Annotated in this window: 102 protein-coding genes and 2 tRNA genes (1 of these 104 running past the window's edge); 63 read left to right on the forward strand and 41 right to left on the reverse strand. The window is 67.7% G+C overall.

What is annotated here, in order from left to right:
* Positions 1-486: 486 nt before the first annotated feature.
* Positions 487-1,059: a TetR/AcrR family transcriptional regulator gene (locus tag ACFWUR_RS01560; RefSeq protein WP_378900167.1), complete on the reverse strand. Its 573-nt coding sequence runs from the start codon at positions 1,057-1,059 to the stop codon at positions 487-489.
* Between the two features lie 448 nt (positions 1,060-1,507).
* Between ACFWUR_RS01560 and ACFWUR_RS01565 the strand changes: the two genes are divergently transcribed.
* The 3 genes from ACFWUR_RS01565 to ACFWUR_RS01575 all read left to right on the forward strand — a co-directional run bounded on the left by ACFWUR_RS01565 (position 1,508) and on the right by ACFWUR_RS01575 (position 5,432).
* Positions 1,508-3,127 carry an MFS transporter gene (locus tag ACFWUR_RS01565; RefSeq protein ID WP_378900170.1) on the forward strand — a complete coding sequence of 540 codons (1,620 nt, stop codon included), beginning with the start codon at positions 1,508-1,510 and terminating at the stop codon, positions 3,125-3,127.
* A gap of 91 nt (positions 3,128-3,218) precedes the next feature.
* Entirely contained in the window at positions 3,219-3,662 is a 444-nt protein-coding gene (locus tag ACFWUR_RS01570) for a PaaI family thioesterase (RefSeq protein ID WP_378900173.1), read from the forward strand.
* A gap of 24 nt (positions 3,663-3,686) precedes the next feature.
* Entirely contained in the window at positions 3,687-5,432 is a 1,746-nt protein-coding gene (locus tag ACFWUR_RS01575) for a phytoene desaturase family protein (RefSeq protein WP_378900176.1), read from the forward strand.
* 237 nt (positions 5,433-5,669) lie between these two features.
* On the opposite strand, the gene ACFWUR_RS01580 is transcribed toward ACFWUR_RS01575, so the two are convergent.
* Entirely contained in the window at positions 5,670-6,110 is a 441-nt protein-coding gene (locus ACFWUR_RS01580; RefSeq protein WP_378900179.1) for a hypothetical protein, read from the reverse strand.
* A gap of 113 nt (positions 6,111-6,223) precedes the next feature.
* Positions 6,224-6,466 carry a CsbD family protein gene (locus ACFWUR_RS01585; protein ID WP_378900182.1) on the reverse strand — a complete coding sequence of 81 codons (243 nt, stop codon included), beginning with the start codon at positions 6,464-6,466 and terminating at the stop codon, positions 6,224-6,226.
* Positions 6,467-6,722: 256 nt separating this feature from the next.
* On the opposite strand from ACFWUR_RS01585, the gene ACFWUR_RS01590 reads away from it, so the two are divergent.
* The 3 genes from ACFWUR_RS01590 (at position 6,723) to ACFWUR_RS01600 (ending at position 9,424) form a co-directional block, all read left to right on the forward strand.
* Entirely contained in the window at positions 6,723-7,457 is a 735-nt protein-coding gene (locus ACFWUR_RS01590) for a TetR/AcrR family transcriptional regulator (protein ID WP_378900549.1), read from the forward strand.
* Positions 7,458-7,702: 245 nt separating this feature from the next.
* A complete protein-coding gene (rsgA, locus tag ACFWUR_RS01595; RefSeq protein ID WP_378900185.1) occupies positions 7,703-8,785 on the forward strand; it encodes a ribosome small subunit-dependent GTPase A in 1,083 nt (360 codons plus the stop codon).
* Between the two features lie 126 nt (positions 8,786-8,911).
* Positions 8,912-9,424 (forward strand): GNAT family N-acetyltransferase, encoded by a 513-nt coding sequence (locus ACFWUR_RS01600; protein WP_378900188.1) that lies wholly within the window; start codon positions 8,912-8,914, stop codon positions 9,422-9,424.
* A 481-nt stretch (positions 9,425-9,905) separates the two neighbouring features.
* Here ACFWUR_RS01600 and ACFWUR_RS01605 read toward each other — a convergent pair whose 3' ends face one another.
* Positions 9,906-10,235, reverse strand: coding sequence for a carbohydrate-binding module family 14 protein (locus ACFWUR_RS01605; protein WP_378900191.1), 330 nt, complete (start codon positions 10,233-10,235; stop codon positions 9,906-9,908).
* A gap of 153 nt (positions 10,236-10,388) precedes the next feature.
* Between ACFWUR_RS01605 and ACFWUR_RS01610 the strand changes: the two genes are divergently transcribed.
* The 5 genes from ACFWUR_RS01610 to ligA all read left to right on the forward strand — a co-directional run bounded on the left by ACFWUR_RS01610 (position 10,389) and on the right by ligA (position 17,424).
* A complete protein-coding gene (locus ACFWUR_RS01610) occupies positions 10,389-11,138 on the forward strand; it encodes an ATP-dependent DNA ligase (RefSeq protein ID WP_378900194.1) in 750 nt (249 codons plus the stop codon).
* Between the two features lie 461 nt (positions 11,139-11,599).
* Positions 11,600-12,820 (forward strand): cysteine desulfurase family protein, encoded by a 1,221-nt coding sequence (locus tag ACFWUR_RS01615; protein WP_378900197.1) that lies wholly within the window; start codon positions 11,600-11,602, stop codon positions 12,818-12,820.
* Positions 12,820-13,938 (forward strand): tRNA 2-thiouridine(34) synthase MnmA, encoded by a 1,119-nt coding sequence (mnmA, locus tag ACFWUR_RS01620; protein ID WP_378900200.1) that lies wholly within the window; start codon positions 12,820-12,822, stop codon positions 13,936-13,938. Before ACFWUR_RS01615 ends, mnmA begins: the two co-directional genes overlap by 1 nt.
* A gap of 193 nt (positions 13,939-14,131) precedes the next feature.
* A complete protein-coding gene (locus ACFWUR_RS01625; protein WP_378900552.1) occupies positions 14,132-15,184 on the forward strand; it encodes a methionine synthase in 1,053 nt (350 codons plus the stop codon).
* Between the two features lie 125 nt (positions 15,185-15,309).
* Entirely contained in the window at positions 15,310-17,424 is a 2,115-nt protein-coding gene (ligA, locus tag ACFWUR_RS01630) for an NAD-dependent DNA ligase LigA (RefSeq protein WP_378900554.1), read from the forward strand.
* A 10-nt stretch (positions 17,425-17,434) separates the two neighbouring features.
* Here ligA and ACFWUR_RS01635 read toward each other — a convergent pair whose 3' ends face one another.
* Positions 17,435-17,788 (reverse strand): hypothetical protein, encoded by a 354-nt coding sequence (locus tag ACFWUR_RS01635; RefSeq protein ID WP_378900203.1) that lies wholly within the window; start codon positions 17,786-17,788, stop codon positions 17,435-17,437.
* A gap of 344 nt (positions 17,789-18,132) precedes the next feature.
* Between ACFWUR_RS01635 and ACFWUR_RS01640 the strand changes: the two genes are divergently transcribed.
* From ACFWUR_RS01640 to ACFWUR_RS01650, 3 genes are all read left to right on the forward strand, one after another.
* Positions 18,133-19,308 carry an ATP/GTP-binding protein gene (locus ACFWUR_RS01640; protein ID WP_378900206.1) on the forward strand — a complete coding sequence of 392 codons (1,176 nt, stop codon included), beginning with the start codon at positions 18,133-18,135 and terminating at the stop codon, positions 19,306-19,308.
* Between the two features lie 78 nt (positions 19,309-19,386).
* On the forward strand, positions 19,387-19,731 hold the full coding sequence (locus tag ACFWUR_RS01645; protein ID WP_378900209.1) for a hypothetical protein: 345 nt from the start codon (positions 19,387-19,389) through the stop codon (positions 19,729-19,731).
* Between the two features lie 71 nt (positions 19,732-19,802).
* Complete coding sequence (locus ACFWUR_RS01650; protein WP_378900212.1) at positions 19,803-20,318, forward strand: GNAT family N-acetyltransferase; 516 nt, start codon at positions 19,803-19,805, stop codon at positions 20,316-20,318.
* A 5-nt stretch (positions 20,319-20,323) separates the two neighbouring features.
* Here the strand turns inward: ACFWUR_RS01650 and ACFWUR_RS01655 are convergent, their stop codons facing one another.
* Entirely contained in the window at positions 20,324-20,974 is a 651-nt protein-coding gene (locus ACFWUR_RS01655) for an amino acid-binding protein (RefSeq protein ID WP_378900215.1), read from the reverse strand.
* Between the two features lie 300 nt (positions 20,975-21,274).
* On the opposite strand from ACFWUR_RS01655, the gene gatC reads away from it, so the two are divergent.
* Both gatC and gatA read left to right on the forward strand, forming a co-directional pair.
* The gene (gene gatC, locus ACFWUR_RS01660) at positions 21,275-21,571 is read left to right on the forward strand and encodes an Asp-tRNA(Asn)/Glu-tRNA(Gln) amidotransferase subunit GatC (RefSeq protein WP_378900218.1); all 297 of its coding nucleotides are present in this window, start codon (positions 21,275-21,277) and stop codon (positions 21,569-21,571) included.
* Positions 21,568-23,055 (forward strand): Asp-tRNA(Asn)/Glu-tRNA(Gln) amidotransferase subunit GatA, encoded by a 1,488-nt coding sequence (gatA, locus tag ACFWUR_RS01665; RefSeq protein WP_378900221.1) that lies wholly within the window; start codon positions 21,568-21,570, stop codon positions 23,053-23,055. The genes gatC and gatA overlap by 4 nt, the downstream gene beginning before the upstream one ends.
* A gap of 172 nt (positions 23,056-23,227) precedes the next feature.
* On the opposite strand, the gene ACFWUR_RS01670 is transcribed toward gatA, so the two are convergent.
* On the reverse strand, positions 23,228-23,659 hold the full coding sequence (locus tag ACFWUR_RS01670) for an SRPBCC family protein (protein ID WP_378900223.1): 432 nt from the start codon (positions 23,657-23,659) through the stop codon (positions 23,228-23,230).
* Between the two features lie 65 nt (positions 23,660-23,724).
* Positions 23,725-24,471: a hypothetical protein gene (locus ACFWUR_RS01675; protein ID WP_378900226.1), complete on the reverse strand. Its 747-nt coding sequence runs from the start codon at positions 24,469-24,471 to the stop codon at positions 23,725-23,727.
* Between the two features lie 166 nt (positions 24,472-24,637).
* Between ACFWUR_RS01675 and ACFWUR_RS01680 the strand changes: the two genes are divergently transcribed.
* Together ACFWUR_RS01680 and ACFWUR_RS01685 are read left to right on the forward strand one after the other, a co-directional pair.
* A complete protein-coding gene (locus tag ACFWUR_RS01680; protein ID WP_378900229.1) occupies positions 24,638-25,801 on the forward strand; it encodes a sensor histidine kinase in 1,164 nt (387 codons plus the stop codon).
* Positions 25,802-25,858: 57 nt separating this feature from the next.
* A complete protein-coding gene (locus tag ACFWUR_RS01685; RefSeq protein ID WP_378900232.1) occupies positions 25,859-26,524 on the forward strand; it encodes a response regulator in 666 nt (221 codons plus the stop codon).
* Between the two features lie 10 nt (positions 26,525-26,534).
* On the opposite strand, the gene ACFWUR_RS01690 is transcribed toward ACFWUR_RS01685, so the two are convergent.
* Positions 26,535-27,431, reverse strand: a complete 897-nt coding sequence (locus ACFWUR_RS01690; RefSeq protein ID WP_378900235.1) for a hypothetical protein — start codon at positions 27,429-27,431, stop codon at positions 26,535-26,537.
* 156 nt (positions 27,432-27,587) lie between these two features.
* On the opposite strand from ACFWUR_RS01690, the gene ACFWUR_RS01695 reads away from it, so the two are divergent.
* Positions 27,588-30,260 (forward strand): protein kinase, encoded by a 2,673-nt coding sequence (locus tag ACFWUR_RS01695; protein WP_378900237.1) that lies wholly within the window; start codon positions 27,588-27,590, stop codon positions 30,258-30,260.
* A 675-nt stretch (positions 30,261-30,935) separates the two neighbouring features.
* Here the strand turns inward: ACFWUR_RS01695 and ACFWUR_RS01700 are convergent.
* The 3 genes from ACFWUR_RS01700 to ACFWUR_RS01710 are packed head-to-tail and all read right to left on the reverse strand — an operon-like array spanning position 30,936 to position 34,498.
* Entirely contained in the window at positions 30,936-33,428 is a 2,493-nt protein-coding gene (locus ACFWUR_RS01700) for an ABC transporter permease (protein WP_378900239.1), read from the reverse strand.
* Positions 33,425-34,147 carry an ABC transporter ATP-binding protein gene (locus ACFWUR_RS01705; protein ID WP_378900241.1) on the reverse strand — a complete coding sequence of 241 codons (723 nt, stop codon included), beginning with the start codon at positions 34,145-34,147 and terminating at the stop codon, positions 33,425-33,427. The genes ACFWUR_RS01700 and ACFWUR_RS01705 overlap by 4 nt, the downstream gene beginning before the upstream one ends.
* A gap of 27 nt (positions 34,148-34,174) precedes the next feature.
* A complete protein-coding gene (locus tag ACFWUR_RS01710) occupies positions 34,175-34,498 on the reverse strand; it encodes a hypothetical protein (RefSeq protein ID WP_378900243.1) in 324 nt (107 codons plus the stop codon).
* Between the two features lie 156 nt (positions 34,499-34,654).
* On the opposite strand from ACFWUR_RS01710, the gene ACFWUR_RS01715 reads away from it, so the two are divergent.
* The 3 genes from ACFWUR_RS01715 to ACFWUR_RS01725 are packed head-to-tail and all read left to right on the forward strand — an operon-like array spanning position 34,655 to position 39,616.
* Positions 34,655-35,968, forward strand: a complete 1,314-nt coding sequence (locus ACFWUR_RS01715) for a sensor histidine kinase (protein WP_378900245.1) — start codon at positions 34,655-34,657, stop codon at positions 35,966-35,968.
* Positions 35,965-36,654: a response regulator gene (locus ACFWUR_RS01720; protein WP_378900247.1), complete on the forward strand. Its 690-nt coding sequence runs from the start codon at positions 35,965-35,967 to the stop codon at positions 36,652-36,654. Before ACFWUR_RS01715 ends, ACFWUR_RS01720 begins: the two co-directional genes overlap by 4 nt.
* Before the next feature lie 43 nt (positions 36,655-36,697).
* On the forward strand, positions 36,698-39,616 hold the full coding sequence (locus ACFWUR_RS01725) for a protein kinase (RefSeq protein ID WP_378900249.1): 2,919 nt from the start codon (positions 36,698-36,700) through the stop codon (positions 39,614-39,616).
* Between the two features lie 47 nt (positions 39,617-39,663).
* Here the strand turns inward: ACFWUR_RS01725 and ACFWUR_RS01730 are convergent, their stop codons facing one another.
* The gene (locus ACFWUR_RS01730) at positions 39,664-41,985 is read right to left on the reverse strand and encodes an FdhF/YdeP family oxidoreductase (RefSeq protein WP_378900252.1); all 2,322 of its coding nucleotides are present in this window, start codon (positions 41,983-41,985) and stop codon (positions 39,664-39,666) included.
* 208 nt (positions 41,986-42,193) lie between these two features.
* On the opposite strand from ACFWUR_RS01730, the gene ACFWUR_RS01735 reads away from it, so the two are divergent.
* The 6 genes from ACFWUR_RS01735 (at position 42,194) to gatB (ending at position 48,227) form a co-directional block, all read left to right on the forward strand.
* Positions 42,194-42,364, forward strand: coding sequence for a hypothetical protein (locus ACFWUR_RS01735; protein WP_378900255.1), 171 nt, complete (start codon positions 42,194-42,196; stop codon positions 42,362-42,364).
* A 32-nt stretch (positions 42,365-42,396) separates the two neighbouring features.
* Complete coding sequence (fdhD, locus tag ACFWUR_RS01740; RefSeq protein WP_378900258.1) at positions 42,397-43,206, forward strand: formate dehydrogenase accessory sulfurtransferase FdhD; 810 nt, start codon at positions 42,397-42,399, stop codon at positions 43,204-43,206.
* A gap of 107 nt (positions 43,207-43,313) precedes the next feature.
* On the forward strand, positions 43,314-44,201 hold the full coding sequence (locus ACFWUR_RS01745; RefSeq protein ID WP_378900261.1) for a hypothetical protein: 888 nt from the start codon (positions 43,314-43,316) through the stop codon (positions 44,199-44,201).
* Positions 44,202-44,229: 28 nt separating this feature from the next.
* Positions 44,230-45,264 carry an ATP-dependent 6-phosphofructokinase gene (locus ACFWUR_RS01750; protein WP_378900264.1) on the forward strand — a complete coding sequence of 345 codons (1,035 nt, stop codon included), beginning with the start codon at positions 44,230-44,232 and terminating at the stop codon, positions 45,262-45,264.
* 59 nt (positions 45,265-45,323) lie between these two features.
* Positions 45,324-46,700 carry an alpha/beta hydrolase family protein gene (locus ACFWUR_RS01755; RefSeq protein ID WP_378900267.1) on the forward strand — a complete coding sequence of 459 codons (1,377 nt, stop codon included), beginning with the start codon at positions 45,324-45,326 and terminating at the stop codon, positions 46,698-46,700.
* A gap of 12 nt (positions 46,701-46,712) precedes the next feature.
* Entirely contained in the window at positions 46,713-48,227 is a 1,515-nt protein-coding gene (gene gatB / locus ACFWUR_RS01760) for an Asp-tRNA(Asn)/Glu-tRNA(Gln) amidotransferase subunit GatB (protein ID WP_378900270.1), read from the forward strand.
* A 56-nt stretch (positions 48,228-48,283) separates the two neighbouring features.
* Here gatB and ACFWUR_RS01765 read toward each other — a convergent pair whose 3' ends face one another.
* Positions 48,284-49,405 (reverse strand): PQQ-dependent sugar dehydrogenase, encoded by a 1,122-nt coding sequence (locus ACFWUR_RS01765; RefSeq protein ID WP_378900273.1) that lies wholly within the window; start codon positions 49,403-49,405, stop codon positions 48,284-48,286.
* 195 nt (positions 49,406-49,600) lie between these two features.
* Here ACFWUR_RS01765 and ACFWUR_RS01770 point away from each other — a divergent pair, with 195 nt between their 5' ends.
* Positions 49,601-50,446: a DoxX family protein gene (locus ACFWUR_RS01770; protein WP_378900276.1), complete on the forward strand. Its 846-nt coding sequence runs from the start codon at positions 49,601-49,603 to the stop codon at positions 50,444-50,446.
* 86 nt (positions 50,447-50,532) lie between these two features.
* Here ACFWUR_RS01770 and ACFWUR_RS01775 read toward each other — a convergent pair whose 3' ends face one another.
* On the reverse strand, positions 50,533-51,039 hold the full coding sequence (locus tag ACFWUR_RS01775; RefSeq protein WP_378900279.1) for a MarR family winged helix-turn-helix transcriptional regulator: 507 nt from the start codon (positions 51,037-51,039) through the stop codon (positions 50,533-50,535).
* A 71-nt stretch (positions 51,040-51,110) separates the two neighbouring features.
* Here ACFWUR_RS01775 and ACFWUR_RS01780 point away from each other — a divergent pair, with 71 nt between their 5' ends.
* Both ACFWUR_RS01780 and ACFWUR_RS01785 read left to right on the forward strand, forming a co-directional pair.
* Entirely contained in the window at positions 51,111-52,727 is a 1,617-nt protein-coding gene (locus tag ACFWUR_RS01780; protein WP_378900282.1) for a DHA2 family efflux MFS transporter permease subunit, read from the forward strand.
* Positions 52,728-52,860: 133 nt separating this feature from the next.
* Positions 52,861-53,415 carry a CAP domain-containing protein gene (locus ACFWUR_RS01785; RefSeq protein WP_378900285.1) on the forward strand — a complete coding sequence of 185 codons (555 nt, stop codon included), beginning with the start codon at positions 52,861-52,863 and terminating at the stop codon, positions 53,413-53,415.
* A 79-nt stretch (positions 53,416-53,494) separates the two neighbouring features.
* Here ACFWUR_RS01785 and ilvD read toward each other — a convergent pair whose 3' ends face one another.
* Together ilvD and ACFWUR_RS01795 are read right to left on the reverse strand one after the other, a co-directional pair.
* Positions 53,495-55,336, reverse strand: a complete 1,842-nt coding sequence (gene ilvD, locus ACFWUR_RS01790) for a dihydroxy-acid dehydratase (protein ID WP_378900288.1) — start codon at positions 55,334-55,336, stop codon at positions 53,495-53,497.
* Positions 55,337-55,661: 325 nt separating this feature from the next.
* Positions 55,662-56,426: a PH domain-containing protein gene (locus tag ACFWUR_RS01795; RefSeq protein WP_378900291.1), complete on the reverse strand. Its 765-nt coding sequence runs from the start codon at positions 56,424-56,426 to the stop codon at positions 55,662-55,664.
* A gap of 317 nt (positions 56,427-56,743) precedes the next feature.
* On the opposite strand from ACFWUR_RS01795, the gene ACFWUR_RS01800 reads away from it, so the two are divergent.
* From ACFWUR_RS01800 to ACFWUR_RS01830, 7 genes are all read left to right on the forward strand, one after another.
* Positions 56,744-58,672 carry an acetolactate synthase large subunit gene (locus ACFWUR_RS01800; protein WP_378900294.1) on the forward strand — a complete coding sequence of 643 codons (1,929 nt, stop codon included), beginning with the start codon at positions 56,744-56,746 and terminating at the stop codon, positions 58,670-58,672.
* A complete protein-coding gene (ilvN, locus tag ACFWUR_RS01805; RefSeq protein ID WP_019048314.1) occupies positions 58,669-59,172 on the forward strand; it encodes an acetolactate synthase small subunit in 504 nt (167 codons plus the stop codon). The genes ACFWUR_RS01800 and ilvN overlap by 4 nt, the downstream gene beginning before the upstream one ends.
* A gap of 75 nt (positions 59,173-59,247) precedes the next feature.
* Positions 59,248-60,249, forward strand: coding sequence for a ketol-acid reductoisomerase (ilvC, locus tag ACFWUR_RS01810; protein ID WP_378900557.1), 1,002 nt, complete (start codon positions 59,248-59,250; stop codon positions 60,247-60,249).
* Between the two features lie 158 nt (positions 60,250-60,407).
* Positions 60,408-61,487 carry a DUF4185 domain-containing protein gene (locus ACFWUR_RS01815; RefSeq protein ID WP_378900297.1) on the forward strand — a complete coding sequence of 360 codons (1,080 nt, stop codon included), beginning with the start codon at positions 60,408-60,410 and terminating at the stop codon, positions 61,485-61,487.
* A gap of 255 nt (positions 61,488-61,742) precedes the next feature.
* Entirely contained in the window at positions 61,743-62,984 is a 1,242-nt protein-coding gene (locus ACFWUR_RS01820; protein ID WP_378900300.1) for a DUF2252 domain-containing protein, read from the forward strand.
* Positions 62,985-63,054: 70 nt separating this feature from the next.
* Positions 63,055-63,942: an AAA family ATPase gene (locus ACFWUR_RS01825; RefSeq protein ID WP_378900303.1), complete on the forward strand. Its 888-nt coding sequence runs from the start codon at positions 63,055-63,057 to the stop codon at positions 63,940-63,942.
* A complete protein-coding gene (locus ACFWUR_RS01830; protein WP_378900306.1) occupies positions 63,939-65,318 on the forward strand; it encodes a VWA domain-containing protein in 1,380 nt (459 codons plus the stop codon). Before ACFWUR_RS01825 ends, ACFWUR_RS01830 begins: the two co-directional genes overlap by 4 nt.
* 15 nt (positions 65,319-65,333) lie before the next feature.
* Here the strand turns inward: ACFWUR_RS01830 and ACFWUR_RS01835 are convergent, their stop codons facing one another.
* The 3 genes from ACFWUR_RS01835 to ACFWUR_RS01845 all read right to left on the reverse strand — a co-directional run bounded on the left by ACFWUR_RS01835 (position 65,334) and on the right by ACFWUR_RS01845 (position 67,048).
* On the reverse strand, positions 65,334-65,981 hold the full coding sequence (locus ACFWUR_RS01835) for a hypothetical protein (protein ID WP_378900309.1): 648 nt from the start codon (positions 65,979-65,981) through the stop codon (positions 65,334-65,336).
* 125 nt (positions 65,982-66,106) lie between these two features.
* Positions 66,107-66,562 (reverse strand): nitroreductase family deazaflavin-dependent oxidoreductase, encoded by a 456-nt coding sequence (locus tag ACFWUR_RS01840; protein ID WP_378900312.1) that lies wholly within the window; start codon positions 66,560-66,562, stop codon positions 66,107-66,109.
* Between the two features lie 30 nt (positions 66,563-66,592).
* Complete coding sequence (locus ACFWUR_RS01845; RefSeq protein ID WP_378900315.1) at positions 66,593-67,048, reverse strand: carboxymuconolactone decarboxylase family protein; 456 nt, start codon at positions 67,046-67,048, stop codon at positions 66,593-66,595.
* Positions 67,049-67,224: 176 nt separating this feature from the next.
* On the opposite strand from ACFWUR_RS01845, the gene ACFWUR_RS01850 reads away from it, so the two are divergent.
* The gene (locus tag ACFWUR_RS01850; RefSeq protein ID WP_378900318.1) at positions 67,225-69,708 is read left to right on the forward strand and encodes a tetratricopeptide repeat protein; all 2,484 of its coding nucleotides are present in this window, start codon (positions 67,225-67,227) and stop codon (positions 69,706-69,708) included.
* On the opposite strand, the gene ACFWUR_RS01855 is transcribed toward ACFWUR_RS01850, so the two are convergent.
* On the reverse strand, positions 69,668-70,195 hold the full coding sequence (locus ACFWUR_RS01855; protein WP_378900321.1) for a DinB family protein: 528 nt from the start codon (positions 70,193-70,195) through the stop codon (positions 69,668-69,670). The genes ACFWUR_RS01850 and ACFWUR_RS01855 overlap by 41 nt on opposite strands.
* Before the next feature lie 89 nt (positions 70,196-70,284).
* On the opposite strand from ACFWUR_RS01855, the gene ACFWUR_RS01860 reads away from it, so the two are divergent.
* On the forward strand, positions 70,285-71,241 hold the full coding sequence (locus ACFWUR_RS01860; RefSeq protein WP_378900324.1) for a helix-turn-helix transcriptional regulator: 957 nt from the start codon (positions 70,285-70,287) through the stop codon (positions 71,239-71,241).
* Between the two features lie 55 nt (positions 71,242-71,296).
* On the opposite strand, the gene ACFWUR_RS01865 is transcribed toward ACFWUR_RS01860, so the two are convergent.
* From ACFWUR_RS01865 to ACFWUR_RS01880, 4 genes are all read right to left on the reverse strand, one after another.
* Positions 71,297-72,571, reverse strand: a complete 1,275-nt coding sequence (locus tag ACFWUR_RS01865; protein ID WP_378900327.1) for a hypothetical protein — start codon at positions 72,569-72,571, stop codon at positions 71,297-71,299.
* The gene (locus ACFWUR_RS01870; protein ID WP_378900329.1) at positions 72,568-72,783 is read right to left on the reverse strand and encodes a hypothetical protein; all 216 of its coding nucleotides are present in this window, start codon (positions 72,781-72,783) and stop codon (positions 72,568-72,570) included. Before ACFWUR_RS01870 ends, ACFWUR_RS01865 begins: the two co-directional genes overlap by 4 nt.
* A 223-nt stretch (positions 72,784-73,006) precedes the next feature.
* The gene (locus ACFWUR_RS01875) at positions 73,007-73,984 is read right to left on the reverse strand and encodes an HNH endonuclease (protein ID WP_378900331.1); all 978 of its coding nucleotides are present in this window, start codon (positions 73,982-73,984) and stop codon (positions 73,007-73,009) included.
* A gap of 456 nt (positions 73,985-74,440) precedes the next feature.
* On the reverse strand, positions 74,441-75,187 hold the full coding sequence (locus ACFWUR_RS01880; protein WP_378900334.1) for an AraC family transcriptional regulator: 747 nt from the start codon (positions 75,185-75,187) through the stop codon (positions 74,441-74,443).
* 54 nt (positions 75,188-75,241) lie between these two features.
* On the opposite strand from ACFWUR_RS01880, the gene ACFWUR_RS01885 reads away from it, so the two are divergent.
* Complete coding sequence (locus ACFWUR_RS01885; protein ID WP_378900337.1) at positions 75,242-76,432, forward strand: MFS transporter; 1,191 nt, start codon at positions 75,242-75,244, stop codon at positions 76,430-76,432.
* A gap of 43 nt (positions 76,433-76,475) precedes the next feature.
* Here the strand turns inward: ACFWUR_RS01885 and ACFWUR_RS01890 are convergent, their stop codons facing one another.
* The gene (locus tag ACFWUR_RS01890) at positions 76,476-76,994 is read right to left on the reverse strand and encodes a hemerythrin domain-containing protein (RefSeq protein ID WP_378900340.1); all 519 of its coding nucleotides are present in this window, start codon (positions 76,992-76,994) and stop codon (positions 76,476-76,478) included.
* Between the two features lie 225 nt (positions 76,995-77,219).
* On the opposite strand from ACFWUR_RS01890, the gene ACFWUR_RS01895 reads away from it, so the two are divergent.
* A complete protein-coding gene (locus ACFWUR_RS01895) occupies positions 77,220-78,110 on the forward strand; it encodes a hypothetical protein (RefSeq protein ID WP_378900343.1) in 891 nt (296 codons plus the stop codon).
* Between the two features lie 206 nt (positions 78,111-78,316).
* Positions 78,317-78,892 (forward strand): hypothetical protein, encoded by a 576-nt coding sequence (locus ACFWUR_RS01900; RefSeq protein WP_378900346.1) that lies wholly within the window; start codon positions 78,317-78,319, stop codon positions 78,890-78,892.
* A 114-nt stretch (positions 78,893-79,006) separates the two neighbouring features.
* Here the strand turns inward: ACFWUR_RS01900 and ACFWUR_RS01905 are convergent, their stop codons facing one another.
* Entirely contained in the window at positions 79,007-79,654 is a 648-nt protein-coding gene (locus ACFWUR_RS01905) for a hypothetical protein (protein ID WP_378900349.1), read from the reverse strand.
* 81 nt (positions 79,655-79,735) lie between these two features.
* Here ACFWUR_RS01905 and ACFWUR_RS01910 point away from each other — a divergent pair, with 81 nt between their 5' ends.
* Positions 79,736-80,173 (forward strand): NUDIX domain-containing protein, encoded by a 438-nt coding sequence (locus tag ACFWUR_RS01910; RefSeq protein ID WP_378900352.1) that lies wholly within the window; start codon positions 79,736-79,738, stop codon positions 80,171-80,173.
* Here the strand turns inward: ACFWUR_RS01910 and ACFWUR_RS01915 are convergent.
* Positions 80,163-81,458 carry a hypothetical protein gene (locus tag ACFWUR_RS01915; RefSeq protein ID WP_378900355.1) on the reverse strand — a complete coding sequence of 432 codons (1,296 nt, stop codon included), beginning with the start codon at positions 81,456-81,458 and terminating at the stop codon, positions 80,163-80,165. The genes ACFWUR_RS01910 and ACFWUR_RS01915 overlap by 11 nt on opposite strands.
* A 171-nt stretch (positions 81,459-81,629) precedes the next feature.
* On the opposite strand from ACFWUR_RS01915, the gene ACFWUR_RS01920 reads away from it, so the two are divergent.
* A complete protein-coding gene (locus ACFWUR_RS01920) occupies positions 81,630-81,833 on the forward strand; it encodes a cold-shock protein (protein WP_378900358.1) in 204 nt (67 codons plus the stop codon).
* Between the two features lie 13 nt (positions 81,834-81,846).
* Here the strand turns inward: ACFWUR_RS01920 and ACFWUR_RS01925 are convergent, their stop codons facing one another.
* Positions 81,847-82,629 carry an MHYT domain-containing protein gene (locus ACFWUR_RS01925; RefSeq protein WP_378900361.1) on the reverse strand — a complete coding sequence of 261 codons (783 nt, stop codon included), beginning with the start codon at positions 82,627-82,629 and terminating at the stop codon, positions 81,847-81,849.
* A gap of 422 nt (positions 82,630-83,051) precedes the next feature.
* Here ACFWUR_RS01925 and ACFWUR_RS01930 point away from each other — a divergent pair, with 422 nt between their 5' ends.
* Positions 83,052-83,255: a cold-shock protein gene (locus ACFWUR_RS01930; protein ID WP_056812000.1), complete on the forward strand. Its 204-nt coding sequence runs from the start codon at positions 83,052-83,054 to the stop codon at positions 83,253-83,255.
* Positions 83,256-83,355: 100 nt separating this feature from the next.
* On the opposite strand, the gene ACFWUR_RS01935 is transcribed toward ACFWUR_RS01930, so the two are convergent.
* Positions 83,356-84,171 (reverse strand): DNA polymerase beta superfamily protein, encoded by an 816-nt coding sequence (locus ACFWUR_RS01935; protein ID WP_378900364.1) that lies wholly within the window; start codon positions 84,169-84,171, stop codon positions 83,356-83,358.
* A 132-nt stretch (positions 84,172-84,303) separates the two neighbouring features.
* On the opposite strand from ACFWUR_RS01935, the gene serA reads away from it, so the two are divergent.
* The 3 genes from serA (at position 84,304) to ACFWUR_RS01950 (ending at position 87,502) form a co-directional block, all read left to right on the forward strand.
* Positions 84,304-85,902: a phosphoglycerate dehydrogenase gene (gene serA, locus ACFWUR_RS01940; RefSeq protein ID WP_378900367.1), complete on the forward strand. Its 1,599-nt coding sequence runs from the start codon at positions 84,304-84,306 to the stop codon at positions 85,900-85,902.
* 118 nt (positions 85,903-86,020) lie between these two features.
* Entirely contained in the window at positions 86,021-87,028 is a 1,008-nt protein-coding gene (locus ACFWUR_RS01945; protein WP_378900370.1) for a 3-isopropylmalate dehydrogenase, read from the forward strand.
* A gap of 225 nt (positions 87,029-87,253) precedes the next feature.
* Positions 87,254-87,502 (forward strand): hypothetical protein, encoded by a 249-nt coding sequence (locus tag ACFWUR_RS01950; RefSeq protein WP_378900373.1) that lies wholly within the window; start codon positions 87,254-87,256, stop codon positions 87,500-87,502.
* A 173-nt stretch (positions 87,503-87,675) separates the two neighbouring features.
* Here ACFWUR_RS01950 and ACFWUR_RS01955 read toward each other — a convergent pair whose 3' ends face one another.
* Complete coding sequence (locus tag ACFWUR_RS01955; RefSeq protein WP_378900560.1) at positions 87,676-88,851, reverse strand: MFS transporter; 1,176 nt, start codon at positions 88,849-88,851, stop codon at positions 87,676-87,678.
* A 303-nt stretch (positions 88,852-89,154) separates the two neighbouring features.
* Here ACFWUR_RS01955 and ACFWUR_RS01960 point away from each other — a divergent pair, with 303 nt between their 5' ends.
* The 4 genes from ACFWUR_RS01960 to ACFWUR_RS01975 all read left to right on the forward strand — a co-directional run bounded on the left by ACFWUR_RS01960 (position 89,155) and on the right by ACFWUR_RS01975 (position 91,790).
* Positions 89,155-89,928, forward strand: coding sequence for a fumarylacetoacetate hydrolase family protein (locus tag ACFWUR_RS01960; RefSeq protein ID WP_378900376.1), 774 nt, complete (start codon positions 89,155-89,157; stop codon positions 89,926-89,928).
* Between the two features lie 20 nt (positions 89,929-89,948).
* Entirely contained in the window at positions 89,949-91,424 is a 1,476-nt protein-coding gene (gene gltX / locus ACFWUR_RS01965; RefSeq protein ID WP_378900379.1) for a glutamate--tRNA ligase, read from the forward strand.
* Between the two features lie 193 nt (positions 91,425-91,617).
* Positions 91,618-91,689, forward strand: a tRNA-Gln gene (locus ACFWUR_RS01970).
* 28 nt (positions 91,690-91,717) lie between these two features.
* Positions 91,718-91,790, forward strand: a tRNA-Glu gene (locus ACFWUR_RS01975).
* A gap of 51 nt (positions 91,791-91,841) precedes the next feature.
* Here ACFWUR_RS01975 and ACFWUR_RS01980 read toward each other — a convergent pair.
* Positions 91,842-92,543, reverse strand: coding sequence for an IclR family transcriptional regulator (locus ACFWUR_RS01980; RefSeq protein ID WP_378900382.1), 702 nt, complete (start codon positions 92,541-92,543; stop codon positions 91,842-91,844).
* Between the two features lie 63 nt (positions 92,544-92,606).
* Here ACFWUR_RS01980 and leuC point away from each other — a divergent pair, with 63 nt between their 5' ends.
* From leuC to ACFWUR_RS01995, 3 genes are all read left to right on the forward strand, one after another.
* The gene (leuC, locus tag ACFWUR_RS01985; protein ID WP_378900385.1) at positions 92,607-94,031 is read left to right on the forward strand and encodes a 3-isopropylmalate dehydratase large subunit; all 1,425 of its coding nucleotides are present in this window, start codon (positions 92,607-92,609) and stop codon (positions 94,029-94,031) included.
* Between the two features lie 35 nt (positions 94,032-94,066).
* Positions 94,067-94,675, forward strand: a complete 609-nt coding sequence (gene leuD / locus ACFWUR_RS01990; RefSeq protein ID WP_378900388.1) for a 3-isopropylmalate dehydratase small subunit — start codon at positions 94,067-94,069, stop codon at positions 94,673-94,675.
* Positions 94,676-94,831: 156 nt separating this feature from the next.
* Positions 94,832-95,482 carry an HU family DNA-binding protein gene (locus ACFWUR_RS01995; RefSeq protein ID WP_378900391.1) on the forward strand — a complete coding sequence of 217 codons (651 nt, stop codon included), beginning with the start codon at positions 94,832-94,834 and terminating at the stop codon, positions 95,480-95,482.
* 121 nt (positions 95,483-95,603) lie between these two features.
* Here the strand turns inward: ACFWUR_RS01995 and ACFWUR_RS02000 are convergent, their stop codons facing one another.
* The 3 genes from ACFWUR_RS02000 to cofC form a co-directional block, all read right to left on the reverse strand.
* Positions 95,604-96,551 (reverse strand): NUDIX domain-containing protein, encoded by a 948-nt coding sequence (locus tag ACFWUR_RS02000; protein ID WP_378900394.1) that lies wholly within the window; start codon positions 96,549-96,551, stop codon positions 95,604-95,606.
* Positions 96,548-98,719, reverse strand: coding sequence for an RNA degradosome polyphosphate kinase (locus ACFWUR_RS02005; protein ID WP_378900398.1), 2,172 nt, complete (start codon positions 98,717-98,719; stop codon positions 96,548-96,550). The genes ACFWUR_RS02000 and ACFWUR_RS02005 overlap by 4 nt, the downstream gene beginning before the upstream one ends.
* A gap of 72 nt (positions 98,720-98,791) precedes the next feature.
* The gene (cofC, locus tag ACFWUR_RS02010) at positions 98,792-99,463 is read right to left on the reverse strand and encodes a 2-phospho-L-lactate guanylyltransferase (RefSeq protein WP_378900401.1); all 672 of its coding nucleotides are present in this window, start codon (positions 99,461-99,463) and stop codon (positions 98,792-98,794) included.
* Between the two features lie 31 nt (positions 99,464-99,494).
* Here cofC and ACFWUR_RS02015 point away from each other — a divergent pair, with 31 nt between their 5' ends.
* Positions 99,495-100,490 (forward strand): NAD(P)H-dependent glycerol-3-phosphate dehydrogenase, encoded by a 996-nt coding sequence (locus ACFWUR_RS02015; protein WP_378900404.1) that lies wholly within the window; start codon positions 99,495-99,497, stop codon positions 100,488-100,490.
* Between the two features lie 44 nt (positions 100,491-100,534).
* Entirely contained in the window at positions 100,535-101,626 is a 1,092-nt protein-coding gene (locus tag ACFWUR_RS02020; RefSeq protein ID WP_378900407.1) for a D-alanine--D-alanine ligase family protein, read from the forward strand.
* Positions 101,627-101,691: 65 nt separating this feature from the next.
* Here ACFWUR_RS02020 and ACFWUR_RS02025 read toward each other — a convergent pair whose 3' ends face one another.
* Positions 101,692-102,441, reverse strand: a complete 750-nt coding sequence (locus ACFWUR_RS02025; RefSeq protein WP_378900410.1) for a DUF3515 domain-containing protein — start codon at positions 102,439-102,441, stop codon at positions 101,692-101,694.
* A gap of 118 nt (positions 102,442-102,559) precedes the next feature.
* On the opposite strand from ACFWUR_RS02025, the gene ACFWUR_RS02030 reads away from it, so the two are divergent.
* The 3 genes from ACFWUR_RS02030 to ACFWUR_RS02040 are packed head-to-tail and all read left to right on the forward strand — an operon-like array spanning position 102,560 to position 104,560.
* On the forward strand, positions 102,560-103,564 hold the full coding sequence (locus tag ACFWUR_RS02030; protein WP_378900563.1) for a thiamine-phosphate kinase: 1,005 nt from the start codon (positions 102,560-102,562) through the stop codon (positions 103,562-103,564).
* Positions 103,565-103,575: 11 nt separating this feature from the next.
* Positions 103,576-104,259, forward strand: a complete 684-nt coding sequence (locus ACFWUR_RS02035; protein ID WP_378900413.1) for a uracil-DNA glycosylase — start codon at positions 103,576-103,578, stop codon at positions 104,257-104,259.
* Between the two features lie 49 nt (positions 104,260-104,308).
* Positions 104,309-104,560 carry a hypothetical protein gene (locus ACFWUR_RS02040; RefSeq protein ID WP_378900416.1) on the forward strand — a complete coding sequence of 84 codons (252 nt, stop codon included), beginning with the start codon at positions 104,309-104,311 and terminating at the stop codon, positions 104,558-104,560.
* A gap of 188 nt (positions 104,561-104,748) precedes the next feature.
* Here the strand turns inward: ACFWUR_RS02040 and ACFWUR_RS02045 are convergent, their stop codons facing one another.
* The 3 genes from ACFWUR_RS02045 to rpmB all read right to left on the reverse strand — a co-directional run bounded on the left by ACFWUR_RS02045 (position 104,749) and on the right by rpmB (position 106,443).
* Positions 104,749-105,537: an enoyl-CoA hydratase/isomerase family protein gene (locus tag ACFWUR_RS02045; RefSeq protein ID WP_378900419.1), complete on the reverse strand. Its 789-nt coding sequence runs from the start codon at positions 105,535-105,537 to the stop codon at positions 104,749-104,751.
* A gap of 108 nt (positions 105,538-105,645) precedes the next feature.
* Positions 105,646-106,152 (reverse strand): GNAT family N-acetyltransferase, encoded by a 507-nt coding sequence (locus tag ACFWUR_RS02050; protein ID WP_378900422.1) that lies wholly within the window; start codon positions 106,150-106,152, stop codon positions 105,646-105,648.
* 99 nt (positions 106,153-106,251) lie between these two features.
* Positions 106,252-106,443 carry a 50S ribosomal protein L28 gene (gene rpmB / locus ACFWUR_RS02055; RefSeq protein WP_011210730.1) on the reverse strand — a complete coding sequence of 64 codons (192 nt, stop codon included), beginning with the start codon at positions 106,441-106,443 and terminating at the stop codon, positions 106,252-106,254.
* Between the two features lie 392 nt (positions 106,444-106,835).
* Here rpmB and ACFWUR_RS02060 point away from each other — a divergent pair, with 392 nt between their 5' ends.
* Together ACFWUR_RS02060 and recG are read left to right on the forward strand one after the other, a co-directional pair.
* Complete coding sequence (locus ACFWUR_RS02060; protein ID WP_378900425.1) at positions 106,836-108,923, forward strand: DAK2 domain-containing protein; 2,088 nt, start codon at positions 106,836-106,838, stop codon at positions 108,921-108,923.
* Positions 108,924-111,182 carry an ATP-dependent DNA helicase RecG gene (gene recG / locus ACFWUR_RS02065; RefSeq protein ID WP_378900428.1) on the forward strand — a complete coding sequence of 753 codons (2,259 nt, stop codon included), beginning with the start codon at positions 108,924-108,926 and terminating at the stop codon, positions 111,180-111,182.
* An 85-nt stretch (positions 111,183-111,267) separates the two neighbouring features.
* Here the strand turns inward: recG and ACFWUR_RS02070 are convergent, their stop codons facing one another.
* Both ACFWUR_RS02070 and metE read right to left on the reverse strand, forming a co-directional pair.
* On the reverse strand, positions 111,268-112,692 hold the full coding sequence (locus ACFWUR_RS02070; protein WP_378900431.1) for a short-chain fatty acyl-CoA regulator family protein: 1,425 nt from the start codon (positions 112,690-112,692) through the stop codon (positions 111,268-111,270).
* 356 nt (positions 112,693-113,048) lie between these two features.
* Positions 113,049-113,509, reverse strand: the final stretch of a protein-coding gene (gene metE, locus ACFWUR_RS02075) for a 5-methyltetrahydropteroyltriglutamate--homocysteine S-methyltransferase (RefSeq protein ID WP_378900434.1). Its footprint extends 1,804 nt past the window's final position; the window shows 461 of its 2,265 coding nt (coding positions 1,805-2,265); the start codon falls outside the window, past its right edge; its stop codon occupies positions 113,049-113,051.

Here is a 113,509-nt window from a genome sequence, read left to right on the forward strand (position 1 = left end):
CGGGCGTTCATTCCATGGGTTATTTGTTTTTGCGCCGGGGGGGTGCCTCCCCCCGGCCTCGGCGGCCCGCCCCGGCCCCCCCCCCCCGGCCCGGGGCACAGCGGGCTATCTCAACTGATCCACACTGGCGTCATTGGGGCGGTGGAGGCGGAGGCGGGGGCGGAGGTGGGGGAGGCGCAGGTGCATGCCTCAGCTCCAGCAAGACCGACGTCGCCATCTGATCTGCTACCGAGGAATGGATTTCGACAGCCTGGGCGGGCGCAGCCAGGGCCGCCCCTGTCACCCCCGCCGCGACGATCGCGCCGGCGAGTACACGCTGAATCATGGTGGTCCTCTCGTTAGGAGTGGCACTACCGATCAACCGGTCCATCATAGATGCAGGTCAGGGTCGTAGGGCAATGCCTGTTCGGCATCGAATTCCGGGTTTGTGCCGTCGCGATTCCCTGGTGCCCACGCTTGTCGCAGGCCCCTTGGGCCGGTGCGTGATCATGGCGCTTCGAGATGGAACCGGAGCAGTTCGCAGAGTTGGTCGTAAGTGCGGGTGAGAGGCGCGATGCTGCGGTCTGCGATCGACATCATGACCGCGCCTTCGATTGCCGCGATCGTCATGGTCGCCAGGCTCTGCGCTGTCCTGGCCGGTATGCCCTGCGAGATGGCCTTCTCCGCAAGGTGTCGTTCCCAGCTTCGGAATGCCTTGCCGGCCAGTTCGCGCGCGCCGGGTGCTTCGCTGCCACAGTATGCGGCGGCAGCTATCGGGCATCCGGACTGGTAGTCGCTGCTCACCAGTACCCATTTCCAGTACTCGACGAAGGCGTGCAGCATCTCCGGCGCGGAAAGCGTCTCGGCCGTCTGCTCGATCATCTGCTCGATCCAGGCCCCCGCGGTCCGAACGGACTCCTCGATCAACTCGGTCTTTCCGCCGGGAAAGTTCTTGTAGATCGACTGTCGGGCGGTGCCGCTGTGCTCCAGCAGATCGGCCACTCCGGTGCCGGCCACTCCTCGACGTCGGACCAGCTCGATCGCGCTGTCGATCAAGCGCCGTCGTGCGTCCGCAGCCATGACTCTCTCCCGCCTCGGTTCAGGCCACCAGCCTAGCGGCAGGCCAAAAAGTAGACCGATCGGTGCGCGCTAAGGAGTCGATGCTTGCCGAATCCGTGAATCTCATGGCGGTATCCACTTGCGATAGACCATTCGTTCTACTAATCTATCGATGGTGTTACCGACAGTTACATGAACACTTGTGAGGAGAGATCAAACCCATCTCCCGTCGGCTGTGGAAGGTACTCGGTATCGACGGGCCCACCACCCGCTACCGATCCGAACCCCTCCGGCGCATGGCGGCCTGACTCTGGCTTCCCCCAAGCCGGTGCTGTCGCGGAATTGAGCCGCCGCCGCCAGCACCTTCGTGGCTGTCGGCTCGCGGTGAGCCCATGGTCGTGCCCAGCCGGGCCGGCAGCCACCCTTCCCGAAGCTCGACCCACCGCATCGACGAGGAGTCGAACCCACCATGCCCCACACACCTGTCGCGGAACCAGCCGCGCGAGCGCCACAGAACCCAGTCCTGACCGGGCGGGCGAAATGGCTGGCCCTGGCCGTCATCTGCGCTGCGGAATTGCTCGTGGTGCTCGACAACACCGTCGTCAACGTCGCGTTGCCATCTCTAGGTGTGCAGTTGCACGCCAGCTTCGGCGGGTTGCAGTGGGTGGTCGATGCCTACACGCTCACCTTCGCGGGCCTGCTGCTGGCGTTCGGTCACCTCGGAGACCGCTTCGGTCGACGCAAGGTGATGATGATCGGACTGGCGGGCGTCGCCGTCATGTCCGTGGGTGGCGCACTGGCCACCGACCTCGGCCAGGTGATCGCTGCCCGCGCCGCGATGGGAGTATTCGCCGCCGCTGTCTTCCCCGCGACCTTGGCGATGATCATCAACATCTTCACCGACGTCAAAGAACGAGCGATCGCCATCGCCGCCTGGACGGCGATGGCCGGTTTCGCCATCGCGATCGGACCCACCGCCGGTGGCTGGCTGCTCGAGCACTTCTCCTGGCATTCTGTTTTCTGGGTGAACATCCCCGTCGCCGCGGTCATCTTGGCGTTTACCCGCTTCCTGGTTCCGGAGTCGAAAGCGGCCCACGTCGGCAGGCTCGATGTCGTCGGCATCGCCTTGTCGCTGCTGAGCGTCACCGCCTTGGTGTGGACGATCATCGAGGCGCCGAATCAGGGCTGGCTCTCGGTGACCAGCCTGGTCGGGTTCGCCTTCGCGGTGGCCTGCTTCGCGGTGTTCATCCGGTGGGAGATGCGCACCAGTTCCCCCGTGCTGAACATGAACCTGTTCCGGATCCGGCGGTTTTCCTTGCCTGCGGTGGCGATCATGGTGGCCTACTTCTCCATGTTCGGCTTCCTGTTCATGATCACCCAGTACTTCCAGGGCGTGATGGAGCTGTCGCCACTCGAATTCGGTTTGCATTCATTGCCATTCGCCGTGGCTATCGCGGTCGGTGCACCCTTGGCAACCTTGATCGCGCAGAGGATCGGTACCACCGCGGTCATCGTCTTCGGTCTGGTGGTGATGAGCATCGGAATGTATATCGCCGGTCAGGTGAAAGTGGAAACCCCGTATGTGGGTCCCGTGCTGGTCTCGATGGTGCTGATGGGGCTGGGGCTGGCGATTGTGCAGGGCCCGGCGACAGAATCGATCATGTCGTCGGTGGCTCTCGACGAGGCGGGAGCAGGTTCGGCGGTCAACGACACGACCCGCGAGGCGGGCGGAACTCTCGGCGTCGCGGTGCTGGGATCGATTGTGGCGTCGGTGTACACGACCAAGGTCGGCCCGCGCATCGATGCCGTCCCGGACTTCATGATGACAGCGAACGAGAAGAGCTTCGCTCGCGAAAGCGTCATTGCCGTACTCGAAATGGTCAAGCGGCCAACCAATCCCGCTTTCGCGCAACAGAAGGCCGATCTGATCTACGCGATGAAGTCGGCGTCCTTGGAAGGGTTCGAGCTCGCGTCCTACGTAACGGTTTCGGCGTCGTTGTTCGTTGCGGTTGCCATCGCCGTCTTCCTGCCGTGGAAACCCGCCGATGAATCCGTACTCCTCGGCTGGAAGGAGGGGGACAAGTCATGAATCGGATGCCGCCCGATTGATCCCAGGGGAGCACGCCCACGACTCGCCGCAGCACGGTTGCGGAGACCGACACCAACGACAGGAATCGACTATGGCCACACCAGAACTGCCCGCCGGCGCAGAGTTGCTGCGAGCTCTCGCAACACCCGGCAACGACCTGCCGGGGATCTGGTCACTGCTCGGAATGGACGGCGCCGAGATCGAGAACGGAAAGGTGTCGTTCACCCTCACCTCGCGGCCGGAGTTCGCGAACCCGTTGGGGACGGTGCACGGAGGGATCTGCGCGACCCTGCTCGATTCGGTGATGGGCTGTGCGGTGCACTCCACCCTTGGCCCGGGGTTCGGATACAGCACACTCGAACTCAAGGTGAACTACATCCGCTCGGTCCGCACCGATGGTGTCCGACTGACCGGCACCGGAACGGTGATCCACGCCGGACGCAGCACCGCCACCGCGGAGGGTCGCGTGCTCGACGAACAGGGACGCCTCATCGCGCACGGCACCACCACCTGCCTGATCCACGCACCGAACTGACCAGCAGGCACAGAAGGAAATTCGATGACATCGACCTCTGAATCGCATCCTGCACGGTACGACTCGATCGTGATCGGTTCAGGACTCGGCGGGCTATCGGCGGCTGCCTACTTGGCAGCTGCCGGCAAACGCGTGCTGGTCCTGGAGCAGTACAGTGCGCTGGGCGGATCCTCCCACGTGTTTCGCCGACAAGGGCGGTGGGAATTCGATTGCGGCGTCCATTATCTCGGTGAATGCGGACCCGACGGGATCGTCACGACGCTCATGCGCGGCTTGGCGCTCGACGACCGGTTGCACTGGCTCCCGATGGACCAGGACGGATTCGACCGCATCATCGCACCGGGGTTCGAATTCGCGGTACCGGTGGGATGGGACGCTTACCTGGCGAGTCTGCTCGACACGTTCCCCACGGAGCGGGCCGCGGTGTATCGCTATCACTCGGTGGTGCGTCGACTGGGTGAGACCGCCAATCGTTCCGCGGTTTCGTCACATGCGGCGATGGGTCGTGCCCTGGCCCGATCGGGCCGAGCGGCTCTCTTCGCGGCCATGCCCTTCGCCGCGTTCCTCGCTGTTTGCGGTTTCTCACCACGGTCGATTCTCGCGCTGTCGGTACAGTGCGGAGCCTTGGCCTCGACACCGCTGGCGCTTCCGACCGCGGCGATGGCCGGCTTCCTCCAGGACTATGTCGGCAGCGGCTCGTTCTACCCGGAGGGCGGAGGCCAGATGCTGGCGGCGGGATTCGCCGAAGTGATCACCTCTCACGGTGGTGCGATCCGCACCAACGCTCGAGTCTCCGCGATCACAGTCGTCGGCCGAACCGTGACGGGCGTGCGCTTGGCGGACGGGGAAACGATCGACTCGCCGACCGTAGTTTCCGACGCCGACATCATCAAGACGTTCACCGAACTGGTCGGCTTGGAGCACCTGCCGATTGCCCAACGCGCTCGGGTCAAGAGCTGGACCATGTCGCGTCCGCTGATCAACGGGTTCTTCGGTATCGAGTTCGACACCGGCGTTGCGCCCAACAGCAACTACTTCGCGATACCTACCTGGGATGACGCCACGTCGCTATGGTCGCTGATGCGCATGTCGCGCGAGTTGATCGATGGCAGCGGCTTCAGCACCGGTACCGAGTGGGCGCGGCAGATGGCAGCCAGGCAGCCGATGTTCGTCCAATCGTCGTCGCGGCGCGATCCTGGCAATCGACGGGCCGCGCCCGCGGGCCGCTCGACAGTCGAGGTCCAGACGATCACCCCCTACAAGCCCGAACTCTGGGGTTTCGACGGTTATGACCTCGCGACCGGCGAATACCGCACGAGCAGCACGTATCAAGAGGTCAAGAAGATCGTGCTCGACGGCATGGCGGAGCGTATGGAACAGGCGTTTCCCGGTTCGTCGTCCACTATCGAGATCGCGGAGTTGGGCTCGCCCGCGACGCAGACACGGTTCGTCGGCAACACCGGCGGAGCGCCCTTCGGGCTACAAGTACGCGTCGATCAGTTCGGGAGCACTCGTCCGGGCTCGTCCACCGCGATCGGTGGACTGTTCCTCGTCGGTACGAGCACTCGTTGGGGGCCGGGGACGGTCGGCGCCATGCTCAGCGGAGTGCACGCGGCAGCGGCCGTCACCGAGCGAGATCTGCTCACCGAGATCGGTTCCGGCGCCGTCATCGCCGATCCCTCCGCCCTGTCCCCGTGGTCGGCGGCTTTCGATCCGCTCACGACGACCCGGGGGATCGATCCACGGCCTGACCGAGGACGCGAGCGTTGAGAAAGTGCTGATGACGGCTACTACTCGGTCTCGCGGTCAGCGCGAGGTCGTCGTCGACTCGGGGTGGGCCGAGCATCACCGCGCTGCGCGGCGCGCTCCCCGGGTGTGCGACGTAGCGCCGGAGAGATGTCATCGGGACTTCGCCGGACCGAGCTCCAGGGTCGACGGCGTGCAGTCACCAGTCGAAAGCCCGGTTCGACGACAGGTGGGCCCCTGAAGGTGTTCTGCGCTGCCGGGTTACCCGGTCTGCTGCGGCGGAAGAGTGTGATCGCACGAGGGGGGACCTGGCCGACGGGGTGAGCGAGTCGTCGTGCCCGGCCAGGAAACGCCGCGAACTCCGCCGGGTCCGCGCGCGACGCGGATCCCTTCGTCCGTGATCCGGGGGCGGTAGATGGTTGCGCGGTGTCCGAAGGCGGGGTCGAGGTCGAGGGAGTTGAACAGGCCCATCCGTGTCAACCACAGCGACGCGCGAACCACTTCGTCCTCGGTGAGCGATTCACCCGGCCAACCGACCGACGCCCCGACAACGAAGGCGCCGAGTACCGGCACGGGATTGCCGAGTTGGTCTTCGTTGTGCGCCCATTTCAGCACCGCTTCGCGCACCGACCACTGCCGGTCGGAGCAGCCGGGCGTCGTCCGCGCAGCACTGTCCATCCCCAGCATTGCAGGCTTTTCCATGGTCATCCCTCTTTTTTCCGAACCGGGTGGCTCGTGACACCATGACTCGCCCGTCAGCGAGTCGAAGGGGCCCGGCCGGTTGATACCGGCCGGGCCCTGACAGATGCGAGCTGTCAGTCCCGCTCGGCGGCGCGCTGACGTGCCTCGTTGGCCGACGCCTCGAGGCGGGCCTTCTCGGCTTCGGCTTCCTTCTCCGCGACCTCGCGCTGGGAGCTCGCCTTGTCCTGCTGTGCCTGGCCTTCACGACGCAACGAGTCGTCGCCGACCACGGCTGCCGCGACCTCCTTGGCTTTACCCTTGACGCCCTCGACGATGCCCCCGAGCCCGGTCGATACTCCGTTGTCTTTATCCGACACAGCGTTTCCCTTTCGTAGTCCAGCCCAGTCGTGACCCCCGCCGTCAGCGCGGCGCCCGGAGCCGAGGCAGTTCCTCCACTGGCGTTTACAAGATAAACACAGACTAGTTTATCTTGTAAACGTCTGTGGCCATCTGCTGATCCATGGGGCTTGCCGGAACCACGCGAACGACACCGGTATCCTGTGGTTATGGTGGCGTGCTGGAAGTCCAGCGCCCGAAGATTTTGACAGGAGCTCCGTCCTGACCGAGGACACGATCGACTCGGGAGCCGAGCTGCGCGACAACAATTCACGGGACGGTGCCGCCCGGCGCTCCCCGCGGCTGGACCGCATCCTGATCCTGGAGTCGGCGATCGCGCTGATCGACGAAGAAGGCTTGGGGCATCTCACGATGCGCCGTCTGGGTTCCTGGCTGGGCGTGGAAGCCATGGCACTGTACCGGTACGTTTCCGGGCGCGACGACCTGCTGGCCGGGGTGGTCGACCACCTCGTCGACCAGCTCTACGAGCAGAACCTGATGGAGCCCGACGATGAGGGTGGCAGCTGGCAGGGGTACCTGCAGCGCCTCGCGCACGGTGTGCGCCGCGTCGCGATCGAGCACCCCGAGGTGTTTCCGCTGATGGCCGCGAGCCCACCCCAAGCGCCCTGGTTGTGCCCGCCCCTGCGCAGCATGAAGTGGATGGAATCCTTCCTCGAAACCATGCTTCACTATGGCTTCGACGACCGTCAGGCAGTTCAGGTCTACCGGTCCTTCGCTACGTTTCTCCTCGGTCACCTCCTCCTCGAGGTGGCAACCAGAGGGGTCGACCTGAGTCCGATCACCACCACCGAGCCGGGCTTGCACGAATCATCGGATCTGGCTGACTACCCGCACGTGTATCGCCTGCAGAACCACCTGTCGGTCAACCGTGCGGCCGATGAATTCGAAGAATCTCTCGAAGTGTTACTGGACCGACTCGAAGGGATGCGCCGCGCTCGACAAAGCCCCTGAGTTGTGTGGCGGGTACTGCCGTCTGGTGTTAGGGTCGTGCGTCCGAGTTCGATGTGGTGCGAGAGATTGGGAGGTGAGTTGATGATCGCGGTGAAGACCGCTGCCCTGTGCAGCGCCCGGACCATCCTCACGTCCCGGGCTCCGGTCTGACTGATTCCCATCGCCGATACGGCGCGAGCCGGATCGGCTCGTAGCCGCGGTGGATTCGGCGTTCGAGCCGGGGCCCCTTTCCCAAGGGTCTCACTATGTATTCATCTTCTCCGTCCTCTTCCGACCTATCCGGTCTCGGTTGGGACGACTCGTTCGCAGCACTGTTCGTAGAGCATGCGGCCGCTGGTCTGGTTCCCGCTCGCGTCGTGCGGGTCGACCGCGGCCGTTGTGACACGATCACCGCATCGGGTCCCGTCCGCGCGGACAGCGCGGCGGTAGCCTCCCTCGACCCCTCGCATACTGTGTGCACAGGCGACTGGGCTGCGCTGCGCCCGGGCCCGGAGCCGGAACTGGTGGCGCTGCTGCCACGGCGCAGCGCGATTACCCGGGCCTCGTCGGATCGAACCTCCCACCAGCAGGTCTTGGCGGCCAACGTCGACACCGTCGCCATCGCTGTCTCGCTCGCGGCACCGCTGAACGCGGGCCGGGTCGAGCGGCTACTCGCGCTGGCCTGGGACAGCGGTGCGAAACCGGTCGTCGTACTCACTAAAGCCGACCTCACCGACGATCTCGACGCGGCCTTGGCCGCCCTCACCTCGCTGGCACCCGGCGTGGACATCCTCACCACCAGCGCCACGACAGGTGCGGGTCTAGACCTTCTGTCAGAGGCGGTGATCGGGACCACGGTCCTGCTCGGCCCCTCTGGTGCGGGAAAGTCCACCCTTGCCAACGCGCTGCTCGGTCGAGAACATATGGATACCAGCGAAGTTCGGGTCGGTGACGGCAAAGGTCGGCACACCACCGTGCACCGCGAGCTGCTGCCGCTGCCCGGCGGCGGGGTGCTCATCGACACTCCGGGCTTGCGAGGTATCGGCTTGCAAGATGCCGCGGACGGGGTCGAGCGGGTCTTCGCCGAGATCGAGGCCTACGCCCGAGACTGTGCCTTCCGTGATTGCGAACATCGCAGTGAACCCGACTGCGCTGTACAGGAAGCCGTGGTGACCGGCATGTTGGATGTGGGCAGGCTCGACCGGTACCGCAAGCTGCTGCGCGAAAGCGCACGGGCCGCGGCCCGGGGAAACGCTCGCGAGTCGAGCAAGGGAAGTAAAACCAAGAAATTGATCACGCGGGATTTGCGCGCGACCTATCGATTCCGCGACCGCCAGCGCGAACGCTGACACCGATTGTGGCAGCACGCATCCGGGGAACTCTCGGCTGCGCCATCTGCGGCAGGCACTTCAGTCACGCAGACCGGCCACCCTCCCACACCGAACGACTCACTGAACTGAAACGGAGAAACTGTTTTGAGCACTCAAAACAACTGGACCGCTCGCGCCGAGACCGACGGCGACATCCCCGTGATCCGCGAGATCAACCTCGCCGCGTTCGACACCGCCGAGGAGGCCGACCTCGTCGACGCTCTGCGCGCCGATCCGGCGTGGATAGACAGCTTGTCGATTCTCAGCGCAGGACCCGAGGGCGCGCCCGTCGGTTACGCATTGCTGACTCGCTGTCATGTCGACGACACCCCGGCGCTATGCCTGGGACCGTGCGCGGTGCTGCCCGAATACCAGAAGACCGGGGCTGGCTCCGCCGCGATCCGCGCCGCGCTCGAAGCCGCTGAGCAGGCGGGCGAGCACTTCGTCATCGTTCTCGGGCATCCCACCTACTACCCGAGGTTCGGGTTCACCCGCGCGTCGGAGTACGGCATCCGGCTCAGTATCGATGTCCCGGACGAGGCATTGATGGCACTGAGCCTCGACTCCGAACAGCTGCCCAGCGGCACCGTCCGCTACGCAGCGCCCTTCGGTATCTAACCGAGCCGAAACACTCCGCTCCGCCCTATCTCGTTGTCCTGGGCCGGCCCACAGACATGCAGGCCGACCCAGGACGCGGGCCGATATCTCGCCTGCTTTCGAAAGATTCCTGCGTCCCGTAGCGCTTCCCACCCGGTTGTGTCCGAGTCTCAAGCCCGTGATGACCTGGTGCCGAGCCGTATCAGCTAGGAAATGGTCCGTCCCTGGCCGGAGCAGGTCATAGCGTCACGGATCCGTGTAGCAGTCCGGGTAGGCAATGGCCGTTTCCCGCTCGCGGCGATGCCGATTTTCCGCGAGCCAGTGACTTCTGAGCTGAGACTCGAACCCAGGACCGCCGCGCTCTCATCCTCGATCGTTTCGCGACATCAATCGCCAAGCGACGTACGTAGCATCAAGGGAGGAACAGGAATACGCGGCGGCGCCACCGATAGATCACCCCTACCAGGGGATACGCCGAACTCCGTTGATACCGCAGCGATTACTACCGGAACCCGGTGGGGTCAACGAAATTTCCGGACTGGTATCGGTCGGCCACCGCGCCGGCGCTGCTCGGCCAATCGCAGTACTGTGCATTCCGGTTCCAGTTCAGGCCACTCGGACACGTGTGCACGGTCGGAACGTTGTTCGAGCACTCAACGTACTTCGTCACGTCTCCGGGATACGGGAAGAGCCCGTCGGGTTCGGGACAGTTGAAGGCGGCGATGCCGACTCCGGTGCCCTCCGCGAGAGCAGACGACGCGGCAACGAGCGTGAGGGCGGAACTGAGCAGCAGTCCGGCTGCGGGCAAAGCGAGAACACGGGTGAATCGCACGGCCGTCTCCTTAATGTTCTCTGTCGAGTCGATCAGGGTGTGTCGGTTACCTCTGTCTGGCTCCTGGTATCCCGCTGCCGACAGGAGTGATGTACCTGCGAGACACTAGGGCAGGGCGAACCTAGCACTTCTCGCAGGTCAGCACGATCACGGTTGCACATCGCAGTCCGATTAACCGTCGACCGCGAGCTGCAGCGGCGGATGCACGTCCAACGCCCCACGCCGGCGCTGATCGACATGGTGCGCGTCGGCATCATGCTGTTCGACCTGGTCGGCGTCGACGACCAGGTCCTGCTCGAGGACCCCTGCCGCACGCGCCGCGCCGAGCTGGCCGACCTGACCCTCGATGATGGTGAGCGCGTACGGGTTTTACCGATGTGGTCGTTGGCCGAGACCGGCGCCGAGGAACTGCTGCGGGCGGCCGCGGACTCCGGGATGGACGGGATCGTCTGCAAGCGTGGCGACTCGGTGTACGAGCCGGGTCGGCGTTCGTCAGCGTGGCCGAAGGTAGTTCTGAGGCTCACGACCGAGGCCGTGATCGTCGGCGCGGTCCCTGGCAACGGCGCCAACGCCACCACCTTCGGCGGCCTGGTCCTCGCCGCCCACACCTCTGACGGGCGCCTGCGGTGTATCGGCGGGGTCGGGACCGGTTTCACCGCGGCCTCGCGGAGCAGCATCCGCGCCGCGCCGGACACGGTGCGCCGCGAGGCCAGCCCGCTCGACGACTCACCGCCGGCGCCGGTCGCGCGGACCGTGTGGTGGGTCGAGCCGGTGTTCGTCGCCGATATCGAGTACTGCGAAATCAGCGGCGACGGTCTGCTGAGGCATCCCAGTTTCCGGGGGATCCGGACCGATAAGACACCCGACGAGGTGGGTCTGCCCTACGCGAGCGAAATTCGGTAGACAGTCGATTCCCGAACACCGATCTACGGTGCCGTTGGGGTGGACTGACGTGGAGAGTCAGGGCCTGGCAGCCGCTGTAGCGGGATTTGGCTGGTCCAGTGGGCACCCAGGTCGGATCCAGCCTGACCATCGCGCGGCGCGGCGAGGGGAGTCAGCCGTCCGGATAGGGGCGGAGATCATGAATCGACGGTAGGAGCCCAACCGTTGTTGCCTGAGCGTGAAGGCAGCAGATCGTCCCGGATGTGATGGTTCGGATGAGGCAGACCGAGGTGCGACGGCGGTTCCGGTGAGGTGACTCCGTGTCTGCTCTGTCCTGGTCGTAGACCATCGGACGGTCGGAATCGGGGAATATTTCACCGCCACTCGTGTTGTGGATCGTGGGTAAATCGTAGAAAAATCGTAGAAAGCAGGGGTGGACCCCGAAGATGACCAGGTCAGCGGTGGTATAGGCTTTGTCGGTCATGAAGTCGGCTTATTCGGGTCCGGTCAACGGTGCGCCCAGGACGGTCTACCTCGATCACGCGGCGACCACTCCGATGTTGCCCGCCGCGGTCGAGGCGATGACGGCTGCCCTCGGGGCGGTCGGGAACGCGTCGTCGCTGCACGGGTCGGGGCGGGCCGCGCGTCGGTCTCTCGAAGAGGCGCGCGAGTCGATCGCGGCTGATCTGGGTGCTCGACCGTCCGAGGTGATCTTCACCTCCGGGGGGACCGAGAGCGACAATCTGGCCGTCAAGGGCATCTTCTGGGGGCGGCGGGCGGCTGATTCGCGGCGCACCAGGATCGTCACCAGCGCGGTGGAGCATCACGCGGTGCTCGATGCTGTCGAGTGGCTGGAGAAGCACGAGGGCGCGCAGGTCACGTGGCTGCCGGTCGACGCCGAGGGTGTCGTCTCGCCGCAGGTGTTGCGTGAGGTGCTCGCCACGCATGCCGACGAGGTGGCGTTGGTCAGTGTGATGTGGGCCAACAACGAGGTCGGGACCATCGAGCCGATCGCCGAATTGGCCGCTGTCGCAAAAGAATTCGATATCCCGATGCACAGCGACGCCATTCAGGCGGTGACGCAGATTCCGATCGACTTCGCCGCGAGTGGGTTGGCCGCGCTCAGCGTGGCCGGGCACAAGGTGGGTGGTCCGCACGGGATCGGGGTGCTGCTGCTCGGCCGCAATGTGCCGTGCGTTCCGCTGGTGCACGGCGGCGGGCACGAACGCGACCTGCGCTCCGGTACCTCCGACGTGGCCGCGGCGATCGGGATGGCCGCCGCCTTGCGCGATGCCGTCGGGGCGCTGCCCGCGCGCACGCAGCGGTTGCGGGCGCTGCGCGACACGCTGATCACCGGTGTCCGGACTGCCGTGCCCGACGCGGTGCTCAACGGCCCGGCGCAACGACTGCCCGGAAACGCCCACTTCACGTTCCCCGGTTGCGAGGGCGACTCGCTGCTGATGCTGCTCGACGCCGCCGGTGTCGAATGCTCGACCGGGTCGGCTTGCAACGCGGGCGTCGCCTCGCCCAGTCATGTGCTGATCGCGATGGGTGTGCAACCGTGGCAGGCGCGCAGTTCGCTGCGCTTCACCCTCGGTCACACGTCGACCGAAGCCGATGTCGAAACACTGTTGACCGTGCTCCCGCAGGTCATCGATCGGGCCAGGGCCGCAGGCCTGGCCGGCGCTAGAGGAGGTGCCTGATGAGAGTTCTCGCCGCGATGAGTGGTGGTGTCGATTCCGCGGTGGCCGCGGCGCGGGCCGTGGACGCGGGTCACGAGGTGGTCGGGGTGCATCTGGCGCTGTCGGCGAACCCGGGCACGCTGCGGACCGGGTCGCGTGGTTGCTGCTCCAAGGAGGACGCGGGCGACGCGCGACGCGCCGCCGATGTGCTCGGAATACCGTTCTACGTCTGGGATTTCGCCGATCGCTTCAAAGAGGACGTGATCGACGATTTCGTCGCCTCCTACGCCGCGGGGGAGACCCCGAACCCGTGCTTGCGCTGCAACGAGAAGATCAAGTTCTCCGCGCTGGCCGATCGCGCGCAGGCGCTCGGCTTCGACGCCGTGGTCACCGGGCACTACGCCCGGCTCGACGAGGGTGTCCTTCGTCGCGCCGTCGACGTCGACAAGGATCAGTCCTACGTGTTGGCGGTGCTCACCGCGGAGCAGCTCGCGCGGGCCATGTTCCCGGTCGGTGACACCCCGAAGCCGCGGATCCGCGAGGAAGCCGCCGAGCGCGGGCTGGCAGTGGCTGACAAGCCCGACAGCCACGACATCTGCTTCATCCCCTCCGGTGATACCCGCGCGTTCCTCGGTGCCAAGATCGGCATCCGGCCCGGCGCGCTTGTCGATTCCGACGGCACGGTGCTCGGAAATCACGAGGGTGTGCACGGATTCACCGTCGGCCAGCGCAAGGGCCTCGGCCTGAGCCACACCGCCGCGGACGGCAAGCCCCGCTATGTCACCGGAATCGACCCCGATTCGGGCACGGTCAAGGTCGGTTCGGTCGAGGACCTGCAGGTCGACGTGATCACCGCCGACCGCGCGATCTGGACCTCCGGCGTTCGCCCGACCTCGTCGGTCGAGTGCGTCGTGCAGGTTCGCGCGCACGGTGGGACCGCGCCCGCCGTGGTCGAGCCCGAGGGTGACGGTTTCGTCGCGAGGCTGGGTGAGCCGCTCACCGGTGTCGCGAAGGGCCAGGCCATCGTGCTGTACCTGCCCGATGCCGAGGGTGGCGACACCGTGATCGGCAGTGGCACCATCAACGGCACCGACCGCACCGCGGCTGTCGAGTCCGATTCGTCGGCGGCGTCAGCCTGATCGTGTCGTGGCGGGTGCGCTGACATTCGGGGCTCACGGCAGGATGACGGGTGATGGACCCCGCCGCGGCGCACGGTCCGTGGTGGTAGACGCCGTCCCGGTGTCGACCAACCCAAACGACACGAAAGGTGTTGAGCTCGTGACGTTGTGGAGTGAGCAGTCCGACGACCGGGCCGCGGCGGAGCCGGTCGACTTGCTCGCCGGGGTGTTCGCCACCGGCATCGGTTCCTGGCCGGGCACCGATCCACTCGAAGCGGCGACCACCATCATCGGTGAACTGCCGCAACTGCCCCACCTCGTCGAACTTCCCGAACGCGGGATCGGCGCCGACATGATCGGGCGCGCCTCCGCGCTCCTGGTCGACCTGCGTTTCGACGCGACCACCCGCGGTTACCGGCTCACCGATCGACCGGGTTCGGTCTCTCGCAAGTCCCGTGACTTCGTGCGCGTAGACCTCGATGCGATCGAGGAAGCCTGGGAGACAGCGGGTCTCGTCGGGTCGGGTCGAGCGATCAAGATCCAGTCGGTCGGGCCGCTCACCCTCGCCGCCGAAGTCGAACTGCCCGGCGGTCATCGCATCCTCACCGATCGTGGTGCGCTGCGCGACCTCGCGGACTCGCTGGCCGAGGGCCTTGCCCTGCACGCCGCCGAGATCGGCAAACGCCTCGGGGCGAAAGTGGTTGTGCAGCTGGATGAACCGCAGCTGACTACGGTGCTCGACGGATCGCTGACCGGTCCGAGTGTCCTCAACACCGTCCGCGCGCTCCCCGGTCCCGAGGCGATCCACTTCCTCGACGTCGTCATCAACGCCCAACCGGGACCGGTCATCCTGCACACCTGCGGGTCTCGCCCAGCCCTACCCACCCTGCGTCGCACCGCGGCCACCGTCCTGTCCTTCGACGCGGCCACCATCACCACGGCCGACTTCGACGACATCGGCGAAGCCGTCGACGCAGGCAAGAAGCTGGCTCTGGGCCTGATCCCCACCGAACCGCCCCTGAGCCCGCTCACCTGGCGCACTGCCGCCGAACCCGCGGTGCGACTCGTGGACGACCTGGGCTTGCGTCGTTCCGTCCTCACCCAAGTCCTCGTCACCCCCACCTGCGGCCTGGCGGGCGCCCCGCTCGCCTGGTCTCGCAAGGCTTTGGCCCTGGCCGCCGATGTCGCCCGCGCGTTCGCCGAAGACCCGGAGTCGCTCACTGTCGAGCGCCCGGACGAGTCGCGGCGGGGTCGCAATCACCGGTGACCGGGGGAACGTGGCGTCCGGTCGGCCGCACCGTGGAAAAATCGTTCTCGCACCGCTGCGACGTGCGGGAACGATCGGCCGATGTGTCGGTGGGCTCGACTAACCTGTGGTGGGTGAGTGACAGCGTGGTTTCGGTGAGTGCGCAAGCGGCTACGCCCGAGCAGCGGGTGCGGTGGCAACAGCTGGCCGACGAGGTCCGCGAGCACCAGTTCCGCTACTACGTGCGGGACGCGCCGATCGTCACCGACGGCGAGTTCGACACGTTGCTGCGCGAGCTGCAAGCCCTCGAAGAGGCACAGCCGGATCTGCGGACACCCGATTCGCCCACCCAGTTGGTCGGCGGGGGATTCGCGACCGAATTCACCGCGGTCGATCATCTCGAGCGGATGCTGTCGCTGGACAATGTGTTCGACTTCGACGAGCTGCGGACCTGGGCCGGTCGGGTGGAAGCGGAGACCGGGTCGGACCTGCACTACCTGTGCGAAGTCAAGATCGACGGCGTCGCGCTGAACCTGGTGTACGAGAACGGCAAGCTGGTGCGCGGGGCGACTCGTGGCGACGGGCGAACGGGCGAGGACGTCACCCTCAACGCGCGCACCATCGAAGACATCCCCACCGAACTCACCCCTACCGAGGGCTTCCCGATTCCGGAGCTGCTCGAAGTACGTGGCGAGGTGTACCTGCGGCTCGAGGATTTCGAGACCTTGAACGCCCAGATTGTCGCCGACGGCAAACCGCCGTACGCGAATCCGCGCAATACCGCCGCCGGTTCGCTGCGCCAGAAGAATCCCGCGATCACCGCGCAGCGTCGGCTGCGGATGATCTGCCACGGTGTCGGCCGCATCGAGGGGTACCGGCCGAGCTCCCAGCACGAGGCCTACCGGGCGCTCGCGGCCTGGGGCCTGCCGGTCTCGGAACACACCCGCCTGGTCACCGGGATCGACGCGGTCATCGAACGGGTCGCCTACTGGGGCGAGCACCGCCACGACATCGAGCACGAGATCGACGGCCAGGTGATCAAGGTCGACGAGACCGCCCTGCAACGCCGCCTCGGCTCCACCTCCCGCGCCCCGCGCTGGGCCATCGCCTACAAGTACCCGCCCGAGGAGGCCACCACCACGCTGCTCAACATCGAAGTCAACGTCGGCCGCACCGGTCGGGTCACCCCGTTCGCGGTGATGGCGCCGGTCTCGATCGCCGGTTCCACTGTCTCGATGGCCACCCTGCACAACGCCTCCGAAGTGAAACGCAAGGGCGTGCTGATCGGCGACACCGTCACCATCCGCAAGGCCGGTGACGTGATCCCCGAGGTTCTCGGGCCGGTCGTCGACGCCCGCACCGGCGACGAACGCGAATTCGTCATGCCCACGCACTGCCCCGAATGCGCCACCGAGCTCGCGCCCGCCAAGGAGGGCGACGCCGACATCCGCTGCCCCAATCAGCAGCACTGTCCCGCCCAGTTACGTGAACGCGTGTTCCACCTGGCGGGCCGCGGCGCGTTCGACATCGAAGCCCTCGGCTACGAAGCCGCCAACGCCCTGCTCACCTCGGGTGCGATCACCGACGAAGGCGACCTGTTCGGCCTCGACGAGCAATCGCTACTCGGCGTGCCGTTGTTCACCAAACAGGACGGCGCGCTCTCGGCCAACGGCGCCCGCCTGCTCGAAAACCTCGACGCGGCCAAGGACACTGCGCTGTGGCGGGTGCTCGTCGCACTGTCCATCCGCCACGTCGGCCCGACCGCGGCCCGTGCGTTGGCCGCCGAATTCGCCAGTCTCGAACGCATCGAATCCGCGAGCGGAGAAGAACTCTCGGCCACCGGTGGCGTCGGCCCCACCATTGCCGCCGCGGTCGTCGAATGGTTCACCGTCGAGTGGCACCGCGCCATCGTCGACAAGTGGCGTGCGGCGGGCGTGCGGATGGCCGACGAGCGCGACGCCTCGATCGAACGCAACCTCGAGGGCCTGTCGATCGTCGTCACCGGTTCACTGCAGAGCTTCACCCGCGACGGCGCGAAGGAGGCGATCCTGGTGCGCGGCGGCAAGGCCGCAGGTTCGGTCTCGAAGAAGACGGCGTTCGTCGTCATCGGCGAAGCCCCCGGTTCCAAAGCTGCCAAAGCGGAAGAACTGGGCGTCCCGATCCTGGACGAAGACGGTTTCCGATCGTTGCTCGAGGGTGGGCCCGACGCCGTCCGAGTCGAACCGGTCGAGGAGCCGACCGGGCCGGACGTCGAAGACTGAGGCGTTCGACTCAGCTCGGGGTGACGGTGACCGTGTTGCCGATCTGGGTCTTCATGTCGAACGCCGCGCACTGCCCGTTGCTGATCTCCTGGGTGCGCAGCGGCCGCTTCTTGATGTTGGTCTGGATCTCGACCGTCACATCGGTGCCGGCCATCGAGCACACCTTCGACACCGGGGCCTCGGTATAGGACACCGACCCCGCACCCTGACACGAGTTGGTCGAGTTGCCGAGGAACACCCGCGCGGTGCCGTTCGGGCACGGATCGGCCATCGCGCTCGGAGCGCCGACCAGCGCCGCGGGAATGAGCGATCCCGCTGTCACCGCGGCAACGACCGCTCCGCGAACCACTATCCGAACCGCCATCACGCGCACCCATCCTCGTCGCCGAACGCTGACCCCGCGACCAACCGACCGCAGTGCCCAGCACCTTAGTGCGTTCGCACCGAACACGCCCGGGTAGTCGCTACCTTCCGAGCGGGGCTCGGGTACCTCGGCGCCCGGCGGTCGAGTGCGCCCACTCGTACCGGGCGACCGAGGACGAGGCCGCCGAAACCCTGCACGGCGGGTCCTGCTGCGCCGTCGACCGCCCCACTGATCCGACCGACGATTCCGGACCGGCGCATCGGCCTGCCGCGTCGGCGGGGTTCGCCGTCCCCTAGTCTTGCGAAGAATCTCGGAGAGGCGGACCCTTGCTGCGCAGTTTTCAGGTGACCAACCACGGATCGCTGGCGCAGGCTCAGCAACTGCGCCTGACCAAGGGGGCCGGGCCGTTGGCGGTGCCGGTCACCGCCGTGCACGGGGTGGCGGCCGCCGGGAAGACGAGCTTGATCGACGCGCTCGGGCAGATGCGCGATGCCGTGCTGAATTCGGTGAGCGGGTGGGATCCCTATGCGGGTCCGGTACGGCGACCACATCTCGGGTTCGCCGACCGCCCAACGGAATTCGTCGCCGGCTTCGTCGCCGAGGGTGTGCCCTACACCTACGGCTTCCGGCTCGACAACGCCGACGTGGTCGCGGAGTGGCTGTACACGCATCCGCGCTCGCGCAAGCGGATCGTCTTCGAACGCACTGGTGACGAGGTCAAGATCGGGCCGATGTTCGAGGCGGCTCGCTACGGGGTGGCGGCGTTGGTGCCGTTGGTGCGGCCGAACGCCCTGCTGTTGAGTCTGGCCGGACAGATGTACGCCGAGGCGCTGGTACCCGCCTATCGATGGTTCGCGGCGAATCTGACTGTGCAGCAGGGCGATGTCGACGCCGACGCGCTCGCCCACGATCTCGGCAGCCACATCTCCCGGTCGCCCGACAATGCCGCGCGCCTGCTGATGTTGCTGCGCACCGCGGATCTGGGGATCGAGGACCTTCTCGTCGCCGAACACGATCCGATGTACGCGGACTACCTGCGCGACCTCGATGCCGAAATCGCTGCGTTGGCAGGTCATCTCGACCACCCCGAGCAGATCCTGGTGGACCGTGAACTGAGCACCCTGCGTGCGGCCCGTGACGCGCTGTACCGGCGAATGGTGGACCGTCGCGGAGCCGGGCTGAGCGTGGTCCACGAGGGCATCGACGTGCCGTTCGAACTGGCCGACGAGTCCACCGCCACCCGCTCGCTGCTGCGGGTACTGCCCGCCATGCTGGAAGCCCTCGACACCGGACAGGTGCTGGCGGTCGACGACCTCGGCGCCGGTCTGCCGGTCGAGGAGACCGACCGACTCGTCCAGCTGTTCCAGAACCCGGAGACCAATGCCCGTGGCGCACAACTGATCTACACCACTGCCGACCGCGCCCTGATCGACCGCGGCAACGGCCGCTCCCAGCGCACACGTACCGCCGTGTGGCAACTGCGCCGGTCGCGGGGCGTCAGCGAGCTCACGCCGCTGTGATCGGGGTGTGACGGGCGGGGGTGCGCCGCCGCTCGCGCACGGCCGCGGTGGGGTCGAGGGTGCGCATAGCATGGGCGCATGCTCGAAGTGGTGATGGCGGTAGCGCTGGTGACGATGCTCGCGGTGACGATCGGTGCCGTCGTCGCCGCGCGGACCGGGCGAGGCAAAGCCCACCTCGAGCACGGGTCGCTCTCCGTGACCGGGGTCAGCCCGCTGCCCGCGATGAGCGGTGAGCACTACGTGACGATCACCGGCACCGTCACCGGCCCTTCGGTCACCGGCAAGGTCGTCTACCGTCGCTTCGCCTGGGACGCCGCCCACTGGCCCGCCCCCGGCGACCAGCTCGCCATCGTCTACCCGCCCCACAACCCCGACAACTGGCACGCCGACCACCCGGGCCTGCGCCCCTACCTCGGCTCCTGAGCACACCTCACCGACCTACCCGGGCCCGGGTGAGTCGAAGCTCACAAGTGTCCTGATGGGACTATTTCAGAATGCACGGCACTGACAATCGGACCACCGGACTCCTGATCCGTCCCGCCCACCCCGACGACTACGACGCCGTCGCCGCCCTGACCGTCGATGTGTACGTGGGCGACGGCTACGTCACCTCGGGGGACGGCTACGTGCGCGAACTCGCCGACGTCGCGCATCGGGCGGCCGAGTCCGAGGTTCTCGTAGCGGAGCACGAGGGTCGGGTGGTCGGCTCGTTGACCGTCGCCAGGCCCGGGACGCCGTACGCGGAGATCGCGCGGCCCGGCGAACTCGAGTTCCGCATGCTCGCGGTGTCGAAGCAGGCACGCGGGCTCGGGGTCGGCACCGCACTGGTCCGCGCCGTCGTCGACGAGGCGAGATCAGGCGAGTGCGAAGCGGTCGTGCTGACCACCATGTTCTCGATGGTCGATGCCCACCGCATCTATGAGCGGCTCGGTTTCGTCCCGGTCCCCGAACGCGATTGGGCCACCCACGACGGGCTGCAACTGTTCGTCATGCGACTCGCGCTGCGCTGACCCGATCAGTTCAGCACGGTGGCGACGATGCCGGCGAGGTAGCCGAGCCGCGCCACCTCCGACGGGCGGAAGTCGGGCCCACCGGGGCGGCCGAGGAGCAGTGCTCTGCCGGTGTTGCCCAGGGGCGCGGCGGCGAGTTTGGTGTCCATGTCGCGCCAGATCTCCGGCACCCAGTCGGCCTCGCCGTCGAGCCACATCGGCTTCTCGATGGGCATCCACGGAGCTGAACCCGCTTGTGTCTCAGGGGCGCTCGGGCTGCCGACGATGCGGTAGGCGCCCGCCGGGCCCATCCCGATGATCGTGGACCAACCGACCCGCAGCACGCGGGGGCAACCGTCGACGAGAACCTGGAGGCGGTCGTCGCGCGCGCTGGCGACCTGGTCGATCAGCTCGAGCTCGCGGTGGGTGTCGAGCACGCCGGAGTACGGGCGGATGGAATCGACGCTCACGTCGCGCACCGACTCCGCGGCGGTGATGAGGGTGTCGGGCAGTGCGCCCGTGGGGACTTCGACGACGAGATCGTCGATCGCGAAACCGGCGCCGCGTTCCACGACATCGAGTGAGAGTATGTCCGCGCCGACCCCGCCGAGGGCGAGTGCGAGGGAGCCGAGGCTTCCCGGTCGATCCGGAAGTTGCACGCGGAGCAGGTATGACACGTGCGTTCCTTTCCCTTGCCGCCGGGGTTGTTCGAGACGAATACCCGGTGAAGCAATACTTACACCCCTCAACGCGGGTTCTCGACCCGAAGTATGACCCCGCCGGCGTGACATGGGCGAACTTTCGTGCGAGGCGGGTGCGTCCGTCGTGTGGGGCGGGCGCGTCGCAACCGAGCGAACCGGTCGATTCGGCGCACCTGCGCCCGCGCCGCGGCCATGCCCGGGGCTGTGGATTGCCACGCGGCTGTGCCAATTAGGCTGTACCGACTACTGCCCACCGAAGCCGAAAGGGGTCCCGCGGTGCCCGCAATCTCCCGCGACGAGGTCGCTCACCTCGCCCGGCTGTCCCGGCTGGCGTTGACCGACGCCGAACTCGACCAGTTCGCCGGTCAGCTGGACTCGATCCTCAGCCACGTGCAGACCATCACCGAGGTCGCCGCCGATGTCCCCGCCACCGCGTCGCCGAACCCGACGACCAATGTGACCAGGCCCGATGTGGTCGTCCCCGGCCTCACCCCCGAGCAGGCGCTGGACCAGGCGCCCGCCGTGGAAGAACAGCGTTTCCTGGTCCCGCAGATCCTTGGAGAGGGCGCATGAGCGAGTTGACCCAGCTGTCGGCTGCCGAGCTGGCGAGCAAGATCCACGGCGGGGAGGTGTCCTCCACCGAGGTCACCCAGGCGCATCTGGATCGCATCGGCAAGGTCGACGGCGAGCTCAACGCCTTCCTCCACGTCGCGGGTGAACAAGCCCTCGCCACCGCCGCCGTCGTCGACGCCGCGCTGGCCGCGGGTGATTCCCCCGCCTCGCCGCTGGCGGGAGTCCCGTTGGCGCTCAAGGATGTTTTCACCACCACCGACATGCCCACCACCTGTGCCTCGAAGATTCTCGAGGGCTGGATGTCGCCGTACGACGCGACGGTCACCGCGCGGCTGCGCGCCGCGGGCATCCCGATTCTCGGCAAGACCAACATGGACGAGTTCGCGATGGGCTCCTCCACCGAGAACTCCGCCTACGGCCCCACGCGCAACCCGTGGGACACCACCCGGATCCCCGGCGGTTCCGGTGGCGGATCGGCCGCGGCGCTGGCCTCGTTCCAGGCGCCGCTGGCCATCGGCACCGATACCGGCGGTTCGATTCGTCAGCCCGCCGCGGTCACCGCGACGGTCGGCGTGAAGCCCACCTACGGCACCGTCTCCCGCTACGGCCTGATCGCGTGCGCGTCGTCGCTGGATCAGGGCGGTCCGTGTGGTCGCACGGTGCTCGACACCGCACTTCTGCACGAGGTGATCGCCGGGCACGACCCGCGCGACTCCACCTCACGTGACGTGCCGGTGGCGCCCGTCGTCGAGGCCGCGCGTCAGGGCGCCAACGGTGATCTGACCGGCGTGCGCGTGGGTGTGGTGCGCGAATTGCATTCCGACAGCTACCAATCCGGCGTGCTCGCCTCCTTCGACGCCGCGGTCGCGGTGCTGAAGGAACTGGGCGCCGAGGTGATCGAGGTGTCGTGCCCGAGCTTCGAGTACGCGCTGTCCTCGTACTACCTGGTGATGCCGTCGGAGGTGTCGTCGAACCTCGCGCGCTTCGATGCCATGCGCTACGGCCTGCGCGTCGGTGACGACGGCAGCCACAGTGCCGACCAGGTGATGTCGTCGACCCGCGAAGCCGGCTTCGGCCCGGAGGTCAAGCGCCGCATCATGATCGGCACCTACGCGCTGTCGGCGGGCTACTACGACGCCTACTACGGCCAAGCGCTCAAGGTCCGCACGATGATCGCGCGCGACTTCGACGCCGCCTACGAACAGGTCGACGTGCTCGTCTCGCCGACCAGCCCGTTCACCCCGTGGAAGCTGGGCGAGAAGGTCGACGACCCGCTGGCCATGTACCTGTCGGATCTGTGCACCCTGCCGACCAACCTGGCGGGCCACCCCGGCATGTCGGTCCCGTCGGGTCTGTCGGCCGACGACAACCTGCCGGTGGGCCTGCAGATCATGGCGCCCGCCCTGGCCGACGACCGCCTGTACCGGGTCGGCGCGGCCTACGAGGTGGCGCGCGGTGCGCTGCCGACGCCGAGCGCCGTCTGAGAACTGCGGGGCGCGCCGGGCCGAAAGGCCTGGTGTGCCCCGCCCTTCGTGTTCGGTCCAGTGGTGTTCACCGCGCTCAGCGCTCACTCTTCGACGAAACGGTCGGAATCGGGACCGTTCGTGTCGATAGTGTGCGGTCAGCGCGGTTGCTCCGAACCTGTGCCGTCCGACCTCAGACCGCAGCCCGGTCGGCAACCCCTCGCGTCATCGCGCCGAAGCCCGCGCGCAGGTGCTTGCCGAGTGCCAGGTTCACCACGGGGCTCAGCCAACCGGCGAGGGTGAAGCGGGACTCGTAGCGGGTGCGATCGGGGCCGAGCGCAACGACGGTGTGCGAGCGCAGGCTGTGCAGTGCGCCCAGCGGCACCGGCTTCATCGTGTAACTGAACTCGACCCCGGGGGTGTGGGTGCGGATCCATTCGCGCTGGGGCCGGCGTTTGCCGCCCAGTTGCACCCGCATGTCGATGGGCGAGCCCGGTTCCAGCGTGCTCGACGCCTCGTAGCAGAAGGTGTTCCACTCGCCGTAGCGGTCGAAATCTGTGAGCACCTCCCACACCTTCGCGGCGGGAGCGTCGATCTCGATCGTTTCGTCGATGACTAGAGACATGCGTGAAAACTAAAACATGTTCTAGTTTTCGGCAACCCGGGCGCGCCCGGGAAGCCCGCGCGTGCCTACGCGAAGCGGCGGCGGAACTTGCGCAGCGCGTCGATGATCACGGCCGAGGCCGCCGTCACCGCGAACAAGCCGAGAACCGTGCGGGCGAGCGGCCAGAGGTTGGGGCGGTCGGCCGGGTCGGTCTGCGCGAAAACGTTCTCGACCACCGGTGCGCCGTACTCCTGGCGACGCGAATTCACGTCCACGGCGGTGAACGCGATATCGGCCATCACGGCGCAGCGCGCGCGGGAGAACTCGTCGTCGCGCAGCTCGCAGGACGCGTGGATGCGCCGGTTCAGTGCCGCGTCCACCGAGCGCCGTGCCCACGCGCCGAGCGGTTCGTCGATCCGCTCGGCATAGCGCAGTACGTCGTAGCCGAGGTCGTGGGCCTTGCAGGCCGACTCGAACTCGGCGGGCAACGTCACCGGCGAGGAGCAGCCGCCGTTCGGGTTCACCAGCAGGCCGTCGTGCTGCACCGGGTCGTAGCCGAACTTGTAGCCGAAGTCGCGAGGGATGAGCGCGGTGGCGTCGGGGCTGTCGTCGGTGAGCGCGCGCACCGCGGCGGCGGCCGCGAGGTTCTCGGTGCCGTCCGGGGTGGTGCCCATGGCGCCCGGTGCCGACATGACCACAGCGGCGGCCATGGCCAACCCGGCCGTGCACACGGCCACACCGCTGCGACGACGGTGCTGGGCGGGCGCGGAGGCGGCGGAATCTGCGGTACGGGCCGGGGCGGCGGCGGGTACCGGGCGAAGCGGGGTGTTCATGGCCTCCGACAGTAGGAGCGGGTCTCGCGGCGGACATCCCGCTGCGGACGGGTTTATCGGGGCGCTCGGGTGGCAGACCCGGCGCCGGGGTCACACCAGGGTAGGGGGTCGTATTCGGTCCGGGGGTATGAGGTCCGCTGACCGGACGGTTCGTAGGCTCACTGTCATGACCGCACCACTGCGCCCCGCTGCGCGACGAGTACCCGCGCGCACCTGGTTCGATCTCGCAACGGTGCTGGTCGCGCTGATTTTGTACAGCATCGCCTGGCCCACGCTGTTCGTGACCCACGGGGTCTCGCCTGTCGTCGCGCCGCTGCTGTCGGCGCTGGCCGCTTTCCCGATTCTGTTCGTGCGGGTCAACCCGGCGCTGGGTTGGGCGATCTCCGCGGGGGCCGCGCTGCTGTTCTCGATCGGCATGCAGCCGAGCGCGGACAACGACCTGCCCTTCCAGGTCGTGCACGTCATCGTGCTGTTCGTGCTGTTGTTCGCGGTGGCGTTGCGGGCCTCGGTGCCGATCGTGGTCGTCGCCTGGGCGGCCACCTCGATGCTGTTCGCCACGACCATGCCCGGCTCGGAGACCGGTCCGCTGTGGGGCTGGGCGATGGGGTTCGGTGCGCTGGCGCTGTTCGGTTACCTCGTGCGGATTCTGCTGACCTCGCGGCGCAAGCTCGAGCGGCAGGAAGAGGTGACCGAACTCGAGCGCGCGCGCAGGGCGATCCTCGAGGAGAAGGCGCGGATCGCCCGTGACCTGCACGATGTGGTGGCCCACCACATGTCCATGGTGGTGGTGCAGGCTCAAACCGCGCCGTACCGGATCGACGACCTCGACTCGGCCTCGCGCGCCGAGTTCGAATCCATCGGCGCCACCGCTCGCACCGCGCTCAACGAGATCCGGGGCCTGCTCGGGGTCTTGCGCAGCGACGGCCAGTTGCCCGAACACGCGCCGCAGCCGCGCGCCGCGGACGTGCCTGCCCTGTGCGCGTCGGCCCTGCGGGCGGGTCTGCCGGTCGACTGGACGGTGACCGGGGACCTGGATGCGGTGCCGGAGACGACCGGGCTGGTCGTCTATCGCGTGGTGCAGGAGTCGATGGCCAACTGCGCGCGGCACGCGCCGGGTGCGGCGGTGCAGGTCGCGGTGGCAGTCGACCCCGGCGTGGTGAGCGTGAGCGTGCACAACGCCGCGACGGCCACGGTGGCGCACCCCGGTGCGGGCGGTGGCCACGGCATCGACGGGATGCGTACTCGCGTCGTCGCGGTCGGCGGCGAACTCCACGCGGGGCCCACCCACACCGGCGGATTCGAGGTCGCGGTGAAGCTGCCCACCCACTAGGCGCGGTGTGTGAAAGACCGGGGACCGCTTCGCGTCTGTGCCTACTAAGGTGGTCGGGTGGCTATTACCGTGTTGATCGCCGACGACCAGGCGATGGTGCGCCAGGGTTTCGGTGCCCTGTTGGGCGCGCAGACCGACATCAGCGTCGTCGGCGACGCACCTGACGGCAAAGTGGCGGTGGCCGAGGCCAAGCGGCTGCGTCCCGATGTGGTGCTGATGGATGTGCGGATGCCGCAGATGAACGGCCTCGACGCCGCTCGCGCGATCCTGACCGCGAACTTCGACCCGCCCGTGCGGGTGCTCATGCTCACCACCTTCGACATCGACGACTACGTCTACGAGGCGCTGAGTATCGGTGCGAGCGGGTTCCTGCTCAAGGACGCGCCCGCCGAGGAGCTGGTGCGCGCGGTGCGGGTGGTCGCCGATGGTGAGGCGCTGCTCGCACCGACCATCACCCGCAGGCTCATCGCCGACGTCACCCGCAGGCGCAATACGGTGCGCGTGGCCCCGGCTCCCGCGCTCGGGACGCTGACCCCGCGCGAACGCGAAGTTCTCGAGTTGGTGGCCAAGGGGTTGTCCAACACCGAGATCGCCGCCGCGCTGTTCGTGGCCGAACAGACCGTGAAAACCCATGTCTCCAAGGTGTTCTCGAAGCTCGGGCTGCGCGACCGCGCCCAAGCGGTGGTGCTGGCGTATGAATCCGGCCTGGTCGTTCCCGGCTGAGCCGGGGCGCTCAGCGCGGGCAGACCCCGCCGCGCAGTTCCGGCAGGTGTCGGGCCAGCAGCAGCGCCATCCGGTCGAGCAGCGCGGTGGTGTCGTCGAAGGATCCCGAATCGGCCTGCGCCGCAAGCGCTATCGCGAGACGACCGCTGCCGACGGGTACCAGACCGAACTGGCGCACGGTGTAGATCCCGGTGACGTCGTCGGGGCCCCAGCCGCCCTTGAACTCGGTGTTGTCGAGCAGGCCGAGACCCCAGCCCTGATCCTCGGTGATCTCGCCCATCAACGCGGTGACGACCTCGGACTGCGGCAGGCACGGCAACCGCGACGCGAAGCGCACCTGGTTGGCCAGCGACCATTCGGTGCCACCGAAGGAGGTGCCGTCGAGTTCGGTCCGGGTGCCCGACTTGCCGGTGGCCGCGTCGCCCGCCTCGTCGAGGACCTGCTGCACGGCGTCGGCGGCTTCCGGTGCGTCACCCAGAGATTCCCACAGGCCTTCGGCGGCGTCGTTGTCCGACACCGTGATCGCGGCCTGCGCCATCTCGAAGATCGACTGGTCCTGATCGTGGCGCAACGCGGCGACCGCCAGCGGGATCTTCATCGTGGACCAGGCGATGCCGGTGGTCCAGTCTCCGTAGATCGTCATCCGGTCGCCACCGACCGGCATCAAGGCCATGCCGACCTGTCCGGGAAGCTTCGACTGCAGCTGGGTGAATTCCGCGGCCAGCGAATCGGGCAGCACGATGGACAGTCCCGGATTCCAGGCGTCGTCGCTGTTGACGGTGACCGTGGGCGCGCTCACCGCCGTCGGGGTGCCGGGCATGGCACACGAGGTGGACAGCGCGGCCGTTGCCAGCACCCCACAGAGCAGCAGCCTGCGACAGGCAGCCGCCGTTCCGGTCGACTTCACCACCGAATCCTCCCCACCACCCAGTGCGTGCGTGCTTCGGCGGTGCAAACTTCTAGTCGAGCGCGTCCGGCACTACCGGACGCGGTGTCAGCAAGTTTCACCGATTTTCGGCGAGAATTCGAATGAGCGTGGTCACACGGTCGGAAGGGGGTAGCAGTGCACGACATCGGTGAGGTGTTCGCCGGGTTCACCATCGAGGCGATGTTGGGCCAGGGCGGCATGGGCACGGTGTATCTGGCCCGGCATCCGCGCTTGGACCGGCTGACCGCGCTCAAGCTGCTCAATCGGGACCTGTTCGCCGACGAGCGAATTCGCGCGCGATTCGAACGCGAGGCCGATCTCGCCGCCGGACTCGATCACCCCGGCATCGTCACCGTCTTCGACCGGGGGACCGAGGGTGAACAACTCTGGATCAGCATGCAGTACGTCGACGGGATCGACGCCGCGACCGTCGACCCGATGGCACTGCCGCCCGAGCGGGCCGTACAGATCATCGAGGGGGTCGCCGACGCGTTGGACTACGCGCACGGCAGGGGAGTGCTGCACCGAGATGTGAAGCCCGCCAACATCTTGCTGGCCCGCTCCACCGGCGGCGCGGGCGAGCGGGTCTTCCTCACCGACTTCGGCATCGCCCGCCTGCGCGCCGACTCCACCCATCTCACCCAGCAGGGAATGTTCACCGCGACACTGGCTTACGCGTCGCCGGAGCAGATGACCGGTGCCGAACTCGACCACCGCTCCGATCAGTACTCGCTCGCGTGTTCGCTGTACTGGATGTTCACCGGGTCTGCCCCCTTCGACTCCGCCGACCCGAACGAGATCATCCGCGGAACCCTCTACGCCGCGCCCCCACCCCTGGCGCTGCGCCGCGCGGGTCTACCGCCGATGATGGACGCCGTCCTCGCCGCCGCGATGGCGAAACATCCGGCGGCCCGGTTCGATTCCTGCGTGGCCTTCGCCACGGCTGCCCGCCAGGCGTTGACCTCCAAAACCCCACCGGTACTGCCGCGCCCACCCGCCAACTCGCCGCCCGTCTACTACCCGCCTGCTCCGCAGCAAGGTCCGGCCGCGCCCTTCGCACAGCCGGGCATGATGGCGCCCGGCTACCAGGCGTCACCCGCGCCGCCTGCTCCACAACCCCAATGGCAGGCGCCGCCTCCGCCGCTCGGGGCTGTCCCGCCGGCGGGACAGCGACCGGCTGCGCCCAGCGTTGCGGTGCCGCCCGGGGAAGTGGTTCAGCGTCCGGCAGCGGGTCCCGTTGCCGCACAGCCGAATATGCGGCAATCTCCGCCCGGTGCGCCCCAGCCCGCCGCGGCCCCGCCTGCTGCTTCGTCAGCGGCGGTGGCACCAACCGACCTGCCGTCCTCGGCCGGCGGTCGAAGGGCCCATGGGGAACACGGCGAAGCGGCGATTCCGGCACCCGGCGGCGATTCCGCAATCCCCTCCAGTGCGATATCTCTCGACAAGCCGTTGTCCACAGGTGCTCGGCCGGACGATTCGCGGGCGCCCGTCGGCACGGATTCCGGCGAGGTCTCAGCTACCGCGTCGACCGATGTGGTGCCTATGGGCGACGCGGGCGAGCTGGATGCGGCGAACGCCGCGGCCTTGACCACGGTGACGTCGATCGCGGGGGCGTCGAAGGCGGCCCCAGCGGGGCCTGTGGCGTCGGACGAGGTCGCAGGGCAGTCCAGCCAGGCGGGACAGCAGGACGGCGCGGCGCAGAGCGCTGCTGGTCACGCGGGTGTTGTGGGTCAGTCGGGTGCCGTAGGTCAGTCGAGCGCTGCGGGTCAGGCTGGTGTTGTGGGGCAGTCGGGTGCTGGGGGTGAGCCGAGCGCTGCGGGTCGAGCAGGTGATGTGGGTCAGCCGAGCGCTGCGAACCAGGCCAGCGCTGCGGGTCAGTCGAGCGCTGCGGGTCAGGCTGGTGCTATGGGTCAGCCGGGTGCTGTGGGTCATTTAGGCGCCGCAGGTCAGCTCGGCATCGCGGGTCAGCTAGGCGCCGCGGGTCAGCAAGCTGAGGTGGGGCGGTCGGTCGCGGCGGGGCAGCCTGGTGGTGCTGTTGTGCCGGGTGGCGCGGGGGCGCAGCACGGTGGGGTGCGGCCCGGACCGCGGGGGCCTTGGGCGGTGCCGCATCGTGGGTACTGGCCGGTGCCCCGGCGGGTGTCGGGGATGCAGCGGTTCGGGTGGGTTCTGTTGGTGGCTTTGGTCGTGGTGCTGGTGGCGTTGGTGGTCGCGTTGGTTGTGGTGGTGTTGCCGGGGGACGACGACGAGCCCGAGGTGGCGAGTGGCGCGAGCGGGCCGTCGAATTCGGTGGCGGAGGTCGCGGATTCGTTCGGGGAGAGTCGGCGAGTCTTTCCGACCCTGGTGCCGCAGGGGGAGATGAGTGATGGGGTGGGGTATCGGGGCGCACGGTGCAGGGGGGTGCGCGATGTCAGCGAGCTGGCGTGGAAAGAGCCTGCGCTGCAGTGGACTCCGATCACCAGCGGGTGGCAGTGCGAGCGGGCCGACAATCAGCCGGGAGCGGTGAGCTACCTGGTCCTGGAGTACGCGAGCGCGAGTCAGGCGCGGTCGGTGTCGGAGGCGCTACCCGCCACGGTGCGGTACGCGGGGGACAAGGACGGAGTGCCGTACTGGCTGCAGCGGTGGACGGTTCAGGATCCGGCGAGCACTCGCGTGCAGACCGCACATCAGACGATGAGCTTCCCCGACGACTCCGAGCGCGCGAATTACCTCGTCGTGGTGAGTCGCCGCGGTAGTAGCGGTACCGGCGGCGCCCCGCGTCCCTCCGCGCAGGACGAGGTCATCGCGTGGTGGGTAGACGTGCCTCTCTGACCGAGAGCGTCTGAGCGTCTCCCCGCGCCAGGCGGTACGAGGGTGACCCGCTCATGACTGCTCCGGTCGTGCCCATGCCAGTCGCTCGTTGCCACAGCGCCGGACGAGCGGTCACCATGGGACGACCGTCGGACGAGCCCGGTCACCGTCGGACGAGCGCGCGCCGCCGATGCGGTTTACGGCTGACGCCGCGGCGGTCGACCTGTCGCCGCCGCTGCGCCGGGCAGAATTGCCCGACGCAGCCGCGACCGACGTCAGTTGCCTGCCGGCCCGGCCGTGACCGACGTCAGCTGACGGCCATCCCCGGCCGCGACCACCGTCAGCTGACGGCCAGCCCTGCCGTGACCGACGTCAGTTGCTGGCCGGCCCGGCCGTGACCGACGTCAGCTGACGGCCATCCCCGGCCGCGACTACCGTCAGCTGACGGCCAGCTCGACCGTGACCGACATCAGTTGACGGCCTCCCCGGTCGCGACCCGACATCAGCCGACGGTCGGCCACCGCAGCGACCGACGTCAGTTGTCTGCCGGCCCGGCCGCGACCGACATCAGCTCACGGCCAGCCCCGGCCGCGACCACCGTCAGCTGACGGCCAGCTCGACCGTGACCGACATCAGTCGACGGCCGCCCGGTCGCGACCCGACATCAGCCGACGGTCGCTACCGCAGCGACCGATATCAGTCGACGGCCAGCGCAGCGACGATCGGCATCCTGGCCGCGCGCAGGGCAGGCGGGATCGATCCCAGCAACGCGAGACCCAGCGCGACCATCCCGTAGATGGCGATCAGGGGGCTCGGGCGGTAGAGGATGTCGATGGTCATCGCGTGGCCGATCGCCACGGTGGCCAGATACTGCACCGTGACGCCGACGACGAGTCCGATGGCGGCGCCGATGAATCCGATGCCCGCGGCTTCGGCAAGCACCGAGCGCAGGAGGAACTTGCGGTTGGTGCCCATGGCCCGCAGCACCCCCAGTTCCCTGCGTCGCTCCAGCACCGACAGCATCAGGGTGTTCAGCAGTGCCACCGTCGCCACCAGGACCACGATCCACAGGATCATGTTGCTCATCGCCGCACCCTGCTGGACGCTCGAGGAGATCGCGGCGACCATGTCGGCGCCGGTGTCGACATGGATCTCCTGCGGGACCACCGCGCGGACCGCGGCTTGTACCGCGTCGGGGTCGGCGCCGGAGGCGTACTGGATCGACAGGATCGTTTCGCCGGGTCGCTGATACCACTCCCGCATCTGATCGAGATTCATCATCACCACGCCGGAGACCGCGGTGAAGTACGGGATCACTTGCAGCACCGCGGTTCTACGCTCACCCGACGGAGTGGGCATGGTGATCTCGTCACCGGCGGACAGCGACATCGAACGTGCCACGTCGCGGGTGATGACCACCCCTTCGCGCCGCTCCATCCGGTCGATCACCGCCGGGTCCACCGCGCCGAGGCGGGTGTCGGAGGTGCTCGGCGGATAACCCTGCAGCATCACCCGGCCACTGCCGATCGTCGCGAAAGCCATCTGTCCGGGATTCACCCGTTCGACACCGGGCACGGCCGCGACGCGGTCGGCCAGACCGTCGGGCAGCACGGGGCCGGTCGGGAACTGTTCGACGGGGCTCGCGCTCACGTAGAGGTCGGTCTCGCCGAGACTTTGGAACGAATCGGTCGCCGACTTCACCATGTTGCCCGCCGCGCCACCGAGGGCGACCACCGCCGCGACCCCGATCATCACCGTCATCGCGGTAGCCCACACGCGCCGCGGCGCGCGTTCCAGCGAGGTGGCCCCGAGCGCACCCGGCGCGCCGAACCAGCGGGCGATCACCGCCGATCCGCGCACGATCGGCCCGGTGGCGGCGAAACACAGAAACACCGTCGCGGTGAACGACATCGTGATCGCGGCCAGCGAGAGCCGTCCGAGGTCGAGGAAGGCGACGACGACCGCCCCCGCGCCGAGAAGCAGCCCGCCGCCCAGCCCCGCCCAGCGCAGCACCGAACCGGTGGCGGCGGCATCGCCGGCCTCGACGGGGGCCAGCGCCTCGACCGGGGCCACCTTGTACACCTGCCGGGCGGCGATCGACGCCGCCAGCACCGTCGCCACCACACAGGCGGTGATCGCCACGGGCACCGCGTAATTCGGGACCTCGAATTCGGTCCGCGCCTCGACCGATTGCACGATCGCGGCGGGCAGCCTGCCGATCGCGAACCGCCCCATCAGCGCGCCGATCGCGGCGCCGATCGCCCCACCGATCAGCCCGAGCAGCGCGGCCTCGACGAGCAGATCGCGCACCATCGGCGCGCGCTTTCCGCCGATCGCGCGCAACAGCGACAGGGTCGGCCTGCGTTGGGCCACGGCCATACTCATCGCGTTGTAGATCAGGAAGGCCGACACGATCAGTGCCGCCGCCGACGACATCAGTGTCGAATACCGCATGATCTGGATCGCGCCACCGGCCTGCGCGGTACGCAGACTCGGCTCGGCCACCACGGCACGCCCGTCCACCGCCTCGGTGAGCGCGGTGCGCAGCGCGGCCACGTCGGTGCCGGGTTTCACCACGATCTGCACCGAATCGAGCTTGCCGACCCGGTCGGTGAGGAATTGGATCAGCGGCAGCGGCCCGGCCACCACGTGGCCGCTGTTGAGCCGGTCGGTCGCCTCGGAGTCGAGAACGGCGGCCACCTTCGCGGTGCCCGCTCCGATCGGTATCGGGTCGCCTTCGCGCAGGCCCATGGCCGCACCGACCAGCACGCCGCGCTCCGTGGCGATCAGCTTGGTGGTGTACTGCGACATCGGCCCCGCCAGGTCGCTACCGAGCGCGCCGATCGTCTGATCGGCCCCGATCAGCAGTGCCCGATCGGGGCCTGCGCCCAAGGTCGCGCGCAGCATCGGCACCGCTGTGGCCACCCCGGGCGTCGCGGCGATCCGGGGCAGTAGTGACTGTTCGAAACCCGCGTCGGTGATTCCGGTGATCTCGAGCTCGGCAGTGCCCGCCAGGCCCTTGGTGAGCTTGTCGACCGATCCGGTGACCGAGCCGGAGATGCTCAGCACCGCCACGATCAACGCCGCCGACACTCCCATCACCGCCCCGGACATCAGGGTGCGGCCGGGGTGGCGCAGCAGCTCGCCGAAGTTGAACAGCCGCAATCGATCCCATGCCGCGGCGATCATGCTTCCACCCGCGCGCCGGCCAGCTCGTCGGCGCCGATCCGGCCGTCACGCAGGGTGATCACCCGGTCGCAGTAGTCGATCGAATTCATGTCGTGAGTGACCATGACAACCGAATTACCCTGTGCCGTAATGTCTCCCAGCAGAGCGAGGATGGCGGCGCCGGTCTTGGAGTCGAGATTTCCGGTCGGCTCGTCGGCCAGGATCAGCGGCGGATCCATGATCAGCGCCCGCGCCACCGCCACGCGCTGCATCTGCCCACCGGACAGTTCCGCCGGTCGATGCTGTGCCCGATCGCCGAGGCCGACCAGGTCGAGCAGCTCCAGCGCGCGTGGCTTGGCCTTGCGCAGCCCGGTGCCGTCCAGCAGTTTCGGCACGGCCACGTTCTCCCAGGCCGACAACGTGGGCAGCAGATTGAAGAACTGGAAGACGAACCCGACCTGTTCGAGCCGGAACGCGGCCTGCTTGTCCTCGTCGAGATCACCGATCTCGGCCCCGCGGAAGCGGATCGAGCCCTCGTCGGGGCGGTCGAGCGCGCCGAGCAGGTGCAGCAGGGTGCTCTTGCCGGAGCCGGACGGCCCGATGATCGAGGTGAACTGGCCTGTTTCGATACGCAAGCTCACCTCGTCGAGTGCGCGCACCTCCTGATCGCCGACGCGATACTGCTTGACCACCCGGGTCAACTCCAGCATCGGCTGCTGTGGCGATTCGATGTCGGGCATATCTTGTCCCCCAGGGAGTTTCGGGTTTCAGCGTGCGAGTGCGCGGTCGCGGGTAGTCTGCCCGATCACCGGGCGGGCGTCGAGAACCGCACGCAGGGCGGGTTGTTCGGCGGCCAGCTCGAGATAGGCCTGGATCGGAGTGCGACCGTCGATCTCGGCCAGCTCGAGTTTGACGTGGAGATGATTGTCCCAACGGTTGGCCAGCGCCTGCAGCAGTCCGTCGGCGCCGCCGAAGAGTCGGTCGAGCTCGGGGAGGTCGGCGAACAGGGCCGGGTCGGTCGGGTCGAGGGCGGCCCTGGCGAGCACGGTGTGCACGATCTCGGTGCGATGGTGCAGTTCGGTCCAGGTCATGGGCTTCACCTTCCGTGAGCGGGTGAATCACACGCTACGGGCGCCGACAGGCCGAATCGTCGTGCCGCGGACCCGACTTCTCCTCCTACCGCGGTAGGAGATCGGTACCGTTCGCGGCACGATGCTCGCCGGGTAGGCGGCGACTAGCCTTATCTCATGGATGTGAGCCACGCCATCCCCGCGAAGGCGCCGGGCCGGGCGAGCCGTCGGCCGCGGTTCGCGGTTGCGGCGAGGGTGTCGCAGCTGGTCGCCGCCGTGCGCGAGCGCATCGAATTGTTGCCCTTCGACTATCCGCCCGGGGTGATCGTCGCCGCCGACGTGGCCATGCTGGTCACCACCTCGGCCGCCGTCATCCAGCGGCACACCTATTTCCCGACCGCACTGCCGCTGCTGGCGATGTTCGTCGCCTTCCTGCCGGTGCCGCTGTTCGCGATCTTCGGGGTGAAGCCACATCCGGTGCTGTTGAAGGTCTGTGGGCTGGCGTCGTGCGCGCTGTTCCTGCTGCAACCGGTGAGCTCGGATTTCGCGCCGTTCGTGCTGGTGATCGTCGCCGGCGAGGTGGCCGCCATCGCGCCGCGCGGCATCACCATCGGGTTCAGCGCGCTCGCCATCGCCCAACTGGTCGCCTTCGATCTCGCGGGCCACCTGCACTGGGGTGGGCAGCGGCTGGAAGGCCTGCCGATGTACGTCCTCGGCATCCTGCTCGGCATGTTCGTCGGGGTGATGCTGCAGTACCAGCGCCGGTTCCTCTATCAGGAGCGTGAGACCCAAGTGATCCGCTCCGGACAGGCCGCCGACGAGGAACGGCGCAGGATCGCCCGCGAAGTGCACGATGTGATCGCCCATTCGCTCTCGATCACCCTGCTGCACCTGACCGCCGCCCGGCGCGCACTGCAGACCGACGACGACGTCACCGAGGCGGTCGAGGCCCTCGTGGAGGCCGAACGGCTCGGCCGACAAGCCATGGCCGACATTCGACGCACCGTCGGCATGCTCGACGCGGGACCGGCGCAACTCACACCCGAGCCGGGCGCGGCCGACATCGAGGAGCTCGTCGGCGACTTCCGTCGCGCCGGACTCGCGGTCGACTTCCGGCGCACCGGCGACCTGACCACGGTGACCGGCGCGATCGGTCACGCGCTGTACCGGATCGGCCAGGAATCACTGGCCAACGTCACCAAGCACGCTCCCGGCACCGCGGCCACGGTCCGCCTCGATGTCACCGCCGAGGCCGCGACGCTGACGGTGTCGAATCCACTCGCGCTCGACCCGGCGCCGCGGCGTGACACCGGAATGGGATTGCGCGGTATGCGCAAGCGCACCGAACTGCTCGGTGGGAAGATCACCGCGGGCAGCGACGACAACGGCTGGACCGTGCGGGTCGGATTCCCGCTCAAAACGGGCTCGTGCGCCGCCATCTCGACCATGCTGCCGGGCAAGCTCTGGAACAGAACCCAGGAGGACACGTGACGACCGCTTCGCCGATCGAGCAGCTGGTGACAGTGCTCGTGGTCGACGATCAGGAACTCGTGCGCGGTGGATTGCGCCGGATCCTGCGCCGCCGCGACGGCTTCACCATCAACGAGTGCGCCGACGGCGACGAGGTCGCGGCCGCCGTCGCGGCGCAACGACCCGACGTGGTGCTGATGGATCTGCGGATGAAACGGGTCGGTGGCATCGATGCGACCAGGTTGCTGCGCGCCCGCGCCGACGCCCCGCCGGTGCTGGTGCTCACCACCTTCGACGACGATCAACTGCTTTCCGGTGCGTTGCGCGCGGGCGCCGCGGGCTTCCTGCTCAAGGATTCGCCCGCGGAGGATCTGATCCGCGCGGTCCGCACCGTGGCGGGCGGTGGCGCGTGGCTGGACCCCTCGGTGACCGGGCGGGTCCTCACGGCCTACCGAACAGTGAAACCGGTCGGTACCCGCGGCGATCGCCGACTCGGCGAACTCACCGCCCGCGAGTACGAAGTGCTCGAATTGATCGGCTCCGGCCGGGTCAACAGCGAGATCGCCGCCGAACTCGGCATCTCGGAAGTTACGGTGAAAAGCCACGTCGGACACATATTCGGCAAGCTCGACCTGCGTGATCGCGCCGCCGCGATCGTGTTCGCGTTTGACCACGGCGTAGTGACACCGGGAGAATCTTCCTACTGAGAAGCAGGTCCACGGGCCTGCCAGAAGTGGGAGGCGGACGCTGGTGCAGGCACCTGGGTCACGGACGGGGAGCAGATTCGGCCCCTACGAGTTGCGGTCGATGCTGGGCAAGGGCGGGATGGGCGAGGTCTACGAGGCCTACGACACCGGCAAAGATCGAGTAGTCGCCCTGAAGTTGCTGGCCCAGGAGTTCGCGCAGGACCCGGCCTACCAGGTCCGGTTCCGTCGCGAATCCCAAGCCGCGGCCAAGCTGGCCGAACCGCACGTCATCCCGATCCACGACTGGGGCGTGATCGACGGCGTCCTGTTCATCGACATGCGACTGGTCCCCGGCACCGATCTGCGGACGGTGCTGCGCGGGGGCGGGCCGATGAGTCCGGATCGTGCGGTCGCCGTGGTCGAGCAGATCGCCGCCGCATTGGACGCCGCGCACGCGGGCGGTCTGGTGCACCGTGATGTGAAGCCGGCCAACATCCTGGTCACGCCCGCCGATTTCGCCTACCTCGCCGACTTCGGGATCGCGCACACCGAGGGTGACAGCGCGGTGACCCAGGCCGGAATGGCGGTCGGCTCCTATATCTACATGGCACCGGAACGCTTCGATGTCGGCCCGATCTCGCACCGCGCCGACGTCTACTCGCTCGCCTGTGTTCTCCACGAATGCCTTACCGGCGCTTCGCCTTTCCCCGCCGCGAGCATGAGCGTGCTGGTCCGCGCGCACCTGTCCGAGGCCCCGCCCCAGCCGAGCGTGATGCTGCACGGGATCCCCACCGCGCTCGACGACGTCATCGCGACCGGGATGGCCAAGGATCCGGCCGACCGCTATGCGAGCGCCGGTGCGCTGGCTGTCGCCGCTCGTCGAGCGCTGGCCTCGGCCGTGCGGGAGGCGGGCGCGCCCGGGTACCCGCCACCAGGGGCGTTCGCGCCGAACGCCGGTGCTCGCCAGGTTCGGGTCGGCCGTGAGGCGGCCCCCGGTTACCCGGTGGAGGCGCCGCATCGTGGGCCCGTCGGCACTGCGGCCGGTGCCACGCCCACCGGTCCGGGCTCGGCCACCGGTCCGGGGCGGGGATTCGCTGCCGCGGCCGGATTCGCCGCGGGTGCGGGACGTGGTGTCGCGGCCGGCCCGCCGACCGGCGTGGCCGGAGTCGATCGCGCCGTCCCCGCGGGCTCCGGCGGTGGCGCCCGCACGGGGCCGGGCTCGGAAAAGCCCGACGATGCGGAGCAGCCGCCGACACCGACCGGAGAGTTCCGCGTGGTCGGCGCGGTGACCGCGACCGGTGGCGTCGAGACCTCGCGCAGCCAGTCGAGCGCGACCGGCGCCCAGCCGACACTGATCATCCGCCCGCCCGAGGCCCGGGGGACAGCGGAGACCACCGGTTTTCGCCGCATTCCGGTCGAGGGCACGGGCGAGATCTCGATCCCCGCGGTGATCCAGCCGACCGGCCCCGCCGAAATCCGGCCCGCGGACACCCACTTCACTCCGCTGCCCTCCGCCGAGGCGCCACCGGCCCCCGAGCCCCCACCGGCCTACACCCCCGACCAGGGCCTCCCTCGGATGCGACCCTTCCCGGACGCGCATCTCTACGACGGCGCCCAGCCGGGCGAGACATCCGCGCCGCTGCTGCAGCCGTCGCGGCCTGCCTCGGCCACCCCCTACCCGGCGCCCACCGGCCCGCACCTCCTCCCGCCCCAGCCGCCCGGCCGAGACCCCCACCGGGGGGCTCCGACCCAGCGCTATTCCGGCGAACACCCCATTCCGGCCGCGTACACGCCGCCGACCGAGCAATACAACCCCCCGGCGTCGACCCCCGACCCCCGTTTTCCCGCCGCCGCGCCGGAATTCGGCCCGCCCCGCGCGCATCCGCCTGCCCCCCTCGCGGCTCCGACGCAGCGGTTCGGTGGCGAGGGATACGAGCCACGGGACCGGTTCGCCGGTCCCACAGGGGCTTTCGGTGACACGCCGGATGTCGGATTCGACGGCCGTCCGGACCGGTTCGACGACGACCACGCCGACCCGGCCGTGTTCGGGCCGTCGACCGAGCAGTACGAAGCCCCGGCCGACCCCCAACATTTCGCCGCCACACAGCATTACGGTGGTGCGCCCGATGATCAGTACAGTCCGGCGACCGAACAGTACGACCCGGCCGAGGTGCGACGGTCGGCGCCCACCCAGCACTACGGCGGCGGCCCCGCCGACGACCCGGATCCGCAGCGCTCGCAGCCGACGCACCAATATCGTGGCGGTGCCGCGCCTTTCGGCGCGCATCAGGCCCCGGCGGACTTCGACGATCCGGCACGGTCGGCCGCGACCCGGCAGTATGTGGGTCAGGAGAACGCGTACTCCAATTACGACGAACCGCCCAGTGCCTACGGCGATCACGCCTACCGTGACCCGGCCTACGACACCCCCTACAGCAATGACCCGGCCTACGGTCCCGATCCCGCCTACGGACCCGATCCGGCTTGGGCACACCAGGATTCGAGCCGCAAGCGCTCCTATCTGCTGCCGGCTCTTGTCGGTTTCCTCGCCGTGGTCGTCCTCGCGATCGGCGGCGCGATCGGCTGGCGCCTGATGTCGGCCGCGGCCCCCGAGGAAACCACCACGGCCGCACCGACGTCGATCGCGCCCGGCGGTTCCGGTCAACCCGCGGGCACCACCCCGCGCGCGACCACCGCCGCCCCGACCACCTCGGCGGGACCGGTCACCCTGCCGGTCGGCGCACAGCCCTGCGAATCCGGTTCCGGCACAGGCGCTTACAGCAATGTCGCCATCGGTAGCGCGGTCACCAGCTGTGGTTTCGCCGAAGCGGTCCGGCAGGCCTATGCCGAGGGCGGAACCGGTGCGCGACCGGTGGTGGCGACCAGCCCGGTGACCGGTCGCACCTACACGATGAACTGCGCCCCGGAAGGCAAGCTCGTCACCTGCAGCGGTGGCGAGAACGCCGTGGTCTACGTCTACTGACACCGTGCCGCAGTGTGCCCCGCCCGGGGCCGCTGCGGCACACACCCTCAGTTCGACGGTGTGACAGTCACTTTCACACTCTTCATCATCGGCTGGTCGCTCTCGGTGCTGTAGTCGCCGATCGCGCACAGCACGTTCATCTCCGGCATGTACCCGGCCGCGCACCCCACCGGAATGTCGTAGGGAACGACGGAGTATTTGTAGAGCGACCGAGTGGATCCGTCGCGTGCGGTGCTGGTGATGTCGACCTGGTCGAACTCCCGCAGGCCGCGCTCGCGCATGTCGCGTTCGTTCATGAAGATCAACGTGCGCAGGTTCTTCACCCCGCGATAGCGATCGTTGTTGCCGTAGATGGTGGTGTTCCACTGATCGTGTGAACGTTGCGTCGCCAGGGTGAGCACCCCCGGTGCGTCGGTGGTGACGGGCAACGTGGCCGCGGAGAACTCGGCCTTGGCAGACGGGGTGAGGAAGATCAGCTCACGCGCAGGCTGCCGGATCCGGAAGCCGTGCTCGCGCCGCACCCGCCGGTTGTAGTCCTCGAACCCCTCCAGGACCTTGGACATGGTGTCGCGGATGCGGTCGTAATCCTCGACATAGAACTCCCACGGCGTCTTCGTCTCGGGTAGTGCGGCCCGGGCGATCCCGGCCAGGATCGCGGGCTCCGACAGCAGATGCGGCGACGCCGGCTTCTTCATGCCCTTGGACTGGTGCACCACGGCCATGCCGTTCTCCATCGACACCACCTGCGCGCCGCTGCGCTGACGATCGTGTTCGCTGCGCGCGAGGCAGGGCAGGATCAGTGCGCGCTTTCCGTGCACGACGTGGCTGCGGTTGAGCTTGGTGGAGACCATGACGGTGAAGTCGGTCTTCTGGAACGCCTCGAAGGTGTAGGCGCTGTCGGGCGCGGCTTGGACGAAGTTGCCGCCCATGCTCATGAAGAACTTCAGCTTGCCCCGCTGCATCGCCTCGATGGTGGCGACCACGTCGTAGCCGTTGGCCCGCGGCACCTCGATCCCACAGACCTCGGCCAGCCGGTCGAGGAACTCGGCGGAGGGATTGTTGTCGATGCCGCAGGTGCGATTGCCCTGCACGTTGCTGTGCCCGCGCACCGGCGAGGGGCCCGCGCCTTCGCGACCCAGATTGCCGCGCAGGAGCAGCAGATTGACGATCTCGCGGATCGTCTCCACGCCGTGCTCGTGCTGAGTGATGCCCAGGCACCAGCTGACGATGCTGCGGTCGGCGTCGCAGTAGATGCGCGCGGCCCGGCGAACCTCGTCCTCGCGCAGTCCCGACTGGGTCTGGATATCAGCCCAGGTGGTCGCCTCGACCTCGCGGACGTAGTCGTCGAAACCGCTGGTGTAGCGGGCGATGAACTCGCGATCGAGCGCCTTCGGATCGGTCGCCGATTCCTCGAGCACGGCCTTGGCCATACCGCGCAGCAGCGCGAAGTCGCCGCCGATGCGCACCTGCAGATCGAGCGTGCCGGTCTCGGTCGGGTGGAAGGTGGCCATCGCGAGAAAGTCGTGCGGGATGATCGTTTTCCGCGAAGCCGCCTCGATCAGCGGATTGACATGCACCACCTGGGCGCCGCGCTTGTGGGCCGCGGCCAGCGCCGTCAGCATGCGCGGGGCGTTGGACGCGGCATTGATGCCCATCACGAACAGCGCGTCGGCCTTGTCCCAGTCCTCGAGGTCACAGGTGCCCTTGCCGGTACCGAGCGAAGCCATCAGCCCACGCCCACTGGCCTCGTGGCACATGTTGGAACAGTCGGGCAGGTTGTTGGTGCCGTATTCGCGCACCAGCAACTGGTAGAGGAAGGTGGCCTCGTTGGCGAGCCGGCCGGAGGTATAGAACGAGGCCTCGTTCGGATCGGCCAGCTCGCGCAGCGCCTTGCCGGTCATCTCGAACGCATCGGCCCAGCTGATCGGCACGTAGTGGTCGGTCTCGGGGTCGTAGACCATCGGCTCGGTGAGCCTGCCCTGGTCTTCGAGATCGTAGGAACTCCAGGTGGCGAGCTCGGTCACGGTGTGCTCGGCGAAGAATTCTGGGGTGCACCGCTTGTGCGTCATCTCCCAGGTGACGTGCTTGATGCCGTTCTCGCACACATCCAGGGTGGTGCCGTCGGTCGCGTCGGGCCAGGCGCAGCCGGGGCAGTCGAATCCGTGCGCCGGATGGTTCATCTTCAGAACGGCCTTGGTACCGAGCAACGGCTGGTGCTCCTTGCCGACCATGAAGTTGCCGACCGAGATCGCCGCGCCCCACCCGGCGGCCGGGTGCCGGTAGGGCTCGACTTTCGGTACGGCCGCCCGATCGGCCGCTTCGCTCGGGCCCTGATCGGGATCCCAGGTGGTGTGCGGACCATCGGCCATGATCTTCCCTTCGCGAGAATGCGGGTCGAGAAAGATAGCGCTGGTATCCAGAGTCTCGTTCGGATTCTCCCCCGTCGAGATCACGGATGGAGGTAGGTGGCTGCCGTCGTGTCGTCGATTCGATCACCCCGCGACCGGCGACTCGATGGGACTCGCTGAGTTGATCACCGAGGAGACGCCGGTATGCGAAACGTTGCATACTGTCGACATGGCTGACGACAACGAGTGGTACTACTGCATCAAGCACCACAAGGCCGAACAGGGCAAAGCCTGCTGGTACGGCGACCGGATGGGCCCCTACCCGGACCAGGCCACCGCCGAGAAGGCACTCGAGATCGTGAAGGCGCGCAACAAGGCGGCCGACGACGAGGACGACTGACCCGACACCTTCACAGTGAGCAGAGTCCTGGGATGAGCAGAGTTACCGCACGGCGCAAGACGACCCGCCTCTCGCCGGCCGGGCGGATTCAGCGACCCGACACTCTCGCCGTCGAGGAGCCACTCGAAATCCGGGTCGACGGCCGATCGCTCACCGTCACCATGCGTACTCCGGGCAACGACATCGACCTCGTCCACGGCTTCCTGTTCGGTGAGGACATCATCGGCGCGGCCGACGACATCGTCACGGCCCGCTACTGCGCGGGCACCGACAGCGAAGGCCACAACACCTACAACGTTCTCGACCTGCGCCTGCGTAACCCGGTCCCCATCCACACCCGCAATTTCCTCACCACCGGTGCCTGCGGGCTCTGCGGCAAGTCCGCCCTGGACGATGTGCGTACGCACAGTCGCTTCCCGATCCCGCACGACTCGGTGTCGATCAGCACCGACACCCTCGGTGGCCTGCCGAAACAGCTCCGCGCGGGGCAGAAGTTGTTCGACGCCACCGGTGGACTGCACGCGGCGGGCCTGTTCACCGCCGACGGCACCCTGCACGCGCTGCGCGAGGACATCGGCAGGCACAACGCCGTCGACAAGGTGATCGGCTGGGCGGTGCGCGAGAACCGGGTGCCCGCCCACGATCTGGTGCTGGTCGTGAGTAGTCGCGCCTCGTTCGAACTGGCACAGAAGGCGGTGATGGCCGGAATCCCGATCCTGGCCGCGGTGTCGGCGCCGAGCTCGCTGGCCGTCGACCTGGCCGCCGAGTCCGACCTCACCCTGATCGGCTTCCTGCGCGGCGAAACGATGAATATCTATACGGGAGAACACCGTCTGACCTGACGGTTGGGGCCGAAGTGGGCGATCGGCATATGTCGCAGTACGGTAACGGTACGGGTCGCCAGCACCGAACGCCCCGGGGGAGTTTACAAAAGAAGATGCTTCAGATATTGAACAATGAACGACGCCATCGCGTCCGAGTGGCGCTGTCCGCGTTGCTGGGCGCGGTCGTGCTCGTTGCCGCAGGCTGCGGCGCAGAACCGAAGGCCGCCCGACCGAGCCCGACCACGACGGTTCCCGTCGCGGATCCCGGCGCGGACGACAACGGAACTTTCTCCATCGCGCTACCGGGCAGTCTGGCGGCTGATTTCACCGAGCTCCAGCAAGGACTCCGCGGCAGCGCGGGGCTGGCGATCATGCCGGTGGGCGGCGAGAAGATGGTCACCTTCGGAACCTGGACCACCGGTCCGGCTTGGTCGACGATCAAGGTGCCGCTCGCTATCGCGGCGCTGCGTAACAGCCCCTCGTACTCGTCCTACGCCTCCGCCGCCATCACCGCCTCGGACAACGGCGCCGCCGATACCCTGTGGGCCTCGCTCGGCGGCGGCGCCGACGCGGCCCAGGCCGTGCAGAATGTGCTGCGCGAAGGCGGCGACACCAGCACCACCGTGCCGAAGACCCGCACCCGCGCCGACGCGTCGATCTACGGCCAGGCCGAATGGACCCTGGCCGACCAGGTGCGCTTCGCCTCGCAGCTGCCGTGCATACCGCAGAGCGAGCGCGTGGTCGGGCTGATGCAGCAGATCATCGAGAGCCACCACTGGGGGCTCGGCGCGTTCGGCAGCGCCGAGTTCAAGGGCGGTTGGGGCCCCGACCATGGTGGCAAATACCTGGTCCGCCAGTTCGGTCTGATCGATTCGCCCACGGGCCGGATCGCGATCGCCTTCGCCGCGCAACCGGATTCGGGCAGTTTCAGCGACGGCATGACCATGCTCGACAAGATGACGACGTTGATCTCGGGGCACCTGACCGAGCTGGCCGGAGGTCACTGCTCCTGATCCGCGCCGGTGCGGCAAGATGAACAGCATGCGCATCGGAGTCTTGACCGGAGGCGGGGATTGTCCAGGTCTGAACGCGGTGATCCGGGCTGTTGTCCGCACCGCGAACGGACGCTACGGCGATGCCATCGTCGGATTCGAGGACGGTTGGCGCGGTCTACTCGAGGATCGAAAGATCCGTATCCACAACGACGATCGCACCGACCGCCTGCTCACCAAGGGCGGCACCATGCTCGGCACCGCGCGCACCAACCCCGAGGTGTTGCGCGCGGGCCTGGGCCGGATCCAGCAGACCCTCGACGACAACGGCATCGAGGCGCTGATCCCGATCGGCGGCGAAGGCACCCTCACCGCCGCGAGCTGGCTCGCCGACGAGGGCGTGCCGGTGGTCGGCGTGCCGAAGACGATCGACAACGACATCGACTGCACCGACGTCACATTCGGCCACGACACCGCCCTGTCGATCGCCACCGAGGCCATCGACCGCCTGCACACGACCGCCGAATCCCATCAGCGGGTGATGCTGGTCGAGGTGATGGGCCGCCACGCCGGATGGATCGCGCTGAACTCCGGGATCGCCGCGGGTGCCCATCTGACCCTGGTGCCCGAGGAACCGTTCGACGTGGCACAGGTGTGCGCGATGATCAAGAGCCGCTTCCAGCGCGGTGACAAGAGCTTCATCTGCGTGGTCGCCGAAGGTGCGCATCCCGCGCCGGATTCCGGGTTCGCGTTGCGTGAAGGCGGGATCGACGAATTCGGGCACGAGCGATTCACCGGGGTGGCCCAGCAGTTGGGCTCGGAGATCGAACGCCGCATCGGCAAGGAGGTCCGCACCACGGTGCTCGGCCATATCCAGCGTGGTGGCAGTCCGACCCCCTATGACCGGATTCTGGCCACGCGGTTCGGGGTGCACGCGGCCGAGGCGGTGCACGCTGGACATTTCGGTCAGATGGTGGCGCTGCACGGCACCGACATCGGGCTGGTTCCGCTGGCGGAGGCGACCAAGCAGCTCAAACGCGTTCCGCCGGAACGGCTCAGTGAGGCGTCGGCCTTCTTCGGCTGATAGCGGCCCGTCGTCGCGGGTTCTCGAACTTTGTCGGTGCGCGTCGGTACCGTGGGGTCATGCGCACCGGTCGAGTGATCGTTTCGGTTCTGTTCGTCGTCGCCGCCCTGGTGGCGGGGTGTTCATCCGCCGACGAGCCTGCCGGTCCCGCGGTACAGGGGTCGTGGCGCGGCGACATCGAGGTACCGGGGCAGCCGATCGGGATCGGGGTGAGCTTCGCCGAGGACGGGTCGGCCACCATCGACATCCCCGTGCAGGGTGTGCGCGCGGCGGCGTTGAAAGATGTTCGGACCGAACCGGATCGGATCGAGTTCACCATTCCCGACGCGCCCGGCGCCCCGGGATTCCAGGGCAAGCTCGACGGCGAGCGGATCATCGGCGACTGGGTGCAGTCCGGCGAGAAGGTACCGCTCACGTTGGAACGCGGAGTGATCGAAGATGTCACACGCCCGCAAGATCCGACACCGCCCTACCCGTACCGCAGCGAGGACGTCACCTATCGCAACGGCGACATCACCATCGCGGGCACCCTCACCACACCCGAAGGGAGCGGCCCGTTTCCGGCGATGGTGATGATCACCGGCAGCGGCCCGCAGGACCGCGACGAAGATCTCATGGGCCACCGGCCGTTCAAGCTGTTGGCCGACACCTTCACCCGCGCCGGGTACGCCGTGCTGCGCACCGATGATCGTGGCGTCGGCGGCACCGGCGGCGTACTCGACGACGCCACCTACGACGATCTGGCCGCCGACGTGGTCGCGGGAATCGGTTTCCTCCGTGCCCGTCCCGAGATCGACCCGGCGAAGGTCGGGCTGTTCGGGCACAGCGAGGGCGGGTACCTGGCACCGTTGGTCGCGGCGCGGCCGGACAGCGATGTCGCTTTCGCGGTGCTGATGGCGGGCCCGTCGGTGGGCGGCGCCGAAGTGCTGATCGAGCAGAACAAGGTGATCATGGCCGCGGCCGGCTCACCGCAGAACGAGATCGACGAGCAGGTGCGCTATGTCACCGAGTGGACGGAGTTGCTGCGCGCGGGCGACACCGAGGGCGCCAAGGCATACACCCAGCAGCACAACGATTCGCTGCCCGAAGGGGAACGGGCTCCGCAATCGGCCGTCGACTCGTTCAACACCGCGTACATGGCCTCGTTCATCACCTACGATCCCGAACCGGCGCTGCAAGCGTTGCGCGTGCCGGTGCTCGCCTTCTTCGGCGGCACCGACCAGCAGGTGCCCGCCGCCCAGAACGAACAGCCGATGCGGGACCACCTGGCCGCTGGCCCCGACGCGACCGTGCACACCTTCCCCGGCCTCAACCACCTGATGCAGCCGTCGGCCACCGGCAAACCCAGCGAATACTCGTCGATCGAGACCACCATCGACCCGGCCGTGTCGACCTACGTCACCGACTGGCTCACCCAGCACATCCCGCCCCGCTAGTGCCTACATAGAATGCTTGCCATGAGTGCACCCACGGTCGAGTTGATGGATTACGCCGATGTCATCTCCCGGTACGAGCCGGTGCTCGGCATGGAGGTCCACGTCGAGTTGTCCACGGCGACCAAGATGTTCTGCGGTTGCCCCACCGAGTTCGGCGCCGAACCCAATACCCAGGTGTGCCCGGTGTGCCTCGGCCTGCCCGGCTCGCTGCCCGTGGTGAACGAGAAGGCCATCGAGTCGGCCATCCGGATCGGCCTCGCGCTCAACTGTTCGATCACCCCGTGGGGTCGGTTCGCGCGCAAGAACTACTTCTACCCCGATCAGCCGAAGAACTACCAGATCAGCCAGTACGACGAGCCGATCGCCACCGAGGGCTTCCTCGACGTGACCCTCGACGACGGGTCCATCTTCCGGGTCGAGATCGAGCGTGCGCACATGGAAGAAGACACCGGCAAGTCCCTGCACGTCGGCGGCGCGACCGGACGCATCCACGGTGCCAGTCACTCGCTGCTCGACTTCAACCGCGCGGGCGTGCCGCTGATCGAGATCGTCACCAAGACCATCACCGGTGCCGGTGAGCGCGCCCCCGAGGTGGCTCGCGCGTATGTCACCGCGCTGCGCGAGGTGCTGCGTTCGCTGCACGTCTCCGACGTGAAGATGGAGCAGGGTTCGCTGCGCTGCGACGCCAACGTGTCGCTGATGCCCATCGGTGCCAAGGAATTCGGCACCCGCACCGAGACGAAGAACGTGAACTCGCTCAAGAGCGTCGAGGTGGCGGTGCGCTACGAGATGCGTCGCCAGGCCGCTGTGCTCACCGCCGGTGGCGAGATCATCCAGGAGACCCGCCACTTCCAGGAAGCCGACGGGTCGACCGCTTCCGGTCGCCGCAAGGAAACCGCCGAGGACTACCGCTACTTCCCCGAGCCAGACCTCGAGCCCGTCGCCCCCGCGGCCGAATGGGTCGAGGAACTGCGCGCCACCATCCCGGAGTACCCGTGGCTGGTCCGCGCCCGCATCCAGACCGACTGGGGCCTGTCCGACGAGGTCATGCGCGACCTCGTCAACGCCGGCGCCCTCGACCTCATCATCGCCACCGTCGAAGCAGGCGCCCCCGCCAACGAGGCCCGCTCCTGGTGGGTCGCCTACCTGACCGAGAAGGCCAAGGAACGCGACATCGCGCTGGCCGAGTTGCCCATCACCCCCGCCCAGGTCGCCGCGGTGATCGCGCTGGTGGAGGCCAAAACCGTCAACAACAAGGTCGCCAAGCAGGTGGTCGACTTCGTTCTCGCCGGTGAGGGCGAACCCGCCGCCATCGTCGAAGCCAAGGGCCTCGGCATGGTCAGCGACGATTCGGCCCTGCAGGCCGAGGTCGAAAAGGCCCTCGCCGCGAACCCCGACATCGCCGAGAAGATCCGCTCGGGCAAGGTTCAGGCCGCGGGCAAGATCGTCGGCGACGTCATGAAGGCCACCCGCGGCCAGGCCGACGCCGCCCGCGTCCGCGATCTGGTCATCGCCGCGTGTAGCTGAGGACGAAAAACGGCCGCCCGTACCGCACACGCGGTACGGGCGGCCGCTGTCCTGTCCTAGTCCGGACCGCCTGCTCCACCCTGCGGCGGCGGGATGCGAACGACACGGTCGTCGAATTCGCCCGGCTCGCCGCCGGTCTTGTTGGTGGTGGTGACCCAGATGCTGCCGTCGGCGCTGGCGGTGGCGCCGAGGAGTTTGCCGTACTTGTCCTGGGCGATCAGGGTGGGGGCGGTGGTGACGGCGAAGGTGGTGGGATCGGCGGCGACGGCGGCCAGCGCCTTGCCCTCGCTCAGCGCGATGCCCACACCGTCGCCCGTGGCCGTGCAGCCGCCGACGCCGGGGCGGTCGGGCCAGGTCCAGGAGACGGTGAGGGTGCCGTCGGGGCTCAGGTGCTGCAGGCGGTCCTCGGCGGCGGTGCGGTCGGTGACCCACATGCCGTCTTTGCCGTCGCGGCAGATGTCGCCGGCCGAGCCGAGCCCCGAGGCCACCACCTGCGGCGTGTTCTCGCCCGACGACGGCGATTCCAGGCGAAGCAGTTTGCCGCCGAGCGAGCCGGGATCGGCCGCGGCGCCGGGGTTTCCGGCATCACCGGTGAGGACCATCAACTGCGTCGGCGTCGACCATTCGAGCGCGCCACGATTTCCGTCGGCGCCCTTGGGGATTCCGGTGAGGATCGGCTTGGCCACGCCGCCCTTGGACAGTCGCACGACCCGATTGTCACTGCCGGTGGTGATGTAGGCGTACATCAGCCCGTCCTCCCCGAAGGTGGGGGAGAGCACGATGTCGGAGAGCCCGCCGTCGGTCGACCCGTCGACGGGCACGCTGGCGATCTCCACCGGAGTCTCCTGCGGTGTGCTCGCGTCGACCGCCGTCACCTGCAGGATGCGACCGGTCTTTCGCTCCGCGACGAAGGCTCCTTCGCCCACCGCGATCAGCCCGGCGCCCGATTCCATGCAGGTGGCGATGACATTGGGGTCGGGGTCGATACACGGCCCGGTGGGCCGTGGGGGCTTCGACGGATCTTCCTGCGGCTTCTTCGGCTCCGCACCCGACCCACCCAGTTGCGGTTCGGTGGTGAACGGACTCGACGCCGACTCGTCGAAACGGGCGCACCCGGCTAGCAAAACGGTGCTGAGTGCCACCCCGACTGCCACGCGGCCCGCGATTCCCGAACTCATGCGTCAAACGTTACCGCCACCGGTGCGGGCTCGCCGCGTCCGTCGCGTGCGCTCCTATCGGTCGGACGTGACCGGCAGTCGAGCGAGTCTGCCGCGCCGCACGCAACGTCGAGCGTGACCGCTGGTCGAGTGGGGCTGACACGCCCGTCGCGGGGAAGGGCGGCGCGCTGCCACCGCACGTCATAAGGTGAGGCGGTGACCGACAAGTCGAATGACACTCCGAAGTCAGATGGTTCGGCGCAGTCCGAACAGGGCCCGTCGGCCGCGGGTCGTCCGGTGACCAGCCCGTTCGATTCGCCGACGACGCAGATGCGCAAGCCGGATCCGAAGGATATTCCGCGCACCGACGAGGATCTCGGTCTCGACCCCGGCGACGAGGTCCCCGGTGCGAGCACCGCGCGCACCGGTGGCGAGACCGGCGACGACTACGGCTACGCGACGATTCCCCCCGCGTCGGCAGCCTCGGCGGGCACCGTCCGCTTGCAGCGCCGCAATCGCGAGGCCCGTCGCGGCACCCTGGACCTCGGCTTGTTCGTGCTGCGCCTGGTGGTCGGCTACACCTTCATCTACCACGGCCTGCAAAAGCTCACCGGTTGGTTCCACGGCCCCGGCCTCGACGGCACCAAAACCATGATGGAAAGCGGTGGCTGGGACTATCCGTCGTTGTCCACCGCGTTGGTGATCGCCGGCGAACTCGGCGGCGGCATCCTCCTGGTGATCGGCCTGGCCACTCCGCTCGCCGCGGGCGCTGTCCTGGCCACCATCCTGAACGCGTGGATGTGGAAGCAGGGCATGGTCCCCGGTTTCCAGTACAACGCGAGCACTCCCACCGGCGTCGAAATCGATTCGATCCTGGTGGGTTCGGCGCTGGCGATCATCCTGACCGGTCCCGGCCGCTGGTCGTTCGACCGCACCCGTGGCTGGGCGACCCGCCCGTCCTACGGCTCCTTCGTGGTGGTTGTGTTGGCGATCGCCGCCGCCGTTCTCACCTTCTGGTTCCTGCACGGCGGCAACCCGCTGAAGGGCATCGGTCCGTTCTGATCCTCGCTGCGCGTCGGTCGGCCGGGCCGAGGGCGCCGATGACTCGGCCGACGGCGGCTGGATCAGTCCGTACCGACGAGTGACCGTTACGTGGTCAGTGGCTGCGGCGGTGCCGGTTCGGTCAGGTGCGCGGTCATCGTGGCTTCCAGTTCGGTCACGAAGGCCTCGAACCGCCGCAGTTCCTCGGGGGAGTACTTGCCCATGACCGTGTCCACCTTGGTGCCGAGCGGGCTGAAGAATTCGTCGGCGAGGGCGTGGATACGCGGGGTGCTGCGCAGCGTGATGACGCGACGGTCGTCGTGCTCGCGGCTGCGCACGATATGACCGGCCTGCTCCAGTCGGTTCAGGAGCGCGGTGGTCGCACTGTTGGACAACGAGATCCGTGCGCTGAGCCGTGCCGGTGACAGCGTGGTTCCGCGTTCCTCGGCGGTGAGGATCTCGATCAGCGCCTCGGCATCGGTGGAGTGCAATCCGAGCCAGCCGGCGAACCGGTGGGTGTATTCCCGGTAGTTCGCCCCGTAGGCGCGAAGGCCATCGTGCAGCCGTTCGTACTGGGTGCGAGCGTCCGACTGGCTCATAGTTTCCTTTCGCATCGTTTGACATCCTATTGCCCACAATCTACTTTGACCGTGGAAATATTCCACCATGGAAATAGGAGTGTGCGATGAGTCAAGAGTCGTCCATCCGCCGATGGCTCGGCTTGATCGCCATCGCCCTCGGCGTGGCGCTGATCGTGGTCGACACCACGATCGTGAACGTGATCATCCCGTCGATCATCGAAGACCTGGACACGGGTTCGACCGAGGCGCAATGGATTCAGGAGTCCTACGCGATCGTGTTCGCGGCCCTGCTCCTGGTGGTCGGACGGATCGCCGACATCGTCGGGGCCCGCCGGGTGTTCGTCGCCGGCGTCGTGGTGTTCGGCGCGACCAGCATTCTGGCCGGGCTCGCGCCGAGCGGCGGGCTGCTCGTCATCGCTCGATTCCTGCAGGGCGCGGGTGCGGCGATGATCCTGCCGACCTCGCTCGCCCTGCTCAATGCCACCTTCACCGGCAAGGCCCGTGGGCAGGCGTTCGCGGTCTGGGGTTCCACCATCGGGGCGGCCGCCGCGCTCGGCCCGCTGCTCGGTGGCTGGTTGGCCGAACACGTGTCGTGGCGCTGGGCGTTCGGCATCAATGTGCCGCTGGCCGTGCTGATCGTGGTGGGTGTGCTGGCGTGCATTGCGCCGTCGCCGAAGGTCGCCGGTCGACTCGATGTGGTCGGCTCGATCCTGTCGGTCCTCGGTCTCGGATTGCTGGCCTTCGGCCTGGTCGAGGGGCGAAGCTACGGCTGGATCATCACCACCCATCCGATGGGGATCGCCGGATTCACCTGGGGCAGTGGGCCTTCGCCGGTGCTGGTCGCGCTGGTTCTGAGCGTGGCGGCGCTGGCCGGTTTCGTGGTCCGGCAGGTGGTGCTGCGCCGCGGCGGCAATGCCGACAAGGCGTTGATGGATCTGAGTCTGTTCTCGCTGGCCTCGTTCCGCAACGGCAACATCGCGACCCTGATCATCGGTCTCGGCGAATTCGGCATCGTCGCAGTGCTTCCGCTGTGGTTGCAGTTCACCCTCGGGTACAGCGCCCTGCAAGCGGGCCTTGCCCTGGTGCCGATCGCCGTCGGCAGCTTCATCGCCAGCGGGGCCAGCTTCGGGATGGCGGGCAAGGCGTCGCCGCTGAACATGGTCCGCCTCGGGTTGGGTCTCGAGGTCGTCGGTCTGGCCGCGCTCGGCGTGTTCGCCGCGGTCGACAGCTCCTGGTGGTCGATCGCGGCCGTCCTGTGCGTGTATGGCATCGGCGTCGGTTTCGCCACGGCCCAGGTGACCAACGTCGTCTTGGCCGACATCCCCGAAGCCGACAACGGCCAAGCCTCCGGTATCCAGAGCGCGTTTCGTCAGCTCGGCTCCGCACTCGGTATCGCCCTGCTGACCACGGTCTTCTTCACCACACTGAGCTCGACGGTCGACGCCGACCTCACCGCGACGGGTATGCCCCCGGCCCAGGCTCAGCAATACGCCAACGCCGTCACCGGCAGTGCGGGCGCGGCGATCGAAGGCTTTGCCGCCCAACCGGAAACCCGCGAGGTGGCCACGTCCGGGCGCACCGCGATGACCGCGGGCATCAACCTCGGCGCCTATCTGGCCGCGGGCTTCGTGCTCGTGGGCCTCGTCGCCACCGTCCTGATCCCTTCCCGGACCGGCCGCGACGAGGCATCGGCGCCGCCGTCACAGCCCGCTCTGGTCTGACGCCGGGGAAAGGTTGCGTGCCCATCCCGTCGAGCGACGCACGATGTGTGAAACAGTTGCGTTTTAATGTTGGTCCGGTGGGTAGCTCACTACCGAGGCAAACGTCGCCGAAATGATAGGGATGGGATCTTTCTTGAGTATCAAACGTGTGGTCGCCGCCGCCGGAATCTCGTGTGCCCTGGTGGCATTCGGCCCGGCGGCGGTCGCCTTCGCCGGTCCGTTCTCGAGCGGCTCGGCGGGGTCGGACGGGGGTGGTGGTGAGACCGAACAGGCCCCGCAGCCGGGAACGCCCACAGCGTCGGTGGACGCGATGCGCACGCAGGTTCTGGAACTGGTCAATCGCGAGCGGGCCGGTGCCGGCTGTAAGCCCGTGCAGGCCAATGCGCAGTTGCAGACCGCGGCGCAGCGTCATTCCGACGACATGGCCGCGCGCGGGTTCTTCGACCACGTCAACCCCAGTGGCGTCGGCCCGGGCGGCCGGATCGAGGCCGCGGGATACAAGTGGAGCACCTACGGGGAGAACATCGCCCGCGGCCAGGAAAGCGCGGCCGCGGTGATGACCGGGTGGATGAACAGCCCGGGGCACAAGGCCAACATCCTCAACTGTGCCTTCACCCAACTCGGCACCGGGGTGAAGCTCGGCAGCGGCGGCCCCTGGTGGACGCAGAACTTCGGCACGCCCGCGTAACCGGTCCACCCGAGAACGAAAACGGGGCGCCTCGGCTCGGCCGGGGCGCCCCGTTCTGTGTCGGTGGCGAGCGGTGCGGTTACGGCACCTTGCGCACGGCGCCCTTGTCGGCCGAGGTCGCCAGCGCGGCGTAGGCGCGCAGGGCGGTCGTCACCGTGCGGTCGCGGTTCAGCGGCTGCCACGGACGCTCGGAGGCTTCCATCTTCGCGCGGCGTTCGGCGAGCACCTCGTCGGTGACGAGCACTTCCAGCGCGCGGGTGTGCACGTCGATGCGGATGCGGTCGCCGTTCTCGATCAGGCCGATGACACCACCGGAGGCGGCTTCGGGGGAGACGTGGCCGATCGACAGTCCCGAGGTGCCGCCGGAGAAGCGGCCGTCGGTGATCAGCGCGCACACCTTGCCCAAGCCGAGGCCCTTGAGGAACGAGGTCGGGTGCAGCATCTCCTGCATACCCGGGCCACCCGCGGGGCCTTCGTAGCGCACGACCACGACATCACCGGGCTGGATCTTCTTGCCCAGGATCATCGACACCGCTTCCTCCTGCGACTCGACCACCACGGCCGGGCCTTCGAAGGTGAACAGGTCTTCGTCGATGCCCGCGGTCTTGAGGATCGCGCCGTCGGGGGCGATGTTGCCGCGCAGCACGCACAGCCCGCCTTCGACGGTGTAGGCGTTCTCGACGTCGCGGATGCAACCACCGGCGGCGTCGGTGTCGAGCGAGGACCAGCGGTTGCTGGTGGAGAAGGGTTCCACGGTGCGCACGCCTCCCGGTGCGGCGTGGAACAGTTCGATCGCCTCGTCGCAGGCCTTGCCCGAGCGGATGTCCCAGGTGTCGAGGAATTCCGCGTAATCGGCGGTGTGCACGGTGGTCACATCGGTCTCGAGCAGGCCGCCGCGCCGCAGTTCGCCGAGGATCGCGGGAATGCCACCGGCGCGGTGCACGTCTTCCATGTGGTAATCCGAGTTCGGCGACACCTTCGACAGGCACGGCACCCGGCGGCTGATCTCGTCGATGGTGGTGAGATCGAAGTCGATCTCACCCTCCTGCGCGGCGGCGAGGGTGTGCAGCACGGTGTTGGTCGAGCCGCCCATGGCGACGTCGAGGGCCATCGCGTTGCGGAAAGCCTTGGCGTTGGCGACGTTTCGTGGCAGCACCGACGCGTCGTCGTCCTGGTACCAGCGCTTGGCGATATCGACGATCACCGTGCCCGCCCGCTCGAACAGCGCGCGCCGCGCGGTGTGGGTGGCCAGCGTCGACCCGTTGCCGGGCATGGCGAGGCCGAGTGCCTCGGTGAGGCAGTTCATCGAGTTGGCGGTGAACATGCCCGAACAGGAACCGCAGGTCGGGCACGCGGACCGCTCGACCTCGTCGAGGCTCTCGTCGGACACGTCCTGGCTGGCACTGGCGGAGATCGCGCTGACCAGGTCGAGCGGCGCGTGCGCGACACCGTCGGCGACCACGGCCTTACCGGCCTCCATCGGCCCACCGGAGACGAACACCGCGGGGATGTTGAGGCGCATCGCGGCGTTGAGCATGCCGGGAGTGATCTTGTCGCAGTTGGAGATACACACCAGCGCGTCGGCGGTGTGAGCGTTGGCCATGTACTCGACGGAGTCGGCGATGATCTCGCGCGAAGGCAGCGAGTAGAGCATGCCGCCGTGGCCCATGGCGATACCGTCGTCGACGGCGATGGTGTGGAATTCGCGCGGCACACCGCCGGCGGCGCGGACGGCTTCGGCGACGATGTCGCCCATGTTCTTGAGGTGCACGTGACCCGGAACGAACTGCGTGTACGAGTTCGCGATCGCGATGATCGGCTTGCCGAAGTCGGAATCGGTCATGCCGGTCGCGCGCCAGAGCGAGCGCGCGCCCGCGGCATTGCGGCCGATGGTGGTGGTGCGTGAACGAAGCGGTGGCATTGAAATCCTCGTGGTGTCGCTGGGTGCGTGGCAAGCGTGCGGGCAGGGGGCTGACCTGCGCGGCAGGTGCGAGTACGCGATGCGTCCGGCAGCCCGCAACGTTACTCCGGCGGGCGATGGTCGCGTCGCGCCGGTGGTACGTCCAGGGGTGTGAGAACCGGGGCTCGAGGCGGGAGTGTCGCTTCGGGGGTGTCGCCGCGGTGGTGCCGTCGGCGCGGGGGTGCCCGGTTGCCGTCAGCTTACCGGCACCACGGCCGCGCCGCCGCGCCGATTCCCGCAGTGACCCAGCCGACGTCCATTGCTCGGCCCGAGCATCCGGGCATGATCACTGCCCGGTGTCGGACTCCGGCTCGGCTTTCGCGTCCGACTCCGCCTTCGCCTTCGCCTCGGATTCAGCCTTCGCCTGGGCGCGCTCGGTGGCGAGGCGCTCGGCCTCGGCCTCCTCCGCGGCAGCGAACACATCGGGCAGCAGCCCGCCGGACGCTTCGATCAGCTCACGCAACCGGTCGTACCCGACGGCGGGCAGCTTCACCTCGGAATCATCGACGAGCCGAGCCCGCACGTACCCCCGCTTGGGAATGGTGATCCCCTTGATCTGGGCCCAGTCGAGGTGCTTCTTGCCGACCATCGTGCTCAGATCGAGCCCCGCGGCGGACACGGTGGTGTGCGTGCGCGTCACCCACCACACGGCGATCACCGGTGCCAGCAGCAGCGGCCACAGCGCGATGGGCCACCCGACGAACGGGAAGAACACGCAGAACGCCAACACCAGCACGCCGATATAGGCCAACCGGGGAACGCCGATCACGTGCACACCGGGCGTCGGCGTGTTCGTCGTGCGCGGTACCAGCAGCCACACGATCACCGCGGTGGGCACGATCAACCCGATCCGCACGCCCAGCGACCAGTCCTGCGCGGTGCCGACGACGACGAAGATCAGGTACGCCAGTACCACCGCCGCGATCGCCGCGAGCCGCCCCGTGCTGGCCGAGCGCAGGCCGCCGGGTCGCGAGGGGCGACCCGTATCGGTTCCCTCGTCGGTGGTGTGGGACGATTTAGCCGGTGGCACGGACTGATGCGGTGAGGACACCCTCCCATCCTCGCATCTTGGTACACGGACCCACGCAACCACTCGAGTCCCACAGAATGGGACCGGAGCGGGAAGCCTGTTTGACTCGACGCACTACGCGCGCCTAACGTCGTATGCGTGATTCGAAACGAGCTCGTAATCGGCCGGCGCGTCCAGCGTCGAGCCTGACTGGTCAGTCGATACGTCAGCTCGCGTTTGCGACGCGCCACCCTCGAACAGCCATGTGCTGGGCGGGGGCTTTTTTGTGTTCGGGCGAATGCCAGTGGCCCTCGCCAGGGTCAGTCCGAGTCAGAACGAGACAGTGAGGAACGAAGACGGTGAGTGCTCCAACCGCACGACCCGGGCCATCGGCCCGCAGGTCAGCGCCTTCAGCTACCCCTGGTAGCCCGGCGACCAACCCCACCCGTCGTCAGGTCGCGCCAGAGCGCGTCACGGGCGCGCAGTCGGTGGTCCGGTCGCTCGAAGAGCTCGACGTCGACACGGTATTCGGCATTCCCGGCGGCGCGGTCCTTCCTGTCTACGACCCGCTGTTCGACTCGAAGAAGGTCCGCCACGTCCTGGTGCGCCACGAGCAGGGCGCCGGTCACGCGGCGACCGGTTACGCGCAGGCCTCGGGCAAGGTCGGTGTGTGTATGGCCACATCCGGTCCCGGCGCCACCAACCTGGTGACCCCGCTGGCCGATGCGCAGATGGACTCGGTCCCGATCGTGGCGATCACCGGTCAGGTGCCGTCGAGCCTGGTCGGCACCGACGCGTTCCAGGAAGCCGACATCTCCGGCATCACCATGCCGATCACCAAGCACAACTTCCTGGTCAAGGACGCCGCCGACATCCCGCGCACCCTGGCCGAGGCGTTCTACCTCGCTGCCTCGGGTCGTCCCGGCGCCGTCCTGGTCGACATCACCAAGGACGCCCTGCAGGCCCAGACCACGTTCTCGTGGCCGCCGGAGATGCGTCTGCCCGGCTACCGCCCGGTCACCAAGCCGCACGGCAAGCAGGTGCGCGAGGCCGCACGGATGATCATGGAATCCAAGCAGCCGGTGCTCTACGTCGGTGGCGGTGTGATCAAGTCCGACGCCTCGGCCGAGCTGCTCGAATTGGCCGAGCTGACCGGTATCCCGGTGGTCACCACGCTGATGGCGCGTGGTGCGTTCCCCGACAGCCACACCCTCAACATGGGCATGCCCGGCATGCACGGCACCGTCGGCGCGGTGGCCGCGCTGCAGAAGTCCGATCTGCTGATCACCCTCGGCGCCCGTTTCGACGACCGCGTCACCGGTCAGCTGGACTCCTTCGCGCCCGACGCGAAGGTCATCCACGCCGACATCGACCCGGCCGAGATCGGCAAGAACCGCCACGCCGACGTCCCGATCGTGGGCGACGCGCGTGAGGTCATCGTCGAGCTGATCGAGACCCTCAAGGCCGATCCGCAGTCCGGTGCCTCGCCGCTGCTGAACCTCACCGAGTGGTGGGCCTACCTCAGCGGCATCCGCGAGAACTACCCGCTGGGCTGGAAGACCCCCAGCGACGGCTCGGTCTCGCCGGAGTACGTCATCGAGACCCTCGGCCGCCTCGCGGGCCCGGAGGCCGTCTACTGCGCCGGCGTCGGCCAGCACCAGATGTGGGCCGCGCAGTTCATCAAGTACGAGAACCCGCGCACCTGGCTCAACTCGGGCGGTCTGGGCACCATGGGTTACGCGGTTCCCGCGGCCATGGGCGCCAAGATGGGCGCGCCGGAGAAAGAGGTCTGGGCGGTCGACGGTGACGGCTGCTTCCAGATGACCAACCAGGAACTGGCTACCTGTGCGATCGAGGGCGTGCCGATCAAGGTCGCCCTGATCAACAACGGCAACCTGGGCATGGTCCGCCAGTGGCAGACCCTGTTCTACGAACAGCGCTACTCCAACACCGATCTCGGCACGCACACCCTGCGCATCCCCGACTTCGTGAAGCTGGCCGAGGCGCTGGGCTGCGTCGGCATCCGGGTGGAGAAGGAGTCCGAGGTCGAGGACGCGATCCGCCAGGCCCAGGCGATCACCGACCGCCCGGTCGTGATCGACTTCATCGTCGGCAAGGACGCCCAGGTGTGGCCGATGGTCGCCTCGGGCACCAGCAACGACGAGATCATGTTCGCCCGCGGCATCCGTCCGCTCTTCGACGAGGACGAGTCGGTCTCCGAACCGGCCGTCATCCACGAGGCGATGGAACGCGAGCAGGCCGCATTCGAGAAGGGCGACGACGAATGAGCACGACCCACACCCTGAGCGTCCTTGTCGAGGACAAGCCGGGCGTGCTGGCACGTGTCGCGAGCCTGTTCTCGCGCCGTGGCTTCAATATCGAATCCCTGGCCGTCGGTGGCACCGAGATCCCCGAGATCTCGCGCATGACGATCGTCGTGACCGTCGACGATCTGCCGCTCGAGCAGGTCACCAAGCAGCTCAACAAGCTGATCAACGTCATCAAGATCGTGGAGCAGGACGCCGATGCCTCGGTGGCCCGTGAGCTGATCCTGGTGAAGGTGCGGGCCGACGCGTCGGTGCGCACGCAGGTGATCGAGGCTGTGCAGTTGTTCCGCGCCAAGGTGATCGACGTCTCGCCCGACGCGCTGACCATCGAAGCGACCGGCACCCGTTCCAAGCTCGACGCACTGCTGCGCATGGTCGAGCCGTACGGGATCCGCGAGATCGTGCAGTCCGGTGTCGTGGCCGTCGGCCGCGGACCCAAGTCGATCACCGCCACCCGCTGAATCCACCTCAGCAACCCCCGCGATAACTTTTCCTCACCATCATTTTCAGAAGGGACCATTCAAGTGGCAGTCGAGATGTTCTACGACGACGACGCTGACCTGTCGATCATCCAGGGCCGCAAGGTCGCCGTGATCGGTTACGGCAGCCAGGGCCACGCGCACTCGCTGAGCCTGCGCGACTCCGGCGTCGACGTCCGCGTCGGCCTGGCCGAGGGTTCGAAGTCTCGTCCGAAGGCCGAAGAGGCCGGTCTGACCGTCGGCACCCCCGCCGAGGTCTCCGCGTGGGCCGACGTGATCATGGTGCTCGCGCCCGACACCGCCCAGGCGTCGATCTTCACCAACGACATCGAGCCCAACCTGAAGGACGGCGACGCGCTGTTCTTCGGCCACGGCCTCAACATCCACTTCGGTCTCGTCAAGGCTCCGGCCGGCGTCACCGTCGCGATGGTCGCCCCCAAGGGCCCCGGCCACCTGGTGCGTCGTCAGTTCGTCGACGGCAAGGGCGTTCCGGCTCTGATCGCTGTCGATCAGGACCCGACCGGCGAGGGCCAGGCCCTGGCGCTGTCCTACGCCAAGGGCATCGGCGGCACCCGCGCCGGCGTCATCAAGACCACCTTCAAGGAAGAGACCGAGACCGACCTCTTCGGTGAGCAGGCCGTGCTCTGCGGTGGCACCGAGGAACTGGTCAAGATCGGCTTCGAGGTCATGGTCGAGGCGGGCTACGCCCCCGAGATGGCCTACTTCGAGGTCCTGCACGAGCTCAAGCTGATCGTCGACCTGATGTACGAGGGCGGCATTGCCCGCATGAACTACTCGGTCTCCGACACCGCCGAGTTCGGTGGCTACCTGTCGGGCCCGCGCGTCATCGACGCGGGCACCAAGGAGCGCATGAAGGCGATCCTCACCGACATCCAGGACGGCACCTTCGTCAAGCGCCTCGTCGCCAACGTCGAGGGCGGCAACAAGGAGCTCGAGGGTCTGCGCAAGCAGAACGCCGAGCACCCCATCGAGGTCACCGGCGCCAAGCTGCGCGGCCTGATGAGCTGGGTCGACCGGCCGATCACCGAAACCGCGTAAGGTTTCACCGCGTCTCGAAAGGCCCGTTCGCCCCGTGCGAGCGGGCCTTTCGGCATTCTGACGTAACCTTGTGGCGTGACGGAAACAGCACCGGCCCAACGATTTCGGCTCGAGCCGACCGGGGTAGGTGTGTCATCCGCGTCACGGATCTGAACCCTGTGCCTTCGGCTGACCTCGGTGGCGGCGATCTCGCGATTCCGTTCGAGCTGCCCAACGGTGATGTCGGCTTCATCTGGGGCGACTCGTTCTCCGGGGACGGCCCGTACGGCCCACCGATGGACGGCATCGGAAACTGGCGTTCCCCCATCATCACTCGTACGTCGCAGCGCGACCCCGCCGAGCCGATCGTCATGGCCACCTCGCCGAGCACCGACGGCCGCCAGCTGTGGGACTACCAGCACGACAACGCCGAATACTCCACCGTCCTGCCGTGTGACGCGATGACCATCGACGGCCGGATCTACCTGTGGGTCATGTACACCCAGGGCCTGGGGAACGAGAAGTGGTGCGAGGTATGGATATCCGACGACAGCGGCATCACCTGGGCGCGCAGTGGTTCGAAGTTCTGGTGCGGCGCCTTCGCCGGCAAGCGGGTCATGATTTCGTGGGCAAAGGACCCGCACAGCGACTGGGTGCACATCATCTCCACCGGCGGCCTGGCCAGGAACAAGGACATGCTGCTGTGGCGCGCGACGGTCGAAGGCCTGTCCGATCCCCACGCCTGGCAGGGCTGGGGCTGGGATGGCGACAACTGGGCCTGGAACCGTGAGCCGACGCCGATCCTGCCCGGTTGGCGATTCGGCGAGATCTGCCTGCGCTATGTCGAGAACAGGGCTGTGATCTCCGGATTCGACGCGGGGGACTACTCGGTCTTCGTCAAGGTCGGCGACCGCATCGACAACACGAACTGGATCACCACCCACACGCATCGGCCGATAACCGGAATGCCGCGCGGTGTCGACACGGTCCCGCGCCTGTACGGCGGCTACATACACCCCTACAGCAGGCTCGAAGACGGCAAGTTCACCCTCATCGTCTCCGAGTGGGCGCAGAACGGGAATCCCTATCGGGCGACCCAATTCACCTGCACCGGGATTCGCCGGAAGGTGCTGGTCCCGGTCCCTGACCCCGAACCGACGCCCGAGCCTCGGCCGACTCCACCACCGGACCCGCATCGGACCTGGTGGCAGGAGCTCGTCCGCCGAGTCGACGAGTGGCGCAGGCGGCTTGGTCCGTAGCGCCACCCCTCGCCGTCGGCGTAGCGGCAGACTTGCCCGATGAGTCATCGGTGTAGTGCTCAATGGCGGCGCACTCTGTCACCGCATGGTTATCCGCTGGTCCTTGCCGTGGTGGACCGGTAGCGCGAGACTTGCTCGATGACGACGGTTGAGGATTTCGATCGGCAGGCGGCGGAGGTCGGTAGAGCGGCGCGGAAGCGGGTGTCTCGTACCGCGTTGGGGGAGTGGAAACCGGAGCCGGGGCGGGAGAGCCCGGTGGAGATTCTGCTGAAGCAGAACGCGAAGCGGGTGCAGGATCTGGTGCCGATCCGGATGGCGCGAATGGCGGTGTCGCCGTTCGCCTTTCTGCGCGGTGCCGCGGCGGTCATGGCCTATGACCTGGGGAGTGGTCCCGATACCGGGCTCATCGTGCAACTGTGCGGCGATGCGCACCTGTCGAACTTCGGGCTCTTCGGCACTCCGGAACGCAATCTCGTGTTCGATGTGAACGACTTCGACGAGACGCTGCCCGGCCCGTTCGAGTGGGACGTCAAACGCCTGGTCGCCAGTGTCACGGTGGCGGCGCTGGACAACGGCTGTTCCGATGAGGACGCGGCATCGGCGGCGGAGGCCACCGCCCGCGGCTATCGCGAGGGCATCGAGGCAATGGTCGAGCAGGACAGCCTCGAGATCTGGTACGACCGGGTCGACTCCGACAAGGTCCTCGAGCTGGTCCAGAAGAAGAAGGGCCGCAAGCTGGCCGAGAAGACGATCGCCTCGGCCAAGAAGCGCACCAGTCTGCAGGCGCTGGACAAACTCACCGAACCCGACGCCGACGGCATTCCGCGGATCAAGAATCAGCCGCCGCTGCTGGTACCCATCACCTCCCCGGACGCGGCGACCGTGCAGGCGCTGTTCGCCGAATACCGGCGCACCCTGCCCGACCACATGCGCGTGCTGCTCAACCGCTACGCCTTCGTCGAGGCTGCCGTGAAGGTTGTCGGGGTGGGCAGCGTCGGCACCCGATGCTTCATCGCGCTGCTGATGGACAAGGAGTCCGGCGCTCCGCTGTTCCTGCAGTTGAAGGAGGCCGGCACCTCGGTTCTGGCGCCATATCAGAAGGCGAGCCGATACAGGCATCAGGGACATCGCGTCGTCGCCGGTCAGCGCTTGATGCAGGCGGCGAGCGACATCTTCCTCGGCTGGGCCACCGGTCCCGAAGGCGTGCATCACTACTGGCGTCAGTTCCGCGACATGAAGGGTTCTGTCGATATCGGGGATCTGACCCATCGGCAACTGTCCAACTATGCCGCCGTGTGTGGCGGCGTGCTGGCCCGCGCCCACTGCCGCTCCGGCGATCCGCTGGCCATCGACGCCTATATCGGTGGCAGCGAGAAGTTCGACACGGCTCTGAGTGATTTCGCGATGTCGTATTCGGATCAGAGCATGGCCGACTACCGCCTGCTGCTGGCCGCGATCAAGGACGGTCAGGTGAAAGTGGCCGACAACCCGTACTGATCGGCCTCTCCGCGACGGAGTCGCTGCCGCGATCACCGGGCCCCGGTGACACTCGATATACTGATTACCGATGAGTAACTTCTTTTCCTCGGTGGACCAGGTGACCGACCGGCTGACAGCCGCCGGCTACCTACCGTCCCTCGATATCGCGACCGCGGTCTTCCTCGCCGACCGCCTCGGCAAGCCGCTGCTGATCGAGGGGCCGGCGGGCGTCGGCAAGACCGAGCTCGCCAAGGCGATCGCCGCCGCGGTACGTGCCGAGCTCATCCGCCTGCAGTGCTACGAGGGCGTCGACGAGGCTCGTGCCCTCTACGAGTGGAACCACGCCAAACAGCTGCTGCGCATCACCGCCACCTCCGGCGAGGACTGGGACAGCACCCGCGACCACGTCTTCACCGAGGAATTCCTGCTCGCCCGTCCCTTGCTGGCGGCCATCCGCAACCCCGACCCGACGGTGTTGCTCATCGACGAACTCGACAAGGCCGATGTGGAGCTCGAGGGCTTGCTGCTGGAGGTGCTCGGCGACTTCCAGGTGAGCATTCCTGAGCTCGGTACGGTCACCGCCGTCCGCAAACCCTTCGTCATCCTCACCTCCAACGCCCACCGCGACCTGTCCGAAGCGCTGAAGCGCCGCTGCCTGTATCTCCATATCGACTATCCGACAGCGGAATTGGAGAAGGCGATCGTCGCGCTCAACGTGCCCGAGCTGGATGCCGCACTGGCGGAACCGGTGGTGGCGACGGTGAGCGCGCTGCGGCAGCTCTCGTTGCGTAAAGCGCCGTCGATCGCCGAAACCGTCGACTGGGCACGGACGCTGGTCGCGCTGGGTACCCGCACGCTGACCGGCGGTGTGGTGCGCTCGACCCTCGGTGTGCTGCTCAAGTACCAGTCGGACCACCGCTTGGCCATCGATCGGCTCGGTCTCGACGACCGAGCGGACGGCAGCGCCAAGCCGTGAACTCGGGCCTCGACCGCTTCGCACCGACGAGCGCGCGCCTCGTCGATTTCGTCACCCTGCTGCGCGAGCACAATATTCACGCCGGCCCCAGCGAAACCATCGACGCCGCGGCCGCGATCGTCGCACTGGGTACCGTCGACCCGCGCATCCTGCGTTCCGGCCTGGCCTCCTGCCTGCTCCGCCGCAACGGCCAACGCAGAGTCTTCGACCAGCTCTTCGACCTGTACTTTCTCGGCATCGAGCTCCCGCCCGCGCACCCGAGCGAGGACGCCGACTCCCTGCGTGAGCGCCTGCTCGCCACGCTCGTCCAGGGCGAGGACACCGCCGAACTGGCCCGTGAGGCGCTCAACACCTTCGGTGCCTACGGCGGCGCGGGGGAGAGCGCGGGCCGGGTCACCCAGGCTTCCGGCGCCGGTTGGTCGTCGTACTTGACCATGAAGTCGCTGCGCCCGGACGAGATCTCCGAGCAGGTCGCCCGAACTATGGGTGGCACAGGGCAATTCGATACCGCCGTGCGCACCATCGAGGCTCGCCGCCGCGTCGACCAGTTCCGCACCGCCGTGCAAACCGAAGCTCGTCTGCGTTCGGCCGAACTGCGCGGGACCGACTACATCGCTCGCCGCGGCGTCGAGAACTCCGCGGACCGAACGGATTTCCTCGGTGCCCGCGAACAGGACCTCGCCGAGATGCGTCGCCTCGTGCATCCCCTGGCGCGCAAGCTGGCCACCCGATTGGCGGTGCGCCGCAAGAAGGAGGTGCGCGGCCAGATCGATCTGCGCCGCACCCTGCGTCGTTCCATGGCCACCGGTGGTGTCCCGGTCGATCCGGTACTGCGCGCGCGCAAGCGTGGCCGCCCCGATCTCGTTGTGCTGGCCGATGTCTCGGGCTCGGTCAGTGGTTTTGCCGAATTCACCCTGCAGTTGGTGCAGGCCCTGCAGGACCAGTTCAGCAAGGTGCGCAGTTTCGGTTTCGTCGACACCTGCGCCGAGATCACCCAGTACTTCACCCCCGGCGAGCCCCCACCGCCGGGCTTCGCGCGGAACATCGTCCGCGAAGGCGGCGTCGCCCGGTTCGGATCGAGCAATTACGGCGAGGTCCTGCAGGGCTTCGTCGACCACTACCTCGACGCGGTCGGTCCCCGCACCTGCGTGCTGATCCTCGGCGACGCTCGCACGAATCGGACCGACCCGAATCTCGCTGCCCTGCAAGCGATCACCGAGCGAGCGAAAGCGGTCTACTGGCTCAATCCGGAACCCGCGCGCTCGTGGTCGACCGGCGACTCGGCCGCCGAGGACTACACCGACATCGTCACCATGCACGAATGTCGCAATGTCGCCCAGCTCGCCGAGGTGATCGGCCGACTCCTGCCCGCCTGATTCAGCGGTACTTCTTCAGCGGTACTTGGTCGTGCCTGCCGAGCCGCGCGAATTGCTGACGAGTTTCGCGAAGCACTCGTCGACGGGGATCGACCTGGCGTCACACCAGGCGTTGGCCGAGTCGGGATCGCTGTAGGTCGTTCCGGCGAGGGTTATCCACCAACCCTGCAGGTCGAACGTGGCCCAGTCGTCGCTCCAGACCAGTCGCGCCCCGGGGTACTGGGCGCGCATCCGTTGATGTTGGGCCAGGATCTCGCTGCTGGTCCAGTTCACCATCTGCCCGTCGACGTCGGGCGCGACCAATCCCGGCTGTTTGGCCGAGAGCTGAGGCACCCACCGGTCGGCCGCTCCCGCACTGACGAACGGCTGGTCGGCGTCGGCTTGCGCACGCAAGGTATCGAGCGCTCGGTCGTCGGGATCAACCGGAGCGGGCACCGGGACAGGGGCAGGTGCCGGTGCCGAGGCCGCGATGGTCGCGGCGGTAGGAGCAGGGGCGGCGGTCGTGGAGTCGCGGTCGCGTTGCAGGACGATGATTCCCGCCGCGATCACGCCGACTCCCAACGCCACGACGACCACCAGGACACCCAGAATCCACGGCCACGGTGACGGCCGTCGCGGCGGCGGCATGGCTTGCTGGTATCCGGGATAGCCGGGATAGCCCATGTTCGCCTCCGCTCTCGCAGCGGCCGAACGGTCCTCATCAGGCGCTCGGTCGCCCGTGCCTGCTGAGCAGTCTATGACCGTTCAGCAGGCCGTTCGGGTTCCGTTGCGCAACCGGCATCGGTACTTCAGGCGCTCAGCCGCACGACGGCGTACTCGCGTCCGGCCTTGGTCTGGTACTTGTCGTAGCGCGGCTGGGCGGCGGTGATGTGTTCCCAGGCGGTTGCCCGCTCGGCACCGTCGAGCACGCGCGGTGTCACCGCCACGGCATCGCTGCCGGGTAGCTGGACGGTCGCCTGATCGGCGTTGGCCATCAGGTTGAGGAACCAGTCGGGGTGGCCGTCCTTGCCGCCGGAGGCGACGAGCAGCCAGGATCCGTCCTCGCCGGGGAACCAGGAGATCGGGGTGTCGCGCGGTTGGCCGCTGCGGCGCCCGACCGTGTGCAGGATCAGCACATCCATCCCCATGAAGGTGCCTTTGCCGTTGCGGATCTTGCGGTTCATCCGCGCGTTCATCCGGTGCTGCATCCAGCGTGAGAAGCCGCTGTGTGCGTTGCTCTTGCTCGCTTGCTGATCCGTAGACATGGCCACAGTTCCTTTCACAGAGGGGGAGCCTCAGCCCCAGGCGCCGGCGATCTGACGGGTGCTGGCGTTGAGCCGGTTGAACATGTTGGTGACGCCGATCATCAGCACGATCGAGGCGAGCTGCTTCTCGTCGAAGTAGCTGGCGGCGCTGTCCCAGATCTCGTCGGTGACCGCGTCGGGACGGTCGGCCATCCGGGTGGCGGCCTCGGCCAGTTCGAGGGCGGCGCGCTCCTCCTCGGAGAAGAACGGCGTCTCACGCCAGGCGACCACCGTGGCGAGACGATCTTCGCTGACGCCTGCTTTGCGCGCGGTGGTGGTGCCGGCGTGAACGCAGGCGCTGCAGCCGTTGATCTGGCTCACCCGCAGGTGCACCAACTCCAGGATCTCGCTGTCCACGCCACCGGTCTCCACGGCCTTGAGCACCTGCTGGATGGGGCCCATCGCGTCGGTGAGGACCATGGCCGGGTTCTTCATCCGAGACTGCATGTCGTTCTCCTTGTTCATGGCTTGTCCGCTGCTTGCGGTGTGTCTCCATAACAGCCCGTGCAGCGCTGGAACAGAATGGCTGTGGGACACTGTGGGACAGCGGAAAACGGCCCTGACCACCGACTTGTCGGTCGTGAGATTTCTGGTCCGGGCCGGGACAACGGGAGTGGAACACGGTGGTTGCGCAACAGCGGACGGCACGGGCATACCCGCAGGACGAGCTCGCTGCGCGCCTGCGACTGATCCAGGAACTCTCCGGCCGCGGCGTGCGCGCCCTGGCCCGCGACACCGGCCTGAGCTCGTCGTCGCTCTCGCGCTACCTCAGTGGCCAGACGGTCCCGCCGTGGCCCGCGGTCCTGGAGCTGTGCCGCCTGGTCAAACGCGACCCGCGTCCCCTGCGCCCCCTCTGGGAGCGCGCCAACAACCCCCTGCCCGCCCCGCCGAAGACCAGCCGCCAGCCCGCCCCGCCGAGCCCACCGGTCGGCGCCCCGCCGCCGCCCCGCAACGACCTGCCCCGCGACGTGCCCGACTTCACCGGCCGCGAACAGGCACTGGCCGACGTGATCGCCGCCGTTGGTTCCGATCGGGTCGTCGCCGTCGACGGCATGGCAGGCGTCGGGAAGACCTCCCTGGCCGTGCACGCCGCGCACCAGCTCACCGCCGAATACCCGGACGCCCAGCTCTATCTCGACCTGCACGGGTTCACCGACGGACGTCAACCGCTCGACCCCGATGCCGCCCTGCGCGCCCTGCTCGCCGCCTTGCAGGTGCCCTCGGAGAAGGTGCCGCAGGACGGGGGAGTCGAACTGCGCGCGGCCTGTTGGCGTTCGGAGCTGGCCCGGTTGCGCGCTGTCGTCGTGCTCGACAATGTCGCCGATGCCGCGCAGGTCAGCCACCTGCTGCCCGGGGCGGGTGAGTCGGTCGCGATCATCACCAGCCGCAACCGACTGCTCGAACTCGACGAGGTTCCGCCGGTCACCCTGGACGTGCTCACGCCCGAGGAGAGTGCCGAACTGCTGGTGCGGGCCAGTGGCGACGCGCGCGTCGGTCGGCTCGCCAAGGAACCCGAGCAGGCTGCCGAAGTGCTGCGTCTGTGCGGCAACCTGCCCCTCGCCTTGCGGCTGGCCGCTGCCCGGCTTCGGCATCGTCCGGGCTGGTCGATCGGCATCCTGGTGGAGCGAATGGCCGAGGGCGCCAGCGAGTTCGACACCGCCTTCGGCATGTCGGTCCGTCAGCTCAACCGCGATCAGCGCCGCCTGTTCCGCCTGCTCGGGTTGATCCCCGGCTCCACGTTCACCGACTACGTCGCCGCCGCCGTGGCCGACGTGTCGCTGCGCAGTGCCCGCACCATGCTCGAAGACCTGCTCGACGCGCATCTCGTCCAGCAGCCGGCCGACGGCCGCTTCCGCCTCCACGACCTGGTCCGCCAGCACGCCCGCGCCGCCACCGTCGAGCACGACACCCCCGCCGACCGCGAACGCGCCCTGCACCGCGTTCTCGACTACTACGTCCACACCGCCGCCGCCGCCGACACCGCCATGCCGTTCCTGTCGCCGACCCGCTCGGTCTCCGCAGGCTCGCCGCCCGCCGAACTACCGCACTTCCCCGGCCGCGACGCCGCGTTCTTCTGGTTCGTCTCCGAATACACCAATTTGATGGCCGTGTTCTACGCCGCTGTCGAAGCCGGCGCCGATACCCACGTCTGCGAACTGCCGCGCTTCATGCGTGCATTCTTCGCCCGCCGGTGCGGCACAACACATCTCAACGCACTCTTCGAGCAGTCCCTCACCGCCGCACAGAATCTCGGTGACCCTCGCCAACTCGCCGAGGCCCACAGCGACCTCGGGTTCGCCCGCTACAACGCGGGCCGGATGACCGAAGCGGCCGCCGCCTACGCCGCCGCCGCGCCCCTGGTCGCCGAGGTGGGTGACCCGCTACCTCGGGCCGAACTCACGATGCGTTGCGCCCAATTGCGCTGGGACGAGGGCAGTGTCGAAGAGCCGTTGGAGCTGTTCCGCCGAGCCCGCGACCTCTATTCCACCGCCGGTTGCCCGACCAGTGCCGCCGACGCCATCGCTAGCGAGGCCTGGGCCGTGCTCCAGCTGGGCCACCGCGACCGAGCCGCCCAACTGGCTCGCGAAGCACTGGACCTGCACGCCCCCTCGTTACAGGCCCAGATCACCCTCGGCGTAGCGATCGCGGCCGACGAACCCGAAGAAGCCCTCGACCACCTGGACCGTGCTCTCACCCTCGCCCGCGAGGACGGCCACAAACACAACGAAGCCTGGTGCCTGAACTGCCGGGGTGTCGCCTTGCGCGAAACGGGGCGCTACGAAGAAGCCCTCGCCGGTCACCGAGAAGCCTTCGCGCTTCTGGACGCCCTGTTCGAAGACCACTGGAAAATCCACTTCCTCAACAGCTACGCCGAAACCTGCCGTCTCGCGGGGCTTGCCGACGAGGCCGTCGACCTCTACCGTCAAACCCTCGCCCTGGCACCGACACTGGGCCACCGCTTCGAAGAGGCGACAGCCCACCAAGGCATCGCCGACGTTCTCGACGCCACGGACCCGGCCGCCGCCGTCGAACACCGCGCGGCAGCCGAGGCCCTCTTCGCCGACATCACCCCATCGACTTCGCTCCATCCAGCGATTCCCGAATGATGTCGGCGTGCCCGGAGTGCTGGGCGGTCTCGGTCATGATGTGCATCAGCGTGCGGCGCGCGGTCCAGCGACCACCGGGCTCGAACCACGGCGCCTCCGGCAGGGGCTGACTCACGCTCAGATCGGGCAGGGTGCGCACGAGCTCGTCGGTCCGGGCGGCCACCTGCTCGTATTCGGCCAACACACCGGCCAGTGTTTCGCCGGGCAGCATCTTGAAGGCATCGCCCCACTGCGCGATCTGTTCCTCGGTCATCGAGGAGAAGTCGGGAGCTTCCTCGGGTCCGTTGACGATGAAACCCGCCCAGTTCGACTCCACCGCCGCGACATGTTTGATCAGCCCACCCAGGCACAGCTCACTGACGGTCGTGCGCAGACCGGCCTGCTCGTCGGTCAGGTCGCGGACGGTGAGGCGCAGGAAGTGCCGGTGCTTGGCGAGCATCTCGAGGATGTCGGTGCGCTCGGTGTCGATCTGGGTGCTGGTGGTCATGTCCGGATCCTTCGCTTGTCGGTGTAGTGAAACTCAAGGTAGAGCCCATTGCGGCCAGTTTCTGTCCGCAATTGCGAGATAATCGGAATATGGCCGACACAAGTGCACGCACCCTTCGACTGCTGTCGCTGCTGCAGACCCACCGTTCGTGGTCGGGCACGGAACTTGCTGCCCGCCTGCGCGTTTCAGCCCGCACCCTGCGCCGTGACATCGACCGGTTGCGCGAGCTCGGCTATCCGGTCGACGCGCGCCCCGGTGTGGACGGCGGCTACCAGCTCGCCGCCGGCGCCGCTCTGCCACCGCTGGTTCTCGACGACGACGAGGCAGTAGCCATCACCGTCTGCCTACAAGCCGGCTCGCAGGGCGCGGGCGACGGCTTGGCCGAACCGTCCATCCGCGCACTCGGCAAATTGGTCACCGTCCTGCCCACCCGACTGCGCCGCCGCGTCGACGCCCTGCGCGCCATGACCGAGTCCACCGCCTGGACCGCCGTGCCCCTGTCCGACGTGGACCCCGCCATCCTCACCGACCTGGCTCTGAGCTGCCGCCGCGAAGAGCGCCTCACCTTCACCTACACCGCCGCGGACGGTCGAGTCAGCACCCGGGAAGTAGAACCCCACCGCCTCGTCTCCCTGGGCCGCCGCTGGTACCTCGTCGCTTACGACCTCACCCGCCACGACTGGCGCACCTTCCGCGTAGACCGCCTCACCGCTTCCACGACCACCGGCATCCGCTTCCGCCCCCGCACCCTCCCCGCTCCCGACGCCGCCACCTTCGTCCGCAACGCCGTCGGTGCCCGCCGCTCCGGCTACACCGTGACCGCCGAAATAGAAGCCCCCGCCACCGACGTCCACGCACGAGTGGGCCGCTGGTGCACCATCACCGCCCTGCCCGCCGACCGCACCCACATAGAGATGACCGTCGACGACCTCGACTGGCCGATCCTGTTATTGGGCAGAACCATGGCCGAATTCCGCATCCTCGGCCCACCGGAACTCATCGCCCAGGCCCAGAACTGGGCGTCGCGCTTCACTCGCGCAACGTGAACAGGAGCGCCGCCGATCGCACGCGAAGAACCACCGGGTACGCACAGGGCCCGCCTCAACCGTTGCGGTAGCGCCCCTGCTGCCTGCGCTGATAGAACAGCAGATCCACCTCCACCGGTTCGACCAACGCCGTGATCTCGGCCAACCGGGTGTCGTACCGAAGCTCGGTGATGCACCGATGCAGATAGGCCCGTCGCTCCGGCCCCAACTGCGCCCAGATCGCCCCGACCCGCGACTGCCCGCGTTCCCCGGAAACCGCGACAAGGTCGAGTAACGCAGGCCAACAGCCGGTTTCGGTCGCCCGCGCCGGCAACTCCGCCACCGCCGACTCCGAGAGCAACGCCAGCGCGTACCCCACAGCCCCCCGGACGTCGTCGTCCACCCGCGACATCAACGTGAACAGCCCACGCCAACTCTGCGCGTCCTCCCGCCCGTCCATCGGCGCCACCAGATCGACCCCCACATCCGGATCGCTGAACACGGGATTGCCGACCAACGTCCACAGCCCCAGTGGCGTGAGATACCCCGTCAGCGTGAGGAATTCGGGCACCGCCCCCAGCGCGAGCGCGTTGCGCACCAGCCGCGCGACATCGGTGGGCTGCGCACTGCCGAACAAGATGTCGCCCACCCGTCGGATCACATCGGGCGCGCACCGCGAAAACACCGACAGCGCAGCGTGTTGCAGATCGGGAGAACCCCGCAACACCGTCTGCGTCATCCGCGGAACCCGCTGATGCGGCCCATCGAGCAACTGACGAACAACCGCGCTGAGCACGTCGACGTCATAGGAGAACGCCGCCGAGAAGATCAGCCCCGCGTCATCGAGCACCCCCGCCTCGACTGCCGCGATCAACTCCGTTGTGGCACAGGATAAGAACGGGCCGGCTGTCACATAGTCGCCCCGCCGCAACAACTCGTTGACGATCGCCACGATCGGCCCCGGCTCCATCTGATCGGCCAACTGCTCGATGGCCCGCGGATCCAGATAAGGCGCACAATCCGCCGCGTACCCCGCATCGAGCATCGTCAACGTCTCGGCAGCCTTGCCCGGATGATCCAGCCCCACCGACCCCGCCGCCCGCCCCGTCATCATCGGCGGCACCAGCTTCTGCACCAACGGGATCGAGATCGTCAACGGAATGAACGGCACCAGCGCACTGATCCGCCGAAACATCTCCGTGTGCTGATCGAACAACACCCCCGAGATCTGCTGATTCAACGCATGCAGCCGATCGGCCCCCAGATACCGCAGGTGATCCAACCGCTGCGGATGAACATGCAACGTCCGAGCCAGCAGTATCAACTGCGCCCGCGTAGTCAGATCCGTCATCTGCCGCCGAACATGATCTTCTTCGTCACCCGACGCAACGGCCGCGGCAACGCAGAGACCATCGAATCGATGGACTTGTCCAACGCGGCCGCCTCGAACGCACTCGCGGCCCTCATCAACTCGAACAGATCCCGAGCCTCGTCGGCCGGCAACTGCTCGAGCGCAGGCAGAGTCCTCGGCAAGCCACCTTCACGGTCACTTCTGACAGTCATGCGGCTCCTGGGTAACGCGATCTCTCTCTCCGAGGGTCCCCCCTTTCGCCGCCACGCGCCAGAACTTCAGCGAATCACTGTGCATGACAACGAAAACCGCAGCCAAGGTACATGTGAACAGGCGTACCACTTTGTGTGACGCCCGAGCGGAAACCTGAGGGAGAGGGAGTGCGGGGTGGTCCGGTACGGCGGGTGTGTCGCCTGGTGGATCCACCGATCCGAATCACGTCGTCCGGAGATTTGATCCGACGATCACCGGCGCGATGCGCTGGAAGTCGACTTTGCCGACTCGGAACGCCTTATCCCCGTTCACGAACTCGCCGAAGCGTTCAGCGAGTCGTTCAGGCGCGGGATAGAACGCCTTCTTCTCGGGCAGCGTGAGCTGGACGTCATCCATGTCTTGGAGTCCGAATTCGAGAATTGGGCCTTCATCGTGGGCTTTCGCCAACACCGACCCGATGTGAATCCGGTAGTCGCCGGAGATTCCCATCAGGTTCCGGTCGTATGCCGCATGGTGAATCTTGCAAAGACTCAGCCCATTCGGGATGTCGGCGATGCCGTGCTCTTTGCCGTCGGAGATGATGTGCGCAGCCTCCAGCAATTGCGGACGGCCGAGCCTGCACACCGCACATCGGTTTCCGTATGCCATCAGTACCCGGCTACGAAACTGTGGCTGGTGCAGGCGCTGATTGGTCATCCGTTGGACGTAGCGACGCTCGGTCTCGGTCAAGTGCTGCGGATCGCTGACGCCGCGCAAGGACTCATCGAGGGCGAGCAGCACCCGGCGATTGGTCGGATCATCGGCGACGACGTACACCGGAAAGATGGGCAGGTAACGAATGTCGGGACCGACCTTCATCCACCGAAGCAGGATGAGCGGTAGCTCGGTCTTCGCCGACTTCCTGAGCTTGATGTTGTCGCCGACATCGATCGGCCCCTCGCGATAGTCGTAGGTGAACAGCGAGTCCCCTACGACCTCGTCCTCGTAAGGACTGCCGGGCTTGGACATGATCGACAGAGTGGATGCGAAGCCTTGGGGGTTCCGAATCCCGCGATTGCGATCGACGAGCTGAATCGGTTCGTCCCCGACCTTGAACTCCCACAGATCGGCTCGGGTAACGAACCCCCCTCGCTCCTCTACCAACTGCCTCAGCGCTTGAAAAATCTTCGAACGAAACGTGTGTTCATCCCCAAGGTCCACAGATGAAGTGTGTCACGGTGATGCGACAAATTCGCGTGGATGAGCGGGGCTGCTGCTCGACGGAGGTCGTTGAACAGCAGGGTTGGCTCAGTGAGGATGTCGTGCGATGAATTCGCGGAGGGGACGGCGGTAGTCGGACCCGATATTGGCGGGGCGGATCGTGGGGGTCGGTGTCGGAGTGGGGCGCTCGGACCGGTCGGCGTGCCTGGCTCGGCGATGCCGTAGCGGTTCGCGGAGACGAGTCAACTGTCGCGATGAGACCCCCGGCCCCGAACGCGGATCCAATTGGCTTCCCGCACCCGCAGGACTGTTGCTGGTCATGTTGCGCGTCTATCCCCCGGGGCCGGAGATGGTCCGTGGCCGATACCGGGTGCCACCGGTACGAAAGGCGTGAGCCTAAAAGCATCGAGACCAGGGGGTGTTCTTGCGGTGAGCCGCACTTCGCAACGGCCAGGGTTACGAACGCGGCCGGCGCAGTCCGGGGGTGTGTCCGAAGGTGCGGCGGAAGACATCGATGAAGGCGCTGGCCGAGGACCAGCCGCACAGGTGCGCCACCGTGGTCACGGGAGTGTTCTCGGCAATTAGGACCAGCGCGTGGTACAGGCGCAGTTGGGTGCGCCATTGCGGGAAGCTCATGCCGAGGTCGGCTGTGAAGAGGCGGGACAGGGTGCGATCACTGGCGCCGACCTGTCTGCCCAATGCGGCCAGGGTGCGGTTGTCGGCGGGGTTCGCGTGCAGAATGGCGCACACCGCTTGTAGTGGAGCGGCGGTCGGGGTGGGTAGATGTAGGGGCTGCTGGGGTGAGGCTCGCAGTTGGTCGAGCAGGACCGTGCGCAGTCGTTCCCGTTCGGGGCTGTCGTCGTGCGGGTCGTGTGTGTAGGCGAGGATCAGCTCCCGCAGGAGGGGGCCGACTGTGAGTACGGTCGGCTCGTCCAGGCCGAGTGGGTTGTCGGCGGCGGGGAGGCCGATCAGGTGCAGTTCCAGTTCGCCGTGCGCTTGGTGCGCGTGCCTGGTTCCCGCGGGCACCCAGATGGCGCGGGTGCTCGGCGCGATCCACGCGCCGGCGTCGGTCGTCACGGCCAGCACGCCGCGGCCGGCGTAGACGATCTGGTGGTCGTCGTGACGGTGAGCGTCGATGGCGCCGCCGGGTGTCAACCATTGGGTACGGGTCGGCGCTATCGGGACGTGGCGGATTTCCGTCATTTGTTGGCAGTTTATCGGAAGCGCGACACATTGCCTGTCGATGAGCATGGTGATGTGGCAAAGAACCGTTCGATCATCATGTTGTCGACCAGCCATGCCTGCGTGGACGTGTACCAGGGCTCGGTCGCCGCACTCGTCCCGTTCTTCGTCGCAGAGCACGCCTACACCTACGCGGCGGCGTCGGGCATCGTGCTCGCCGCGACGCTGCTGTCCTCGGTCGCCCAGCCGGTGTTCGGCCTGCTCACGGACCGTTGGGCGTTGCCCTGGCTCCTTCCGGTCAGCACAATCCTGGCTGGACTCGGCATCGCGTTGAGCGGACTGAGTGGTTCCTATGCGCTGACGCTGGCATTCGTGGCTGTGTCCGGGGTCGGAGTGGCGGCCTATCACCCCGAGTCGGCTCGCGTCGCACGGCTTGTCAGTCGGGGCAGCCACAGTGCGATGGGGTGGTTCGCCCTCGGCGGCAACCTCGGCTTCGCGGCGGCGCCGCTCATGGTCACTGCCGTCGTCGCTTCCGGTGGCCTCCGCCTTTCGCCTCTGCTGTTGGTGCCGGCGCTGGCCGGTAGCGTGTTGTGTCTGCCTGTGCTGCGCGCCGTGCACAAGCCGGTGCTCGTCGATTCGGGCCACGCTGTCGGCACGGGCACCGACGACAAGGCATCGTTCGTGAAACTGTCTCTGGCCGTGGTCTTTCGATCCGTCGCATTCGTCGGCCTGAGCACGTTCATCGCGCTGTATGCCCAGCAGCGAATGGGCGGCAACGTGACAGCGGGTACCGCGGCGCTGTTCGTGCTCTATCTCGGTGGGGCGGTGGGCTCGGTGCTTGGCGGCAGGCTGGCCGAGCACTGGGAACGGGTCGCCGTCGCCCGCTGGTCCTACCTGCTCACCATCGCCGCCATTGCCGGGATCGTTTTCGTACCCGGCCCGGCGATGTTTGTGTTCGTCGCGTTGACCTCGGTAGGCCTGTACGTCCCGTTCTCCCTGCAGGTCACCCTCGGCCAGGACTACCTGCCCACTCGCGTGGGCACCGCGAGCGGCATCACCCTCGGACTCGCCGTCAGCATCGGCGGTCTGGCCACGCCAGTCCTCGGCAGCATCGCCGACGCGACCTCCCTCCGAGTCGCGCTGACGCCACTGATCCTGATGCCTGCCCTGAGTTGGCTTCTGTTGCGCACACTGCCCGAACCTGTTGTGCCGAAATCTGTCTCGGCAGTGCAACATTCGCGTCCAGCAACGAAATCACGACCATGAACGGTCGAATTGTGCAGCCCCGATGGGCGAGATAGCCAGCCGTCTACGAGATCAACAAGCGGAGCGGGCCGGGAATCGTTGACAACGCCTGACGGCGGCGTTCGCCCTCCACATCCCGGAGCAGCCATGAGTAGTAGGACCGGATACCGCGGAGTCCGATGCGGCGGCGCATCTCTCGGTCGAGTAGTGACCATTCTCGATCGTTGATCAAAGGCAGAGTTTCCTGCTCTTCGTGTCGCAGGTGGTTGTGCAGCAGCTCCGACAGTGCCACGAGCGTGGGTCGCGCGGCATCCGGGCCGGCAGTATCGAATGCCCTGTTCACTTGCGCCAGAAGGGGATCGATTCGGTCGTGTTCGGCGGCCATCGCCTCGACCAACTTCGCGTCGACACCGCGGCGGCGCAGGTTCGGCCAGAGCACGACGTCCTCCGCGGTGTGGTGGACGGACAGCTGGGCTCGAAACTGGTTCCAGCGCTCACGATCCGGGGCGGCGGCGAGAGCCCGGAGATCGCGCCGGAACGCATCGTGTGCTGCGTACATCATGGCCAAATCGCGTTCAGACATCTGCTCGACCTTTCGTCCTGCGGGTGATCCGCGTCTTGGATCAATTACATCCGCGCGAGACGAGGCAGAACATCGTTCATTCACCCAAGTCCATACGCGAGCGTCTCCGCATTCGAGCCGACGATTGTCGACGACCAAGGAGTTGAAGTGCCTGTGCGACAGGGCGAATCGGGTGGGCCAATTGCCCGATTCGAACTCTCGTTCGAGGATTGATAGCCTTCGTGCATGGTCAGCTCATCGCATGAAGCGATGCCCGGGATCTTCACTCATGATGCCGCCGCCGTCGGTCATGCCTTCCGCGTTCTGGATCTACCCTTTCCCGAACCCATTGCTGTGGAACAGATTTCGGTCGATCTCACCGCGACCACGCCCGTCGAACGGCGTGCGGACACCATCTTGCGGGTGACGACCGCCGACGACGAGTTCCTGCTGATCGTCGAGGCGCAATCGAGCAAAGATGCCACGAGGGTTGCCGCGTGGTCGTTCTACGTGACCTTCCTGCACAACAAGTACGAGTTGCCGGTTGTGTTGGTGGTGGTCTGTCATGACAAGGAGACCGCCACCTGGGCGAGTAGACCGCTGACGCCAGCGTATCGGGGCTGGACGACCTTCACGCTGCAGCCGCTGGTCCTCGGCCCCCACAACGTGCCGGCGATCACCGATCCGGCGGAGGTTCTCGCCGACCTGCCCCTGGCCGCGCTCTCAGCGATCACGCACGCCCGGGAGCCGGAGATCGGTGAGATATTGGACTCGATCATCGTGGCTGTCCGCAGGCGGGGGTGCGACGATGAGACCGAGTTCTACGCTGAACTGATCGAACAGGGAATCTCGCACACCGACGCAGCCCAGCTTTGGGGGGACAAAATGGACACGGATCTGTCGTTCTTCCGTTCGGAATCTGCTCAGCGGTTGCGAGCGCAGGGGCGAGAGCAAGGCCGTGAGGAGGCGCGGGCCGAGGAAGCTGCTCATGCGGTCTTGACCGTGCTCACCGGCCGTGGAATCGAGCTTTCCGTCGTCCAGCGACAACGTCTCGTCGAGACTGCCGACCTCGATCAGCTCCATGCGTGGCTGCTGCAGGCAGTGACCGCGACCCAAGCGGGCGAACTCTTCGACTGAGCCGTTCCCGCCGACAGGCCGTCGGCGGCTGGAGCGAGCTTCCGTGAAGGGGCTGCTGTGCAATCGGGCCGGGAGGTCCGGAGATGGCGACCAGTGGCGCCTCGCATCGTGCGCGGTGGACCGGATTCGGGCGTTGAGTCGTCGATACCGGCCTTGTGCAGGATTTCGAGCTCGTCACCGATCGGCTCATTCGGCACAATGACTAGATGAATACCATTGTGCAGCAGCTGATTACCGTGGCCGGTGTTCTGTTGGGTGCGGGGGCGACGTTTGCGGGAGCGGCGTTGACGGAGCGGGCGAAGTGGCGGCGAACTCAGCGCAGTCGGTGGGATGATCGGCGACTCGTCGCGTACAGCGATTTCGCGAACGCGCTCAAGCGCTTCGCTGAGGTATCGATGCGGATGGCTGCAGGGAGGGGGTTTCCGAACGCGGGGCAGCCGATTTCAGTTGAGGAAGGTGCGCCGCTGCTGGCTGAGGCTGCTTCGGATAAGACGCTGAAGTGGGAGATGGTGTTGTTGCTGGGATCGGCGGAAGCTGTTGCAGCCGCCCGTCAATGGAACAAGGCGGTGTGGGAGCTCAGCCTCGTAGCGTTGGGGAGGGGAATGAGCCATGAGGACTATGTTCGCGCCTTTGAAGCGGCGGGACTCAAGCGGAATGATTTCTATGAGTGCGCTCGTAGGGACCTCGGAGTCCACAGCGGAGAACTTCCGGCGGGGGACGGGGCGTGGTTGCCGCATAACGTGCTGTTGGGAAATGATGGTGACGCGCCGGCAGGGTCCTGATTGTCGGCCACGGTCCCCTTGCCTGGGAGGTCACCATTGCGATGGAATGAAGGCCGGATCGTGAGGCCCCCGGCGGCTGTGTCCGCCGCTGCGGGCGCAGGAGATCAGGGCCCTCTATCCCTCGGTCTGGCGGACTTTGATGGCGTCTCGGGAGATGAAGACGTCGTATTCGCCGGGGGTGGCGATGACGGCGTTGCCGTAGGCGGAGCGGATGAAGGGGGAGGTGTACCAGCGGTCTTCGTTCATGTCTTCGAAGAAGTCGCGGTCGCCGCCGTTGAGGAAGGTGTGGTCTTGGGCGGGGGATTTGCCGTCGAGGCGTTGGCCGAACAGGCGGCTGATCTTGTAGCCGGAGTGGAAGCCGAGGGCGTTGACCCACGGTTCGAGTTCGACGATGTTGGACTGTAGGGCCCACAGGTCGCCTTCGATGCGATGGGTGGTCGGCTCGCCCGCGGTGCCGTCCTCGTCGAACTGGGTGAGGACGAGGTCGAGTTGGTGTTCTTGGCCCGCAACGGGTTTGGCGACGACGTGGGCGGCTTTGATCTCGCCGGTGAGGCCGAGGTAGGTCTGCAGCAGGGTCGCGATCCAGAGGAGTAGGACCGCGACCAGGAGGAGGGCTGCGCCGGGGACCGCGCGGCCGAGAACGGCTCTGGGGCCGCGGCGGCGCGTGACGGCCAGCGCGGCCATGACCAGGAGGGCGACGGCCAGGGCGATCACGGCCAGGAGGCCGACCTGGGCGAACCCGAAGGACACCGGGAAACTCATGATGTGGGTATACCCCGAAACGGCTGCGGCAGCCACGGTCTCGAAGTTCGAGGGTCAGAAATTCGACAAGGAGGGGTGACAGTGGCGAAGTATCGGGTGCTGGTGGGGGTTCATCTGGTGCTGATCGATACGCGGGGGCGGGTGTTGTTGGGACGCAGGGTGAACACGGGGTTCGGGGACGGGTTGTTTCATGTGCCCGCGGGTCATGTGGAGGCCGGGGAGTCGGCGGTGGTCGGGTTGATCAGGGAGGCGCGTGAAGAGGTGGGGATCGAGCTCGACGCTCGGGACGTGGAATTCGCCCACGTCCTGCACAGTGACGAGCGGGTGCAGATGTTCTTCGTCGTGCGGCGCTGGGTGGGTGAGGTGAGCAATCGCGAGCCCGAAAAGTGTTCGGAGCTCGGATGGTTCGAGCCTTCGGGATTACCCGACGAGATCGTCGACTACTGCCGGGTCGGCCTCGGCAAGGTGATGGCGGGGCAGGTGTTTTCGGAGTACGGGTGGGACTCGGCTAGTCGCTGACGATCGGGGACGGTGCCGACCGGCGGCGCATCAGGGCCCACACGGCGATGGTGCAGCCGAGGGCGACAACGATCGCGACCGCGCCGGGACCGACACCGCGATCCACGTCGGCGGTGCGGTACCAGGAGGACGAATAGGCCAGATGCCCGAAACTGCTGTCGCTCAACGCGACTCCCACCGAAGGCACGAACAGGATCGACAGGCCGACAGTTCCGGACGTGGGGCTCACCGGTACCGACGTACCGAGGCAATATCCGGCGACGGCGCCGAGGGCGAGGCAGCCGAGAGCAGCGGTGAGCGCCGCGGCTGGGCTGAAGACATCGGCGGCGAGGACGAAGCAGGCCAGGCCCAGCACACTCGCCGCGGCCACCAGCGGACGTGGCGCGCGGATGCCGACCAGGATGCCGCCCGCGGTCGCGGCGAGGGTGGCCAGATCGATCCAACCCGAGCGCGGCAGTGTGATCACGAGGCTGCCCGCGACGGAGAAACTGCTCATCAGCACGACCAGAATGCCGTCGCGTCCGGGCAGGATCATCGCCGCGGCGACCGCGGCGGCGATGGCGACGAAGGAGGCGATGATCAGATAGGGAGCGCTGGTCTTGTGGGAGGCCACGGCGAGCGCGGTGACGATGGTCGTGGTGAAGGCGACGACGGCGGCGAACACCGGCGCCAAGGGGATGGCGGTTTCGGTGGTCGACCGTGGCGGGGCCGCGGTGGTGATGGCGAAATAGGCGAGTGCGAGCACGCTGGCCGCGATGAACCACAGCGGCAGCTTGCCGCCGAGGGCGCCGCTGAAACCGTCGGAGTTCGGGTCGGTGGGGGACTGGGTGAGGTCGCCGAGAATGGTGCCGCCGAGCGCGCCGAACAGATAGACGGTGCGCAGCAGCGGCTCGTTCCACACCGCGACCGCGAGCGCGCCGACCACGACGCCCGCGAGCAGCGCGTCGATGAAGTTCAAGGTGGGCAGCGACAGGCCGTCGAGTTCTCCGTCGGCGCTGTCGGGGATCAGGGCGAGATGGTTGACCAAGATGCCGACCAGGGCGAGCAGTGCGGTCCACCGGGCCGTGCGCACGCTGCCGATGGCCACGGTGACGGCGGCGGTGATCACGGCGATGAACGCCGCACCGGTCATCGCCCGCGGAACGTTGAACACCAGCAGGTCGACGTGCAGCGACGCCGTCAACGACGCGAAACTGATCGGCAGCATGATCGCGAGCACCGCAACCGTCGTGGCGACGAAGACCGTGACGGTTTCGGCCGCGCAGCGAACGGTCGAAGGCTGCACCGAATCCCCGTTCTCGCGGACGACCCGATCCGGGCGGACCGTGTCCGGAGCATAGCCATCTCGCGACCCAGGCGATCGGCTCCTGGAATCGAATGTCATGCGTGTCGCGGGCGCGGGCGTGCGACGATGGGCGAATCAGGTTGGCAGGCACAGGAGTCGGAAGGTCGGTTGATGCCAAGCGGGATCGTGACCTGGTTCGACAGCGGTAAGGGGTTCGGGTTCATCACCCCCGATGCCGGTGGGCCCGATGTGTTCGTCGAGTACACGGAGCTGAGCGGAGAGGGGTTCCGCACGCTGCGCGACGGTCAGCGCGTGGAATACACCGTCACCGAGACTCGGCGTGGACCCGAAGCGCGCCAGGTGCGGGCCGGGTGAGCTCCCTCGGTTCTCAGTTCTGACCGCTCGGCCAGAAGCGGCTCGCGCGCTGACCGTGGATCGGGCGGGTGAGGTTGGGGTCCTCGGCTTCGGTGATACCGACCTGCATCAGCAGAATCATGGTCACCATGCTGATTCCGACGATCAGCGGCGTGAGCAGTTGAGCGGCGGTGGCGCCGGTGGCATGGGCGACGTGGGCGCTGGTGTGCGCGCTCATCGAGAACATGCCGGTGTAATGCATGCCGGTGACGGCCACGCCCATCAGCAGGGCCGCGCCCATCGTGGCGAGGATGCCGTGGATGTGCAGGGCGAACCACAGGGCCGCGATCGAGGCGAGCACCGCGATGGCGAGCGACGCGGCGACCACGACGGGGTTGTAGACGATCTCGGCGTCGGTCTTCATGGCGTACATGCCCGCGTAGTGCATGGCCCCGACGCCGAGCCCGGTGATCGTGCCGCCGACCGGCAACGCGGCGCTGTCCCAGCTGCGGCGCACCACGATGGACAATCCGAGCCACACCACACCCATGGCGACCGCGGCGCTGAACAGGGTGACGGGAACGTTGTAGCGGATGGTCACGCCGCGTACCGAAAAACCGAGCATCGCGATGAAATGCATGACCCAGATACCGGTACCGCCGAGTGCGATCGCGGCGGCGGTGAGCCAGCCGCCGTGCATGCCCGAGGCGCGCGAGCGAACCATGCAACGCAGCGCCAGCATCGACCCGACGACCGACATGACATAGGCGAGCAAGGGGGTCACCCAGCCGTAAGTGAAATGGTTGATATCCAGCACCGTCTACTCCTAGCGTGATTTCTCGGCGAGGCGTGCGATCCCTCGCGAACCGGAAAATACGCTGGTAGAGAATTTGCCGTACTGGGTTTCTCGAAAATGTCTAGGGTCGCTGACGGTGATCCATCACTATTTCGTAGAGTTCTCGATGGTGAAGCGTTCCAATCGGTTCGGTGGATGACGATCGGCTGATCCGGCATCCGGAGAGCAACTGACTCGGCATACGTCGAGCATCCGCCCCGAAAAACGGGTTGCGTCACCACCGCCGACCGGCGCCGGCCGGCGGCAGTCGGGGGGTTGCCTTGCTCACAGTTCGCACACTTTGCAGGGTGGGAAGTGGCCGAATTCGTCAGTTCATGGCATGGTGGACACCGAGACCAGGGCCGGACTATTAGGACCTAGCTCATCTACAGAAGGTTTTTGAAATGGCACAGGGTGTTGTTAAGTGGTTCAACGGCGAAAAGGGCTTCGGCTTCATCGCTCAAGACGGAGGCGGCCCGGACGTCTTCGTGCATTACTCCGCGATCGGCGGCTCCGGCTTCAAGTCCCTCGAAGAGGGCCAGCGCGTGGAGTTCGAGGTCGGTCAGGGTCAGAAGGGCCCCCAGGCTCAGGACGTTCGCGCCATCTGATTCTGCGCTGAACGGCGTACGAATGTGAAGCTCCGCACCTGCTGGTGCGGAGTTTCTGCTATCTGGGGGTAGTTCGCGTCGGCTCAGCACTTCGGCTGACTCAGCGCTGCGGCCGACCCAGCGCCTCGGCGCGGAAGAACTCTGCGGTCAGTGCGTGCGCCGCGGACAGGTCGCGAGGCCCGCGCGCGGCGAACTCCGTAGTGGCCCTGTCGAACTCGTCGTCGATGAATGCCGCGATCAGGGCAGGTGGGGCGGCCGATCCCATCTCCCTCGTCTTCGACTTCAGCTCTGTCAGCTCGGCGATCGCCTCGACCAGGTCCGCGGGTAGGTCGCACTGGGTCATCAGCGTCGGCAGGTGCATCGGCGCCACCGCGGCGCCGGGATGCTCACGCAGCCAGCGCAGCGCCATCGCCGGGCGCAGTGAATAGAACACCTTCTTCAAGCCGCCGTCGCGCTCGAACAGCGCCCACTGGCGCGCGCCCAGGTGCAGGTAGTGCCGGGCGATACGGTCGCGATCGGCCACTTCCGTCGCCACCTCGCGCAATCTGGTGCGAAAGGCCTCGTCGCCGCGGTAGACGATCGGCGACATCAACCATTCGACGAGCACCGCGTTGCCCGCCACCAGCAGGCGCAGCGCCTTCGCCAGATCCCAGCCGTTCACATCGAGCAGGCCGATCAGCGGCGTCTCGATCACATCGCGGGTCCGCCACGGGGACAGATAGGTCCGCAGCCCGGCCACATAGACGAAACGGCAGTCGTAGTCGGAGTCCGGTGAGGGGAAACCCCAAGCACGGCTACCACTTTCGATGGCCAGCCGGATGGACACGTTGTGCTCGGCCGCCACCCGATCGAGCTCGGCGTCGACGGCGGCCACCACGGCCGGGTCCATCGAATCGGGAACGGTGCGCAACGACATGCGGTGATGGTAAAGCGCCCGGCGCCCAGGGTTCACCCGGTTTTCGGGCAGGGGGGTAAGGGCAGCCGAAGTTCGGGCGACTATTCTGGGCCGCGGTAATGCCGACCCATTCTTCCCCAGGAGTACCCCACAGTGAGCCAAGCAGGCCGTCCTGTAGTTCTGATCGCCGACAAGCTCGCCCAGTCGACCGTCGACGCACTCGGTGACGGTGTCGAGGTTCGCTGGGTCGACGGACCCGACCGCCCGGCGCTGCTCGCCGCGGTCCCCGACGCCGACGCGATTCTCGTGCGCTCCGCCACCACCGTCGACGCCGAGGTGCTCGACGCGGGCAAGAAGCTGCAGATCGTCGCCCGTGCCGGTGTCGGCCTCGACAACGTCGACGTGCCCGCCGCCACCGAGCGCGGCGTGATGGTCGTGAACGCGCCGACCTCCAACATCCACACCGCCGCCGAGCACGCCGTCACGCTGCTGCTCTCGGCCGCGCGTCAGATCCCGGCCGCCGACGCGACCCTGCGGGAGAAGACCTGGCAGCGCAGCAAGTTCAACGGTGTCGAAATCCTCGGCAAGACCGTCGGCGTGATCGGCCTCGGCCGCATCGGCCAGCTGTTCGCGCAGCGTCTGGCCGCCTTCGAGACCAAGATCGTCGCCTACGACCCCTACACCTCGCCCGCTCGCGCCGCCCAGCTGGGCATCGAGCTGCTGACCCTGGAGGAGGTGCTCGAGCGCGCCGACTTCATCTCCATCCACCTGCCGAAGACGCCCGAGACCAAGGGCATGCTCAACGCCGAGACCCTGGCCAAGACCAAGCCGGGCGTCATCATCGTCAACGCCGCGCGTGGTGGGCTGATCGACGAGCAGGCGCTCGCCGACGCCATCAAGTCCGGCCACGTGCGCGCCGCGGGCCTTGACGTGTTCGAGACCGAGCCGTGCACCGACTCGCCGCTGTTCGACCTCCCGCAGGTCGTCGTGACCCCGCACCTCGGCGCTTCCACCTCGGAAGCCCAGGACCGCGCGGGCACCGATGTCGCCAAGTCGGTGCTGCTGGCGCTGGCCGGTGAGTTCGTGCCGGGCGCGGTGAACGTCACCGGTGGCACCGTGAACGACGACGTCGCTCCGTGGCTGGACGTGGTCCGTAAGCAGGGCGCGCTGCTCGGCGCCATCGCCAGCGAGCTGCCAGTCAGCGTCGAGGTGCAGGTTCGCGGCGAGCTGTCCGCGCAGGACGTCGCCGTGCTGGAGCTGTCCGCGCTGCGCGGCGTGTTCTCGGCGCTGGTCGAGGACCAGGTCACCTTCGTCAACGCCCCGGCGCTGGCCAAGGATCGTGGCATCACCGCCACCGTCACCACCGCTTCGGAGAGCCCGACCCACCGCAGCGTCGTCGACCTGCGCGCCGTGTTCGGCGACGGTTCGACCTTGAACGTGGCAGGCACCCTGACCGAGCCGAACCTGGTCGAGAAGATCGTCAACATCAACGGCCGCAACTACGACATGCGCGCCGAGGGCCTGAACCTGGCCGTGCTGAACTACAGCGACAAGCCGGGTGCGCTGGGCAAGATCGGCACCCTGCTGGGCGAGGCCGAGATCGACATCCTGGCCGCGCAGCTGAGCCAGGACGTGGACGCCGAAGGCGCCACCGTGGTGCTGCGCGTCAACGCCGAGGTTCCGGCCGATGTGCAGACCGCGATCGGCGAGGCCGTCGGTGCCTCGAAGGTCGTCCTGGTCGACCTGGTCTGAGTTGTTCGTCCCGGTACAGCCGGGACATCGGCAGCTGCGCGCCGTCACCTCACGGTGGCGGCGCGCACCTGTATCCCGGCGCGGCACGGTCCGCCCCGACTTCGAACGGAGCTAGTTCATGAAACTCGCAGTTATCGCCGGTGACGGCATCGGTCCCGAGGTCATCGCCGAGGCGCTCAAAGTGCTCGACGTGGTGGTGCCCGGGGTGGAGAAGACCGAATACGACCTGGGCGCCGCGCGCTACCACCGCACCGGCGAGATCCTGCCGGAGTCGGTGCTGCCCGAGCTCAAGCAGCACGACGCCATCCTGCTCGGCGCGATCGGCGATCCGTCGGTGCCCAGCGGCGTACTCGAGCGTGGGCTGCTGCTCAAGACCCGTTTCGCGCTGGATCACCACGTGAACCTGCGCCCGTCGAAGCTGCACGCCGGTGTCACCAGCCCGCTGTCGGGCAACCCGGATATCGACTTCGTGGTCGTGCGTGAGGGCACCGAGGGGCCCTACACCGGCACCGGTGGCGCGATCCGCGTCGGCACGCCGCACGAGGTGGCGACCGAGGTGTCCAACAACACCCGCTTCGGCATCGAGCGCGTGGTGCGCTACGCCTTCGCCACCGCGCAGGCCCGTCGCAAGCACCTCACCCTGGTGCACAAGAACAATGTGCTCACCTTCGCCGGCTCGCTGTGGCAGCGCACCGTCGACGAGGTCGCGGTCGAATTCCCCGACGTGACCACGGCTTATCAGCACATCGACGCCGCCACCATCCACATGGTGACCGACCCGGGCCGCTTCGACGTGATCGTCACCGACAACCTGTTCGGCGATATCATCACCGACCTCGCCGCCGCCGTCAGCGGTGGTATCGGCCTGGCCGCCTCGGGCAACATCGACGCCTCGGGCGTCAACCCGTCGATGTTCGAGCCGGTCCACGGCAGTGCCCCCGACATCGCGGGCCAGTCCAAGGCCGACCCGACCGCCGCCATCCTCTCGGTCTCGCTGCTGCTCAACCACCTCGGCAACACCGACGGCGCGGCCCGCATCGAATCGGCTGTGGCCAAGGACCTGGCCTCGCGCACCGGAGCCGCCTCCACCGTGGAGGTCGGCGACCGCATCTCGGCCATCGTCTAGGACAACTCGACGGGGATGGCCTGCACCGGTGCTCGATGGTGCAGGCCATCGCGGGTTTCGGGTCGGCAGTATCGGTGGAAATGTGTGCGCTGGTTCGCTGAAGGCGTACGCGGCTCCGACGGTGTGTCCATCCCGGACCGTGGTGATTGGACTGATCACATCGTGGCGTGTCCAGTCGGGCGGACAGGCAGACGGAGGGTGGACGGTCCCAGATCGGGAGGCGAGATGACGGTTGACCGCGCTGTCGGTGACAGTGGCTTCGGCCCTTACACCGTGCTCGATCTGCACGATCTGCACGATCTGTCGGAAGACGGCAAAGGGTTCGAACTCGAAGACGGGTGGTTGGTCGAGGTGGGCGCAGGTACCTATCGTGCCGATCCGGCGGTCGGATCCGGATCGATGTTCGACGCAGTGTTGCAGGGGGACAGCGATGTTCGATTGTCCTTCGATCCCGAACAGCTGATCGAGTTCTGACTGCTCGGCGACAAGGCTCGCTCCGGCTGAACGTCCGAGCGAGACTTTGTCCTCGGTGGCGCTGATCGCCTCGGTTCCGGTGAGTGGGTGATACGGCTTCTCGACTGTCCCGGAACGCAATTCGTGGGCAGGGCAGATGGTGCTGTAGCGCGATGAACCCGACTGCCGCGCAGTTACTTTCGGGGTCCTCTGGGTACCAAGGGCACCGCTGCCGCGGCGGCGACAGCCGCCAAGGCGTACACCACGGGGAAGCCGGACGCCGTGATGACGGCACCGAAAAGTGGTGGGACGGCGGCTATCGCGAGGTTCTGGCCGGTGTTCTGGATGCCGAGACCGCGCCCGCTCCAGAAGGGGCCCGCAATTTCGGCCACGGCGGTGAAGGCCAAGCCGTTGTCGGACACCGAGATCACCGAAGCCGCGACCATCAAGGGGACGGCGGCCCACCACCAGTCGGTCCACGCGCTGACCGTCAAGGCGGCCATGGCGAGGGCGGCGGCGATGGCGACCTGGCGCAGAGGGTCCAGGCGTGAGCCGACTCGGTCCGACCAGGCTCCCGCGCCGATTCTCCCCGCGGCGCCCAGGAATTGGGTGGCGGTCATCAGCGCGCCCGCGGCGGCCAGTGACCAGCCGAGGTCGACGTGCAACCACAGCAGGCCGAAGGTCCACAGGGTGGCCTGGGGGACGACCAACAGGATCGAGACGCCGTGGATGCGCCACAGGGTTGAGTCCCCGCGGTAAGGGTTGGCGCGGTCGGCGGCTTTCGCTGCCGGTCGCGGTGGGTCGACGATGCCGACGAGGCAGCCGATCGCGGCGGCGCCGGCCATCAGCGCGGGCACCAACAGGGCCGCGGGGATGCCATGGTGTGCGGCCACCCACGGGATGGTGAGCGCGCCGATGCCGACACCGAGCGGTTGCGCGGTCTGGCGGATACCCATGGCCAGGCCGCGCCGATCCGGCGGGAACCAGCCGACGATCACCCGGCCACTGGCACCGTTGGAGCTGGCAGCGCCGATACCACCCACGAACAGCAGCACGCCGAACGCGACCGGGTGGTCCACCACAGCCGCGGCGACGCCTGCGGCGAACATGATCAGCGTGCCCGCTACCAGCACGATGCGTTCGCCGATCCGGTCGACCACGTATCCCCACGCGATCAGGGTGCAGACCAGACCTACGGTCGGTAGTGCCACCAGCGCACCGGCGGACGCGAGCGAATCGCCGCGAGCGGTGAGCGCGGGCAGCAGGAACGGGGTGCCGTGGATGAAGATCGAACTCGCGGTCTGCGCGAACACGCCGAGGGCGAGCATCGACCAGCGCCTGCCGTCACCGATCCGTGTCTCTTCGGCCATCGGCCGCGCGTCTGTCACGATTCTCACCTCGCCGAATTGCACGATTGCGTCTCAATAGATGGGATTGCTGTCTCATTGTCTGAACATCGATGATCACGCTACACCGATGACCCGTGGATGGAGCCCCTCGGTGAGGTGTCTGACGGGTCACATCGCCGGGCTCGTGAATCCCGCACGCGGGCAGTGGCTTCGAATCACACTGATGTGAGCTTGCCCGCACTACACCCGTCGGGCTATCGAGCGACTCGTGTCGCGTCACGGGTGCGTTCGGGCAGGTAGCCCCGTCTCGATAGACTCCGGGGCATGCGCTTAGGTCGAGTTGCCAGTCCCGATGGAGTCGCTTTCGTCAGCATCGAAGGCGAAGGAAGCGACGCCGTCGCCAAGGAGATCGCCGAACATCCCTTCGGCGCGCCGACGTTCACCGGACGGAGTTGGCCGCTGGCCGATATTCGCCTGCTGGCGCCGATCCTGGCGAGCAAAGTGATCTGTATCGGCAAGAACTACGCCGCCCACGCGGCCGAAATGGGCGGCGAGGCGCCGGTGGACCCGGTGATCTTCATCAAGCCGAATACGTCGATCGTGGGCCCGAACGCGTCGATCGTCCTGCCGCCCAGCTCTTCTCAGGTCGACTACGAGGGTGAACTGGCCGTCGTCATCGGACGTCCCTGCAAGGACGTGCCCGCCGCCAAGGCCGCCGAGGTGATCCTGGGCTACACCGTCGCCAACGATGTCACCGCGCGTGACCAGCAGCGCCACGACGGCCAGTGGACCAGAGCCAAGGGCTATGACACGTTCTGCCCCCTCGGTCCGTGGATCGAAACCGCGCTGGACCCAAGCGATCTGGAGATCACCACCGAGGTCGACGGCGAGGTCCGTCAGCGCAGCCGCACGTCACTGTTCCTGCACGACATTCCGAAGATCATCGAATGGATCAGCTCCGTGATGACCCTGCTGCCCGGCGACGTGATCCTCACCGGCACACCGGAAGGCGTCGGGCCGCTGCAGGCCGGGCAGAACGTGTCGGTCACCGTCGAGGGCATCGGCACCCTCACCAATCCCGTCGCCACCAAGCGCTGATACAGCGAAAGAAGAGAGTCATGACTGAAGTACGGGTCCGTTTCTGCCCGTCGCCGACCGGCACGCCGCACGTCGGCCTGGTGCGCACGGCGCTGTTCAACTGGGCGTACGCGCGCCACCACGGCGGCAAGTTCGTGTTCCGCATCGAAGACACCGACGCCGCACGCGATTCCGAGGATTCCTACCACGCGCTGCTGGACGCGCTGCGGTGGCTGGGGCTCACCTGGGACGAGGGCCCCGAGGTCGGCGGACCCTACGAGCCCTACCGTCAGTCGTTGCGCCGCGATCAGCACCTGGACGTGGTGCGCAGGCTGCTCGAGGCCGGCGAGGCCTACGAGGCGTTCTCGACACCGGAGGAAGTCGAGGCCCGTCATCGCGCCGTCGGCCGTGATCCGAAACTCGGTTACGACAATTTCGACCGTGATCTCAGCGCCGAGCAGATCGCGGCGTACAAAGCCGAGGGTCGCCCCGCCGTGGTCCGTTTGCGGATGCCCGACGAAGATCTCGGGTGGAACGATCTCGTGCGCGGGGAAACCACCTTCAAAGCCGGGACCGTGCCCGATTTCGCCCTCACCCGTGGCAATGGCGATCCGCTGTACACCTTGGTGAATCCGGTCGACGACGCGATGATGCGGATCACCCATGTGTTGCGGGGTGAGGATCTGCTCTCCTCGACCCCGCGTCAGCTCGCGCTGTATGCCGCACTGCAGCGTATCGGGGTTGCCGAGTTCACGCCCGAGTTCGGCCATCTGCCGTTCGTCATGGGCCAGGGCAGCAAGAAACTGTCCAAGCGCGACCCCGAATCGAATCTGTTTCTGCATCGCGACCGCGGATTCGTTCCCGAAGGTTTGCTGAATTACCTCGCGCTGCTCGGCTGGAGTATCGGTGAGGACCGCGATGTGTTCTCCATGCAGGAAATGGTCGCGGCCTTCGACATTTCCTCGGTGAATTCGAATCCGGCCCGCTTCGACCAGAAGAAGGCCGACGCCATCAATGCCGAGCAGATTCGCTTGCTCGAGTCCGGCGATTTCGGCCACCGTTTGCGCGAGTACCTCACCGCGCAGGGTCACATCGGCGCCGAAATCGACGAGAAGGCCTTCCTGGTCGCCGCCGAGCTCGTGCAGACCCGCATCGTGGTGCTCGGGGACGCGTGGGACCTGCTGAAGTTCCTGTTCGTCGCGCCCGCGGAGTTCGCGATCGACCAGGCGGCGGGCACCAAGAATCTCGGTGCCGAGGCCGATCCGGTGCTCGACGCCGCGATCGCCGCTGTGGAGCCGCTGAACGAGTGGACCACCCCGGCACTGGAGGAGGCGCTGAAAAAGGCGCTGATCGACGATCTGGGGCTCAAGCCGCGCAAGGCGTTCGCGCCGGTGCGGGTCGCGGTGACGGGCTCGCACATCAGCCCGCCGCTGTACGAGTCGATGGAGTTGCTCGGCCGCGAAACCTCGCTCGACCGGCTGCGGGCCGCGCGTGGGTGGGCACCCGTCGCGCAGTAGCCGGGGAGTGGGATGCGGCGGTCTCGCGCCGCATCCCGCTCCGGAGGGCCGAAAACGGCCGAAAAGCGGCTTCTGACCAGGCGATTTGTAGTTTACCCCCTAGTGTTTGGTAATCTTCTCATCGCCGCGGAACACGGCCTCGCAACACCGACAACCACTCGGTGGAGATTGCAAGGTCGGGCGTTTCGGTCTTTGGGGTATGGTGTAATTGGCAACACAGCTGTTTCTGGTACAGCCATTCTAGGTTCGAGTCCTGGTACCCCAGCAAGGTTTCACCCTGGTGAGATCGTCCTGGCCCCGTCGTCTAGCGGCCTAGGACGCCGCCCTCTCAAGGCGGTAGCGCGGGTTCGAATCCCGTCGGGGCTACAAAGCAAAGTAAGGCCTCCGGTCGAATCCGACCGGAGGCCTTCTTCGTTTCTACAATCGTTTGTGCAGCGCCTCGGCGGCGGCGACCAGATCGGCCGCCCAGCGCGCACCCGGCCTGCGTCCCATTCGATCGATCGGCCCCGAGACCGACACCGCGGCCACGATCACCCCACCCGCGTCGCGCACCGGCGCCGACACGCTCGCCACCCCCTGCGCGCGCTCCGCGGCGCTCTGCGCCCAGCCTCGCTTGCGCACGTCGGCCAGTGCCCGGTCGCCGAAGACCGCGTCGGCGAGCACGGTGCGCTGCAACTCGGGGTCGGCCCACGCCAGCAACACCTTCGCCGCCGAACCCGCGGTGAGCGGTAGTCGCGAACCGATCGGCACGGTGTCACGCAGGCCGACCGGCGGCTCCAGCGCGGCGACGCAGACGCGGGCGTGCCCGTCGCGGCAGTACAACTGGACGCTCTCGCCGGTGATCTCCCGCAGACGGGGCAGAATGGCAGCCGCGGCCTCCACCAGTGGATCGGCCGCCCCCGCCGACAACTCGGTGAGCGCGGGCCCCGGCCGCCACAGGCCGTTGCCGTCACGGGCCAGTAGCCGATGCGTCTCCAGCCCGACCGCCAGCCGATGCGCGGTGGCGCGCGGCAGGCCGGTGCGGGTGCACAGGTCGTTGAGACCGCAGGGCTCGTCGGCGACGGCGTAGAGCACCGCCACGGCTTTGTCGAGAACACCGATACCGCTATGCTGTCTCATAGAACGATACTAACGTCTCAAATGCTGAGATACCAAGTATGCCCGTCGAAAGGTGATCAAGCAATGGCCGAGCGCGCTCGCACACTGGCCGAGAAGGTGTGGGAATCCCATGTCGTCGCGAAAGGCGAGGGCGACGGTTCCTCCCGCGAACCCGACCTGATCTACATCGATCTGCACCTCGTGCACGAGGTGACCAGTCCGCAGGCCTTCGACGGGCTACGCGCGGCGGGCCGTCCGGTGCGCAGAACCGATCTCACCATCGCCACCGAGGACCACAACGTCCCCACCGCCGATATCGACAAGCCGATCGCCGACCCGATCTCGCGCACCCAGGTGGAGACGCTGCGCCGCAACTGCGCCGAATTCGGCGTGCGCCTGCACTCGATGGGCGATGTGGAGCAGGGCATCGTGCACGTGGTCGGTCCGCAGCTCGGACTCACCCAGCCCGGGATGACCGTGGTGTGCGGCGACAGCCACACCTCCACCCACGGTGCCTTCGGCGCGCTGGCGATGGGTATCGGCACCAGCGAGGTCGAGCACGTGCTCGCCACCCAGACGTTGTCGCTGCGCCCGTTCAAGACGATGGCCATCACCGTCGACGGCGAATTGGCGCCCGGCGTCACGAGCAAGGACCTGATCCTGGCCGTGATCGCCGAGATCGGCACCGGCGGCGGCCAGGGCTATGTGCTGGAGTATCGCGGCGAGGCGATTCGCAAGCTGTCGATGGAAGCGCGGATGACGATCTGCAACATGTCCATCGAAGCGGGCGCGCGCGCCGGCATGATCGGCCCCGACGAGGTGACCTACGAATTCCTGAAGGGCCGCCCGCACGCACCGCAGGGAGCCGACTGGGATGCCGCAGTGGCCTCCTGGGACGCGCTGGTCACCGACGAGGGCGCGGAGTTCGACGCCGAGGTCCACATCGACGCGAGCACGCTGACCCCCTTCGTCACCTGGGGTACCAATCCCGGCCAGGGCCTGCCGCTGGGCGCGAATGTGCCCGATCCGGCCCAGATCGTCGACGAGAACGAGCGCGAATCCGCCGAGAAGGCGTTGCGCTACATGGACCTGACACCGGGAATGCCGCTGCGCGAGGTGAGTGTCGACACCGTCTTCGTCGGCTCCTGCACCAACGGCCGGATCGAGGATCTGCGCGCGGTCGCCGATATTTTGAAGGGCCGCCAGGTCGCCGACGGCGTGCGAATGCTGGTTGTGCCGGGCTCGATGCGGGTGCGTGCGCAGGCGGAAAAAGAAGGACTCGGCGAGATTTTCACCGCCGCGGGCGCGGAATGGCGCCAGGCGGGCTGCTCGATGTGCCTTGGCATGAATCCGGATCAGCTCGAACCGGGCCAGCGCTGCGCGTCGACCTCGAACCGCAATTTCGAGGGCAGGCAGGGCAAGGGCGGTCGTACGCACCTGGTCTCGCCCCTGGTCGCCGCCGCCACGGCGGTCCGCGGAACCCTGTCCTCGCCCGCTGATCTGGCCTGAGCCACCGATCACCCACAGATCGAAAGGGAATCGTTATGGAAGCCTTCACCGTTCACAAAGGCATCGGTGTGCCGCTGCGCCGGTCCAATGTCGACACCGATCAGATCATCCCCGCCGTTTACCTGAAGCGCGTGACCCGAACGGGTTTCGAGGACGGGTTGTTCGCCGGTTGGCGGGCTGATCCGGAGTTCATTCTCAACACCGAGCCGTACAAGCGGGGCAGCGTGCTGGTGGCCGGCCCGGATTTCGGTACCGGTTCTTCGCGAGAGCACGCTGTGTGGGCACTGTCGGACTACGGCTTTCGGGTGGTCATCTCGTCGCGTTTCGCCGACATCTTCCGTGGAAATGCGGGTAAGGGCGGGTTGTTGGCCGCGCAGATGTCACAGAACGATGTCGAAATGCTCTGGAAGCTGATCGAGGAACAGCCCGGGATCGAATTGGTTGTCGACCTGTCCGCCCGCACCGTCACAGCGGGAACCGTCGTGTTGCCGTTCGATATTGACGACTACACCCGCTGGCGTCTGCTGGAGGGTTTGGACGACATCGGCCTGACCCTGCGACAGGCCGACGTCATCGGCGAGTTCGAAAAGGGAAGGCCGTCATGGAAACCCGTGACGCTGCCGGAGCCTATTTCACGGGCGTAATCAGCTGGGGCGCTTAGGTGGGCTTCCCGGGCGGCGGTAGCTGGACGTGTGCTAAACCACATGAATTTTGGCGTGGCACATAGACTCTTGCTCAAACTGGGTTTACCGTGGTACCTAGTCGGTCCGACGACGGGCCATTAGTCTGCGGAGGATTCAATGAACAAGGCGGAACTGATCGACGTTCTGACCGAAAAGTTGGGTACGGACAGGCGGACGGCTACCGCGGCTGTCGAGAATGTTGTCGACACCATCGTCCGTGCCGTGCACAAGGGTCAAAGCGTCACCATCACCGGATTCGGTGTGTTCGAACAGCGCAAGCGTGCTCCCCGGGTTGCCCGTAACCCGCGCACCGGTGAAACCGTGAAGGTGAAGGCCACTTCGGTGCCTGCCTTCCGACCGGGCGCGCAGTTCAAGGCGGTCATCGCGGGTAAGCAGAAGCTGGCCTCGTCCGGGCCCGCCGTCAAGCGAGGCGTGAATGCCCCGGTGGCGGCGAAGAAGGCGGCAGCCAAGAAGACCGCGGCGAAGAAGACCGCGGCCAAGAAGGCGACGCCGTCGAAGGGTCCCGCGAAGACCACCGCCCGCAAGGCCGCCACCAAGGCTCCTGCCGCCAAGAAGACCACGGCGGCGAAGAAGACCACGGCTGCCAAGAAGACCACGGCGGCAAAGAAAGTGACGGCGGCCAAGAAGGCGCCCGCCAAGAAGGTCACCGCCGCCAAGACCACGGCGGCCAAGAAGACCACTGCTGCGAAGAAGGCTCCCGCAAAGAAGACTGCTGCTAAGAAGACTGCCGCCCGTCGTGCTCGTTGATCCTGCCGCAGCGGGATCAGGTCGGGGAATGTGCACGTAAACCGCATCACCCACCACTGGACCGAGAACGGCCCCGGGAATCCCGGGGCCGTTTCGGCTGTTTCGAGCCTGTCCGGATGGCTCAGGTGGTGACGATTGCCGTCGACAGGGATCTGTCCATATGGTCGGCCGCGACCAATCGGTCCCCGACGAACGACAATGCCCAGACGCTGCCCTTGCGATTGCGCGCCGCGGGCAGCGTGAGTCCGCCCTGCTCGGCCAGCCACTGTGTCAGATCGGGAATCACCCCGCCCTGACTACACACCACCGGCACACCCCGATCTGTTACCAACGACAGAAATCGTTGCCGTGCCGTGCCTTTCGCTGAATCGTAACCTTGCTCGGAAAACATTGGCTCGCAATTGATTTCGGCATCGAGCTGTTCTGCCAACGGGGTCACGGTTTGGATGCAGCGCAGTGGATCGGCGGAATAGATCTCGGATGCGCCGAACGCCAACAGATTCGACGTCAATCCCTTAGCCTGCTGTTCCCCGGCGGCCTCGAGCGGTCGTAACTCGTCGGGTCCGTCGAAGCGGCTGCGCTTGCCCGCCTTGGCGTGGCGCACCAGCAACACCGTGGCGGTGCGGGCGGGCAGCCGGGCGAAGACCCGCACGATCTGGCGGTCCATCGGATACGACAGCTGGTCCATCACCTCGGCCAACGGGAACCAGCGCAGCTGATCGACTTCGTCGTTGACGGCGAAGTCGCCGTCGGCGGCCTCGGCGGCCCAGTAGTCGACCCGCTTGAGCTGACGGTGGCCCGGGATCGGATAGGTGACGTGGCCCAGATAGCGCCCCAGCGTGGCGGGCAGGCCGGTTTCCTCGGCTACCTCGCGCACGGCCGCGACCACCGGGGTCTCGCCGGGATCGAGCTTGCCCTTGGGCAGCGACCAGTCACCGTACTTCGGCCGGTGGATGACGCCGATCTCCGGACCGTCGGAGCCCGCACGCCACAGGACGGCGCCCGCCGCATGAATATTGGGCCGCACGCGCGGATCGCGCAGCGACGCCGCCCGCCTCTGCGCGTTCACGGCTGATCGGGTCGACGCAGACGCATGAGGAAGGCCTGGTGGTCGCGCACCTGATCGGCCTCGGCGTCGGTCGGACTGGCCTGCCAGGTCCCGTCCGGCAGCAGGATCCAGCAGCGAGTCGCCGGATCGAGCGCGGAATCGAACACCCGCGCGAGCTGATCGACGAGCTTGGGATCTTTCACCTGCACCATCACTTCGACGCGGCGGTCGAGATTGCGGTGCATCATGTCGGCGCTGCCGATCCAGGTCTGTTCCTGCGCACCGAATTCTATGAGGCGCGAATGTTCCAGGAACCGGCCGAGGATCGAACGCACCTCGATGTTCTCGCTCAGGCCAGGCACGCCGGCGCGCAGGCCGCAGATGCCGCGCACCACGATCTGCACCGGCACACCGGCCTGGGAGGCACGGTAGAGCGCGTCGATGATCTGCTCGTCGACGATCGCGTTGGCTTTGATCCGGATCCGGGCGGCGGTGGACCCCTGTCCGGCCAGCTCGATCTCGCGATCGATCCGCTCGATGATGCCCGCGCGCACACCGAGTGGCGCGACCATCAGGTTGCGGTAGTCGTCCTTGCGCGAGTACCCGGTCAGCGAATTGAACAGGTCGGTGAGATCGGCGCCGATCTCCGGTGCTGCGGTGAACAAACCGACGTCCTCGTACAGGCGCGCGGTCTTCGGGTTGTAGTTACCGGTGCCGATGTGGCAGTAGCGGCGGATCGTCGAACCCTCGCGGCGCACCACCAGGCAGGTCTTGCAGTGGGTCTTGAGCCCGACCAGGCCGTAGACCACGTGCACGCCCGCCTGTTCCAGTTCGCGCGCCCACTTGATGTTGGCCTGCTCGTCGAAGCGGGCCTTGATCTCGACCAGCGCGACGACCTGCTTGCCCGCCTCGGCGGCGTCGATCAGCGAGTTGATGATCGGGGAGTCGCCGGAGGTGCGGTAGAGGGTCTGCTTGATCGCGAGCACCTGCGGGTCGGCCGCGGCCTGCTCGATGAAGCGCTGCACGCTGGTGGAGAAGGAGTCGTAGGGGTGGTGCACCAGCACGTCGCCCTCGCGCAGCGCGGTGAAGACATTGCGCGGGGTCTCGCGCTCGCCGAATGCCGCCGGGGTGGCCGGGACATAGGGCGCGTCCTTGAGTTCGGGGCGGTCGACGCCGTAGACCTGCCACAGGCACGACAGGTCGAGCAGGCCGGGCACCTGGATCACATCGGCGGGGTCGACCTCCAGCTCCCGTAACAACAGCTCCAACATGTGCTCGGTCATGTCGTCGGAGACCTCGAGGCGCACCGGCTTGCCGAAGCGGCGGCGGGCGAGTTCACGCTCCATCGCCTGCAGGAGGTCTTCGTCGCGGTCCTCGTCGACCTCGAAATCGGCGTTGCGGGTGATCCGGAACGAATGCGTCTCCACCACGGTCAGACCGGGGAACAGCAGGTCGAGGTGGGCGGCGATCAGGTCTTCCATCGGCAGGAACGCCGCGATCGCCGACGGCGCGCCGGTGCGGCGCACGCGCACGAAGCGGTCGACATTGTCGGGCACCTTCACGCGGGCGAAGTGCTCGCCGCCGGTGCCGGTATCGCGCACCGTCACCGCGAGGTTGAGGCTCAGGCCGGAGATGTAGGGGAACGGGTGCGCCGGGTCGACAGCGAGCGGTGTGAGCACCGGGAAGACCTGGTCGGTGAAGTAGTTCGAAAGGCGCTGACGCTCATCGTCGTCGAGCTTGCTCCAGCCGATGATGTCGATGCCCTCGGCGGCCAGCGCCGGGTTCACGTCGTCGATGAACACATTGGCGTGGCGCTCGGCGAGTTCCTGGGCGCGGGCGGTGATCATCTCCAGCTGTTCCGACGGTGAGCGACCGTCGGCCGAGCGCACCGAGAGACCGGTTTCGGCACGGCGTTTCAACCCTGCGACGCGCACCATGTAGAACTCGTCGAGATTGGACGCGAAGATCGCCAGGAACTTCGCCCGCTCCAGTAACGGCAACGAGGAGTCCTCGGCCAGGGCGAGGACGCGGGCGTTGAAGTCGAGCCAGCTCAACTCGCGGTTGAGGTAGCGATCTCGGGGCAACCGCTGCGTGCTCAGGTCGCCGCCCGGGGCGAGGGCGGCCGCAGGTGGCGGGGAAATCGGGGGCAGCTGCTTGATGGTTTCCGTATCGCTCACGAGAACAATCATCCCTCGAGGAGGGGGCGGCGCGCATCACGACATCGCACGGATCGTCGCAGCCGGCCCCGAGGTGGCGATCGACTAGCACACAGTGCGAACGGGATCACTTCTGTGCGACGAGAATCCGAATTCGCGCAGGGTCGACGTAGTGCACTCGCCGACGCCGAGGGCTCGGACAAGGTGGAGATCCTCGGGGGTGTCGACATCGCAGCGCAGGCCCGGCCAGTACCCGGACAGCGATACGGCACCACTGTCGCGGTGGGCGCGGGCGGAATCGGCGCCGAAGCGGGGCGACAGTGGCGCGGCGCTGTCGCGCACCAGCAATGCGGCGGTACCGGTGCCCGTGTGATCGATCACTACCGATCGAGCGCCGACGGCGACGGTGAGCACGTCGGCCAGCTCGGACGCTCGCAGCGCGGGCAGGTCGGCCTGCAGCGCGAGCAGGGGGGTGGGGCCGTGGCGATCGCGCAGGTCTGCGGCGCCTGCGGCGAGCGCGGTATTGAGCGGATCGTCACCGGCGGCGGGTTCGGCGATCACGTGCGCGCCGAGCTCGCGGGCGCGGGCGGCGACCAGCCGATCGGGAGTGACGACGGTCAGCGACAACAGCTCGGGCACGGCGGTGGCGGCGACAACGGTGTCGGTGAACATGGCCAGCACGAGCTGGGCGCGCTGCTCGCTGCTCAGTACGCCGGCCAGCCTGCTCTTGGCCCGGTCGATGTGTTTGACCGCCATCACGGCGTGCACAGTGTGCATGTTGTCGATCCTTGCATGGCATATTGGGCTGATGACGAGGGCGGCGGTAATGGGTGCGGGGTCGTGGGGTACGGCGTTCGCGAAAGTGTTGGCTGAGGCGGGGACCGACGTGACGGTCTGGGCCCGGCGGGCCGAGGTGGCGCGGGCACTCGATACCGAGCACCGCAATCCGTTCTACCTGCCCGGCGTGCAGTTGCCGCCGGTGCGGGGCACAGATGACCACCGGGTCGCCCTCGACGGGGCGGATCTGGTGGTCCTGGCGGTGCCGTCGCAGTCGTTGCGGGCGAATCTGGATCTGTGGAAGGGCGATATCGGCTCCGACGCCACATTGCTGAGCCTGGCCAAGGGGATCGAGACCGGAACACTGCTGCGGATGAGTCAGGTGATCGCGGAGGTCACCGCGGCCGAGCCGGGACGCATCGCGGTGTTGTCGGGCCCGAATCTGGCCCACGAGATCGTCGAACGTCAGCCCGCGGCGACGGTGATCGCGTGCACCGATACCGAACGCGCCGGAGTGGTGCAGCGCGCCTGCGCCACCGGGTATTTCCGGCCCTACACCAATACCGATGTGATCGGCTGTGAGATCGGCGGCGCGTGTAAGAACGTCATCGCGCTGGCGTGCGGTATCGCCTCGGGGATGGGCCTGGGCGACAACTCGGTCGCCAGTCTGATCACGCGCGGGCTCGCCGAGGTGATGCGGCTCGGCGTCGCGCTCGGAGCGCAACCGGTGACGCTGGCCGGGCTCGCGGGTGTCGGCGATCTGGTGGCTACCTGTACCTCGCCGCTGTCGCGCAACCGGTCCTTCGGGTACGCGCTCGGTGCCGGTGGCACGATGGCCGCCGCGCAGGAAGCGACCAATGGGCAGGTCGCCGAAGGTGTGAAGTCGTGCACATCGGTGCGGTCACTGGCCGCCGAGCACGGGGTGGAGATGCCGCTCACCGACGCGGTGCACAAGGTGTGCCATGAGGGGCTATCGGTGAGCGAGGCGGTCGGCAGCTTGCTCGGCAGGCGGATCAAGCCCGAATAAGGGCGAATACGCCAGGGCGGCGCGAACCTACTACGGTGACGTTCATGACGGAACGGATCACGGTAGCTGTGGTGTTCGGCGGGCGCAGCAGCGAGCACGCCGTCTCGTGCGTATCGGCGAGCAGTGTGCTGCGCAACCTCGATCCGGCGCGCTACGAGGTGGTACCGATCGGCATCACCCGTACCGGCGGCTGGGTGCTGGCGGACGGGATCGGCGAACTGGCGCTGAGCCACGGAGTGCAACCGCAGGTCGACGCGTCGGGGACCGCCCTCACGCTGGCCGCCGACCCGGGCCGCTCCGGTGCGCTGGTCGCGCTCGACTCGAGCGCCGTTCTCGGCAACGTCGATGTCGTGTTCCCGATCCTGCACGGTCCGTTCGGGGAGGACGGCACGTTGCAGGGGATGCTCGAACTGGCCGGGATTCCCTATGTCGGCGCGGGCGTGCTGGCCAGCGCGGCGGGCATGGACAAGGAGTTCACCAAAAAATTGCTGGCTGCCGAATCGCTGCCCGTCGGCGTGCAGGTCGTGCTCCGTCCTGGCACCGAAACTCTGTCCGAGGCCGACCGGGCCCGGATCGGCTTACCCGCCTTCGTGAAGCCCGCGCGCGGTGGTTCCTCGATCGGCATCACCAAGATCACCGACTGGGCCGATCTGGCCCCGGCCATCGCCGCCGCGCGTGCGCACGACCCCAAGGTGATCATCGAAGCCGGCATCGTCGGACGCGAAGTCGAGTGTGGCGTACTGGAATTCGCCGACGGCGAGGTGCGCGGCAGTGTCGTCTCCGAGATCCGGATGCCCGATGCCGACGCGGCCGCGCCCGAGTTCTACGACTTCGACACCAAATACCTCGACGACGTGTGCGAATTCGACGTGCCCGCCAAGCTCGACGACGACGTCGCCGACGAGATCCGCGAGCTGTCGGTGCGCGCGTTCCGTGCGCTGGACTGCCAGGGACTGGCCCGGGTCGATTTCTTCGTCACCGACAACGGCCCGGTGATCAACGAGATCAACACGATGCCCGGCTTCACCCCGATCTCGCAGTACCCGCGGATGTGGGAGGCCACCGGCATCGACTACCCGACGCTGGTGTCGACGCTGATCGAGACGGCGCTCGTGCGCGGGACCGGCCTGCGGTAATTCTGTTCGGCCGTAGGGCTTTCGGCGGGTTACAGCTCGAAAGCCCTACGGCGCCAGTGGTTTGCTCAGAGTTCGCCTGGAGTCGGTTCGCGGGCAGGCAGATTCGCGGTGATGACGTCGGACACCGTCTGGACGGCGCTGGTGCCGGAGCCGTCGGGGACGGTCAGGGCGATGTAGGTCTCGCGGTCGACCGCGAACCAGGTGCCGGTCTTGCCGACCTCGTCGCGGACCTGGAACCACTTCACGCCGTCGATCACCGTCAGCGGGGACGCGCGGTTGAACTCGAGGGGTCGGTCGAGGCCGCAGCGCAGGGTGATCGGGTCGCCGCCGTCGGGGAGCTGCCAGGCACGGGTGGCAGGCGGAGCGGGCTCGGCGAGGGTCGCCTTGGTGTGGTCACCGAGCTCGGCGGGCAGGGCGGGGAGCAAGGCCTGGCAGGCGGGACCGTCGGCGGCGGGGGCAGGGACCGGGCCGAGGGCGAGAGGCCCGCGTTCGACGGGGGCGCGCAGGGCGATGAACGCGGCCACCAGCACGGCGACGATCAGGACGACGGGCAGGGCGACCGCGGTGGCGATGAGCGCGGGGGAGTGATGCGACTCCGGGTCGAGATCGTCTGAGTCCGACTCGTCGGCGTCGGTCTCGGCGCCTGGCTCCGCGTTCGCGACATCGCCGGAGGCCGCGGAATCCGCGGCAGTCGCGCCGGCCGGTCGCGCAGCGGTGGTGGACGTCGGCTCGTCGCCCGAGGACGTCGTGTCGGCGGTGGCGGTGTCGTCGGGGGTGCTCGCCTTGTCGCGTTCCTCCGGTGTCGAGTCCGCCATAGCTGGGTGGTCCTTTCGTTCGCGGGTTCGCCTGCGCCGTCGGTGTGCCCGATCGCCTTCGAAAGGGTACCGTCGGGGCGATTTCGTCGGTCAGCAGCACAGTGGGAAGGGGTCGGTCATCAGCGAGGACAGCCGTCCACAGACGGTGCGTGAGCTGGGCGAATTCGCCTTGATCGACCGGATCAACGCCGGTCGGGAGCAGGCCGCGCACGTACTGCTCGGCCCCGGTGACGATGCCGCGCTGATCGCCGCTCCCGACGGACGGTTCGTGGTGAGCACCGACATGCTGGTCGAAGGCAGGCACTTCCGGCCCGACTGGTCCTCACCCCTCGACATCGGTCGCAAGGCCATCGCGCAGAACGCCGCCGATGTGGTGGCGATGGGGGCGCGGCCGACGGCGTTCGTGGTCGCGCTCGGCTGCCCCGCCGACACCCCCGTGTCGGTGGTCGAAGGGATCGCCGACGGGATGTGGATCGAGGCGAGCCGCGCGGGAGGATCCATCGCGGGCGGCGACCTGGTGCACAGCGAACAACTCGTCGTCTCGGTGACGGCATTCGGAGACCTCGGCGGACAGCCCGCGATCACGCGCTCGGGCGCGGTGGTCGGCGACATCGTCGCGGTGGCAGGCGAACTCGGTTGGTCCGGCGCGGGACTGGCCGTGTTGACCGGCGACGCGGACCACTCCGACCCCGAGTTCGCCTATGCCCTCGCGGCACATCGTGTTCCACAGCCGCCCTACGCGGCGGTGGTCGACGCGTTCGGTACCCACATCCCGACGGCGCTCACCGACATCTCCGACGGACTGCTCGCCGACCTCGGACATCTCGCCGCCGCGTCGAATGTCGCGATCGACATCCACGGCTCGGCGCTGACCGACTCCGCACTGAGCGCCGTGGCGAAACTGCTCGATGCCGATGCGACGCAATGGATTCTGGCAGGCGGCGAAGATCACGCATTCGCCGGAACCTGGTCCGCCGACGTCGCGCTCCCCGCCGGATGGCGGCCGATCGGGGTGGTAACCGCAGGCAGCGGCGTCACCGTGGACGGCGTGGCCCCCACCGGCGGCACCGGTTGGGAATCGTTCCATGGGGCGGGCGCCACCCGCACCGGCGACGAACGATAGGTTGTGCGGTCATGGGTGCCAAACCACTGTCGGAGATCATCGATCCGGGCTGGGCCCGGGCACTGGAGCCGGTCACCGACCGCATCAGCGAAATGGGCGAATTCCTCCGCGAAGAGAACGCGGCAGGCCGCGGATACCTTCCCGAAGGGGAGAACGTGCTGCGCGCGTTCCAGCGCCCGTTCGACGCGGTGCGCGTGCTCATCGTGGGCCAGGACCCGTACCCGACACCCGGTCACGCGATGGGGCTGAGTTTCTCTGTCACACCGCAGGTTTCGCCGGTCCCACGCAGCCTGTCCAACATCTTCGCCGAATACAGCAAAGACCTCGGCTTCGATACCCCGACCTGTGGTGACCTCAGCCCCTGGTCGGATCAGGGTGTGCTGCTGCTGAACCGCGTGCTCACCGTCACTCCCGGCGCACCCGCCTCCCATCGCGGCAAAGGCTGGGAAGCGGTCACCGAGCAGGCGATCCGGGCGCTGGTCGCCCGCGACGAACCGCTCGTCGCGGTGCTGTGGGGCAACGACGCCCGCTCGCTCAAGTCCACCCTCGTCGACGCCGAGGTGCCCTATGTGGAATCGGCGCACCCCTCACCGCTTTCCGCCTCGCGCGGGTTCTTCGGTTCACGCCCGTTCTCGCGGGTCAACGAACTGCTCGACGAACTCGGCGCCGACCCCGTCGACTGGCGGCTGCCCTGACCCGGGGCGTCGTCCGCACCAGAAGAAAATGATGAAGGAGCACAACCCGATGCACAGCACCACCATTCGCGCCGCGCTGGCGACCGCCGCCGTCGCCGCCGCCATCACCGCGGGCGCGGGCTCGGCCACCGCCGCAGGCCTGCAGCTCGAGCCCTACAACGAGCAGGCCGCACCGGTGGCCACCACCCAGGTCGGCGAGGAATGGACCTCCACCGGCACCTCCACCATCTCCTCGGGCGTGAACGCGAAGGTGACCTGCCTGCTGCAGAACACCTTCAGTGCCCTCGGCGCAGCTTGCTGAATCATTGGCGGCTGGCGCCGCGGGGTTTTCGGCCCTGATTGCCTCGCATCCGAGGGGCGATACTGCGCCTTCGGCGTTCCGTCTCGCCCCTCGGATGCGAGGCGGCCGAAAACCCGTGGTGGCTGATCTCCGGCGTGGCGTTGGTCGCGTCGGGCGGGTCGGTTCACTCGCGGGAGTGGGTGGGTTTTCTAAGTGAGGCCCACGTAGTTCGGCTTGCGCTTGCCCACGAAGGCGTCGACGCCTTCGCGGCCGGTGTCGCTGTTCGCGGCGGCGGAGATGCTGTCGCGTTCGGAATCCAGCTGCTGGTCCAATGTCGCCGTCGGCGACTGGGCCAGCAGCTTTTTCATGGCCGTGTAGGTGGGGCGGGGGCCGGTGACGAAGGTCTGCGCGACGCGGAAGGCTTCGGTGCGGATGTCCTCGTCTTCGACCGTGCGGCTCAGGATGCCGAGGCGCACGGCCTCTTCGGCATCGAGTACGGCGTCGGTGAGCAGGATTTCGGTTGCCCGGCTCAGGCCGACGATGCGGGGCAGCGACCAGGACATGCCGCCGTCGGGGGACAGGCCGATGCCGGGGTAGGCGGGGCGCAGTTTCGTCGACGGGCCGCCGATCGCGATGTCCGCGGCGCAGACCAGGCTCATGCCGGCACCCGCCGCCCAGCCCTGCACGGCGGCGATCACGGGGACGGGGGCGGCCGCGAGTGCGCGGACGAAATCGTGGAGTTGGTCGGCCAGCTCGTGCAGATAGGCACCGCGGTCGTCGGAGGCGGCGAAATTGCGGACATTGCCGCCCGCGCAGAAGTTCGCGCCCGCGCCGGTGAGCAGGACGGCGCCGACCGACGGGTCGAGCGCGCGCAGGGCGGCGGTGCCCGCGTTGATCAGGTCGAAATCCATCGAGGTGCCCGCGGCGGCGGTGGCGATGGTCAGCTGCAGCACGCCGTCGATGATCTCGGCGGCGGGGACCGGTTCGGTGGTACTCATGGGCGTCACCTTAACGGGGCCCCGGACGCGCGGCGTTTCGCAGTCCTACTCGAAGGTATGTCCCATGGGCACTGCGGCGACGGTGTGCCTTGGATGCGCAAGGGCCGTCTACCCGGGATCGCGGCGCCACAGTTGTTCGGGCAGCAGGGTGAACGGATCGGTGCGGCGGATGCCGGTATCGGTGAAACCGTGCCTGCGGTAGAAGGCATGGGCGCGCGGATACTCGGCGAAGACCCAGAGGGTGCACGGTGATCCGGGGGCGGCGGCGTCGATCAGCGCGTCGGCGATACCGGTGCCGTGCCAGGCACTGCGGACGTAGAGCGCCTCGAGTTCGGCCTCGGCGGGCGCGGGCCGCTCCGCCTGTCGACCGGGCAGGGACGCGTTCGTTCCGGAGGCGAAGCCGATCAGCCGGTCGCCGACCAGCGCCACCGGCAACCGGTGGGTCCCGGCGGCGCGACGGCGTTCCCAGGTGATCGCGGAGCGTTCGAGGTCGAAGCCGTCGAGGATGTGGCCGGGGACGAGCGTTCCGTAGGCTTCGCACCAGCTGGCGATGTGGCAGGCGGCGAGTTCGGTGACCCGATTCGCCGTGAGCGGCGCGATCCGCCAGTCAGCCACGGCGGGGCCGATCGACGACGCGGGGCCGTGGTACGACAAAGCCCCGGGTCACCCACGAGGGGCGCCGGGGCGCTGTCGGCAGAATGTACGGGCTGAAATTCAGCCGCGGACGACCTTGCCCGCCTTCAGGCAGGAGGTGCACACGTTCATCCGGCGGGTGTTGCCAGGGGCAACCTGCGCACGCACGGTCTGGATGTTCGGGTTCCAGCGACGGTTGGTGCGCCGGTGCGAGTGCGAGACCGACTTCCCGAAACCGGGGCCCTTGGCGCAGACGTCGCAAACGGCAGCCATGTCGCGAGCTCCTTCATGTCATAAGCGGACAGCGGCGCACGTATGCCCGCTGAACCGGAAACTGATGTCGTCAAATGCCTTGCCGACTGACGTCGGCCAGCGCAGACCCACGTGGGCCGCACGAGGCAACCCTGCAAGACTAGCGGGCCGGGCCACGAAGTTCCAAACCGGGTGGCCCGGTCGATACGCCGTGCACAGCCCGGATGAGGGCCCGTCCGAGGTCAGCGTACCGCCGCCCGCACTCCGGCTGTGCTCGTGGGTCTCCCTCCGCCTCGGCGCGGGCCGCACAGGGTGCGGATCGCGCTCCGGCTGTGCTCGGTGGGTTTGCGTCGGTCGCTGCCGCTAACCTGGCGTGCGTGCTCGGCGCGCGGGTACGCAGAACGGGGAGCGAGGTGGCGGTGTCGCACGTGCGGGAGTCGCTCGACGGCCCGGACCTGCTGGTCTGGGCCCGTAGTTGCCGCACCGGCCTGGAACTACGCCGAGCCGAGATCGACGCGCTCAACGTCTTCCCCATCGCCGACTCCGACACCGGAACCAATCTCCTCGCCACCATGCGGGCCGCGGTCGCGACGGCAGATCGGGCGGTGCTCGAGGCAACCTCCGGCACCCCCGAACGACAGGTCGGTCTCGGCGCGCTCGACCGGGACCCGTCGTGCCCTGGCGACCACGATGCGAAAGCTGCCATTGTCGATGGGCCTTCGGCCCACCTCATCGCCCGGGCGCTGGCCCGTGGTGCCACGACGGGTGCGCGCGGGAACTCGGGCATCATCCTGTCGCAGGTCCTCCGCGGGATCGCCGAGGCCGTCGTCGACGGTCCGCTGACCGGTGAGCGGCTGCGGGTGGCGTTGCGGCGCTCGGCGGTGCTCGTGCGCACGGGCCTGAGCGCCCCGGTCGAGGGCACGATCCTGACAGTTCTCGACCGCGCCGCGGTCGCCGCGGCCGAGTCGCCCGACCGGTCTCTCGTGACCGTCGCCCGATCCGCCGCCGACGGCGCCGCGCGAGCGCTGAGCGAGACACCGGCCCAGTTGGGCGTGCTGCGTGCGGCCGGCGTGGTCGATGCGGGGGCGCGGGGCCTGTTGGTGCTGCTCGATTGCCTGGTGGCGGAAGTGTGCGGGGAGGCTCCGGAGCGAGTCAGGTACACCCGCGGTGAGCGCGCGGACCACGGACCACATCGGCGCCCGGGCAGCGTCCACGAAGACGACAACGCCGAGCGCGTCGACGACGCCCCCGATTCACGGAAGCGACGCGCATCGGAGGGCGCGTCGCAGATCGGGGCGCCGGTCGGTCCCGGGTCGGCACCGCATCGGCGAGATCCCGCCACACAGATCAGCTCTGTCGTCCCCCGTGCCGGTGACGACGTTCACGACCGGGCGACCGACAGCATCCGAAGGTCCGGTCCAGGCGACCAGGAGGGCCGGACTCCCGACTTCCTCGACGATCGCGATCATCGGGAGCACGCGGCCGACCCGCATTTCGAGGTCATGTACGTGATCTCCGGCACCGACGAGGCGGCCGCGGGTGGGCTCCGGGATCGCCTCGCGGTGCTGGGTGACTCCGTGGTGGTGGTCGGTGACGGCGAGAGCACCTGGTCCGCCCACGTGCACTGTCGCGATGCGGGCGCGGCCATCGAAGCGGGGCTCGCGGTGGGCACGCTGACGGGCATTCGGATCGAGAGTTTCGCGGTGACCGCGCCCCACGACGCCACCCACCACGCACACGACCGGGACGATTCCCGAGACCACCCCGGGGTGAGTGAGCCGCGCACCGGCGATGACCGGGCGCCCGGTTCGGTCGTCCGCGATGTCGCCACCGGTGACGATCTCGCGGATCGTGGTGTCCTGGCGGTGGTGGGCGGCTCCACTGCCGTACGCCTGTTCGAGGACGCCGGCGCGGTGGTGTTGCGTGGGGATCGCCACCTCGATACGAGCACTCTGCTGCGGGCGATCCGCGCGATGCCGAATCGGGAAGTGCTGGTCTTGCCCAACGGGGCATTGCCCGCGCAGGAACTCGTCGCGGTGGGTGTGGCCGCGCGTGACGGGTCGCGCGATGTGCTGTTGTTGCCGAGTTCGTCGATGGTGCAGGGCCTCGCGGCGCTGGCGGTGCACGATCGGGGGCGGATCGCGGTGGACGACGCGTTCGCGATGTCGGAGGCGGCGGCGACCACCCGGTGGGGCGCGTTGCGGGCCGCTCGGGTGCGGGCCTTGACCATGGTCGGAATGTGTTCTCCCGGTGACGGACTCGGCCTGGTCGGCCATGATGTGGTGGTGATCGACCCGGATGTGGTCGGCGCGGGACGCATTCTGCTGGACCGCATGCTCGGTCTCGGTGGGGAATTGGTGACTTTGCTGATGGGCGCCGATGCGGGGCGGGAGTTGGCCCAGGTGCTCGCCGACCATGTGACGGCCGGTTTCCCCGGCGTCGAGGTGGTCGTGTATTCCGGTGGACAGCAAGCGGATCTGGTGCAGATAGGGGTCGAGTAGATGGCGACGTTGAGTGACCGGCTCGACCACGTGCTGGGCGTCAAGGCAGCCGACCGGCTGACCGAGGCGTTCGACATGACCACCGTCGAGGATCTGCTGCGCCACTATCCGGTGCGCTACGCGACCCAGGGGCAGCCCCTCACCGAGGAGGAACCCGAGGAGGGCGCGCACATCACCGTCATCGGTCGCATCGCGAAAACCGAGCTGCGCCCGATGAAGAACCGGCGCGGCTCCCTGTTGAAGGTGCAGCTCGACACCGGCGCCCAGCGTCCACTCGAGGCCACCTTCTTCAACGGTGACAAGGTGCGCTATCTGGTGAAAGAAGGTGTGCGAGCGATGATGTCGGGCACCGTGCACTGGTGGCGACCCGACCGCTGGAACCTCTCGCATCCCGACTACCTGATCCTGCCCGACAAGCCGGAAGCCGGTGTGGAGGAACTCACCTCCGTGCGCGGTAGTGGTGCGTTGCGCGGGCTGGCGCAGAGTGCGAAGGGCGCGGGGGGAGTGGACGCCTCCTTCTTCGAACGCGAATTCGTTCCCGTGTATCCGGCGACCGCGAAGGTCCAGAGCTGGGATCTGCTGGCGTGCATCCGTCAGGTGCTCGACCAGCTCGATCCCGTCGAGGACCCACTGCCCGCCGACTTGCGCGAGGAACGACGGCTCCTGCCGCTCGCGGATGCGCTGCGCCTGATCCACCTGCCCGAGCACAAGCTGGATATCGACAAGGCCAGGGACAGGCTTCGTTTCGACGAAGCGCTCGCATTGCAGCTCGTCCTGGCCGAACGTCGCCACGAGGTGGAGGGCCGCACCGCCCCGGCCTGTCCGCCGTCGGCCGACGGGATCGCCGCCGCGTTCGACGATCGCCTGCCGTTCGAGCTCACCGAAGGCCAGCAGCAGGTGCTGGCGGAGATCTCGCGAGATCTCGCCCGCACCCGCCCGATGCACCGCTTGCTGCAAGGCGAGGTGGGGTCGGGCAAGACCATCGTGGCACTCAACGCCATGCTCCAGGTGGTGGACTCGGGACGGCAGTGCGCCCTGCTCGCCCCGACCGAAGTCCTGGCTTCTCAACATTTTCGGTCGCTGCGCGCCATGCTCGGCGACCTCGGCAACGGCGGCGAGCTCGGCGCGGCGGAGAACTCGACGAAGGTCGTGCTGCTCACCGGCTCGATGTCGACCGCCGCGAAGAAGGCGGCCCTGCTGGACGCGATGACGGGCGAGGCGGGCATCGTCATCGGCACCCACGCGCTCATCCAGGACGCCGTCGAGTTCTACGACCTCGGCCTGGTGGTGGTCGACGAACAGCACCGCTTCGGTGTCGAACAGCGAGATGCCCTGCGCGCCAAAGCGAAAGACGGCATCAGTCCGCATCTGTTGGTGATGACCGCCACCCCGATTCCGCGCACCATCGCCATGACCACCCTCGGAGACCTCGAAACATCCACTCTCACCCAGCTTCCCAAGGGTCGATCACCGATCGTGTCGAAAGTCGTTCCGCGCAAATTGCATCCGGGCTGGGTGGATCGCGCCTGGGAACGCATCGTCGAGGAGGTCGGCCAGGGACGACAGGCCTATGTCGTGTGCTCGCGTATCGGCGAGGACCCGGACGCGCCACCGGCCAAGGGTAAGAAGGCGGACAAGGAAGGCCCCACCACCGCGGCCGCTGTCGAGATGTACGAGACGCTGGGCGCCGGTCCGCTCGCCGGTGTACGCGTCGGCCTGTTGCACGGCCGGCTGCCCTCCGACGAAAAAGACCACGTGATGCGCCAATTCAACGACGGCGCGATCGACGTGCTGGTCTGCACCACAGTCGTCGAGGTCGGTGTCGACGTGCCGAACGCGACCGTGATGGTGATCGTGGACGCCGACCGGTTCGGCGTGAGTCAGCTACACCAGTTGCGCGGTCGCATCGGACGTGGCAAGCATCCCGGCCTGTGCCTGCTGGTCACCGATGCCGCCCCCGGCGGGACGGCGATGGCGCGGCTCGAGGCGGTGGCGGCGACCACCGACGGCTTCGAACTCTCGGTGCTCGACCTGCGCCAGCGTCGGGAAGGTGATGTGCTCGGCTCGGCGCAGTCCGGTACCGCCCGGTCGCTGCGCCTGCTCTCGCTGCTCGACGACCTCGAGGTGATCACCGCCGCACAGGAACTCGCCCGCCAGGTCGTCGCCGAGGACCCGGGTCTGGTGAACCACCCGGGCTTGGCGGGCATGATGTCGGCCGCCGTCGACGGCGAACGCATCGAATACCTCGCCAAGTCCTGACCGCCCACCCGGCCGTCGGATCGCCCGGTCGAGGCCTTCGGTGTGTCCCGCCGCGTCGGCTACGGCGTACCCGTCACCGGCTGGGTCAGCGAGGGAGGCGCGGATACGGCAGGTCGGTGCTGGTGTGTTCGGTCACGGCCAGCGACCGCCCGATCTGCGGGAACGCCCGTTGCGGGCACGCGGGCCGCTCGCACACCTTGCAGCCGGCCCCGATCGGCACCGCCACCTGCGGATCGTCGACCTGCGTCCCCTGGGAGTACACCAGCCGGTCGGCGTACTCGATATCGCAGCCGAGCCCGATGACGAAGTTCTTCGACGCCGCCCCGAACCCCTGCGCGGCAGGGGACGTGGTGCGCGCGATCCACAGATACCGGCGCCCGTCGGGCATCTCCGAGATCTGGGTGAGGATGCGTCCCGGTTGCGCGAACGCCTCGTGGGTGACCCACAGCGGACAGCTGCCGCCGACCCGGGAGAAGTGGAACGCGGTCGCGGACTGGCGCTTGGAGATATTGCCCGCGCGGTCGGTGCGGACCAGGAAGAACGGCACACCGCGCTGACCCTGCCGCTGCAGGGTGCTGAGCCGGTGGCAGACCGTCTCGAAGCCGACCTCGAAACGCAGGGCGAGCAGGTCGACGTCGTAGCGCAGTTCCTCGGCCGAGCGCAGGAACCGCCCGTAGGGCAGGATCAGCGCACCGGCGAAGTAGTTGGCCAGCCCGACGCGGGCCAGCGTGCGGGATTCGCCGGTGAGCGCCCGGGATTCGGCGAGCACGTTGTCGATCTCGCGGCCGTAGAGCAGCAGGCCGAGCGTGCTCGCGATCTGGAAGGCGCGCTGCCCGGGGCGCAGTCGCCTGGCCAGGGTGAGGGTGCGCGTGTCGGGGTCGTAGTGGCGTTTGGGAATGGCGGGGTCGGCTCCGTCGCCGCGCACCAGCACCGTGACGCCCGCGCGTTCCTCGGCGATCCGGGCCAGCTGTCGATCCAGTGACCCGATGCTCAGACCGGATTCCTCGAACAGTTGCTCGGCGGCGTGGTCGAGGGTGGAGATGTGATTGCGATGGTCGTAGAAGAAGTCGCGCACATCCTCGTACGGCATGGGCGTGCCGGGCGCGCCCGCCGGTGTGTCGACCCGGGAGGACAGCAGGTCGAGCTGATCGGTCGCCGCGCGCAGTCGCCGGTGCATCGCGATCACGATCCGCGCCACCTCGGGCAACCGGGTGGCCAATTCCTCGACCTCGGTGATGGGCGCGGTGTCGCCGCCTCCCGCGGCTTCCACCAGAACTTCGTGCAGGTCCGAGACCAGTCGGGCGTCGGAGTCCGCGGCGAAGAACTGCACATCGAGATCGAAGGTCGAGTTCAGTTTCAGCAGAACGGGAATGGTCAGCGGACGCTGATCACGCTCGAGCTGGTTGAGGTAGCTGGGAGAGAGATCCAGCGATTTCGCGAGCGCCGCCTGGGTCATTCGCCGTTCTTCGCGCAGCCTTCGTAGCCTGGCCCCCGCGTACATCTTCCGCACGACGAAGATCCTAACGCGACCTGTTCGCAATATTCGCTGAAAGGGGCGAATGCCAGCGGAGAAGTCCAGTGCTGCAAGGGAATTTGCCTGAAGCTACCCGTGCGTAATGTGCGAAGAGTGCGCTGGTGAGCGCACAGGGGATCCCCGGTGCGCCGAGCGCACCGAAGATTTCGCGGCGTCCGTCGATCTGCTGGACTCCGCCCACGAAAATACGCCTGTTCAGGCAGTTTCGGTAGACGTAGTTGTGGTGTGGCCCGCAGATCGCAGTCGGGAGTTCGCCCGACCGACCGCCGCCCGGCGCACACCGCCCCCGACGGATCGAATCCGTCAGGGGGCAGTGGTCGTTCGGGCGAGCGTCAGCGCAGGGTTCGCGCCGCCGTCACCAGGTTGCGCAGTGACGCCTCGACCTCCACCGGCCCGCGGGTTTTGAGGCCGCAATCGGGGTTCACCCAGAGCCGTTCGGCCGGAACCGCTTTCAACGCCGCGCTCAGCGAGTCGGTGATCTCCTCGACCGAGGGCACCCGCGGCGAGTGGATGTCGTAGACGCCCGGCCCGACACCGAGCGCGAAACCGGCCGCGTTCAGATCGTCGAGGACCTCCATGTGCGAGCGCGCCGCCTCGATCGAGGTGACATCGGCGTCCAGGCCCGCGATCGCCGAAATGACCTCGCCGAACTCCGAGTAGCACAGGTGGGTGTGCACCTGGGTGGTGTCGGCGACTCCGGCGGTGGCCAGGCGAAACGAATCCACCGACCACCGCAGGTACGCGGGCTGTTCGGCGGCACGCAGCGGCAACAGCTCACGCAGGGCGGGCTCGT

The organism is Nocardia sp. NPDC058633, from assembly GCF_042717045.1.
Lineage (GTDB): Bacteria > Actinomycetota > Actinomycetes > Mycobacteriales > Mycobacteriaceae > Nocardia.

What these genes read in the sequence shown, in the direction of transcription:
- ACFWUR_RS01560 (WP_378900167.1), bottom strand. Translation starts at nt 1,059, where the DNA reads ATGGCTGCGGACGCACGACGGCGCTTGATCGACAGCGCGATCGAGCTG.
- ACFWUR_RS01565 (WP_378900170.1), top strand. Translation starts at nt 1,508, where the DNA reads ATGCCCCACACACCTGTCGCGGAACCAGCCGCGCGAGCGCCACAGAAC.
- ACFWUR_RS01570 (WP_378900173.1), top strand. Translation starts at nt 3,219, where the DNA reads ATGGCCACACCAGAACTGCCCGCCGGCGCAGAGTTGCTGCGAGCTCTC.
- ACFWUR_RS01575 (WP_378900176.1), top strand. Translation starts at nt 3,687, where the DNA reads ATGACATCGACCTCTGAATCGCATCCTGCACGGTACGACTCGATCGTG.
- ACFWUR_RS01580 (WP_378900179.1), bottom strand. Translation starts at nt 6,110, where the DNA reads ATGGAAAAGCCTGCAATGCTGGGGATGGACAGTGCTGCGCGGACGACG.
- rsgA (WP_378900185.1), top strand. Translation starts at nt 7,703, where the DNA reads ATGTATTCATCTTCTCCGTCCTCTTCCGACCTATCCGGTCTCGGTTGG.
- ACFWUR_RS01615 (WP_378900197.1), top strand. Translation starts at nt 11,600, where the DNA reads ATGAAGTCGGCTTATTCGGGTCCGGTCAACGGTGCGCCCAGGACGGTC.
- mnmA (WP_378900200.1), top strand. Translation starts at nt 12,820, where the DNA reads ATGAGAGTTCTCGCCGCGATGAGTGGTGGTGTCGATTCCGCGGTGGCC.
- ACFWUR_RS01635 (WP_378900203.1), bottom strand. Translation starts at nt 17,788, where the DNA reads ATGGCGGTTCGGATAGTGGTTCGCGGAGCGGTCGTTGCCGCGGTGACA.
- ACFWUR_RS01645 (WP_378900209.1), top strand. Translation starts at nt 19,387, where the DNA reads ATGCTCGAAGTGGTGATGGCGGTAGCGCTGGTGACGATGCTCGCGGTG.
- ACFWUR_RS01650 (WP_378900212.1), top strand. Translation starts at nt 19,803, where the DNA reads ATGCACGGCACTGACAATCGGACCACCGGACTCCTGATCCGTCCCGCC.
- gatA (WP_378900221.1), top strand. Translation starts at nt 21,568, where the DNA reads ATGAGCGAGTTGACCCAGCTGTCGGCTGCCGAGCTGGCGAGCAAGATC.
- ACFWUR_RS01670 (WP_378900223.1), bottom strand. Translation starts at nt 23,659, where the DNA reads ATGTCTCTAGTCATCGACGAAACGATCGAGATCGACGCTCCCGCCGCG.
- ACFWUR_RS01675 (WP_378900226.1), bottom strand. Translation starts at nt 24,471, where the DNA reads ATGAACACCCCGCTTCGCCCGGTACCCGCCGCCGCCCCGGCCCGTACC.
- ACFWUR_RS01680 (WP_378900229.1), top strand. Translation starts at nt 24,638, where the DNA reads ATGACCGCACCACTGCGCCCCGCTGCGCGACGAGTACCCGCGCGCACC.
- ACFWUR_RS01700 (WP_378900239.1), bottom strand. Translation starts at nt 33,428, where the DNA reads ATGATCGCCGCGGCATGGGATCGATTGCGGCTGTTCAACTTCGGCGAG.
- ACFWUR_RS01705 (WP_378900241.1), bottom strand. Translation starts at nt 34,147, where the DNA reads ATGCCCGACATCGAATCGCCACAGCAGCCGATGCTGGAGTTGACCCGG.
- ACFWUR_RS01710 (WP_378900243.1), bottom strand. Translation starts at nt 34,498, where the DNA reads ATGACCTGGACCGAACTGCACCATCGCACCGAGATCGTGCACACCGTG.
- ACFWUR_RS01715 (WP_378900245.1), top strand. Translation starts at nt 34,655, where the DNA reads ATGGATGTGAGCCACGCCATCCCCGCGAAGGCGCCGGGCCGGGCGAGC.
- ACFWUR_RS01730 (WP_378900252.1), bottom strand. Translation starts at nt 41,985, where the DNA reads ATGGCCGATGGTCCGCACACCACCTGGGATCCCGATCAGGGCCCGAGC.
- ACFWUR_RS01735 (WP_378900255.1), top strand. Translation starts at nt 42,194, where the DNA reads ATGGCTGACGACAACGAGTGGTACTACTGCATCAAGCACCACAAGGCC.
- fdhD (WP_378900258.1), top strand. Translation starts at nt 42,397, where the DNA reads ATGAGCAGAGTTACCGCACGGCGCAAGACGACCCGCCTCTCGCCGGCC.
- ACFWUR_RS01750 (WP_378900264.1), top strand. Translation starts at nt 44,230, where the DNA reads ATGCGCATCGGAGTCTTGACCGGAGGCGGGGATTGTCCAGGTCTGAAC.
- ACFWUR_RS01755 (WP_378900267.1), top strand. Translation starts at nt 45,324, where the DNA reads ATGCGCACCGGTCGAGTGATCGTTTCGGTTCTGTTCGTCGTCGCCGCC.
- gatB (WP_378900270.1), top strand. Translation starts at nt 46,713, where the DNA reads ATGCTTGCCATGAGTGCACCCACGGTCGAGTTGATGGATTACGCCGAT.
- ACFWUR_RS01765 (WP_378900273.1), bottom strand. Translation starts at nt 49,405, where the DNA reads ATGAGTTCGGGAATCGCGGGCCGCGTGGCAGTCGGGGTGGCACTCAGC.
- ACFWUR_RS01775 (WP_378900279.1), bottom strand. Translation starts at nt 51,039, where the DNA reads ATGCGAAAGGAAACTATGAGCCAGTCGGACGCTCGCACCCAGTACGAA.
- ACFWUR_RS01780 (WP_378900282.1), top strand. Translation starts at nt 51,111, where the DNA reads ATGAGTCAAGAGTCGTCCATCCGCCGATGGCTCGGCTTGATCGCCATC.
- ilvD (WP_378900288.1), bottom strand. Translation starts at nt 55,336, where the DNA reads ATGCCACCGCTTCGTTCACGCACCACCACCATCGGCCGCAATGCCGCG.
- ilvN (WP_019048314.1), top strand. Translation starts at nt 58,669, where the DNA reads ATGAGCACGACCCACACCCTGAGCGTCCTTGTCGAGGACAAGCCGGGC.
- ilvC (WP_378900557.1), top strand. Translation starts at nt 59,248, where the DNA reads ATGTTCTACGACGACGACGCTGACCTGTCGATCATCCAGGGCCGCAAG.
- ACFWUR_RS01825 (WP_378900303.1), top strand. Translation starts at nt 63,055, where the DNA reads ATGAGTAACTTCTTTTCCTCGGTGGACCAGGTGACCGACCGGCTGACA.
- ACFWUR_RS01835 (WP_378900309.1), bottom strand. Translation starts at nt 65,981, where the DNA reads ATGGGCTATCCCGGCTATCCCGGATACCAGCAAGCCATGCCGCCGCCG.
- ACFWUR_RS01840 (WP_378900312.1), bottom strand. Translation starts at nt 66,562, where the DNA reads ATGTCTACGGATCAGCAAGCGAGCAAGAGCAACGCACACAGCGGCTTC.
- ACFWUR_RS01845 (WP_378900315.1), bottom strand. Translation starts at nt 67,048, where the DNA reads ATGCAGTCTCGGATGAAGAACCCGGCCATGGTCCTCACCGACGCGATG.
- ACFWUR_RS01855 (WP_378900321.1), bottom strand. Translation starts at nt 70,195, where the DNA reads ATGACCACCAGCACCCAGATCGACACCGAGCGCACCGACATCCTCGAG.
- ACFWUR_RS01860 (WP_378900324.1), top strand. Translation starts at nt 70,285, where the DNA reads ATGGCCGACACAAGTGCACGCACCCTTCGACTGCTGTCGCTGCTGCAG.
- ACFWUR_RS01865 (WP_378900327.1), bottom strand. Translation starts at nt 72,571, where the DNA reads ATGACGGATCTGACTACGCGGGCGCAGTTGATACTGCTGGCTCGGACG.
- ACFWUR_RS01870 (WP_378900329.1), bottom strand. Translation starts at nt 72,783, where the DNA reads ATGACTGTCAGAAGTGACCGTGAAGGTGGCTTGCCGAGGACTCTGCCT.
- ACFWUR_RS01880 (WP_378900334.1), bottom strand. Translation starts at nt 75,187, where the DNA reads ATGACGGAAATCCGCCACGTCCCGATAGCGCCGACCCGTACCCAATGG.
- ACFWUR_RS01890 (WP_378900340.1), bottom strand. Translation starts at nt 76,994, where the DNA reads ATGTCTGAACGCGATTTGGCCATGATGTACGCAGCACACGATGCGTTC.
- ACFWUR_RS01895 (WP_378900343.1), top strand. Translation starts at nt 77,220, where the DNA reads ATGGTCAGCTCATCGCATGAAGCGATGCCCGGGATCTTCACTCATGAT.
- ACFWUR_RS01900 (WP_378900346.1), top strand. Translation starts at nt 78,317, where the DNA reads ATGAATACCATTGTGCAGCAGCTGATTACCGTGGCCGGTGTTCTGTTG.
- ACFWUR_RS01905 (WP_378900349.1), bottom strand. Translation starts at nt 79,654, where the DNA reads ATGAGTTTCCCGGTGTCCTTCGGGTTCGCCCAGGTCGGCCTCCTGGCC.
- ACFWUR_RS01920 (WP_378900358.1), top strand. Translation starts at nt 81,630, where the DNA reads ATGCCAAGCGGGATCGTGACCTGGTTCGACAGCGGTAAGGGGTTCGGG.
- ACFWUR_RS01930 (WP_056812000.1), top strand. Translation starts at nt 83,052, where the DNA reads ATGGCACAGGGTGTTGTTAAGTGGTTCAACGGCGAAAAGGGCTTCGGC.
- ACFWUR_RS01935 (WP_378900364.1), bottom strand. Translation starts at nt 84,171, where the DNA reads ATGTCGTTGCGCACCGTTCCCGATTCGATGGACCCGGCCGTGGTGGCC.
- ACFWUR_RS01945 (WP_378900370.1), top strand. Translation starts at nt 86,021, where the DNA reads ATGAAACTCGCAGTTATCGCCGGTGACGGCATCGGTCCCGAGGTCATC.
- ACFWUR_RS01950 (WP_378900373.1), top strand. Translation starts at nt 87,254, where the DNA reads ATGACGGTTGACCGCGCTGTCGGTGACAGTGGCTTCGGCCCTTACACC.
- ACFWUR_RS01955 (WP_378900560.1), bottom strand. Translation starts at nt 88,851, where the DNA reads ATGGCCGAAGAGACACGGATCGGTGACGGCAGGCGCTGGTCGATGCTC.
- ACFWUR_RS01960 (WP_378900376.1), top strand. Translation starts at nt 89,155, where the DNA reads ATGCGCTTAGGTCGAGTTGCCAGTCCCGATGGAGTCGCTTTCGTCAGC.
- gltX (WP_378900379.1), top strand. Translation starts at nt 89,949, where the DNA reads ATGACTGAAGTACGGGTCCGTTTCTGCCCGTCGCCGACCGGCACGCCG.
- ACFWUR_RS01980 (WP_378900382.1), bottom strand. Translation starts at nt 92,543, where the DNA reads ATGAGACAGCATAGCGGTATCGGTGTTCTCGACAAAGCCGTGGCGGTG.
- leuC (WP_378900385.1), top strand. Translation starts at nt 92,607, where the DNA reads ATGGCCGAGCGCGCTCGCACACTGGCCGAGAAGGTGTGGGAATCCCAT.
- leuD (WP_378900388.1), top strand. Translation starts at nt 94,067, where the DNA reads ATGGAAGCCTTCACCGTTCACAAAGGCATCGGTGTGCCGCTGCGCCGG.
- ACFWUR_RS01995 (WP_378900391.1), top strand. Translation starts at nt 94,832, where the DNA reads ATGAACAAGGCGGAACTGATCGACGTTCTGACCGAAAAGTTGGGTACG.
- ACFWUR_RS02005 (WP_378900398.1), bottom strand. Translation starts at nt 98,719, where the DNA reads ATGATTGTTCTCGTGAGCGATACGGAAACCATCAAGCAGCTGCCCCCG.
- cofC (WP_378900401.1), bottom strand. Translation starts at nt 99,463, where the DNA reads ATGCACACTGTGCACGCCGTGATGGCGGTCAAACACATCGACCGGGCC.
- ACFWUR_RS02015 (WP_378900404.1), top strand. Translation starts at nt 99,495, where the DNA reads ATGACGAGGGCGGCGGTAATGGGTGCGGGGTCGTGGGGTACGGCGTTC.
- ACFWUR_RS02020 (WP_378900407.1), top strand. Translation starts at nt 100,535, where the DNA reads ATGACGGAACGGATCACGGTAGCTGTGGTGTTCGGCGGGCGCAGCAGC.
- ACFWUR_RS02025 (WP_378900410.1), bottom strand. Translation starts at nt 102,441, where the DNA reads ATGGCGGACTCGACACCGGAGGAACGCGACAAGGCGAGCACCCCCGAC.
- ACFWUR_RS02035 (WP_378900413.1), top strand. Translation starts at nt 103,576, where the DNA reads ATGGGTGCCAAACCACTGTCGGAGATCATCGATCCGGGCTGGGCCCGG.
- ACFWUR_RS02040 (WP_378900416.1), top strand. Translation starts at nt 104,309, where the DNA reads ATGCACAGCACCACCATTCGCGCCGCGCTGGCGACCGCCGCCGTCGCC.
- ACFWUR_RS02045 (WP_378900419.1), bottom strand. Translation starts at nt 105,537, where the DNA reads ATGAGTACCACCGAACCGGTCCCCGCCGCCGAGATCATCGACGGCGTG.
- rpmB (WP_011210730.1), bottom strand. Translation starts at nt 106,443, where the DNA reads ATGGCTGCCGTTTGCGACGTCTGCGCCAAGGGCCCCGGTTTCGGGAAG.
- recG (WP_378900428.1), top strand. Translation starts at nt 108,924, where the DNA reads ATGGCGACGTTGAGTGACCGGCTCGACCACGTGCTGGGCGTCAAGGCA.